The organism is Streptomyces sp. V4I23, assembly GCF_030817975.1.
GTDB lineage: Bacteria > Actinomycetota > Actinomycetes > Streptomycetales > Streptomycetaceae > Streptomyces.
Window position 1 is genome coordinate 6,727,716 of the sequence record NZ_JAUSZW010000004.1, and the last position, 111,301, is coordinate 6,839,016.

Annotated in this window: 108 protein-coding genes and 11 pseudogenes (1 of these 119 running past the window's edge); 80 read left to right on the forward strand and 39 right to left on the reverse strand. The window is 70.1% G+C overall.

The window, feature by feature from the left end; genetic code table 11:
- From QFZ82_RS32880 to QFZ82_RS32935, 13 genes and pseudogenes are all read left to right on the forward strand, one after another.
- Positions 1-523, forward strand: partial view of an aldehyde dehydrogenase family protein gene (locus QFZ82_RS32880; RefSeq protein WP_307716580.1) — the final stretch only. 974 nt of this gene lie to the left of the window's left edge; the window shows 523 of its 1,497 coding nt (coding positions 975-1,497); its start codon lies beyond the left edge, outside the window; the stop codon is at positions 521-523.
- A gap of 18 nt (positions 524-541) precedes the next feature.
- On the forward strand, positions 542-1,654 hold the full coding sequence (locus tag QFZ82_RS32885) for an NDMA-dependent alcohol dehydrogenase (protein ID WP_307716581.1): 1,113 nt from the start codon (positions 542-544) through the stop codon (positions 1,652-1,654).
- Between the two features lie 77 nt (positions 1,655-1,731).
- Positions 1,732-1,854, forward strand: coding sequence for a mycofactocin precursor MftA (mftA, locus tag QFZ82_RS32890; RefSeq protein ID WP_307716582.1), 123 nt, complete (start codon positions 1,732-1,734; stop codon positions 1,852-1,854).
- Between the two features lie 22 nt (positions 1,855-1,876).
- Entirely contained in the window at positions 1,877-2,140 is a 264-nt protein-coding gene (gene mftB / locus QFZ82_RS32895) for a mycofactocin biosynthesis chaperone MftB (protein ID WP_307716583.1), read from the forward strand.
- Between the two features lie 27 nt (positions 2,141-2,167).
- Positions 2,168-3,358, forward strand: a complete 1,191-nt coding sequence (gene mftC / locus QFZ82_RS32900) for a mycofactocin radical SAM maturase (protein ID WP_307716584.1) — start codon at positions 2,168-2,170, stop codon at positions 3,356-3,358.
- Between the two features lie 49 nt (positions 3,359-3,407).
- Positions 3,408-4,574, forward strand: coding sequence for a pre-mycofactocin synthase MftD (gene mftD, locus QFZ82_RS32905; protein ID WP_307716585.1), 1,167 nt, complete (start codon positions 3,408-3,410; stop codon positions 4,572-4,574).
- A 298-nt stretch (positions 4,575-4,872) separates the two neighbouring features.
- Positions 4,873-6,234, forward strand: a complete 1,362-nt coding sequence (locus QFZ82_RS32910; protein WP_307716586.1) for an SGNH/GDSL hydrolase family protein — start codon at positions 4,873-4,875, stop codon at positions 6,232-6,234.
- Positions 6,235-6,544: 310 nt separating this feature from the next.
- A complete protein-coding gene (locus QFZ82_RS32915; protein ID WP_307716587.1) occupies positions 6,545-7,330 on the forward strand; it encodes a mycofactocin-coupled SDR family oxidoreductase in 786 nt (261 codons plus the stop codon).
- Positions 7,327-8,682 (forward strand): mycofactocin biosynthesis glycosyltransferase MftF, encoded by a 1,356-nt coding sequence (gene mftF, locus QFZ82_RS32920; RefSeq protein WP_307716588.1) that lies wholly within the window; start codon positions 7,327-7,329, stop codon positions 8,680-8,682. Before QFZ82_RS32915 ends, mftF begins: the two co-directional genes overlap by 4 nt.
- Positions 8,679-9,353, forward strand: a complete 675-nt coding sequence (gene mftE, locus QFZ82_RS32925) for a mycofactocin biosynthesis peptidyl-dipeptidase MftE (RefSeq protein WP_307716589.1) — start codon at positions 8,679-8,681, stop codon at positions 9,351-9,353. The genes mftF and mftE overlap by 4 nt, the downstream gene beginning before the upstream one ends.
- 370 nt (positions 9,354-9,723) lie before the next feature.
- Positions 9,724-10,038 (forward strand): annotated as a pseudogene (locus QFZ82_RS39850) (cation acetate symporter); the annotation flags it as partial.
- A 137-nt stretch (positions 10,039-10,175) separates the two neighbouring features.
- A complete protein-coding gene (locus QFZ82_RS39855; RefSeq protein ID WP_373429359.1) occupies positions 10,176-10,301 on the forward strand; it encodes a hypothetical protein in 126 nt (41 codons plus the stop codon).
- The gene (locus QFZ82_RS32935; RefSeq protein WP_307716590.1) at positions 10,295-10,534 is read left to right on the forward strand and encodes a hypothetical protein; all 240 of its coding nucleotides are present in this window, start codon (positions 10,295-10,297) and stop codon (positions 10,532-10,534) included. The genes QFZ82_RS39855 and QFZ82_RS32935 overlap by 7 nt, the downstream gene beginning before the upstream one ends.
- Before the next feature lie 80 nt (positions 10,535-10,614).
- On the opposite strand, the gene QFZ82_RS32940 is transcribed toward QFZ82_RS32935, so the two are convergent.
- A complete protein-coding gene (locus QFZ82_RS32940) occupies positions 10,615-12,300 on the reverse strand; it encodes an AMP-binding protein (RefSeq protein ID WP_307716591.1) in 1,686 nt (561 codons plus the stop codon).
- A 103-nt stretch (positions 12,301-12,403) separates the two neighbouring features.
- Here QFZ82_RS32940 and QFZ82_RS32945 point away from each other — a divergent pair, with 103 nt between their 5' ends.
- Positions 12,404-13,039, forward strand: a complete 636-nt coding sequence (locus QFZ82_RS32945; RefSeq protein ID WP_307716592.1) for a response regulator transcription factor — start codon at positions 12,404-12,406, stop codon at positions 13,037-13,039.
- 54 nt (positions 13,040-13,093) lie between these two features.
- On the opposite strand, the gene QFZ82_RS32950 is transcribed toward QFZ82_RS32945, so the two are convergent.
- The gene (locus tag QFZ82_RS32950) at positions 13,094-14,308 is read right to left on the reverse strand and encodes an ATP-binding protein (protein WP_307716593.1); all 1,215 of its coding nucleotides are present in this window, start codon (positions 14,306-14,308) and stop codon (positions 13,094-13,096) included.
- Positions 14,309-14,398: 90 nt separating this feature from the next.
- Positions 14,399-15,697, reverse strand: a complete 1,299-nt coding sequence (locus tag QFZ82_RS32955; RefSeq protein ID WP_307716594.1) for an MFS transporter — start codon at positions 15,695-15,697, stop codon at positions 14,399-14,401.
- A 300-nt stretch (positions 15,698-15,997) separates the two neighbouring features.
- On the opposite strand from QFZ82_RS32955, the gene QFZ82_RS32960 reads away from it, so the two are divergent.
- A complete protein-coding gene (locus QFZ82_RS32960; protein ID WP_307716595.1) occupies positions 15,998-16,408 on the forward strand; it encodes a zinc ribbon domain-containing protein in 411 nt (136 codons plus the stop codon).
- A 76-nt stretch (positions 16,409-16,484) separates the two neighbouring features.
- A complete protein-coding gene (locus QFZ82_RS32965; RefSeq protein WP_307716596.1) occupies positions 16,485-18,926 on the forward strand; it encodes a SpoIIE family protein phosphatase in 2,442 nt (813 codons plus the stop codon).
- A gap of 10 nt (positions 18,927-18,936) precedes the next feature.
- Here QFZ82_RS32965 and QFZ82_RS32970 read toward each other — a convergent pair.
- The 6 genes and pseudogenes from QFZ82_RS32970 to mmsB all read right to left on the reverse strand — a co-directional run bounded on the left by QFZ82_RS32970 (position 18,937) and on the right by mmsB (position 27,284).
- Positions 18,937-19,436: pseudogene (locus QFZ82_RS32970) on the reverse strand (hypothetical protein).
- A gap of 6 nt (positions 19,437-19,442) precedes the next feature.
- Positions 19,443-21,647: a methylmalonyl-CoA mutase gene (scpA, locus tag QFZ82_RS32975; RefSeq protein WP_307716597.1), complete on the reverse strand. Its 2,205-nt coding sequence runs from the start codon at positions 21,645-21,647 to the stop codon at positions 19,443-19,445.
- Positions 21,644-23,497: a methylmalonyl-CoA mutase family protein gene (locus QFZ82_RS32980; RefSeq protein WP_307716598.1), complete on the reverse strand. Its 1,854-nt coding sequence runs from the start codon at positions 23,495-23,497 to the stop codon at positions 21,644-21,646. The genes scpA and QFZ82_RS32980 overlap by 4 nt, the downstream gene beginning before the upstream one ends.
- A 103-nt stretch (positions 23,498-23,600) precedes the next feature.
- On the reverse strand, positions 23,601-24,803 hold the full coding sequence (locus QFZ82_RS32985) for a CaiB/BaiF CoA-transferase family protein (protein WP_307716599.1): 1,203 nt from the start codon (positions 24,801-24,803) through the stop codon (positions 23,601-23,603).
- A gap of 3 nt (positions 24,804-24,806) precedes the next feature.
- Complete coding sequence (locus tag QFZ82_RS32990) at positions 24,807-26,300, reverse strand: aldehyde dehydrogenase family protein (protein WP_307716600.1); 1,494 nt, start codon at positions 26,298-26,300, stop codon at positions 24,807-24,809.
- Between the two features lie 96 nt (positions 26,301-26,396).
- A complete protein-coding gene (gene mmsB, locus QFZ82_RS32995; RefSeq protein ID WP_307716601.1) occupies positions 26,397-27,284 on the reverse strand; it encodes a 3-hydroxyisobutyrate dehydrogenase in 888 nt (295 codons plus the stop codon).
- Positions 27,285-27,383: 99 nt separating this feature from the next.
- Here mmsB and QFZ82_RS33000 point away from each other — a divergent pair, with 99 nt between their 5' ends.
- The 6 genes from QFZ82_RS33000 to QFZ82_RS33025 all read left to right on the forward strand — a co-directional run bounded on the left by QFZ82_RS33000 (position 27,384) and on the right by QFZ82_RS33025 (position 33,390).
- Positions 27,384-28,307, forward strand: coding sequence for a LysR family transcriptional regulator (locus tag QFZ82_RS33000; RefSeq protein WP_307716602.1), 924 nt, complete (start codon positions 27,384-27,386; stop codon positions 28,305-28,307).
- A gap of 236 nt (positions 28,308-28,543) precedes the next feature.
- Complete coding sequence (locus QFZ82_RS33005; protein WP_307716603.1) at positions 28,544-29,698, forward strand: acyl-CoA dehydrogenase family protein; 1,155 nt, start codon at positions 28,544-28,546, stop codon at positions 29,696-29,698.
- Positions 29,695-30,747: an enoyl-CoA hydratase/isomerase family protein gene (locus tag QFZ82_RS33010; protein WP_307716604.1), complete on the forward strand. Its 1,053-nt coding sequence runs from the start codon at positions 29,695-29,697 to the stop codon at positions 30,745-30,747. Before QFZ82_RS33005 ends, QFZ82_RS33010 begins: the two co-directional genes overlap by 4 nt.
- Before the next feature lie 8 nt (positions 30,748-30,755).
- Complete coding sequence (locus QFZ82_RS33015) at positions 30,756-31,547, forward strand: enoyl-CoA hydratase (protein ID WP_307716605.1); 792 nt, start codon at positions 30,756-30,758, stop codon at positions 31,545-31,547.
- A 26-nt stretch (positions 31,548-31,573) separates the two neighbouring features.
- The gene (locus QFZ82_RS33020) at positions 31,574-32,359 is read left to right on the forward strand and encodes an electron transfer flavoprotein subunit beta/FixA family protein (RefSeq protein ID WP_307716606.1); all 786 of its coding nucleotides are present in this window, start codon (positions 31,574-31,576) and stop codon (positions 32,357-32,359) included.
- 56 nt (positions 32,360-32,415) lie between these two features.
- Positions 32,416-33,390: an electron transfer flavoprotein subunit alpha/FixB family protein gene (locus QFZ82_RS33025; RefSeq protein ID WP_307716607.1), complete on the forward strand. Its 975-nt coding sequence runs from the start codon at positions 32,416-32,418 to the stop codon at positions 33,388-33,390.
- Positions 33,391-33,398: 8 nt separating this feature from the next.
- On the opposite strand, the pseudogene QFZ82_RS33030 reads toward QFZ82_RS33025, so the two are convergent.
- Positions 33,399-33,629: pseudogene (locus tag QFZ82_RS33030) on the reverse strand (IS701 family transposase); the annotation flags it as partial.
- Between the two features lie 541 nt (positions 33,630-34,170).
- Between QFZ82_RS33030 and QFZ82_RS33035 the strand changes: the two are divergent.
- The 13 genes and pseudogenes from QFZ82_RS33035 to QFZ82_RS33095 all read left to right on the forward strand — a co-directional run.
- Positions 34,171-34,479, forward strand: a pseudogene (locus QFZ82_RS33035) (transposase); the annotation flags it as partial.
- Between the two features lie 65 nt (positions 34,480-34,544).
- Positions 34,545-34,865: a transposase gene (locus QFZ82_RS33040; protein WP_307716608.1), complete on the forward strand. Its 321-nt coding sequence runs from the start codon at positions 34,545-34,547 to the stop codon at positions 34,863-34,865.
- Entirely contained in the window at positions 34,862-35,794 is a 933-nt protein-coding gene (locus QFZ82_RS33045) for an integrase core domain-containing protein (RefSeq protein ID WP_307716609.1), read from the forward strand. The genes QFZ82_RS33040 and QFZ82_RS33045 overlap by 4 nt, the downstream gene beginning before the upstream one ends.
- Before the next feature lie 257 nt (positions 35,795-36,051).
- Entirely contained in the window at positions 36,052-37,605 is a 1,554-nt protein-coding gene (locus tag QFZ82_RS33050; RefSeq protein WP_307716610.1) for an amidase, read from the forward strand.
- 205 nt (positions 37,606-37,810) lie between these two features.
- Entirely contained in the window at positions 37,811-38,425 is a 615-nt protein-coding gene (gene nthA, locus QFZ82_RS33055) for a nitrile hydratase subunit alpha (protein WP_307716611.1), read from the forward strand.
- Positions 38,426-38,451: 26 nt separating this feature from the next.
- Complete coding sequence (nthB, locus tag QFZ82_RS33060) at positions 38,452-39,087, forward strand: nitrile hydratase subunit beta (protein ID WP_307716612.1); 636 nt, start codon at positions 38,452-38,454, stop codon at positions 39,085-39,087.
- Between the two features lie 134 nt (positions 39,088-39,221).
- On the forward strand, positions 39,222-40,463 hold the full coding sequence (gene zigA / locus QFZ82_RS33065; protein ID WP_307716613.1) for a zinc metallochaperone GTPase ZigA: 1,242 nt from the start codon (positions 39,222-39,224) through the stop codon (positions 40,461-40,463).
- Between the two features lie 73 nt (positions 40,464-40,536).
- Positions 40,537-40,617, forward strand: a pseudogene (locus QFZ82_RS33070) (peroxiredoxin); the annotation flags it as partial.
- Between the two features lie 222 nt (positions 40,618-40,839).
- On the forward strand, positions 40,840-41,766 hold the full coding sequence (locus QFZ82_RS33075; RefSeq protein WP_307716614.1) for a helix-turn-helix domain-containing protein: 927 nt from the start codon (positions 40,840-40,842) through the stop codon (positions 41,764-41,766).
- Positions 41,767-41,893: 127 nt separating this feature from the next.
- On the forward strand, positions 41,894-42,037 hold the full coding sequence (locus QFZ82_RS33080; protein WP_307716615.1) for a hypothetical protein: 144 nt from the start codon (positions 41,894-41,896) through the stop codon (positions 42,035-42,037).
- Positions 42,034-42,288 carry a phenylacetaldoxime dehydratase family protein gene (locus tag QFZ82_RS33085; RefSeq protein ID WP_307716616.1) on the forward strand — a complete coding sequence of 85 codons (255 nt, stop codon included), beginning with the start codon at positions 42,034-42,036 and terminating at the stop codon, positions 42,286-42,288. Before QFZ82_RS33080 ends, QFZ82_RS33085 begins: the two co-directional genes overlap by 4 nt.
- 100 nt (positions 42,289-42,388) lie before the next feature.
- Positions 42,389-43,884, forward strand: a pseudogene (locus QFZ82_RS33090) (ISL3 family transposase).
- A gap of 72 nt (positions 43,885-43,956) precedes the next feature.
- Positions 43,957-44,567, forward strand: a pseudogene (locus tag QFZ82_RS33095) (IS5 family transposase); the annotation flags it as partial.
- Here the strand turns inward: QFZ82_RS33095 and QFZ82_RS33100 are convergent.
- Positions 44,563-44,694: pseudogene (locus QFZ82_RS33100) on the reverse strand (IS5/IS1182 family transposase); the annotation flags it as partial. The pseudogenes QFZ82_RS33095 and QFZ82_RS33100 overlap by 5 nt on opposite strands.
- Positions 44,695-44,720: 26 nt before the next feature.
- Between QFZ82_RS33100 and QFZ82_RS33105 the strand changes: the two are divergent.
- Both QFZ82_RS33105 and QFZ82_RS39860 read left to right on the forward strand, forming a co-directional pair.
- On the forward strand, positions 44,721-44,879 hold the full coding sequence (locus tag QFZ82_RS33105) for a hypothetical protein (protein WP_307716617.1): 159 nt from the start codon (positions 44,721-44,723) through the stop codon (positions 44,877-44,879).
- A gap of 290 nt (positions 44,880-45,169) precedes the next feature.
- A complete protein-coding gene (locus QFZ82_RS39860; protein WP_373429360.1) occupies positions 45,170-45,904 on the forward strand; it encodes an ATP-binding protein in 735 nt (244 codons plus the stop codon).
- Here QFZ82_RS39860 and QFZ82_RS33115 read toward each other — a convergent pair.
- From QFZ82_RS33115 to QFZ82_RS33125, 3 genes and pseudogenes are all read right to left on the reverse strand, one after another.
- The gene (locus QFZ82_RS33115; protein WP_307716619.1) at positions 45,883-46,698 is read right to left on the reverse strand and encodes a helix-turn-helix domain-containing protein; all 816 of its coding nucleotides are present in this window, start codon (positions 46,696-46,698) and stop codon (positions 45,883-45,885) included. The genes QFZ82_RS39860 and QFZ82_RS33115 overlap by 22 nt on opposite strands.
- A 55-nt stretch (positions 46,699-46,753) precedes the next feature.
- Positions 46,754-47,119 (reverse strand): annotated as a pseudogene (locus QFZ82_RS33120) (transposase); the annotation flags it as partial.
- A 410-nt stretch (positions 47,120-47,529) separates the two neighbouring features.
- Positions 47,530-47,709, reverse strand: a complete 180-nt coding sequence (locus QFZ82_RS33125; protein ID WP_307718000.1) for a hypothetical protein — start codon at positions 47,707-47,709, stop codon at positions 47,530-47,532.
- Positions 47,710-48,298: 589 nt separating this feature from the next.
- Here QFZ82_RS33125 and QFZ82_RS33130 point away from each other — a divergent pair.
- The 13 genes and pseudogenes from QFZ82_RS33130 to QFZ82_RS33190 form a co-directional block, all read left to right on the forward strand.
- Positions 48,299-49,834 (forward strand): amidase, encoded by a 1,536-nt coding sequence (locus QFZ82_RS33130; RefSeq protein ID WP_307716620.1) that lies wholly within the window; start codon positions 48,299-48,301, stop codon positions 49,832-49,834.
- Positions 49,831-50,550, forward strand: a complete 720-nt coding sequence (nthB, locus tag QFZ82_RS33135) for a nitrile hydratase subunit beta (RefSeq protein WP_307716621.1) — start codon at positions 49,831-49,833, stop codon at positions 50,548-50,550. The genes QFZ82_RS33130 and nthB (QFZ82_RS33135) overlap by 4 nt, the downstream gene beginning before the upstream one ends.
- Positions 50,547-51,149 (forward strand): nitrile hydratase subunit alpha, encoded by a 603-nt coding sequence (gene nthA / locus QFZ82_RS33140; RefSeq protein WP_307716622.1) that lies wholly within the window; start codon positions 50,547-50,549, stop codon positions 51,147-51,149. The genes nthB (QFZ82_RS33135) and nthA (QFZ82_RS33140) overlap by 4 nt, the downstream gene beginning before the upstream one ends.
- Complete coding sequence (locus tag QFZ82_RS33145) at positions 51,146-51,604, forward strand: nitrile hydratase accessory protein (protein WP_307716623.1); 459 nt, start codon at positions 51,146-51,148, stop codon at positions 51,602-51,604. Before nthA (QFZ82_RS33140) ends, QFZ82_RS33145 begins: the two co-directional genes overlap by 4 nt.
- Positions 51,605-51,660: 56 nt before the next feature.
- Complete coding sequence (locus QFZ82_RS33150; RefSeq protein ID WP_307716624.1) at positions 51,661-52,008, forward strand: (2Fe-2S) ferredoxin domain-containing protein; 348 nt, start codon at positions 51,661-51,663, stop codon at positions 52,006-52,008.
- A 36-nt stretch (positions 52,009-52,044) separates the two neighbouring features.
- Complete coding sequence (locus QFZ82_RS33155; RefSeq protein WP_307716625.1) at positions 52,045-53,106, forward strand: phenylacetaldoxime dehydratase family protein; 1,062 nt, start codon at positions 52,045-52,047, stop codon at positions 53,104-53,106.
- Positions 53,107-53,182: 76 nt separating this feature from the next.
- Positions 53,183-54,905: pseudogene (locus QFZ82_RS33160) on the forward strand (AMP-binding protein).
- A 101-nt stretch (positions 54,906-55,006) separates the two neighbouring features.
- A complete protein-coding gene (locus QFZ82_RS33165) occupies positions 55,007-56,086 on the forward strand; it encodes a phenylacetaldoxime dehydratase family protein (protein ID WP_307716626.1) in 1,080 nt (359 codons plus the stop codon).
- A 25-nt stretch (positions 56,087-56,111) separates the two neighbouring features.
- Positions 56,112-56,279: a hypothetical protein gene (locus tag QFZ82_RS33170; protein ID WP_307716627.1), complete on the forward strand. Its 168-nt coding sequence runs from the start codon at positions 56,112-56,114 to the stop codon at positions 56,277-56,279.
- Between the two features lie 190 nt (positions 56,280-56,469).
- A complete protein-coding gene (locus QFZ82_RS33175; RefSeq protein ID WP_307716628.1) occupies positions 56,470-56,691 on the forward strand; it encodes a CbtB domain-containing protein in 222 nt (73 codons plus the stop codon).
- Between the two features lie 22 nt (positions 56,692-56,713).
- Complete coding sequence (locus QFZ82_RS33180) at positions 56,714-57,481, forward strand: CbtA family protein (RefSeq protein ID WP_307716629.1); 768 nt, start codon at positions 56,714-56,716, stop codon at positions 57,479-57,481.
- Between the two features lie 340 nt (positions 57,482-57,821).
- Positions 57,822-57,989, forward strand: a complete 168-nt coding sequence (locus QFZ82_RS33185) for a hypothetical protein (RefSeq protein ID WP_307716630.1) — start codon at positions 57,822-57,824, stop codon at positions 57,987-57,989.
- 74 nt (positions 57,990-58,063) lie between these two features.
- Positions 58,064-58,415 (forward strand): annotated as a pseudogene (locus tag QFZ82_RS33190) (transposase); the annotation flags it as partial.
- A gap of 102 nt (positions 58,416-58,517) precedes the next feature.
- Here QFZ82_RS33190 and QFZ82_RS33195 read toward each other — a convergent pair.
- Both QFZ82_RS33195 and QFZ82_RS33200 read right to left on the reverse strand, forming a co-directional pair.
- Positions 58,518-59,348, reverse strand: coding sequence for a hypothetical protein (locus tag QFZ82_RS33195; RefSeq protein WP_307716631.1), 831 nt, complete (start codon positions 59,346-59,348; stop codon positions 58,518-58,520).
- A gap of 557 nt (positions 59,349-59,905) precedes the next feature.
- Positions 59,906-60,253 (reverse strand): hypothetical protein, encoded by a 348-nt coding sequence (locus QFZ82_RS33200; protein WP_307716632.1) that lies wholly within the window; start codon positions 60,251-60,253, stop codon positions 59,906-59,908.
- On the opposite strand from QFZ82_RS33200, the gene QFZ82_RS33205 reads away from it, so the two are divergent.
- Positions 60,252-60,476 (forward strand): hypothetical protein, encoded by a 225-nt coding sequence (locus tag QFZ82_RS33205; RefSeq protein ID WP_307716633.1) that lies wholly within the window; start codon positions 60,252-60,254, stop codon positions 60,474-60,476. The genes QFZ82_RS33200 and QFZ82_RS33205 overlap by 2 nt on opposite strands.
- A 7-nt stretch (positions 60,477-60,483) precedes the next feature.
- On the opposite strand, the gene QFZ82_RS33210 is transcribed toward QFZ82_RS33205, so the two are convergent.
- The 3 genes from QFZ82_RS33210 to QFZ82_RS33220 all read right to left on the reverse strand — a co-directional run bounded on the left by QFZ82_RS33210 (position 60,484) and on the right by QFZ82_RS33220 (position 63,778).
- Positions 60,484-61,617 carry an IS630 family transposase gene (locus QFZ82_RS33210; RefSeq protein ID WP_307716634.1) on the reverse strand — a complete coding sequence of 378 codons (1,134 nt, stop codon included), beginning with the start codon at positions 61,615-61,617 and terminating at the stop codon, positions 60,484-60,486.
- Positions 61,618-61,702: 85 nt separating this feature from the next.
- Positions 61,703-62,251 carry a GNAT family N-acetyltransferase gene (locus QFZ82_RS33215; protein ID WP_307716635.1) on the reverse strand — a complete coding sequence of 183 codons (549 nt, stop codon included), beginning with the start codon at positions 62,249-62,251 and terminating at the stop codon, positions 61,703-61,705.
- A 261-nt stretch (positions 62,252-62,512) separates the two neighbouring features.
- Positions 62,513-63,778: an IS701 family transposase gene (locus QFZ82_RS33220; RefSeq protein WP_307712235.1), complete on the reverse strand. Its 1,266-nt coding sequence runs from the start codon at positions 63,776-63,778 to the stop codon at positions 62,513-62,515.
- An 815-nt stretch (positions 63,779-64,593) separates the two neighbouring features.
- Here QFZ82_RS33220 and QFZ82_RS33225 point away from each other — a divergent pair.
- The 10 genes from QFZ82_RS33225 to QFZ82_RS33270 all read left to right on the forward strand — a co-directional run bounded on the left by QFZ82_RS33225 (position 64,594) and on the right by QFZ82_RS33270 (position 72,362).
- Positions 64,594-64,905: an AlpA family transcriptional regulator gene (locus tag QFZ82_RS33225; RefSeq protein ID WP_307716636.1), complete on the forward strand. Its 312-nt coding sequence runs from the start codon at positions 64,594-64,596 to the stop codon at positions 64,903-64,905.
- A 213-nt stretch (positions 64,906-65,118) separates the two neighbouring features.
- Complete coding sequence (gene xerC / locus QFZ82_RS33230) at positions 65,119-65,796, forward strand: tyrosine recombinase XerC (RefSeq protein ID WP_307716637.1); 678 nt, start codon at positions 65,119-65,121, stop codon at positions 65,794-65,796.
- An 86-nt stretch (positions 65,797-65,882) separates the two neighbouring features.
- A complete protein-coding gene (locus QFZ82_RS33235; protein ID WP_307716638.1) occupies positions 65,883-66,230 on the forward strand; it encodes a tyrosine-type recombinase/integrase in 348 nt (115 codons plus the stop codon).
- Between the two features lie 80 nt (positions 66,231-66,310).
- Positions 66,311-67,162 (forward strand): HipA family kinase, encoded by an 852-nt coding sequence (locus QFZ82_RS33240; protein ID WP_307716639.1) that lies wholly within the window; start codon positions 66,311-66,313, stop codon positions 67,160-67,162.
- Positions 67,159-67,542, forward strand: a complete 384-nt coding sequence (locus QFZ82_RS33245; protein WP_307716640.1) for a DUF3037 domain-containing protein — start codon at positions 67,159-67,161, stop codon at positions 67,540-67,542. The genes QFZ82_RS33240 and QFZ82_RS33245 overlap by 4 nt, the downstream gene beginning before the upstream one ends.
- A gap of 183 nt (positions 67,543-67,725) precedes the next feature.
- A complete protein-coding gene (fabG, locus tag QFZ82_RS33250; protein ID WP_307716641.1) occupies positions 67,726-68,487 on the forward strand; it encodes a 3-oxoacyl-ACP reductase FabG in 762 nt (253 codons plus the stop codon).
- Between the two features lie 15 nt (positions 68,488-68,502).
- Complete coding sequence (locus QFZ82_RS33255; protein ID WP_307716642.1) at positions 68,503-69,285, forward strand: SDR family oxidoreductase; 783 nt, start codon at positions 68,503-68,505, stop codon at positions 69,283-69,285.
- Positions 69,286-69,412: 127 nt separating this feature from the next.
- On the forward strand, positions 69,413-70,993 hold the full coding sequence (locus tag QFZ82_RS33260; RefSeq protein WP_307716643.1) for an ABC transporter substrate-binding protein: 1,581 nt from the start codon (positions 69,413-69,415) through the stop codon (positions 70,991-70,993).
- 85 nt (positions 70,994-71,078) lie between these two features.
- The gene (locus QFZ82_RS33265) at positions 71,079-71,762 is read left to right on the forward strand and encodes a uracil-DNA glycosylase (RefSeq protein WP_307716644.1); all 684 of its coding nucleotides are present in this window, start codon (positions 71,079-71,081) and stop codon (positions 71,760-71,762) included.
- Between the two features lie 186 nt (positions 71,763-71,948).
- A complete protein-coding gene (locus QFZ82_RS33270; protein ID WP_373429458.1) occupies positions 71,949-72,362 on the forward strand; it encodes a hypothetical protein in 414 nt (137 codons plus the stop codon).
- 3 nt (positions 72,363-72,365) lie between these two features.
- Here QFZ82_RS33270 and QFZ82_RS33275 read toward each other — a convergent pair whose 3' ends face one another.
- The 3 genes from QFZ82_RS33275 to QFZ82_RS33285 form a co-directional block, all read right to left on the reverse strand.
- Positions 72,366-72,809: a hypothetical protein gene (locus QFZ82_RS33275; protein ID WP_307716646.1), complete on the reverse strand. Its 444-nt coding sequence runs from the start codon at positions 72,807-72,809 to the stop codon at positions 72,366-72,368.
- 100 nt (positions 72,810-72,909) lie between these two features.
- Positions 72,910-73,422, reverse strand: a complete 513-nt coding sequence (locus tag QFZ82_RS33280) for a DinB family protein (protein ID WP_307716647.1) — start codon at positions 73,420-73,422, stop codon at positions 72,910-72,912.
- Positions 73,423-73,618: 196 nt separating this feature from the next.
- Positions 73,619-74,284 (reverse strand): TetR/AcrR family transcriptional regulator, encoded by a 666-nt coding sequence (locus tag QFZ82_RS33285; protein WP_307716648.1) that lies wholly within the window; start codon positions 74,282-74,284, stop codon positions 73,619-73,621.
- A gap of 82 nt (positions 74,285-74,366) precedes the next feature.
- Here QFZ82_RS33285 and QFZ82_RS33290 point away from each other — a divergent pair, with 82 nt between their 5' ends.
- Together QFZ82_RS33290 and QFZ82_RS33295 are read left to right on the forward strand one after the other, a co-directional pair.
- Positions 74,367-75,599: an FAD-dependent monooxygenase gene (locus tag QFZ82_RS33290; protein WP_307716649.1), complete on the forward strand. Its 1,233-nt coding sequence runs from the start codon at positions 74,367-74,369 to the stop codon at positions 75,597-75,599.
- Between the two features lie 28 nt (positions 75,600-75,627).
- Complete coding sequence (locus QFZ82_RS33295) at positions 75,628-76,536, forward strand: Gfo/Idh/MocA family protein (RefSeq protein WP_307716650.1); 909 nt, start codon at positions 75,628-75,630, stop codon at positions 76,534-76,536.
- Here QFZ82_RS33295 and lnt read toward each other — a convergent pair.
- The 7 genes from lnt to QFZ82_RS33330 form a co-directional block, all read right to left on the reverse strand.
- Positions 76,457-78,076: an apolipoprotein N-acyltransferase gene (gene lnt / locus QFZ82_RS33300; RefSeq protein ID WP_307716651.1), complete on the reverse strand. Its 1,620-nt coding sequence runs from the start codon at positions 78,074-78,076 to the stop codon at positions 76,457-76,459. The genes QFZ82_RS33295 and lnt overlap by 80 nt on opposite strands.
- A gap of 355 nt (positions 78,077-78,431) precedes the next feature.
- Entirely contained in the window at positions 78,432-78,890 is a 459-nt protein-coding gene (locus tag QFZ82_RS33305) for a nuclear transport factor 2 family protein (RefSeq protein WP_307716652.1), read from the reverse strand.
- A gap of 111 nt (positions 78,891-79,001) precedes the next feature.
- Positions 79,002-80,162: a methyltransferase gene (locus QFZ82_RS33310; protein ID WP_307716653.1), complete on the reverse strand. Its 1,161-nt coding sequence runs from the start codon at positions 80,160-80,162 to the stop codon at positions 79,002-79,004.
- Positions 80,163-80,202: 40 nt separating this feature from the next.
- The gene (locus tag QFZ82_RS33315) at positions 80,203-80,418 is read right to left on the reverse strand and encodes a hypothetical protein (RefSeq protein ID WP_307716654.1); all 216 of its coding nucleotides are present in this window, start codon (positions 80,416-80,418) and stop codon (positions 80,203-80,205) included.
- Between the two features lie 42 nt (positions 80,419-80,460).
- Positions 80,461-80,634 (reverse strand): hypothetical protein, encoded by a 174-nt coding sequence (locus tag QFZ82_RS33320; protein WP_307716655.1) that lies wholly within the window; start codon positions 80,632-80,634, stop codon positions 80,461-80,463.
- A 53-nt stretch (positions 80,635-80,687) separates the two neighbouring features.
- Positions 80,688-81,560 (reverse strand): undecaprenyl-diphosphate phosphatase, encoded by an 873-nt coding sequence (locus QFZ82_RS33325; RefSeq protein ID WP_307716656.1) that lies wholly within the window; start codon positions 81,558-81,560, stop codon positions 80,688-80,690.
- Positions 81,561-81,884: 324 nt separating this feature from the next.
- The gene (locus tag QFZ82_RS33330) at positions 81,885-82,589 is read right to left on the reverse strand and encodes a TVP38/TMEM64 family protein (protein WP_307716657.1); all 705 of its coding nucleotides are present in this window, start codon (positions 82,587-82,589) and stop codon (positions 81,885-81,887) included.
- A 152-nt stretch (positions 82,590-82,741) separates the two neighbouring features.
- On the opposite strand from QFZ82_RS33330, the gene QFZ82_RS33335 reads away from it, so the two are divergent.
- The 3 genes from QFZ82_RS33335 to QFZ82_RS33345 all read left to right on the forward strand — a co-directional run bounded on the left by QFZ82_RS33335 (position 82,742) and on the right by QFZ82_RS33345 (position 85,112).
- The gene (locus QFZ82_RS33335) at positions 82,742-82,918 is read left to right on the forward strand and encodes a hypothetical protein (protein ID WP_307716658.1); all 177 of its coding nucleotides are present in this window, start codon (positions 82,742-82,744) and stop codon (positions 82,916-82,918) included.
- Positions 82,919-83,015: 97 nt separating this feature from the next.
- A complete protein-coding gene (gene tuf, locus QFZ82_RS33340) occupies positions 83,016-84,206 on the forward strand; it encodes an elongation factor Tu (protein ID WP_307716659.1) in 1,191 nt (396 codons plus the stop codon).
- 60 nt (positions 84,207-84,266) lie between these two features.
- Positions 84,267-85,112, forward strand: a complete 846-nt coding sequence (locus tag QFZ82_RS33345; protein WP_307716660.1) for a spermidine synthase — start codon at positions 84,267-84,269, stop codon at positions 85,110-85,112.
- Between the two features lie 69 nt (positions 85,113-85,181).
- Here QFZ82_RS33345 and QFZ82_RS33350 read toward each other — a convergent pair whose 3' ends face one another.
- The gene (locus tag QFZ82_RS33350) at positions 85,182-86,198 is read right to left on the reverse strand and encodes a hypothetical protein (RefSeq protein WP_307716661.1); all 1,017 of its coding nucleotides are present in this window, start codon (positions 86,196-86,198) and stop codon (positions 85,182-85,184) included.
- A gap of 120 nt (positions 86,199-86,318) precedes the next feature.
- Between QFZ82_RS33350 and QFZ82_RS33355 the strand changes: the two genes are divergently transcribed.
- Together QFZ82_RS33355 and QFZ82_RS33360 are read left to right on the forward strand one after the other, a co-directional pair.
- The gene (locus QFZ82_RS33355; protein WP_307717919.1) at positions 86,319-86,756 is read left to right on the forward strand and encodes a DUF4442 domain-containing protein; all 438 of its coding nucleotides are present in this window, start codon (positions 86,319-86,321) and stop codon (positions 86,754-86,756) included.
- A gap of 86 nt (positions 86,757-86,842) precedes the next feature.
- Complete coding sequence (locus QFZ82_RS33360) at positions 86,843-87,496, forward strand: DedA family protein (protein WP_307716662.1); 654 nt, start codon at positions 86,843-86,845, stop codon at positions 87,494-87,496.
- A gap of 193 nt (positions 87,497-87,689) precedes the next feature.
- Here the strand turns inward: QFZ82_RS33360 and QFZ82_RS33365 are convergent, their stop codons facing one another.
- Complete coding sequence (locus QFZ82_RS33365; RefSeq protein ID WP_307716663.1) at positions 87,690-88,220, reverse strand: gamma carbonic anhydrase family protein; 531 nt, start codon at positions 88,218-88,220, stop codon at positions 87,690-87,692.
- A 151-nt stretch (positions 88,221-88,371) separates the two neighbouring features.
- On the opposite strand from QFZ82_RS33365, the gene QFZ82_RS33370 reads away from it, so the two are divergent.
- Positions 88,372-89,109: an acyltransferase gene (locus tag QFZ82_RS33370; RefSeq protein WP_307716664.1), complete on the forward strand. Its 738-nt coding sequence runs from the start codon at positions 88,372-88,374 to the stop codon at positions 89,107-89,109.
- 35 nt (positions 89,110-89,144) lie between these two features.
- Here the strand turns inward: QFZ82_RS33370 and QFZ82_RS33375 are convergent, their stop codons facing one another.
- Positions 89,145-90,011, reverse strand: coding sequence for a DMT family transporter (locus QFZ82_RS33375; RefSeq protein WP_307717920.1), 867 nt, complete (start codon positions 90,009-90,011; stop codon positions 89,145-89,147).
- 92 nt (positions 90,012-90,103) lie between these two features.
- On the opposite strand from QFZ82_RS33375, the gene QFZ82_RS33380 reads away from it, so the two are divergent.
- From QFZ82_RS33380 to QFZ82_RS33400, 5 genes are all read left to right on the forward strand, one after another.
- Positions 90,104-90,676: a helix-turn-helix domain-containing protein gene (locus QFZ82_RS33380; protein ID WP_177152838.1), complete on the forward strand. Its 573-nt coding sequence runs from the start codon at positions 90,104-90,106 to the stop codon at positions 90,674-90,676.
- Positions 90,677-90,720: 44 nt separating this feature from the next.
- On the forward strand, positions 90,721-91,275 hold the full coding sequence (locus tag QFZ82_RS33385; RefSeq protein WP_307716665.1) for a YbaK/EbsC family protein: 555 nt from the start codon (positions 90,721-90,723) through the stop codon (positions 91,273-91,275).
- Positions 91,276-91,433: 158 nt separating this feature from the next.
- Positions 91,434-92,186: an SDR family oxidoreductase gene (locus tag QFZ82_RS33390; protein WP_307716666.1), complete on the forward strand. Its 753-nt coding sequence runs from the start codon at positions 91,434-91,436 to the stop codon at positions 92,184-92,186.
- A 62-nt stretch (positions 92,187-92,248) separates the two neighbouring features.
- The gene (locus tag QFZ82_RS33395) at positions 92,249-93,151 is read left to right on the forward strand and encodes an SDR family NAD(P)-dependent oxidoreductase (protein ID WP_307716667.1); all 903 of its coding nucleotides are present in this window, start codon (positions 92,249-92,251) and stop codon (positions 93,149-93,151) included.
- A gap of 120 nt (positions 93,152-93,271) precedes the next feature.
- Positions 93,272-93,991, forward strand: a complete 720-nt coding sequence (locus QFZ82_RS33400) for a TetR/AcrR family transcriptional regulator (protein ID WP_307716668.1) — start codon at positions 93,272-93,274, stop codon at positions 93,989-93,991.
- 103 nt (positions 93,992-94,094) lie between these two features.
- Here QFZ82_RS33400 and QFZ82_RS33405 read toward each other — a convergent pair whose 3' ends face one another.
- Positions 94,095-94,502, reverse strand: coding sequence for a CoA-binding protein (locus QFZ82_RS33405; protein WP_307716669.1), 408 nt, complete (start codon positions 94,500-94,502; stop codon positions 94,095-94,097).
- Positions 94,503-94,579: 77 nt separating this feature from the next.
- Here QFZ82_RS33405 and QFZ82_RS33410 point away from each other — a divergent pair, with 77 nt between their 5' ends.
- Genes QFZ82_RS33410 through QFZ82_RS33420 form a run of 3 tightly spaced genes read left to right on the forward strand, consistent with a single transcriptional unit; the run spans position 94,580 to position 99,993 of the window.
- Positions 94,580-95,206, forward strand: coding sequence for a YigZ family protein (locus QFZ82_RS33410; protein ID WP_307716670.1), 627 nt, complete (start codon positions 94,580-94,582; stop codon positions 95,204-95,206).
- 42 nt (positions 95,207-95,248) lie between these two features.
- A complete protein-coding gene (locus QFZ82_RS33415; RefSeq protein ID WP_307716671.1) occupies positions 95,249-96,415 on the forward strand; it encodes an exonuclease SbcCD subunit D in 1,167 nt (388 codons plus the stop codon).
- Positions 96,412-99,993, forward strand: coding sequence for an AAA family ATPase (locus QFZ82_RS33420; protein WP_307716672.1), 3,582 nt, complete (start codon positions 96,412-96,414; stop codon positions 99,991-99,993). Before QFZ82_RS33415 ends, QFZ82_RS33420 begins: the two co-directional genes overlap by 4 nt.
- 24 nt (positions 99,994-100,017) lie before the next feature.
- Here the strand turns inward: QFZ82_RS33420 and QFZ82_RS33425 are convergent, their stop codons facing one another.
- A complete protein-coding gene (locus QFZ82_RS33425; RefSeq protein ID WP_307716673.1) occupies positions 100,018-100,464 on the reverse strand; it encodes an Lrp/AsnC family transcriptional regulator in 447 nt (148 codons plus the stop codon).
- A gap of 94 nt (positions 100,465-100,558) precedes the next feature.
- On the opposite strand from QFZ82_RS33425, the gene QFZ82_RS33430 reads away from it, so the two are divergent.
- Together QFZ82_RS33430 and QFZ82_RS33435 are read left to right on the forward strand one after the other, a co-directional pair.
- Positions 100,559-101,059: a rhodanese-like domain-containing protein gene (locus tag QFZ82_RS33430; RefSeq protein ID WP_307716674.1), complete on the forward strand. Its 501-nt coding sequence runs from the start codon at positions 100,559-100,561 to the stop codon at positions 101,057-101,059.
- An 85-nt stretch (positions 101,060-101,144) separates the two neighbouring features.
- Entirely contained in the window at positions 101,145-101,999 is an 855-nt protein-coding gene (locus QFZ82_RS33435) for an SDR family oxidoreductase (RefSeq protein ID WP_307716675.1), read from the forward strand.
- 65 nt (positions 102,000-102,064) lie between these two features.
- On the opposite strand, the gene QFZ82_RS33440 is transcribed toward QFZ82_RS33435, so the two are convergent.
- Complete coding sequence (locus QFZ82_RS33440) at positions 102,065-103,747, reverse strand: DUF885 domain-containing protein (protein ID WP_307716676.1); 1,683 nt, start codon at positions 103,745-103,747, stop codon at positions 102,065-102,067.
- Positions 103,748-103,788: 41 nt separating this feature from the next.
- Positions 103,789-104,286, reverse strand: a complete 498-nt coding sequence (locus QFZ82_RS33445) for an Lrp/AsnC family transcriptional regulator (RefSeq protein WP_307716677.1) — start codon at positions 104,284-104,286, stop codon at positions 103,789-103,791.
- Positions 104,287-104,345: 59 nt separating this feature from the next.
- On the opposite strand from QFZ82_RS33445, the gene QFZ82_RS33450 reads away from it, so the two are divergent.
- Entirely contained in the window at positions 104,346-105,605 is a 1,260-nt protein-coding gene (locus QFZ82_RS33450) for a PLP-dependent aspartate aminotransferase family protein (RefSeq protein ID WP_307716678.1), read from the forward strand.
- On the opposite strand, the gene QFZ82_RS33455 is transcribed toward QFZ82_RS33450, so the two are convergent.
- The 3 genes from QFZ82_RS33455 to QFZ82_RS33465 form a co-directional block, all read right to left on the reverse strand.
- Positions 105,541-106,932, reverse strand: coding sequence for a GNAT family N-acetyltransferase (locus QFZ82_RS33455; RefSeq protein WP_307716679.1), 1,392 nt, complete (start codon positions 106,930-106,932; stop codon positions 105,541-105,543). The two genes, QFZ82_RS33450 and QFZ82_RS33455, sit on opposite strands and share 65 nt — an antisense overlap.
- Before the next feature lie 76 nt (positions 106,933-107,008).
- Positions 107,009-109,711, reverse strand: coding sequence for a DUF6493 family protein (locus tag QFZ82_RS33460; protein ID WP_307716680.1), 2,703 nt, complete (start codon positions 109,709-109,711; stop codon positions 107,009-107,011).
- Complete coding sequence (locus QFZ82_RS33465) at positions 109,708-111,105, reverse strand: SWIM zinc finger family protein (RefSeq protein WP_307716681.1); 1,398 nt, start codon at positions 111,103-111,105, stop codon at positions 109,708-109,710. The genes QFZ82_RS33460 and QFZ82_RS33465 overlap by 4 nt, the downstream gene beginning before the upstream one ends.
- Between the last annotated feature and the right edge of the window lie 196 nt (positions 111,106-111,301).

Here is a 111,301-nt window from a genome sequence, read left to right on the forward strand (position 1 = left end):
CGCGGACTTCGCCAGCAGCGTGAAGATCGGCCCGGGCCTCGACCCAGCCACCCAGCTCGGCCCCCTGGTCTCCCAGGAGCAGCTGGACCGGGTCACCGGCTACGTCCGCCAGGGCCTGGCCGACGGCGCCCGCGCCCTCACCGGCGGCAACCAGGTCGGCGACCAGGGGTACTTCGTCGAACCGACCGTACTGGTCGACGTCCGGCCCGAGATGAGCGTCGTACGCGAGGAGATCTTCGGCCCGGTCGTGGTGGCCGCGCCGTTCAACGCCTCACGCGGCGCCATTCCGGAAGCCAACGACTCGCCGTACGGCCTCGCCGCGGCGGTCTGGACGCAGGACGTCTCCAAGGCCCACCGCGTCGCGCGCGAGCTCCAGGCCGGCACCGTCTGGGTCAACTGCTACAACGCGTTCGACACCGCCCTGCCCTTCGGCGGTTACAAGCAGTCCGGCTGGGGCCGTGAACTCGGGGCTGCCGCGCTCGACCAGTACACGCAGACCAAGGCCGTCAACATCCAGCTGTAGTCAGGAGGAGAGAGAACCGTGAAGACCAGAGCCGCAGTCCTCACCGAGATCGGCAAGCCCTTCGAGATCGTCGAGCTCGACCTCGACGAGCCCAAGACCGGCGAGGTGCTCATCCGCTTCGTCGCCGCTGGGCTGTGCCACTCCGACCTGCACCTGAGCGACGGCGACCTGCCGCCCCGCTTTCCGATCGTCGGCGGCCACGAGGGTGCCGGCGTCATCGAGCGGGTCGGCCCCGGCGTCACCAAGGTCAGGGCCGGCGACCACGTCGTGTGCAGCTTCATTCCCAACTGCGGGCATTGCCGGTACTGTTCCACCGGCCGGCAGAACCTGTGCGACATGGGTGCCACCATCCTTGAGGGCAGCATGCCCGACGGCACCTTCCGCTTCCACAAGGACGGTGTCGATCACGGGGCGATGTGCATGCTCGGCTCGTTCTCCCAGTACGGGGTGATCTCCGAGCACTCCGTCGTCAAAGTCGACCCGAGCCTTCCGCTGGAGACGGCAGTCCTCGTCGGCTGCGGCGTTCCCACCGGCTGGGGCACGGCGACCAACGCCGGCAACATCCGCCCCGGAGACACCGTGGTGATCTACGGTGTCGGCGGCCTGGGCATCAACACCGTACAGGCGTCGGCGATTGCCGGCGCCAAGCGCATCGTGGTGGTCGACCCGGTCGGCTTCAAGCGGGACACGGCGATGAAGATGGGTGCCACCCACGCCTTTGCCACCGCCGAGGAGGCGCAGCAGGCCGTCAGCGAACTGACCTCGGGGCAGGGCGCCGACCAGGCCCTGATCCTGGTCGGCACGGTCACCGAGGAGGTCGTCTCGGCGGCCTTCGACATCATCGGCAAGGGCGGCACGGTCGTGGTCACCGGTCTCGCCGACCCGGCCAAGGCCACCATCCACGTGTCCGGCGCGGTGCTCACCCTCTGGGAGAAGACCATCAAGGGCACCCTTTTCGGCAGCTGCAACCCGCAGTACGACATCAAGAAGCTGTTGGGCCTGTACCAGAACGGCCAGCTCAAGCTGGACGAACTGGTGACGCGGCGCTACGCGCTCGACGAGGTCAACCAGGGCTACCAGGACCTGGTCGACGGCAAGAACATCCGCGGCGTGCTGGTGCACGAGCACTGACCCGTCTGCCCTGGGGCGTCGTCGGTGCGGCGGCGCCCCAGGGCCCATTCCCGGTCGAAGAGACGAAGGACCCAGCTGTGAACGAATCGCAGGACACGATCAACGCCACCGTCAACGCCCACGACAGTGCCGAGCCGGACGTGCAGGAGGACCTCCTCGTCGAGGACGTCTCCATCGACGGTATGTGCGGCGTCTACTGACACCTGACCAGGAGTGAAGACCATGCTCGACCCGGACCGGCCCTACCGGTGCTCGCCCAGCGTCGCGCTGCGCCCGGAGACCTTCGGCGCGCTCGCCTACCACTTCGGCACGCGGCGCCTGTCCTTCCTGAAGACGCCGGCCCTGGTCGAGCTGGTGACCACCCTCGACGAGTACGCGGACATCCGTACGGCTCTGACAGCCTCCCTGATCCCGACCGCAGAGCACGGCGTCTACCTCGCCGCACTGGACGCGCTCGCCGACGCGGGGACCATCGAGCCCCGCTGACCCCACACCCCTGCTGGAGCAGCACCGATGAAACTCATTGAGCACTTCAAGAACGGCCTGGCCTCGCCGATCTGTCTGACGTGGGAACTGACCTACGCCTGCAACCTGGCCTGCGTGCACTGCCTGTCCTCCTCGGGACGGCGCGACCCGCGCGAGCTGGACACGGCAGAATGCCGTTCCGTCATCGACGAGTTGCAGCGGATGCAGGTGTTCTACGTGAACATCGGCGGCGGCGAGCCGACCGTCCGCCCCGACTTCTTCGAGCTGGTCGACTACGCGGTGGACCACAACGTCGGGGTGAAGTTCTCCACCAACGGCGTGCGGATCACCCCGGCCCGCGCCCGGCGGCTGGCGGCGAGCGACTACGTGGACGTGCAGATCTCCCTGGATGGTGCCACAGCCACGGTCAACGACGCGGTGCGCGGCCCCGGTTCGTACGCGACCGCGGTGCGGGCGATGGAGAACCTCGCCGAGGCCGGCTTCGGCGAGTTCAAGATCAGTGTGGTGATGACCCGTCACAACATCGCCCAGCTCGACTGCTTCGCCGAAATCGCCGACTACTACGGCGCCCAGCTGCGGATCACCCGGCTGCGCCCGTCCGGCCGGGGCGCGGACACCTGGGACGAGCTGCACCCGTTGCCCGAGCAGCAGCTCCAGCTCTACGACTGGCTGGTGGCACGCGGTGAGAAGGTGCTCACCGGGGACTCGTTCTTCCACCTGAACGCGCTCGGCGACGCGCCGCTGCCAGGGCTCAACCTGTGCGGGGCCGGCCGGGTGGTCTGCCTGATCGACCCGGTGGGCGACGTGTACGCCTGCCCGTTCGCCATACACGAGCAGTTCCTGGCGGGCAACGTACGGGAGGCGGGCTTCGCGAGCGTGTGGCGCGAGTCCGAGCTGTTCGCGCAGCTGCGTGAACCGCACAGCGGCGGCACCTGCTCGGCCTGCCCGGCGTACGACGCCTGCCAGGGAGGCTGCATGGCCGCGAAGTTCTTCACCGGCCTGCCGCTGGACGGCCCCGACCCGGAGTGCGTCAAGGGCCACGGCGGCGCGGCCCTGCGGTCCGCGGACCGCTCCGAAGCTCCCCGTCCCTCCGTCGACCACTCGCACACCGGGCCGCTGCGCGCCCAACCGGTGGCACTCGGCATGCCGGTCCTGAGGACCAGCCGTCCGGACCGCTTCTGCGACGAGAGCCCGCTGACCGGCACGGGAATGCGCTGAGCGGTCGTATGACCAAGCGACGGTACCGGTACCACGAGAGAGGATGATCATGAGCGGATGGTTCGAAACGGTGGCCGAGGCCCAGCGACGAGCCGAGCGGAGACTGCCGAAATCCGTCTACAGCGCCCTGCTGGCCGGCTCCGAGAAAGGCGTCTCCTACCGCGACAACACCGACGCCTTCGAGCAGCTCGGCTTCGCGCCGCACATCGCCGGCCTGTCGGCCAAGCGTGCCCTGGCGACCAAGGTCATGGCCCAGGAGATCTCGCTGCCCGTGCTCATCTCCCCGACGGGAGTCCAGGCGGTGCATCCTGACGGTGAGGTGGCGGTGGCCCGCGCGGCGGCGGCCCGGGGCACGGCGATCGGGCTCAGTTCCTTCGCCAGCAAGCCGTTGGACGAAGTTACCACCGCGAACCCGCAGACGTTCTTCCAGATGTACTGGATGGGGAGCCGGGATTCCATGCTGCGCCGTATGGAGTACGCCCGCGACGGCAGGGCGAAGGGACTGATCGTCACCCTGGACTGGTCCTTCTCGCACGGCCGGGACTGGGGCAGCCCCAACATCCCCGAGCGTCTGGACCTCAAGGCGATGCTGCGGTTCGCCCCCGAGGGCTTGACCCGTCCGCGGTGGCTGCTGGACTTCGCCAGGAGCGGGCGCCTTCCCGACCTGACGGCACCGAACCTCGCGGAACCGGGCCAGGACACGCCCACCTTCTTCGGGGCTTACGGTGAGTGGATGCAGACGCCGCCTCCCAGCTGGGAGGACATCGCGTGGCTGCGCGAGCAGTGGAACGGCCCCTTCCTGCTCAAGGGCATCATCCGGGTCGACGACGCCCGTCGGGCGGTGGACGCGGGCGTCACCGCGATCTCCGTGTCCAACCACGGCGGCAACAACCTGGACACCACCCCGGCGCCGGTCCGCGCTCTGCCCGCCATCGCCGAGGCCGTGGGCGACCAGGTCGAGATCCTGCTCGACAGCGGCATCCGCCGCGGCAGCGACGTGGTCAAGGCGCTGGCACTCGGTGCGAGGGCCGTGATGATCGGGCGGGCGTACCTGTGGGGTCTCGCCGCGAACGGGCAGGCCGGGGTGGAGAACGTGCTCGACATCCTGCGCGGCGGCATCGACTCGGCGCTGTTGGGGTTGGGGCGCTCTTCCATCCACGAGCTGACGCCCGACGACGTCCTCGTTCCGCCGGGATTCTCCCGGGCACTGGCCTGACCAGCCAGAGCGGGCGCGGCGGCCGAGGCAGTGGGCGAGGGTGGCGGCGCTACGAACAACATCACCGGCGCGTGGAAGCCCGGCGACACTCCGGCTGACAAGCAGGTCGCGCAACAGCCACCGCCATGGCCGCACGACAGGCCATTACCCGGCGAAAGATTCAGGTTAATCGCAAACCAACATATTCAGGCCGGCACATTGGGATTGCAGAAGGGCTAGCGTGGTGTTCGAGAACAGACTCAATCGCGGTCGAAGGCCCGGCGAGAGGTCCAAGCGCTCCGTGCGCCCGCCAGTCGGGGTGCGCCTGTTCGTCACGGCAACGCTCGCCGTCGCCTCGCTGCTGCTGGGCTCCTGGTCACCGGTCTGGGCGACGCCGTCGCCGCGCTGGGTGACGGCCTGGTCGGCTGCCCCACAGGGACCGTCGACCGTGAGCGGGAGCGGCGCCGAGACCTTCAGCGGATACGAGTACACGCTGGCAGCGCAGCAGCTGGTGCCACCGCCGGCGGCGTTCGACGACCAGACGGTCCGCCAGGTGATGTACCTGCACTTCGGCGGAGGCGCGCTGCGGATCCAGCTGTCAAACGAGTTCGGCACGCAGCCGGTGCATTTCGGTGCCGTGAGCGTCGGACTGCGCGCAGGCGACCGGGGCGCGGACGTCGCCCCGAGTACCACCCGGCCGGTGACCTTCGGCGGCGCGCGTGCGCTGACAATCCCGGTGGGCCGGAACGTGCTCAGTGATCCGGTGGATCTCGCCGTCGCGCCACTGCAGTCGGTCGTGCTGAGTATCTACGTGCCCGGGCCGAGCGGGCCCGCGACGGTGCACGGCAACGCCCAGCAGACGTTCTACACCGCGAGCGGCAACCAGGCGGACAGTTCGACCGGCTTCGGGTTCCTGCCGCACGGGGACACGAGCACGCCCTTCACGGCGACGGCCACCACCGCCTACTACTGGGCCACCGGTATCCAGGTCGCGGCCACGCCCAGCCCCGGCCACCAGCCCAGGACGCTGGTAACCCTCGGCGACTCGATCACCGACGGGTTCTACTCCTCGGGCGACACGAACAGGCGCTACCCCGACGCCCTGGCGCGGCGCCTGCTCGCCGACCCGCGGACGAACAACGTCTCCGTGGTCGGCGAGGCGATCAGCGGCTCGCGAGTGGTCCGCGACGGGATCGGACCGAAGATTCTCGACCGGCTCGACTCCCAGGTGTTCAGCCACCCCAACGTGGCCGGCGTGATCTACCTGCAGGGGATCAACGACTTCGGCACCGCCGTGGGGCAACTGCCCGCGGCGACCGCCGACGAGGTGATCCGCGGGTATCAGCAGGTGGCCGCAGCCGTGCACGCCCGCGGGTTGCCGATCTTCATAGGCACGATGACCCCAGCCGGCGACCTGCTCAAGCCGGCACCCTACGGCTTCTACTCCACGCCAGACGCCAATGCCAAGCGCAATGCCGTCAACCAGTGGCTCCGCACCACCGGTCGTACCGTTTTCGACGGCGTGATCGATTTCGACCAGGTCGTCAAGGATCCACTGTTTCCGGAGCATTTCGCGCTGCGGTACGACTCGGGCGACAGCCTGCATCCCAACGACGCCGGCTATCAGGCGATGGCCGACAGCATCCCGCTCGAATTCCTCCGACGGATCAGCGGATCCTGATCGGAGGTGTAAGGAAATTGTTGCTGGCACCCGACGAAGATCAGGCGCCGGCAACGCGCGTGGGAATCAGCCGACCGGCTGGGAACAGCCTGAGACAGCAGGGAAGGGTGCGGCAGGCCATGACCGTGCAGATGCGCAGCCATTGCCCACGGCCAGGCCAGGCCGGGGAGAAGCATCACGAGCCAGGGCTGCTTCTTACCGAAGCGCGGGTCACCCACGCGTGCGTGACCGCCGGGCCGCTGGTGGGTGCCGTGACTGCCGGTACCGTGCCGGCACGCCTCTCCCGGCGGTGCTGTGGCGAGGTGGCCCGATGACCGGGCGGGTGGCCCTGGTCACCGGTGCGGCCCGCGGCATCGGCACGGCCGTGGTCGACCAACTCGCGGCCGAGGGCTGGCGGGTCGTCGCCGTGGACGTCTGCGCCGACATCCCCGGTGTGTCCTATCCGCTGGCCACCAAGAAGGAGCTGACGGCTGTCGCGCGGCGATGGCCCGGCTCGGTGATCGAGGTGGTCGCCGACGTCCGGGACCCGCAGGCGATGGCCGACGCGGTGGCGCTGGCCCGCGGGCAGTTCGGCGGGCTGGACGCGGCCGTCGCGGCGGCGGCCGTCATCGCGGGCGGCCGACCGCTGTGGGAGACCACCGACCCCGAGTGGGAGGCGCTGTTCGACGTCGGAGTGCGCGGGGTGTTCAACCTCGCCCGGACCGCCGTACCGGAGCTGCTGGCCCGCCCGCAGCCGCGCTCGGGACGGTTCGTCGCCCTGGCCTCGGCCGCCGCCCACCGCGGACTGTGGCACCTGGCCGGCTACAACTCCGCCAAACATGCCGTTCTGGGTCTGGTCCGGGGACTTGCGGCCGACCTCCGAGGCACCGGAGTCACCGCGACCGCCGTGTCACCCGGCTCGACGCGCACGGTCATGCTCCAAGCGACCGCGGACCTGTACGGCCTGACCGATCCCGCCGAGTTCGCCGAGCACCAACTCACCGAACGCCTCCTGGAACCCGAGGAGGTGGCCGCCGCGGTCTGCTGGCTGTGCGGACCGCACTCCTCGGCGGTCACCGGCACGGTCATTCACGCCGACGGAGGATTCACCGCATGAGGCTCATCCCCGACCCGGGCCTCCGCACCGTCGCGAGCGGACGGGTACTGATCGGCGGCTCGCCGCTGCGGGTCCTGCGCCTGTCGTCCGAGGGCGCCCGGCTGGTCGCCGGGTGGCTGGCCGGGGAGGCGGTGGGGAACGCTCCGGGGCCCCGGCGGCTCGCCGCACGGCTCGTACAGGCGGGACTTGCCCACCCCCGCCCCGAGCAGGCGAGATACTCCGCCCAGGACGTCACCGTGGTGGTCCCGGTCCGCGACCACGCAGACGGCCCGGCCGCTGTGCGGAGAGCGCTGCACGACACGGCTGTGGCGGCGGTGACCGTGGTCGACGACGGGTCCGCGTCACCGATCGCCGGGGCGGCCGTCCGTCACACGACGGCACGGGGACCGGCCGCGGCGCGCAACGCCGGGGCCGCGCTCGCCGATACGGAGTTCATCGCCTTCCTGGACGCGGACGTCCTGCCCCAACCGGGCTGGCTGGAACCGCTGTTGGCCCACTTCGCGGACCCCGAGGTCGCCGTCGTCGCCCCCCGCGTGCGCAGCAGCCCCGGCCGCACGGCGCTCGCCCGCTATGAACGTGAACGCTCCCCGCTGGACCTCGGACCGCTGCCGGCAGAGGTGCGCCCCGGGAGCCGCGTCGGCTACCTCCCCTCCGCCGCTCTGGTGATCCGCACACCCGTGCTCCGGGAACACGGCGGATTCGACGAAGGCATGCGCTTCGGCGAGGACGTGGATCTGATCTGGCGGCTCGTCGCTGCGGGCCACCGGGTGCGGTACGAGCCGCAGTCCCACGTCCTGCACACCCCGCGCGCCACCTGGCCCGCCCTGCTGAGACAGCGTTTCGGATATGGGACGTCGGCGGCACCCCTGGCCGGGCGCCACGGCCGGGCGGTCGCGCCGGTACGGCTCTCCCCGTGGACCGCGCTGGCCTGGACGGCCGCAGCCGCGGGCCTGCCCCGCACCGGGCTCGGCGTCGCGGTCGCCACGGCCGCGCTGATGCCGCGCAAGCTGGCTCCCGCCGGTGTACCGGCGACCGAGTCGCTGCGGCTTGCCCTGCTCGGGCATCTCGGCGCGGGACGGTGGCTCGCTGACGCGGTCGTCCGGATCTGGTGGCCGGTGGCCGTCCCCGTGCTGGCGTCCAGCCGGGCCGGGAGGATCGCGCTCGGTCTCGCGGCCGTCTCGCGGCTGCGGGGACGGGGCGACGCACTCGACCCGGCGCGCTGGTGGACGGCGGCCGTCGCCGACGACCTGGCGTACGGGGCCGGAGTGTGGTGGGGTGCGCTGCGCGACCGCGAATTCGGGCCGCTCCTGCCCGACCTGTCGTGGCCCGGGCGCGGAGGGGCGGAGGGGTGAAGCGGCTGGCAGAGCTGACGTGGCGCGACGTCGCCGTGATCGCGGCGCGCAGCGTCCTGGTCATTCCGCTCGGGGCCACCGAACAACACGGTCCGCACCTGCCGTTCACGGTTGACAGCGAGGTGGCCGTCGCGCTCTGCGAGCGGCTGGCGAAGGCGCGGCCCAGCGTGGTGCTCGCGCCCGCCGTGCCGTACGGCTCGAGCGGCGAGCACGCCCGATTCCCCGGCACCCTGTCCATCGGACAACGGGCCACCGAGTTGCTGATCGTTGAACTGGGGCGGTCCGCCGACGCGTTCGCCGGTGTCCTGTTCGTCTCCGGCCACGGTGGCAACGCCGTACCCCTGCGCAGGTCGGTCACTGTGCTGCGGTCCGAGGGCCGCCGTGTCCACGCATGGTCGCCGTCCGGGCCACCCGAGGACAGCCACGCCGGCCGGACCGAGACCTCGGCTCTGCTGGCCCTGCGCCCCGAGGCGGTCCGCCTCACCGAGGCCGAGCCCGGAGCCAGGGGTGCGCTGTCCGAGCTGATGCCCATGCTGCGTGTCGGTGGCGTGGCCGCCGTGAGTCCGAACGGAGTGCTGGGGGACCCTGCGGGCGCAAGCCGACGAGAAGGCCTGAAGGTCCTTGAGGCATGGGAGTACGAGCTGGTTGCCGCCTTCGACCGGGACTTCTGAACAGGAGCCGGTACCCGGCATCTCCATCTGGAGGTCTCAGCCGGTTTCTACGGGCCGCAGAATCGGCCTCTCGCGGGGGCCGACGGCCATGAGAGAAATCACGACTGACAGTCAATTCTTCCTGCGTCTCGCTCCATTGTGGTGACGCTGACCGCGTTCTTCCGCTTCGAGGATCCCCCGCTGCCCATCCCTGTCGGTTCTGTCCGATCACGGGAAACCATGAAACGCATGGAGTCGTATTCTGTCTTCACGGAATGGCAGGCCTCCCCCGGTCTTACAAGAGCTGTGCACGGCGCGGCGCCGTCCGGTGTTCCGGGTCATGCGGTCGGCGACGCTGATCCAGACGGTCAAGGCCGTTCTGCTCCTGGGCATGACCGCGTTCCTGGTCTTCAAGGCCCTGGCGCACTTCGGCTTCAGCCCGGGGTCTCCTCGCCGCCGCGGCCGACCGCAGCGGCCACGGCGAGGCCTTCCTCCGCCCCGGCGTGCGCTACGGCGACGACGCCTGAGCAAGCTCGACGCCCTGAGCCTGCAGCTCGCCTTCGCGCTGGGCACGGCGGGGCTGCCGCATGTGCTCATGAGGCGCGGCGCGGTGCCCACCGCCCGCGCCGCCCGCAGATCCGTTCCCTGGATGACCCTGCTGACCTGCGGCTCCTGCCTCGCGGCCGGGATGTTGGGCTTTGCCGCGGCCGCGCTGGTGGGCTCGGAGGACGTCAAGGCCGACCACCCCTCCGGCAGTACGGCCACGCTGCTCCTCGCCGAGGCCGTAGGCGTCCGCTCCTCCTCACGGTCATCTCCTGCGTGGCCTTCGCCACGATCCTTGCCGTGGTCGCCGGATTCACCCTCGCCTCGGCGACCTCTCTGGCGCACGACATCCACGCGACCGTGATCGGGCGCGGGGGTGCCTCGGAGAAAGCGAGGTCCTCGTCGCACGGGGCGCGGCGGTGCTGATCGGTACGACCGCGACCACGCTGTCCCTGTACGCCCAGGACCTCAACGTCACGTTCCTGGCCGGCCTCGCCTTCGCCGTGTTCCCGCTCCGGAATCCCGCCATCGTCTCCCTCCCCGTCGGATTCCTGCTGGGGTGGCTCGGCTCGGTTCTCGACACCAGGGAGCGGGGCGGGGCGCCGTACGCCGAGGTGGAAGTACGTGTCGTCGCGGGCGCCCGCGCCCACGAGGACTGAGCTTGCTGTTCGCCGCCCTGGAAACGCCGAGAGCCCGCCCGGTCACGTCGACCGTGCGGGCTCTCGGCGTGTGGAGCGGGTCAGCTCTTCAGGGCCGGGAAGTCCGTGTCCCAGTACTCGTCCGGATTTCTCTCCTCGCCCCGCTGCTGCTCCATGGCCCTGAGTTCGACGCGGCGGATCTTGCCGGAGATGGTCTTCGGCAGGTCGGTGAACTCCAGGCGCCGGATCCGCTTGTAAGCGCTGAGCCGGTCGCGAGTGAAGCGCAGGATGTCGCGGGCCAGGTCGGCGCTCGGCTCCTGCCCCTCGACGAGGATGACGAACGCCTTGGGCACCGCGAGGCGCACCGGGTCGGGTGAGGGCACCACGGCGGCCTCGGCGACCGCGGGGTGCTCGATGAGCACGCTCTCCAACTCGAAGGGGGAGATGCGGTAGTCGCTGGCCTTGAACACGTCGTCGGCGCGGCCGACGTAGGTGATGTAGCCGTCGGCGTCCACCGACGCGACGTCGCCGGTGCGGTAGAACCCGCCGCGCATGGCCTTGGCGGTGAGCTCCTCGTCGCCCCGGTAGCCGCGCATCAGACCCAGCGGCCGCCGCGCCAGGTCGAGGCTCAGCTCACCCTCGCCCGACGGGTTGCCTTCGGCGTCCAGAAGTGCGATGTGGTACCCGGGCAGCGGCCGGCCCATCGAGCCGGGCTTGAGCGTCTGACCGGGGCTGTTGCCGACCTGAGCGGTGGTTTCGGTCTGCCCGAACCCGTCCCGGATGGTCAGGTCCCAGGCCCTGCGCACCTGCTCGATGACCTCGGGGTTGAGCGGCTCGCCGGCGCCGACCAGCTCGCGCAGCTTGACGTCGTACTTCTCCAGGTCGGCCTGGATCAGCATCCGCCAGACCGTCGGCGGCGCGCACATCGTGGTGACCTCGCACCGCGCCAGCACGTCGAGGAGCTGCGTGGCGTCGAAGCGCCCGTAGGAGAAGACCAGGTTGGTGGCCTCGGCGTTCCAGGGGGCGAAGAAGCTGCTCCAGGCGTGCTTCGCCCAGCCGGGCGAGGAGATGTTCAGGTGGACGTCGCCCGGCTTGAGGCCGATCCAGTACATCGTGGACAGATGCCCGACGGGGTACGAGGTGTGCGTGTGCTCCACCAGTTTCGGCTTGGAGGTCGTGCCGGAGGTGAAGTAGAGCAGCAGCGGATCGTCCGCAGGAGTTTCACCGTCCGGAGTGAACTCCGTCGCGGCGGTGTCCACGTCGGCGAACCGCCGCCAGCCGGCGGCCTCACCGCCGACCGCGACGCGGATCTCCGCACCCGCCAGGCCCTTGAAGCGCTCCGTCACCTCGGCGGCGGCGATCACGGCCCGTACCTGGCCGCGGTCGAGCCGGTCGGCGAGGTCCTCTGGGCTGAGCAGCAGGGTCGCGGGGATCACCACGACGCCAAGCTTGATCGCGCCGAGCATCACCTCCCACAGCTCGGGCACGTTTCCCAGCATGACCAGGACGCGGTCGCCGCGCCGCAGCCCCAGGGACCGCAGGTGGTTGGCGACCTGGCTGGAACGGCGGGCCATCTCGGCGAACGTACGGGTCTGCTCGGAACTGTCCTCGCCGATGACCCACAGGGCGCGCTTTTCGTTCCCCTCGGCCATACGGTCGAAGTAGTCGAGCGCCCAGTTGAAGGTCGTCAGATGCGGCCACTGGAACTCGCTGCGGGCGGCGTCGTAGTCGACGCGGTGGCGCAGCAGCACATCGCGAGCGGAAAGGAATTCATCCACCGAGCCCATGGCCCATCTCCTCAATGTTTCGATACCGTCACCCCGATATTTCATCCCTCGGCCGCGCTGTGGTTCCCCCAGGTGGAGAGGAAATTTAGCGAAGGTGGCAGACGTGTCCGTTGAAAAGACCGTGAAAGTACTGGTGGTGGACGACCACCCGGTCGTGTGCGACGGAGTCCGCTCACTCGTCCGCGACGCCCCCGATCTGGAGGTCGTGGGCTCCGCCCGAACAGCCCGAGAGGGAATCGCGCTGACCGCCCAACTCCAGCCGGACATCGTCCTGCTCGATCTCCGGCTCCCGGACATGCTCGGCAGTGAGGCGCTCCCGCGTATGCTGGCGGCCTCGCGCACCAGCCGCGTCGTGATCTTCACCGCGTTCGAGGACCACGCGGCCCTCTCGGCCGCGCTGGAGGCCGGGGCCCACGGATGCCTGCTGAAGGACGTGACCCACACCGATCTGGTGGAGCAGCTGCGGCGCATCGCGGCAGGCGTGCGGATCGTCGACCCGCGTCTGAAGGGGTCGAGCGGCGCGCTGCTCCAGGCCCGGCTCTTCCAACTGTCGCTGAGCAGACGGGAGTACGAGGTCGTGCGCCTTGCCGCGACCGGGAAGACGAACCCGGAGATCGCCGAGGACCTCGGCCTGGCGCGCAACACCGTGAAGACATACCTGCAGACGGCTATGCAGAAGCTGGGCGCCCGTAACCGCGTGGAGGCGGTGCGCCGGGCGCGGGAGGAACACCTCCTCTGATCGTGTTCCCGCCGATCCGGCGCACCGCTCAGGCGTATCCGATCCCACGCCGTGTCAGGCACGAGGAGGTGGCTCCGGGACCTGGGAGACCTGAGACGGGCGCGGCAGCGGGATGTCGCAGCGCAGCGTCGTGCCGTCCTCGTCGCGGCTCAGCCGGAGTGAGCCGCCCACGCGCTCCACCCTCGCGCGGAGTCCGGGCAGCCCGGCCCCCGTGCCCGCCGTGAAGGACTCCGGCTCGTCGGACGGCGTGGAACCGGCCCCGTCGTTCATGACCGCCACGCTCACCCGGTCGTCGTAGAACGCGAGCGTCACCACCACCGATCGCGCCGGCGCGTGCTTCTCCACGTTGAGCAGTGCCTCGCCGACCGTACGCACCAGGAGCGACGTACGCTCCGGGTCGAGTTGCGGGGTGAGGCCGACCGGTACGAAGCTGGCAGCCACTCCCGTACGCCGCTCGAAGCTGCGCACCGACTCGGCGAGCTCGGCCGTCAGGCGGCTTGGATCGTGTTCGGAGGGCGGCGCCTCACGCAGCCGCGAGACCGACTCACGCAGGGCACTTCCAGCGACCGACAACTGCTGCTCGATACGAGCGAGTTGTTCGGCGACGGCCGACGACTCGCGGGCCTCGGTCTGGAGCTGCCGCAGGGACGATCCGATCCCGAACAGCATCGCGCCCACGCTGTCGTGCAGTGACTCGGCGATGCGCTGTCGCTCCGCGACGACCGAAGTGTCGGCGAGCGTGGCCGCACCGTCGGCCACGTCGACGGCGAGGGTCGCGAGACGGGCGAGCCGCCGCAAGCCGTCGACGGCGTTGTCACCGATCTCGGCACGGTTCCGGGTCGCGCCGTAGAGCACGCCGCGGGTCGTTCCGCTGCCGATCGGGAGGCCGACCATGCTGGCCACGCCCTCGTTGTTGACCTGTGTGTCGAAGTCGTGGGTGATCCGGTCGGAGCGGCAGTAGTCGCCGACGACCACCGGTCTGCCCAGGCTCACCACACGGCCGCCAAGACCAAGACCCAGCGGGATCGGCAGATCGTGCAGGGAGCCGTTGCGGGTTCCGGACCAGATCCGCAGGACCAGGTCCCGGTCCTCGACCAGGCCCGCGAGGGAGACCTCGAAGCCGTACTCATGACGAATACGCTCGGTGAGCGCGCGCAGCACCGCGTGCGTGTCGAGCAGGCTGAGCCGGCGCTCCCGCTCCGTGTCGAGCCGGAGAAGGGCGTCGAGCGCCTCCAGGATCTCCTGCTCGCGTTCGCTGTTGCCGCCCATGTCGGCGCCCTTTCTCGTAACGGCATGGTACGCGCGTCGTGCCCGGGCAGCCATGGTCGTCGCAGGAACGATTGCCCGGGCACGGTGGAGTCAGCTCGCCGCCGGCTGGACTTCCCGGTCGTCCTGCGACGTCGCCTCGACGGCCGGGACACGGCGGTTGGTCTCACTGAGCACCAGGACGCACACGCAGGAGATCGCGGCGGAGGCCATGAGGAACGCCGCCACCGGGACGAACGACCCGTACCGCGCGTACAGCCAGGTGGCGATGATGGGGGTCAGGGCGCCGCCCAGCATCACGCCGAGCTGGTAGCCCAGCGAGGCGCCTGAGTACCGCACGCGGGCCGTGAAGAGCTCCGAGAAGAAGGCCGCCTGTGGCCCGTACATCGCGGCGAAGAGCAGCTGTCCGCCGACCAGGGCCAGGGTGACCAGCGGCCATTCCTTCGTGTTCATGAGCACGAACGCCGGGTACGCCCACAGCCCCATGCCGATGGCGCCCGTCAGGTACACCTTGCGCCTGCCGATACGGTCCGACAGGGCGCCGAAGGCCATCAGCGCCGGGACCTGGAGCGCCGCGCCGACGAGAACCGCGTTCAGGACGGTGCTCTTCGGCATCCCGAGCACCTCGGTGCCGTACGACAGCATGTACGTGACGAAGAGATAGAAGCCCGAGCCGATGACGATCACGGCGCCGGCGGCCAGGAGGACGTTCTTCGGGTGCGTGCGGAGCACCTCGATCACGGGCGAGCGGGACGCGCCGGAGCCCTCTTCGTCCTGGCGGGATTCCCGGCTGTCAGCCGTCTCCTCCAGCGTGAACTGGGCGAAGAGCGCGATCACGATCAGCACGATGCTGCACAGGAACGGCACTCGCCAGCCCCAGGACGTGAACTGCTGGGCGTCGAGCGTGGACGTGATGACGAGGAAGACCAGGCTGGAGAGCATGAGACCGGCCGGCACCCCGAGCTGCGCGAAGCTGCCGTAGAGTCCGCGCCGCCCCTTCGGTGCGTTCTCCGTGGCGATGAGAACGGCGCCGCCCCACTGACCGCCGACGGCTATGCCCTGGAGGAGACGCAGCACCACCAGCAGGACCGGCGCGGCGGCACCGATCGTGTCGTACGTCGGCAGCAGGCCGATCAGCGTCGTCGAGCCGCCCATGATCAGCAGGGCGGTGACCAGCGCCGGCTTGCGCCCCACGCGGTCGCCGAAGTGCCCGAAGACGACGCCGCCCAGCGGGCGGGCGACGAAGCCGATGGCGAAGGTGGTGAAGGCCAGCAGTGTGCCGACGAGCGGGTCGGCCTGCGGGAAGAACAGCTTGTTGAAGACCAGCGCGGCTGCGGTGCCGTAGATGAAGAAGTCGAACCACTCGATGGCCGAGCCGGCGCTGCTCACCATGATGATCTTGGCAAGGGATGTGGATCGCCCGGCTGAGCGCTCGGGGGAGTCGGACATGGGGAATCTCCGGTGGGTGCGTGAGGCGACGATGCTCGTCGCCCCGACGGGGTGAGACGACGATGGAGTGTCGTGGGTCACAGCACCACCTCCACCTGGAGAGGTGAGGAACCGGTGACTCTCCACATGGGGGGAATCGACGCTTCCCTCCATGGCACTCGGTGCCTACCTTTCCCTTCCGAAGGACCCGTGCTTCGTGGGTTCCGCCCTCAGCGAGGTCCCCTAGCGAGAAGGAGCGCCACCGTGTTCTACGCGAGAGTGAGGCACCCGGCGAACCCCCAGGTCAAACGCGTCGGGGACACCGACGGACTGTTCTTCCAGCGCTGCGCGTGGTGCGGCACCACGACGTTCCGACGCCTGCTCTGCCCGGTGTGCCGGTCCTCGGACCTCACGCCGGCGCGCAGTGCGGGCGAGGGAACGGTGCTGCCGCGCCGTGCCGTCACCCCGGGCACCGAGGACCTGTGGCCGGTCCGCATGACCGAGGGGTTTGTCGTGCGGTGCCGGGTCGAGGGTCCGCTCCACGCCATCCGTCCTGGTGTTCGCGTACGGCTCTGCGCGCCGGACAGCGAGAATGCCCGCACCGATGACCGAGTCGATCGCCTCGTACCCGTCGTCAGGCTCTGCGATGCCGTTCCCCTCGACGGATGGATTTGAGCCGGAGTCGGTGCGGGGACATGCTTAGTCATACGCAGGGTTTTGATTACGTGGGCGGGACAGATCGGCTCCGGAGATGCCACGAGATCCGAGGGACAGACCAGCGGGGCCGGCCGAGGCGGCCGGCTCCCGCACCTTGCTGCCTCGCCGGGCCGTCGCCGTCGTGGACACCGACGGGGTTCTGACCGCATGGGCGCCGGGCGCCGAGCGGTTGCTCGGCTACCGTTCGGCCGAGGCGATCGGGCACACGGTGTCACTCCTCTTTGCGGCGGAGCTTCCGATCTCCTTCCGCCGAAGCCTCGCGGACGGCGGGGAGTGGAGCGGCTTGGTCGAGCTGCGCCATCGCGACGGCCGCCGTGTCGTCGTAGACCTCCAAGTGTCGCCTCTGTACGGCGCGGTGGGCAGCACCGTCTGGGTCATGGGGGCAACGGAACCGGACGACTCCATGGGAAGTGACACGGCAGGTGCCCTCACGGGATGGGCGCTCGAGCAGCTGCCGATCAGTCTCGGCGTCTTCGATCAGGAAAACCGCCTGGTGGACGCCAACGCCGAGGCGTACCGGACCCTGGGCGTGCGCAAGGACGAGGCGATCGGGCGAAGACTGGGAGAGATACGGCCCGGACCGCCGTACAACCGCCTTGAGCAGCTGGCGGCGCAGGCGCTCCGGACCGGGGAATCGGTAACCGCCCGGACGCTCGACCGCACCCCAGGCGCGCACGACGCACGCGCCTGGTCGGAGGTTGTCTATCCGCTGCGGGACGGAGACGGTCGGGTACGCGGCGTGTCCATTGCCGCGGTCGACGTCACCGAGCAGGACCGGGCCAGGCGACGACTGTCCCTCGTGAACGCGGTCGGCCTCCGGGTCGGAACGACACTGGAGGTGACACGGACCGCCCAGGAGCTGGCGGACGTCGCCACCGAGCGGTTCGCCGACTTCGTCGGTGTCGATCTTCTTGACTCCGTCTTCCGAGGTCGTGCGTCGGAGCCGGGGCCGCATGGGCTTGTCTACTTCCGAGCCGCGCAGCAGTCGATTCTCGAAGGATGCCCGGAATCGGCGATCCCACCCGGGGAGGCGGACATCATCGCCGAGGACTCACCCATGGCCCGTGCCTTGGCCACGGGGCGGGCACTCAGGCACCGGATCAGTGAACCGGGCATCCAGCGATGGCTGGCGAACGAACCCGCGCGGGCACGGCGCGCACGAGAATTCGGCATCCACTCGTACCTTGCCGCGCCACTCCTCGCCCGCGGGACCACCCTCGGGCTCGTCATCTTCCTGCGGCACCGGACACCCGAACCCTTCGACGTGGACGATCTGCTCCTGGCTTCGGAGCTCGCCGCCCGAGCCGCCCTGTCCATCGACAACGCCCGCCGCTACACGCAGGAACGGAACACCGCCCTGGCCCTCCAGCGCAGCATGCTGCCTCAGCACGCGCCGCGGCAGTCGGCCGTGGACGTCGCGTTCCGCTATCTGCCCGCCGACGCGGTGGAGGGCGTGGGCGGTGACTGGTTCGACGTCATCCCCTTGTCCGGCGCCAGGGTCGCCCTCGTCGTGGGAGATGTCGTCGGACGCGGCATCCAGGCCTCGGCCACCATGGGTCGCCTGCGCACCGCGGTACGCACACTCGCCGACATCGATATGCCGCCCGACGAACTGCTCACCCATCTCGACGACCTCGTCCTGCGACTCGATCGGGAGGAGGGACCGCTGGGCGAGGAGTTCGCCGACCGGGCAGACGGAGACATCGGTGCCACCTGCCTCTACGCGGTCTACGATCCAGTCTCGCGTCGCTGTACCCTCGCTCGCGCGGGGCACCCGGGGCCGGCAGTCGTCGCCCCCGACGGTTCGGTCGACTTCCCGGAACTGCCGAGCGGTCCTCCGCTTGGTCTGGGAGGTCTGCCCTTTGAGTCCGCTGAGATGGAGCTCCCTGAAGGCAGCCTGATCGCCCTCTACACCGACGGCCTCATCGCGTCCGCCGACAGTGACATCGACGTCGGGCTCGCGGCGCTGCGCGGCGCCCTGGCCGACCCGGCTCCCTCCTTGCGGCAACTGTGCGACCACGTACTGGAGGCGTCACCTACTGACAGACCGGCGGACGACGTCGCCCTGCTCCTGGCCCGGACCCGCGCCCTCGACGCCTCCCAGGTCGCCGGCTGGGATCTGCCCTCGGATCCCGCGGAGGTGGCCCGCGCCCGGAAGCTGACGACCGACCAGCTTGCCGCCTGGGGGCTGGAGGATGCGTCGTTCGTCACCGAGCTGGTGGTCAGCGAGCTGGTCACCAACGCCATCCGGTACGGTCGGCCGCCCGTCCGGCTCCGGCTGATCCACGACGCCGGTCTCATCTGCGAGGTCTCCGACGGCAGCAGCACAGCCCCCCACATGCGGCGCGCCCGTACCTTCGACGAGGGCGGCCGGGGCCTGCTCATCGTCGCTCAGCTCACCCAGCGCTGGGGTACCCGGCACTCCTCGCTCGGAAAGACCATCTGGGCCGAGCAGGACCTGCAGTCGGCCGGGTGACCGGTCCGGGTCAGGGGCGCCCGAACGCCTCCAGGATGAGCTCGGCGGCGAGCGCCGACGTCAACTTCCCTTCCCTTACGCTCCGGTCCCGCGAAGGAGCCAGTGCCCGTACCTCCTGATGCGCCCGCAGCCGCCCCAGCAGTTCGTCGTGGACATCGCCCATGTCCAGTCGACCTGCTGCCGCGGCGCTTGGTGTCGAGCCGCACGGTGGAGGCGAGCAGGCTCCGGTGCTGCTCCAGCCGGTCCCACACGTCCCCGGTGTCTCAGGCCCTTGAGCATCGAGCCGAAAGTGTCGATGAAGGTGGACTTGCCGACGCCCGGCACCCCGCTGATGCCGATCCGCCGCGCCCCGCCCGTGTACGGCAGCAGCTCGGTGAGCAGCCGCTGGGCCAAGGCGCGATGGTCGGCGCGGGTGGACTCGACGAGGGTGACGGCGCGTGCGACGGACGCTCGCCTCCCGTCGAGTACGCCCCGCAGATAGCTGTCGAGATCGATCCGTGTGGCCGCCATACGACGTCACAGCTCGTGGCCGAGACCGGCGGCCAGCCGCGTCACCAGGTCATGCGCGGCGTCCGGGATCACTGTGCCCGGCGGGAAGACCGCGGTTGCACCCGCCTCGTGCAGCGCGGATACGTCCTGCGGCGGGATCACCCCTCCCACGACGATCACGATGTCCTCGCGGCCCTCGGCGACCAGCTCCTGACGCAGCGCCGGTACGAGGGTGAGATGACCGGCGGCCAGGGACGAGACGCCGACGATGTGTACATCGGCCTCGACGGCCTGCCGGGCCACCTCCGCCGGGGTCTGGAACAGCGGGCCGACGTCCACGTCGAAGCCGAGGTCGGCGAAGGCGGTGGCGATCACCTTTTGCCCTCGGTCGTGGCCGTCCTGGCCCATCTTGGCGACGAGGATGCGCGGACGGCGGCCCTCCGCCTCCTCGAACCGCTCCACGAGCGTGCGCGTGCGCTCCACGGAAGGGGACTCACCTGCCTCGTTGCGGTACACGCCGGCGATCGTACGAGTCTGGGCCGTGTGCCGCCCGTACACCTTCTCCAGGGCGTCGGAGATCTCCCCGACTGTAGCCTTCGCGCGGGCGGCCTCGACGGCCAGCGCCAGCAGGTTGCCCTCCAGGCCGGGCCCGGGACCCTGCTCGGCGGCGGCGGTCAACGCCCGCAGCGCGTCCTGGCAGGCCGCCCCGTCGCGCTCCTCGCGCAGCCGCCGTAGCTTGGCGATCTGCTGGGCGCGTACGGAGGAGTTGTCGACCTTCAGGACCTCGATCTGCTCGTCGCTGTCGACCCGGTACTTGTTGACGCCGATCACGGGTTGCCGTCCGGAGTCGATCCGGGCCTGGGTACGAGCCGCGGCCTCCTCGATGCGCAGCTTGGGGATGCCGGCGTCGATGGCCTGTGCCATGCCGCCGGCCGCCTCGACCTCCTCGATGTGCTGCCAGGCCCGGCGGGCGAGGTCGTGGGTGAGCCGCTCGACGTACGCGCTGCCGCCCCACGGGTCGATCACCCGGCAGGTGCCGGACTCCTGCTGGAGCAGCAACTGGGTGTTGCGGGCGATCCGGGCGGAGAAGTCGGTGGGCAGGGCCAGCGCCTCGTCCAGTGCGTTGGTGTGCAGCGACTGGGTGTGGCCCTGGGTGGCCGCCATGGCCTCCACGCAGGTCCGGGTCACGTTGTTGAAGACGTCCTGGGCGGTCAGCGACCAGCCCGAGGTCTGGCAATGGGTGCGCAGCGAGAGCGACTTGGGGTTCTTGGGGTCGAATCGCTTGACCAGCTTGGCCCACAGCAGGCGGCCCGCGCGCAGCTTGGCGACCTCCATGAAGAAGTTCATGCCGATCGCCCAGAAGAACGACAGGCGGGGTGCGAACGCGTCCACGTCCAGGCCCGCTTCTTGCCCCGCGCGCAGGTACTCGACCCCGTCGGCGAGGGTGTAGGCCAGCTCCAGATCGGCGGTCGCGCCCGCCTCCTGGATGTGGTAGCCGGAGATGGAGATGGAGTTGTAGCGGGGCATGCTCTGCGAGGTGTACGCGAAGATGTCGGAGATGATCCGCATCGAGGGGCGCGGCGGGTAGATGTAGGTGTTGCGGACCATGAACTCCTTGAGGATGTCGTTCTGGATGGTCCCGGCCAGCTTCTCCGGAGGTACTCCCTGTTCTTCCGCCGCCACGATGTACAGCGCGAGCACGGGCAGCACGGCACCGTTCATCGTCATCGACACGCTCATCCGGTCCAGCGGGATACCGTCGAACAGCTGGCGCATGTCGTAGATCGAGTCGATGGCGACGCCCGCCATGCCGACGTCACCGGTGACCCGGGGGTGGTCACTGTCGTAGCCGCGGTGCGTCGGCAGGTCGAAGGCGACGGACAGACCCTTCTGTCCGGCCGCGAGGTTGCGCCGGTAGAAGGCGTTGGACTCCTCGGCGGTGGAGAAGCCGGCGTACTGACGGATCGTCCAGGGCTGGTTGACGTACATCGTCGGGTACGGACCACGCAGATACGGCGCGATGCCCGGGTACGTCGACAGGAAGTCCAGGCCCTCCAGATCCTGTCCGGTATAGAGCGGCTTGACCCCGATACCTTCCGGGGTCTCCCAGAGCAGGTCGTCGGCGCTGCTGCCGGTCGTCTCCTTCACGGCCGCGCGCCAATGCTCCTCGCTCGCCTCGGCGCAGGCTCCGGAGCCCAGGGGGACTTCCGAGAAGTCAGGAATCTGAATCATGCCGCCACTCCCATGCGGTCCAGGACGGAGGACAGGACGGCCACGGCGTCGCAGCCCGCGAAGATGTACTCGTCGACCCCATGGTCGCTGGGGCGGCCCGCGATGAAGACCTGTTCCGCGCCTGCTGATTTGAGGGCCTTGGCGACTTCGTCGGCCTGCTCCTCGTACACCGCGTCGCTGGAGCACAGACACGCGACGGTCGCCCCGCTGCGTGCGAACGCCTCGGCGGCGGTGACGGCGTCCACCGACACCGGGTCGTGACTCGGCTCGATGCCGCCGGCCTGGAAGAGGTTTGAGGCGAAAGCGACCCGGGCGGTGTGGGCCGCGGGCGGGCCGAGTGCGGCGAGAAAGATGTGCGGCCGCGCACCCGTGGCGGCCAGATGGGCGTCCGATCGCGCGCGCAGTGCCTCGTAGGCGTCGTCGCGGTGGACCCGGGGCAGGCCGCGGCCGGTCTCTGGTGCGGTCGGCTGCCGCTCCACGGGCTTCTCCGCCAGGTTCGGGAACTCGCTGACGCCAGTGACGGGCTCCCGGCGCAGGACGAGTTGCCTGCTCCGTCTCTCCCAGGTGGCCGCGAGCCGGTCGCCGACCAGGCCGGAGCGAAGTGCCGCCTGCTGGCCGCCCGCCCGCTCCAGTTCCTGGAAGAAGGCCCAGGCGGCGTGCGCGAGATCGTCCGTCAACCGCTCTACGTACCACGAACCGCCGGCCGGGTCGATGACGCGGCCCAGGTTCGACTCCTCCAGCAGGATCACCGAGGTGTTGCGCGCGATCCGGCGGGCGAAGGCGTCCGGCAGACCCACTCGGTGGTCGAAGGGCAGTACGGTCACGGAATCGGCACCGCCCACGCCCGCGCCCAGGCACGCCACGGTGGTGCGCAGCATGTTCACCCAAGGGTCGCGGCGCGTCATCATCACCGACGACGTCACCGCGTGCTGACGCTGCGCCCCGGCCCCGTCGGCCGCCCCGCACACCTCGGCCACCCGAGCCCAGAGGCGGCGCGCGGCACGAAGTTTCGCGATCGTCAGGAACTGGTCGGACGTCGCCGCGTAACGAAACTCCAACTGCCGACACGCAGCCTCGACCGACAGCCCGGCCGCCGTCAGGCCGCGTATATAGGCGGCGCCAGTCGCCAGCGAACAGCCCAGCTCCTGGGCGGCCGACGCACCGGCCTCGTGGTACGGGAGAGCGTCCACGGCCAGGGCACGCAAACCCGGGTACTTCCGGTGGCACCGTGTGGCCAGCTCGAATGCTTGCTCCAGGCCGGACACGTCGTCGCCGGAGCGCGCCGACAGGCCCAACGGGTCCGCGCCGAGGTTGCCGCGCGCCAGCTCGCGAGGTGTCCCACGCTCCTCGTAGAGCCGCAGCAACGCGTTTGCCGCTGCGTCGAACTCACCGCCCGCGTCGAGAACAACCGGGGCCAGATCGAGATAGACCCCGTTCAGGACCTCGCCCAGGGCGGACACCGGCACACCGGCGTCGCCGCCCAATGCGAGCCACAGCGAGGTGACACCGTTCTCCAAGTCGGCGACCACGGCCTCGTTGGTGAGTCCGGGATCCGGCGCGGTGTGCCGCTGGCGCACGTCCCATCCGCCCACCGCGCCGCCCTCGGGCCTGCCGCCCCGAATGTAGGGCGCGAAGCCCGGGTAGCCGGTCGCGGGCCCGGTGTCCCGTGCGGTGTAGAGGGGACGGACGACGAGCCCGTCCTCCAGCGTGGTGGACAGGGCCTCCTCGGCCCCCGCACCCGAGACGTCCTTGCCCGACTTGCGCAGGACGCCTTCCACGAGCAGTTGCCACTGCTCGTGGGACACGTCCGGGAACCCGCCGAGCTGTTGCGCGGATGGTGTCATGGTCATGTTTCTTTCGTTCGGCCTGCGCGTGCGCACATGGCGTTGGGTTGGCGTCCTGCCCGGCAGGGAGCGCTCACGGGCAGGACGCCCAGACCTCGGGGTGGATGCGTCAGCCGTCCCGCTCGTTCAGCCAGGTGCGGACGCTCTCGTTGTGCTCGCCCAACCGCGGTGGTGCGGTGTGCCGCCTGCGGCCTCCGTCGTCGAAGCGGACGGCGGGGCCGGGGAGTTCGATCGCGCCGAGTGAGGGGTGATTCACCTCGATCACGAGGCCCTGGGACCGGGTCTGGGGGCAGGCGTAGACCTGGTCGAGCGTGCGGACCTCGCCGCACGGGATTCCTGTGGCGTCCAGCAGCGACAGCCAGTGTGCGGCTCCCTGCTGCAACAGTGTCTTCTCGATGTCCCGCACGAGGTCGTCGCGGTGCGCCACGCGCGCGGCGTTGCTCACGTACCGGGGGTCCTCCGTGTCGAGACCGACGATCTCCGCGAACTTCGCCCACTGGGCGTCGGTGGCCACGGCCACCTGAATCGCTCCGCCGTCGCAGCGGAACAGGCCGTACGGTGCGATGGCCACGTGGTGGTTTCCGGCCGCCCTGCCCACCTCGCCGGCCACGGTGTACCGCGTGCCCTGGTAGGCGTGGACTCCCACGATCGAGGCGAGGAGTGAGGTACGGACGACCTTGCCGCGTCCAGTGTGCTCACGCTCGTACAGTGCGGACACCACGCCGTACGCACCATTCATCCCGGCCAGCACGTCTCCGATCGGCACCCCCATGCGCGTCGGGCTTTCGGGGTCGGGCCCGGACAGGCTCATCAGGCCGGCCTCGCCTTGGGCGATCTGGTCGTACCCGGCCCGTCCGCCCTGGGGGCCGTCGTGTCCGAAGCCACTGATGGAGAGGATCACCAGCCGGGGATTGATCTCGTGGAGGCGTTCGGCGGAGAAGCCGAGCCGGTCCATGACGCCCGGCCGGAAGTTCTCGACGAGGACGTCACCGTGCCGCACCAGACGGGTCAACAGGTCGATGCCGTTCGGTGACTTGAGGTCGGCGGTGACCGACTCCTTGTTGCGGTTGCAGGACAGGAAGTAGGTCGACTCCCGCGCGGTGTCCGGGCCGACGAACGGCGGTCCCCAGCTCCGTGACTCGTCGCCCGTCCCCGGTGCCTCGACCTTGATGACCCGGGCTCCCATGTCACCGAGCATCATCGCGGTCTGGGGCCCGGCGAGGGCGCGGGAGAGGTCGACGACGACGACCCCGTCCAGCGGACCCATGCTGTCCGCGTCCGCGTCCGCGTGCGTGTGCGTTTTCGTGCTCATGGGTCAGCGCCCCAGGTTGACGGAGACGTGCTTGCGCTGCGTGTAGCTGTCGAGCATGCCTTCGAGGGAGAACTCCCTGCCGATGCCGCTCTGCTTGAACCCGCCGTAGGACTGGCCGAGGACCTGGCCGCCGCCTTGGTTGACCTGAACCCAGCCGGCTTCCAGCGCGTGCGCGGTGCGCAGCCCGGCGCCCAGGTCGTGGGTCCACACGAATCCGGCGAGGCCGTAGTGGGTGTCGTTGGCCATGCGAACGACCTCCTCCTCGTCCCGCCACGGGATCGCGCATACCACGGGGCCGAAGATCTCCTCGGAAGCGATCCGCCAGCGGTTCGCCACATGGGCGAAGACAGTGGGCTGCGTGTAGTAGCCGTGCGAGAGAGGACCCTCCGCCGGGGGCAGTCCGCCCAGGGCGACTTCCACCCCGGGCTGTTCCATGCCGCTGGCGATGTAGTCGCAGACCCGGTCGAACTGCTTGCCATTGACGAGGGTGCCCATGTCACTGGCCTCGTCGAGGGGGTCGCCGACCTTCAGCGCGGCGAGCTTGTCGACCAGCTTGCCGAGGAAGGAGTCGAAGATCGACTCGTGGATGAAGAGCCGCGACCCGGCGGTGCATGACTGGCCCTGCCGGAAGAACCGCATCCCGGAGATCGTGCCGTCGACGACCCACTCCTCGTCGGCGTCGGCGAAGACGATCTGCGGGCTCTTGCCGCCGAGTTCGAGCGACACCGGCACGATCCTCTCGGCGCCCTTCTCCATGACCCGGCGGCCCACCGCCGTGGAGCCGGTGAACGAGATCTTGTCGATGCTGGGGTGAGAGGTCAGGTCCTCACCGGCCTCGGGGCCGTAGCCCGTGATGACGTTCAGCACGCCCGGGGGAAGGAACTGCTGGCAGACCCGCACGACGGCGAGTACGGCGAACGGGGCGTCCTCCGCGAGTTTGAGCACGAGCGTGTTGCCCGCCACCAGCGCCGGGGCGATCTTCAGCGCCGAGAGCATCAGCGGGGCGTTCCAGGGGACGATGGCGCCGACGACGCCGAGCGGTTCACGCCGGGAGTAGTCGAGCACCGAGGGATTGAGCGGGATGCTCTCGCCTTTTGCCTCCCCCGCGATCCCGCTGAAGTAGCGGAAGCAGTCGACAACGAACTGCATCTCCCCGCGTGACTGGGTGCGGATCGCGTTGCCGTTCTCGAGTGAGAGCAGCCGGGCGATGCGCTCCTGCTCGGGTTCGAGGGCGTCCGCGATGCGACGGAACAGGTCACCGCGGTCTCGGGGCCGCAGGTCGCGCCACGTGGGGTGGGCGCGACGAGCCGCGGTGACGGCCCGGTCGACGTCCTCGGCCCGGCCGCGCGGTACGCGACCGATCAGCGACTTGTCGCGGGGGCTCTCGATATCGATCCACTGGCCGTCGGCGGCCGCGGTCCACTCACCGGCGATCAGCATCTGCTCGTCGCCCACGTGGTGTTTGGAGAGGGTCGGGGAATCTTGCTGGAGGGTCACGGTCGTCCCGTCTTTCAGTCTGAGGGGTGTGCGGGGTGCGGTGGAGCCGGCCGTCGGAGGAGGCGGCGGTGAGTACTGAGCCGTCCTCAGCCGTCCTCAGTCGCGGCCGCGGATCTGCCGGATCACCGCGGAGGCGTCGAGATGGCCGTCTACCGAGGCGAGTTGGGCGAACACCTTGTTCGCGCTGCTCGACACGGGCAGGGTGACGCCGACCTCGTCGGCGGCGCTGAGTGCGAGGCGGAGGTCCTTGCTCATGAGCGTGGCCGCGAAGTTGGCCTGGTATCCGTTGTCGGCGGCCGACCCCTCGACCAGGCCCGGCCACGGGCAGAAGTTGTGCAGAGCCCAGCTGTCACCGGACGAGGTGCTGACGATGTCGAACAGGCTCCGGGCGTCCAGCCCCAGCCGCTCGCCGAGGACGAAGGCCTCGGCGACGGCCGTCATGGTGGCGCCGAACAGCATGTTGTTGCAGATCTTCGCGGCCTGACCGGCACCCGCCGCACCGGCATGGATGATGTTCCCGCCCATCACGTTCAGGTACGGTCGCGCGAGTCCGACGGCCTCCTGGGTGCCGCCGACCATGAACGTCAGCGTGCCGGCCCGGGCCTTGGCGACTCCGCCGGACACGGGGGCGTCCACCACCGGCAGTCCACGCTCGGTGACCGCGGCATGGACGGCCCGCGCGCTCTGGATGTCGATCGTCGAGGAGTCGATCACCACCGTGCCGTCGACCGCGTGCTTGAGCACTCCGTCGTCGCCGAGTACGACGTCCTGCACATGCCGGCCGGTCGGCAGCATGGTGATGACGACCCGGGCCGCCCCCGCGAGTTCGGTGACGGACCCGGTGATGCGGACTCCGGCCTCGCGCGCCGTCGCGACGGCCGTCTGCGACAGGTCGAAGCCGAGGACGTCGTGCCCGGCGGCCACGAGGTTGGCGGCCATGGGGCCGCCCATGTTGCCGAGACCGATGAAGCCGACCGTGGTCATTCCGTTGCCTCCTGGAACCGTGGGGTGGTTGTGGCGTCCACGCTCAGGCCTGCATCCATGCACAGGCAAGAGGCACTTCGGCACAGGTAGTGTGCGCATATGCACAGCTACTCGAAGGTGAATCTGGATGATTTGCGGTACTTCCTGGCCCTCGCGCGGCATGGGCGTCTTGTCGCGGCGGGCGAGCGTCTGGGTGTCGAGCACACGACCGTGTCGCGCCGGGTGGCGGCTCTGGAGAAGGCGGTGGGCCACCGCCTCTTCGAGCGCACCAGGACCGGGTGGGCCTTTACCGACGCCGGGCGCCGGCTGCTGCCGCACGCGGAACGGATCGAGGGCGAGGCGCTCCTCGCGTTCGCCGCGCCGGAGGGGGCGGACCGCCCGGTCTCCGGTGTCGTACGGCTGATCGCCACCGACGCGGTCGGGTCGGTGATCGTCGCCCCAGCCCTGGCCCCGCTCCATGAGCAGCACCCGGGGATCGCCCTGGAGCTCGTGACGACGAGCGCCCTGATCAGCCACCAGACCGGCCAGTTCGATGTGGCCATCACCCTGCACCGCCCGCAACTGCCCCGGTTCCAGGTCCGTCGGCTCTGCGACTATGCGCTGCGCCTGTACGCGGCACCGTCCTACCTGGCGAAGGCCGAGCCGATCCGTTCCGCCGCGGACCTCGCCGACCACGAGATGGTCTGGTACATCGAGTCCCTGCTCGACCTGCCCGAGCTGCGGTTCTTCCACGAGGTGTCCGAGACGGCCTCCTTCGCGTTCCGCAGCAGCAACGTGTTCGCGCAGCTGGAGGCGGTCGCCGCTGGCATCGGTGTTGGCCTGCTTCCCTGCTTCCTCGCCGAGCAGGATCCCCGCGTCGAGCCCGTCCTGCAGCATGAGCTCGAGGTGGCGCGGACCTTCTGGATGATCGTGCCCTCCGCCCAGGTCAACGTGGAGCGTGTGCGGATCGTCTGCGACCACGTCGCGCGCTGGTTCGAGGACAGGGCGGACGTGCTGAAACCGCCGCTGCCGCCGACGGCCTGAAGCCCTACCTCTGTTTGGAGGTACTCAGCCGTTCACATGCCCCGGAGCATGAGTCGCCATGACGCCGTCGCACAGCGCCGGCGGTCCGGATCGGGAAGGCACCTCCTCCGGGAGGCGCCTCCTCGCCACCCCCGGACTCCTGGAAGGAAGATCCCCATGACTCCGCACGTCCCCGTCCGCCCGCCCAGCTGTACGCCCGCCGGCCCGGACGCCACCCCCGCAGAGGGGCGGACGCGATGACCACGATGACCAGCAGCCTTACCGACGACCAGCTCGCGATTGTCGAGACGACGCTCGACTTCGCTCAGGAACACCTCGCTCCGAACGCCGTGGCCTGGGACCAGGACAAGCACTTCCCGGTCGATGTGCTCCGCAAGGCCGCCGGACTCGGTCTGGGCGGGGTATACGTGGCCGAGGACTCGGGCGGCTCCGGCCTCACCCGCTCCGACGGCGTACTGATCTTCGAGGCGCTGGCCGTCGGATGCCCCTGCATCGCGGGCTACCTCTCCATCCACAACATGGTCGCCTGGATGATCGACCGCTTCGGCTCCAACGCCCAGCGCGCCCGTTGGCTGCCCACGCTCTGCTCGATGGACGCGCTCGGCAGCTACTGCCTCACCGAGCCGGGCGCCGGTTCCGACGCCGCGGCCCTGCGCACCCGCGCCGAGCGCGACGGCGACCACTACGTCCTCACGGGAGTGAAGCAGTTCATCTCGGGGGCCGGGACCAGCGACGTGTACATCGTGATGGCCCGCACCGGCGAGGACGGAGCGCGCGGCATCTCCGCGTTCGTCGTCGAACGAGACGACCCGGGGCTGTCCTTTGGACCGAATGAGAAGAAGATGGGCTGGAACGCGCAGCCCACCCGGCCGGTGATTCTGGACGGCGTCCGCATCCCGGCCGACCGCCGGCTCGGCGCCGAGGGCGACGGCTTTCCCATCGCTATGAAGGGGCTTAACGGCGGCCGGCTCGGCATTGCCTCCTGCTCGCTCGGCGGCGCGCAGAGCGCGCTCGACCGCAGTCGGGAGTATCTCGCGGACCGGGAGGCGTTCGGTGCGCCGCTGATCGACTCGTCTGCGCTTCAGTTCCGACTCGCCGACATGGCGACCGAGCTGGCTGCGGCCCGGGCCTTGGTCCAGCAGGCCGCGGCGGCACTGGACCGCGACGATCCGCAGGCGCCGCAGCTGTGCGCCATGGCCAAGCGGTTCGCCACCGACACCGGCTTCTCCGTCGCCGACCGCGCCCTGCAACTGCACGGCGGATACGGCTATCTCAGCGAGTACGGCGTGGAGAAGATCGTCCGCGACCTGCGGGTGCACCAGATCCTCGAAGGGTCCAACGAGATCATGCGGCTCATCGTGGCCCGTGCACTGATCGGAGCCGGCCGATGACCGACGACGACTCCGTCCTGCTCTACACCGAGGGCCGCGCGGCGTATATCACCCTCAACCGCCCCAAGGCCCTGAACGCCCTGAGCCACGCGATGGTGCGACGCATCGACGGCGCCCTCACCGCCTGGGAGCGCGACCCCGCCGTCGGCACGGTCGTGATCACCGGAGCCGGCGAACGCGGACTCTGCGCGGGCGGAGACATCCGCTCCATCTACGAGGACGCCCGCTCCGGAGGCAGTTCCTCCGCGGCGTTCTGGCACGACGAGTACCGACTCAATGCGCGCATTGCCCGCTACCCCAAGCCCTACGTGGCTTTCATGGACGGCATCGTCATGGGCGGCGGCGTCGGGATCTCGGCGCACGGCAGCGTACGCGTCGTCACCGAGCGCTCCCGGATCGCCATGCCCGAGACGGGCATCGGCTTCGTCCCCGACGTCGGCGGCACCCACTTGCTGGCCGGTGCCCCGGGCGAGCTCGGGACCCATCTGGCGCTCACCGGGGCATCCGTCGGCGCGGCGGATGCCCTCCTGTGCGGACTGGCCGATCACTTCGTGCCCTCGGAGCTGCTGCCGGGACTGGTCAGGGACCTCGCTTCGATGCCGGTGACCGATGTTCTCCCGCGCTACGTCCGTGAGGCACCGGCCGGGGAGTTGGCCGGCCGCCGGGAGTGGATCGACCACTGCTACGCGGCTGACAGCGTCGAGGAGATCGTGAAACGCCTGCTCGACTGCGGAGTCGCGACTGCCAAGGAAGCCGCCGGGACACTCCTCACGAAGTCCCCCACCGCGGTCAAAGTCACGTTGGCCGCGCTGCGACGCGCCCGCGAACTCGACTCGCTCGAACGGGTTCTGGAGCAGGAGTACCGCGTCGCGTGCGCGGCCCTGGCCTCCCCGGATCTGGTCGAGGGTATCCGTGCCCAGGTGATCGACAAGGACCGCGATCCGCGCTGGTCCCCGGCCGCACTGTCCGAGGTCACGGACAAGGACGTGGCCCGTTACTTCGCCCCGATTGACGGGGCAGAGCTCTCGTTCGAATCCCACGCGAAGTGAGTGAGACCATGACCGAGTCCGCATCCGAGGCGTACGAAACCGTCATCGTCGACCGCAAGGGCCGCGTCGCCCTGATCACCCTCAACCGCCCGAAGGCGCTCAACGCGCTCAACCTCCAGGTCATGCACGAGGTAGTCGCGGCGGCCGAGGTGCTCGACCGCGACCCGGAGATCGGCTGCATCGTCCTCACCGGCTCGCCGAAGGCGTTCGCGGCGGGGGCCGACATCAAGGAGATGCAGCCTCATGACTACATGGACATGTACCTCAGCGACTGGTTCAGCGCCTGGGACCGGTTGGGCCAGCTGCGGACGCCGACCGTCGCGGCGGTCGCCGGCTACGCCCTGGGCGGCGGCTGCGAACTCGCCATGCTCTGCGACATCCTCCTCGCCGCCGACACCGCCGTCTTCGGCCAGCCGGAGATCAAACTCGGCGTGATCCCGGGCATCGGCGGCTCCCAGCGGCTGACCCGCGCGGTAGGCAAGGCCAAGGCCATGGAGCTCTGCCTGACGGGCCGCTCCATGGACGCGGCCGAGGCCGAACGTGCCGGACTGGTCTCCCGCATCGTGCCGGCCGGTGAACTCCTCGCCGAGGCGCTCGCGGTCGCGGAGACCGTGGCAGGAATGTCGAAGCCAGTGGCGATGATGGCCAAGGAGGCGGTCAACCGCGCCTTCGAGACGACGCTCACCGAGGGCGTGCGCTTCGAACGCCGGCTCTTCCACGCGGTGTTCGCCACCGCGGACCAGAAGGAAGGCATGGCGGCCTTCGTCGACAAGCGCCTGCCGGAATTCACCCATCGCTAGAGTTGATCACCGCAAAGGGACATCCCATGAGTTTCAGGATCGTTGTCTGTGTGAAGTACGTGCCCGACGCTACCGGCGACCGGCACTTCGCCGATGACCTGACCGTCGACCGTGACGACGTCGACGGCCTGCTGTCGGAGCTGGACGAGTACGCGGTCGAGCAGGCGCTGCAGATCGCCGACGAGGCGGACGACGCGGAGATCACCGTGCTGACCGTCGGCCCCGAGGACGCCAAGGACGCGCTGCGCAAGGCGCTGTCCATGGGCGCCGACAAGGCCGTCCACGTCGAGGACGACGACCTGCACGGCAGCGACGTGATGGGCACCTCGCTGGTGCTCGCCAAGGCCATCGAGAAGACCGGCTACGACCTGGTCATCTGCGGTATGGCCTCCACCGACGGCACCATGGGGGTGCTGCCGGCGATCCTGGCCGAGCGCCTGGGCGTCCCGCAGGTCACCCTGCTCTCCGAGGTCAAGGTCGAGGACGGCACCGTGACGGGCCGTCGTGACGGCGACGCCGCCAGCGAGCAGCTTCAGGCGTCGCTGCCGGCTGTCGTGTCGGTGACGGACCAGTCGGGCGAGGCGCGTTACCCGTCCTTCAAGGGCATCATGGCCGCGAAGAAGAAGCCGGTGGAGTCCTGGGACCTGGAGGACCTGGAGATCGACGCCGACGAGGTCGGTCTCGAGGGTGCCTGGACCAAGGTCGACTCGGCCGCGGAGCGTCCGGCCCGCACCGCGGGCACGATCGTCAAGGACGAGGGCGAGGGCGGCAAGCAGCTCGCGGAGTTCCTCGCGAGCCAGAAGTTCATCTAAGGCTTCGGCCACCAACCGCCCCCTTCATACTTCGCAAGCAGGAGAGAAGAAGTCCCATGGCTGAAGTTCTCGTCTACGTCGACCACGTGGACGGTGCCGTCCGCAAGCCCACCCTGGAGCTGCTGACCCTGGCCCGCCGCATCGGCGAGCCCGTCGCCGTCGCGCTCGGCTCCGGTGCCGAGAACACCGCCGCCGCGCTCGCCGAGCACGGCGCGGTCAAGGTGCTGACCGCCGACGCTCCCGAGTTCACCGAGTACCTCGTGGTCCCGAAGGTGGACGCGCTGCAGGCCGCGTACGAGGCGGTGTCCGCCGGGGGCTCCCTGGCCGCCGTGCTGGTCCCGTCCTCCGCCGAGGGCAAGGAGATCGCCGCCCGCCTCGCGGTCCGTATCGGCTCCGGCATCATCACCGACGCCGTCGACCTGGAGGCCGGTGCCGAGGGCCCGGTGGCCACGCAGTCGGCGTTCGCCGCCTCGTTCACCACCAAGTCCCGCATCACCAAGGGCACCCCGGTCATCACGGTCAAGCCCAACAGCGCGGCCGTGGAGGCCGCCCCGGCCGCCGGCACCGTCGAGGCCCTGTCGGTGTCGTTCTCCGAGAAGGCGACCGGCACCAAGGTCACCGCGCGTACCCCGCGTGAGTCGACCGGCCGTCCCGAGCTGACCGAGGCCGCGATCGTGGTCTCCGGTGGCCGTGGTGTCAACGGCGCGGAGAACTTCGCGATCATCGAGGCGCTGGCCGACTCGCTCGGCGCGGCCGTCGGCGCCTCGCGTGCCGCGGTCGACGCCGGCTGGTACCCGCACACCAATCAGGTCGGCCAGACCGGCAAGTCGGTGTCGCCGCAGCTGTACATCGCCTCCGGCATCTCCGGCGCGATCCAGCACCGCGCCGGCATGCAGACCTCGAAAACCATCGTGGCCATCAACAAGGACGCCGAGGCCCCGATCTTCGACCTGGTCGACTACGGCGTCGTCGGCGACCTGTTCCAGGTCGTCCCGCAGCTCACCGACGAGGTCAAGACCCGCAAGGGCTGACCTGCGTGTCACGGCCGACGGCGACCGACTCTCTCGCCGCTGAGACCGAGGTGAACCGGCTGGCGCGGACTTTCGGCGGCCCGGATGACGGTGAGAAACGCATGGGCGGCCATGGCTAGGGTGATGTGCCGATGCCAGCCGTCGTAGCGACGGACCTGGTAGTCGTCCAGGCCGCACTCGCCCTTCGAACTCTGGAAACACTCCTCTGTTACCCACCGGACCCCAGCCACCCGGGTCAGCTTGTCGAAGGCAGAGCCGACGAGGGCGTAGGCGATGTAATTAGCACCAGCTCATCTGTTTTGCGGGTGCGGAATCACCCATGTCTAAACAGAGAAGCCAGCATGGTCCTGCGGGCGCGGACCTCAGGCGGGCTCCCTGCGGGGACGGCGCCTCCTGTGGAACGGACGGTCACTTCGCGTACCAATGCCGTCACGCTCCTGCCTGTGCGCTTCCCTCCGCTGTCCGGCGGTCCGGGCACACCACCGCGCCAACGCACACTCTACGGGAGCACCCCGTCACGAGCAGGATGGTGATGATCGTGGCAAGTTGAACAACGGTGCAGACGGGAGCCACAATGCGGGGAACGGTGCGGGTTGCCTCCTCGGCACCCGTGCGGCACGGCGTCCGGAACGGGCACCGAGTCGACAGGGCACCTCGCGGGAATGCGAGTGGCCTGCCTCGCCTCTGAACTCCGTGACCGGCCCGGGCCCGTGCAGGCGGGGACTCGATCGACCTGGCTGGGCGCGCCGCGGCCTGCGGTCCGGTCCCGGGCTGCGGGCAGCCGCCTGCCCCGAGATGACCGAACTCACCGGTCTTGTCCAGGAGTTCGCCGAACTCCTCACTCCCGCCGTCGGCAACGATGCAAAGCTCACCGAGTGGATCACAGCCGTCCGCGCCTCAGGCCTTCCCCACCTGCACGCCTTCGTGAACGGCTTCGAAATCGACCGCGCCGCGGTCAACGCCGGCCTCACCCTCCCCCACCACAACGGCCGCACCGAGGGCGTCAACACGCGAACCATGAGAATCATGAGGCGGATGCACGGCCGAGCCGGATTCGCCCTACTCCGCCACCGCATCCTCCTCCAGTGATTGTCGCGCGTCAGACTTTCTGGCACAGGGGTTTGTTGAGCCCTGACGAGCTGAAGGAGTGTCTGATGAGCCGTCCGCCGCAGTTCCCGGTGGAGGACAAGATACGGATCGTGCTGTCGGTCCTGGCTGGTGAGATGACCGTCGCTGTGGCGGCCCGCCGGAACAAGACGTCGCAGACGTCGGTGGCCAAGTGGCGGGAGCAGTTCCTGGAGTCCTGGAAGGTTGGCCTCACGGCCGGAACATCGAAGCAGGCCTCCAGCCGGGAGGCGATGCTCGAGGAGCAGATCGAGGACCTCAAGGCCGCGCTTGGTGAGGCCCATGTCGAGCTGCGGGTGTGGAAGAAGTCCGCTGAGGGCCGCCTGGCCCCTTCGAGGACCTCGAGGTGATCCGCACCCAAGCGGCGATGCCGACCTCGAGGTTCTGCGAGCTTGCCGGCATCCCGCGCCGCACCTACACCCGCTGGCAGGCCCGCGCCCGCCGTGGCCAGAGTGTGGTCAAGGGTCCGTGGCCGGCGCCAGTGGTCGACCAGCTCGAGCCGATCGCCGCGAAGTACGCCGCGGACTGGCCGGCCTGGGGCCACCGCAAGATCCACTGGATGATGCGAGCCGACGGCCACGACGTGTCTGCATCCTCCATCGAACCGGCTCTGCGCAGAAGGGATTTACTCCAGCCGGTCGACTACCAGGGCATACGCCGCGAGCCGGCCAAGGCCCGCAAGGCCGCCTTCGCCCAGCCGCCGACGAGCCCGAACGAAGTACGGCAACTGGACTTCTCCGAATACGAGACGTCCGGAGGCGGGATCTGGCGGCTGGCCGGGGTGACGGACTACTTCACCAAGTACGAGCACGGCTGGCACATCAGCCCCTCGTGCACCGGCGCCGACGCGATCGAGGCGGTGAAGCTCGCGATCGCGGAGGCCGAACGTCTCGGCGGACGTCCGCTGGCCGAGCTGCTGCCCGCCGATCCCGACACCGGCAAAAACCGGCGCATCAAGCTGGTCACCGACAATGGCGGAGCCTTCAAAGGCGCCGCGTTCGCCCGCTTCATCGCTACCCGCCCCGAGTTGCTGCACATCCGCACCCAGGCCAAGAGCCCCGGCCAGAACGGCGTACGCGAGCGCGCCTTCGGCTCGCTGAAGTACGAGCACCTCTACCGCCTGGAGATCGAGGACCTCACCATGCTCGCCCGCGAGGCCGAGCACTACCGGCATGTGTTCAACCACATCCGACCCCACGAGGCCCTGTCCGGCCACCGGCCGATCGAGGTCTACAACGACCCGACCCTGCATCCCCAACTTTCAAACCGAGATCACTGAGCCAAAAACTTGACGCGGGACATGATCACCACGCAGCGCTACCACCGATTACGGGACAGAGCCGAACGATTTACAGCCCCAGACGCCACACAACGAGCGTTGATAGTCGCCCTTCTCACCCGCACTGAGGGACGTTTGGCGCGGTGTATCAACTCGATGGCACGGATTGACAAGCGGTGGAACACCTGCTGTTCGCACACTTTCGTATCAACGAAAACGAGTGATTGACCAGTCGTGAACACTGTTTGGAGGCGCAAGTGTCGGTTTCTCGCCCGAGTGCCGAGGACCTTGCTCGGTATGCCCGTCACTACGGCTTCACGATGTCGACGGACGACCTCGATGGGTTCTCCCGACTTGTCGACAGCGCATTGTCCGCTTACGACCTCGTCGAGGAACTGTACGAGGACATGTTGCCGGTGGTGGTCAAGGATCGCCCGCACACACGTCCATCGGAGAGCGACAATCCGTTCGGTGCCTGGTACGTCAGGACGGAGATCACCGCCACCGACGACGGTCCACTCGCCGGAGTGCGGATCGCGGTCAAGGACAACGTCGCAGTCGCCGGCGTGCCAATGATGAACGGGTCCAAGTCCGTCGAGGGATTCGTTCCCCGCCGAGATGCGACGGTGGTCAGTCGACTTCTCGAGGCCGGAGCCACGATCGTGGGAAAATCGGTCTGTGAGGATTTGTGCTTCTCCGGATCGAGTTTCACCTCGGCGACCGGCCCGGTGCACAACCCCTGGGACCGGACTCGCTCTGCTGGCGGGTCGTCGAGCGGCAGTGGCGCCCTGGTGGCGGCTGGCGAGGTGGACATGGCTGTCGGCGGTGACCAGGGCGGATCCGTACGGATCCCGGCAAGTTTCTGTGGTGTTGTCGGGCACAAGCCGACACACGGATTGGTGCCGTATACCGGAGCGTTCCCCATCGAACGGACCATCGATCATCTCGGCCCGATCACCTCGACCGCACGCGATGCCGCGCGGATGCTGTCGGTCATCGCCGGCCCCGACGGTGCGGACCCACGACAGGTAGACCTGCCACCGACGCCGGACTTCGTCACCGAACTCGACCGCGGCGCCGCGGGTCTGAAGGTCGGGATCCTGGTCGAGGGATTCGGTCTCGAAGGCTTGTCGGATCCGTTGGTCGACGAGGCCGTCCGTGAGTCAGCGACGCGCCTGCAGGAGGCGGGCTGCGTCGTGGACGAGGTGAGTGTTCCCTGGCATCGCCACGGCCTGGCGATATGGAATGTCATCGCCACGGATGGCGGCGCGTACCAAATGCTCGACGGCAACGCCTACGGCATGAATGTCGCGGGGACCTACGACCCGGAGTTGATCGCGCACTTCGGGGCGCACCGCCGCGCCCATGCTGATGAGCTGTCGGAAACGGTCAAACTCGTCGCCCTGTGCGGTCGTCATGGTCTGTCGAAACTGCATGGGGCGGTCTATGCGAAGGCACAGATGCTGGCCACGTCACTGCGGGCCGCGTACGACCGAGCACTGCAGGAGTACGACGCCCTGGTCATGCCGACTACACCGTTCGTCGCGACCGAGCTGATCGATCCGGCGGATCCGCGCGAAACCTACATCGAGCGTGCGATGAACATGGTCTCGAACACCGCGCCCTTCGATGTCACGGGCCACCCGGCCACCTCTGTTCCGGCCGGTTTCGCGCACGGTTTGCCTGTGGGAATGATGCTGGTCAGTCGACGATTCCAGGACGGGATCACGCTGCGGCTGGCCGACACGTTCGAACAACTCCGCGGTCAGTTCCCTCGCCCGGATGCCGCCAACCTCACCTATTCGGCATAGCCCCATAACCCCTGTCAGCCCGTCGTCTGGGGACGCCACGCAACATGCTGCGGTGACGGCCGCTGCCGTGACCTGCCAGATTCCTCTCCGGCGAGCGCGGCACCAACGACTCCCCGTACTTCCGGCGAGTGGCTTCGCACCCCGTTCCCGCAACGTGCGGCCACGCCGCCGTGTAGATCAGCCCATCGAGTAAGGAGTGAGAGAAATGTCTGCTACTGCCACTGGGATTCCGGAACAGGCACCGGCATCGGATCGCGCGTGGGCGCTGTTCAAGGCCCTCGACCAGAAGAACCTGATTCCGCAGGGGTATGCGGAATCTTGGAAGAAGGTCTTCGAGATCGACTTCGACCCGAAGAACGGCGCCCGGGTCGTTGCCCGGGCCTGGACTGACCCCGCCTATCGGGACCTGCTGCTGCGGGACGGTACGGCCGCGTGCGCGCAGTTCGGATACACGGGCCCTCAGGGTGAGTACATCGTGGCGCTCGAGGACACCCCGGCCATCAAGAACGTCATCGTGTGCTCGCTGTGCTCGTGCACCAACTGGCCCGTGCTGGGCCTTCCCCCGGAGTGGTACAAGAGCTTCGAATACCGGGCGCGGGTGGTCCGCGAACCCCGCAAGGTCCTCGAGGAGATGGGCACCACCCTTCCTGCCGACACCGAGATCCGGGTCTACGACACCACCGCCGAAACCCGGTACATGGTCCTGCCGGTCCGGCCGGACGGCACCGAGGACTGGACCGAGGAACAACTCGCCGAAATCGTCACCAAGGACTGCCTCATCGGTGTCGCCGTGCCTCAGGTACCGGCCACCACTAACTGACGATCTATCAGCAAAGGAGACATCTCATGGACGGAGTCCACGACCTCGGCGGTATGCAGGGGTTCGGCGAGGTGCCGCACACCGTCAACGCCGACACCGGTGGGCCGTTTCACGCCGAGTGGGAACATTTGCCGTACAGCTTGATGTTTCTCGGTGCCGCTGACATGAATAAGTTCAGCATCGACGAGGTGCGGCATGTGGTCGAGCGAATGGAACCGCGCCACTACATGGCCACCCCTTACTACGAGCGGTACGTCATCGGGGTGGCGACCCTGATGGTCGAGAAGGGCGTCCTCACGCACGACGAGCTCGAAGAGCTCGCCGGCGGACCCTTCCCGCTGTCGTTGCCGGCCACCTCCGCAGGCCGTCCGGCTGCCACGGAACGACAGCAGTTCGAGGTCGGGGACCAGGTCAGAGTCCGCGACGAGTACGTGCCCGGTCACATCCGCATGCCCCGGTTCTGCCGCGGCAAGACGGGCACGATCACCCATCGCACCTCCGAATCCTGGCCATTCCCGGATTCCATCGGACACGGCCGAACCGACGCCTCCGCGGAGCCGACCTACCACGTCAGCTTCGCGGCCACCGATCTGTGGGGTGACGACACCGACGCCGGCAAGGTGATTGTCGACCTCTTCGAGGGCTACCTCGACAAGGTCTAAGCCCATCCCTAGCAGTGTGGATGCGGCCAGGATGCCCGTCGCCGTGCGGCTCGAGCGCCGCATCCACACTGCACCACCTCCGATCCTCCCTCGACCTTCTCTGTGCGACCACACCCCATTCAGGAAGCAACGACATGCCTGCCAAACGATTGCCGGTCACCGTCCTTTCCGGGTTCCTTGGTTCGGGAAAGAGCACACTGCTCAACCACGTACTCAGAAACAGGCACGGCCTCAAAGTCGCGATCATCGTCAACGACATGAGCGAGATCAACATCGACGGCACCGAGGTCCAACGCGAGGTCTCCCTCAGCCGGTCCCAGGAGCGTCTCGTGGAGATGAGCAACGGCTGTATCTGCTGCACCCTGCGTGATGATCTACTCACCGAGATCAGCCGACTCGCCGGCGAAGGGCGATTCGACTACCTCCTCATCGAATCGACCGGCATCTCAGAGCCACTGCCGGTCGCCGAAACGTTCACCTTCGTCAATGAACAAGGCCGCGCGCTCTCCGACATCGCCGCTCTCGACACCATGGTGACCGTCGTCGATGGTGTGAACTTCCTGGACAACTACCGATCTGGAGGTCGTCTCGATGCGGACGTCACCGCCGCAGTCCCCGACGGCGAGCGTGACATTTCCGATCTGCTGATCGACCAGGTCGAGTTCGCCGACGTGATCCTGATCAGCAAGACCGACCTGATCACAGTCCCGCAACTGGAGGAACTCACCGCCATCCTGCGGAAACTGAACAAGGCGGCGGATATCCACCCGGTGAGTATGGGAAACGTGCCACTCGACCGGATCCTCAACACCGGCTTGTTCTCACTGGAGAAGGCGGCAACCGCACCCGGATGGTTGCAAGAAATGCAGGGCGAACATATCCCAGAGACCGAGGAATACGGGATCGGGTCGATGGTCTATCGCGCGCGGGTCCCGTTTCATCCCGAACGCTTCTACGACTTCTTGACGGCGCCGTGGACGAACGGCCAGCTACTCCGGTGCAAAGGATACTTCTGGCTGGCCAACCGCTACCTGGACATCGGCAGCGTCTCGCAGGCCGGACACCAGATCAGGCACGGCTACATCGGCCGATGGTGGCGGTTCGTACCCCGGGAGCAATGGCCCTCCGATGATTACCGTCTCGACGGCATCCACGAAAAGTGGGAAGAACCCGTCGGCGATTGCCGCCAGGAGTTGGTATTCATCGGCCAGAACATCGACAAGCAGCTAGTGAGCCAGCAACTCGACGAGTGCCTTCTGACCATGGCGGAAATCGAGGAAGGACCCGACCGCTGGACGACCTATCCGGACTCCCTCGGGAACGGCGCCACCGACGCAATTCGCACGCGCGTGGCTGAAACCGCTACATCCCACTGAACCGTCAATTGCCACCACTCCGGGCTCTCTGGCTCCGCGCACCGGTACCAGAACGCCATCGCAGAGGAGAATCATTGCCTTGCTGACCATCGGTGACCAGTTCCCCGCGTACACCCTGACCGCCGTCATTGGCGGCGACCTCTCCAAGGTCGACATCGCGGGGTCGTCTCGGTGATCGCTGCAGTAGCGTTTCTACACCGAACCCGCAGGTCAGCGTCGCAGTGAAGCCGGATGGAGGGTAAACTTTGAGTTCGCCCAGGAATATGCGACCCGAGCGCGTGCCTTACCGGGTCGAGTCGGACATGGCGGCGGTGTCAGTTGCCAGCTCGTCGAAACGACGCGACAGCGGTGCTGACCGAGATGCGGAGGACGCCTGATGACGACATCAGCCCACGATCACCCGGCGGCGGGAAGTGTCGACGAGTGGTCGGACCTTATTCGCCGTAACTTCGTGGCCCTCGACATCGCGCCGCGACTGTCAGATCACTTCGCCGGCAGAGTGGACAACCGGGCGCTCGGGCATCTGTCCGCGGCGGAAGTCTGCTCCGTGCCCCAGACCTTCACCAGATCTGAGCGGCTCATCTCGCAGGCGCCGGCAGACCTGTTCCAGGTCGGCTTGCTCGCTGACGGAACCGGACACCTCGTCCAGGACAGCCGAGCCTGCGACCTGTCTCCCGGCGATTTCGCCGTCTACGAGACCGCGCGCCCCTTCCGCTGGAATCTCGCCGGGCAATGGAAACTGCTGGTCTTCACCTGGGACAGAGATGCTATCGCACTGGACCGTTCGGAATCCGAGCAACTGACCGCCCGACGACTGCGCGGTGACACCGGTATCACCGGTGTGCTCTCACGTACATTGGCCGACGTGATCAATCTCGATGGCGACCTCCCACTCGCCAGTGCGGTGCGCTTCGCCGACGAACTCGCCGCGCTGACGGTAACCGCAGGCTTGAGCCAATGCGAGTCCGAGTCACCCCCGATCGAAGACTTGACGCGCCAAATTCTCCGGTATATCGAAGAGAACCTCGCCGACCCCGACCTCGACCCGCACCGTATTGCCGATCACTTCTTTATCTCCACCCGAACCCTCCACCGACTTTTCGCCCGACAAGGAGAAACCGTCGCGCACTGGATCCGAAACCGGCGACTGGAGAAATGCCGTCATGCAGTACAGACCGACCGGAAATCGACCATCTCGACGATTATCGCCCGATACGGCTACTTCGATCTCGCAGTCTTCAGTCGTGCCTTCACCGCTCGCTATGGACTGAGTCCGACCGCATTTCGGTCTCGCCACAACTGACACTCACCGCACGAACGCGTCATCAGCTATCTGCAACCCTCGTGTGGGAGGCGTGTCAATCCCCGGGAACGTGGAGACTTCCTCTATGCGGCCAGCCCCACGGTGAGGCCGGTACAAGGTGCGGCCCGTGAAGGACGCCGGGGTCGACTACCTCGCCGAGACACCCGAAATGGGCTGCATCACCGCCCGCAAGATCGCCGAGCAAACCCCTGACGGCGCGGACATCGACCGCGCCTGCACGATCGGGTGCTTTCTCTGGAACATCTCATGACCTGGTCCAGGGCACACCGCACCCATCTGGAAATCTACGGCGCCTTCTTCAAGAAGATGCTCGGAAAAGACGGGGAGCCGCTCGACATCTCGTTCTGGCATGAAGTTTCCGCCATCCCCGCCGGCGACGCCACAGTGGAATACATCAACTGCCACAAACGCACGGGGTTCCTCACCATTCTCGATCACCAGGAGGAACTCACCGTGCACGAACATCAGCCGTACACCCGTTTCGGTAGACGCAGGTTGTAACCGGACAAAAGGCAGCTGCAATCAGGGGTCTTTCCAATCAACGGCCCTGTCTCATATTCGGTGGTGACGGAGAGTTGTGAGGGTCGTTGACCTTCATGTGATGGATGTCAACGAGCTTGTGCAGACGGTGTTCTCGGGTCTGTCCCCGCTGGTCATGGAGGATGTGGCCGACGACGACACCGCGGTCTGCCCGATGTGCGGGGCCTCGTCGGGACGGGTGCACGGCTATCACTGGCGGACGGTGGCCGACGTTCCGGTCGAGGGGCGACGGGTGGTGGTCCGTGTGCGGGTGCGGCGTCTGGTGTGCCCACGCGAGGCTGTCGCCACACCTTCCGCGAACAGGTGCCCGGGGTGCTGGAGCGATACCAGCGGCGCACGGCCCGTCTGACCAGGCAGGTCAAGGCCGTGGTCAAGGAGTTAGCGGGCCGGGCGGGATCACGTTTGCTGGCGATACTCGCGGTGGGCCTGTCGCGTCACGCGGCCCTGCGTACCGTGCTGCGCATCCCGTTGCCCACCGGGCGGGTGCCCCGCGTGATCGGCGTCGACGATTTCGCCCTGCGCCGGCGGCACCGCTATGCCACCGTGGTGATCGACGCCGAGACCCATGAGCGGATCGACGTGCTGCCTGACCGCACGGCCGACACGCTGGAAGCGTGGCTGCGCGGGCATTCGGGTGTCGAGGTCGTGTGCCGTGACGGCTCAGCCACCTACGCCGAGGCCATCCGCCGCGCCCTGCCCGACGCGGTCCAGGTCGCGGACAGGTGGCATCTGTGGCACAACCTGTGCGAAGCCGCCCTCAGCGAGGTGAAGGCGCACAGCAGCTGCTGGGCCACCGTACTGGACGCAGCCATCTATGACGGGCCACGCGCCCGAACCACCCTGGAACGCTGGCACCAGGTCCATGACCTGCTCAATCAGGGCGTGGGCCTGCTCGAATGCGCCCGCCGTCTGCAACTGGCCCTGAACACCGTCAAACGCTACGCACGCGCCGACCGGCCCGAGCGGATGCTCCGCGTCCCCAAATACCGCGCCGGCCTCGTCGACCCCTACCGCGAGCACCTGCGCAAACGCCGGGCTGGGGACCCTGCCGTCCCCGTCAAGCGCCTCTTCGAAGAGATCAAGGCCCTCGGCTACGAAGGCTGCCTCAACCTCCTGCACAAGTACATCAACCAAGGCCGCGCGGACGCCGACCGCAGCCACATCTCCCCACGCCGGCTCGCCCGGATGCTCCTCACCAGGCCAGACAACCTCAAGACCGAACATCACGACCTCCTGGCACGGCTCACCGCCGCCTGCCCCGAGATGACCCAACTGGCCCCCCACATCGCGGACTTCGCCCAGCTCCTGACGCCTTGCGCAGGAAACGCCGACGGGCTCTCACGCTGGATCATCCAGGTCCGCGCAACCGATCTGCCCCATCTGCACTCCTTCGCCCGGGGCCTGGACCGAGACAGGGACGCAGTGATCGCCGCGCTCACGCTTCCGTACAGCAACGGCCCCACCGAGGGCGTCAACACCAAAACCAAGCGGATCGCGCGCCAGATGCACGGACGAGCAGGCTTCACCCTACTTCGCCACCGCATCCTCCTCGGATAGCGGCACACTCCGTCACCACCGAATGTGAGACAGGGCCGTTGATTAGACACTCCCCTATCCTCCGACGCCACCGTGGCCGAGTGTGCCCTGATCGAGCCGCTGCTGCCGACCCCGGCCTGCCAGACCAAGGCCGGTGGACATCCGGAGAAGTGGCCGCGGCGGGACATCGTCGACGCGATCCGCTTCATCGTCGACAACGGCGCCAAATGGAGGGCCTTACCTGCGGATTTCCCTCCCTGGCAGACCGTTTACGGGTTCTTCTGGCGCTGGAACCGGGCCGGAGTGGTCACCTTCATCCGCGACCAGCTCCGCCGGCGAATTCGCACGGACAAGGGCCGCTGCCCCTTCCCGGTGACCCTGATCGTCGACTCTCAGTCCGTGAAAGCGGCCTCCACGGTCGGCAAGGACAGCCGCGGCTACGACGCCGGCAAGAAATCAACGGGCGCAAGAGACACATCGTCGTCGACACCCTCGGCCTGCCCGTGATGATCACGGTGACACCCGGCGATGCCCGAGACGAGATCACGGCCAGGGACCTGCTCTGGCGACTGAGGCTCACGCACCCCCAGATCACCCAGATCTGGGCCGACTCCGCCTACTCCCGCGACCTGCTGCCCGCCTGGAGCCAGAACCACCTGTGGTTGACCCTGCGGCCGGTCCTACGGCCCAAGGGCAGCAAAGGAGTGCCACCATCGCGCGCTGGGACGGGCGAAGCTTGCAGCGCCGGTCGCCCTCACGGGTGACGATGAGCATGGTGACCCACTCCACGAGCGCATGAGGTAGGTCGAGTGCGGCAGGATAAATGACCAACGAGGCCCCCGAGCAGCGTGATTGAGATGTCAGACACCTCCATCAACAGCCCGTCCGCCTCGCTCGTTGCGCTCGCGACCCGTCACCTGGTCGGTGGCCACCTCGAAGATGCTCACTCGGCGGTGGGTTACCGCCCTCCGCGCGAAGTCCACGCCGGGTACGAGAAGTTGCGAATCGCCGCGTGAAATAGACGGTCAGACGCCTGTCCGGAAAACGCGAGGCCCATCACCGCGAAGTGAGCGTCGTCCTGGCCACACTCGCGCTCGGCACCGTGCTGTTGCCGGGCGCCGACGCGCCCGCCGCCCGGCACCCTTCGGCACACGGCGACCCGACCACTGACGATGGCACTGACAGCCAACACGGCTGTCTCTGTATGCCAAGCTGGCCGCGCTGTGGGCTCGTACGGTCGTAGGTACTGGATCTCCATCCGGAGGCTGACTCTCCGCTCCAGCCGCGAAACAGGGAAGCGCCTGCCATGATCTCCCCACCCGCCATTGCCAAGCAGCGCACGTCACCGGATGCCCTGCTCCGCCAGACCACCCCTGGGGAGGCTACGCCACGGCACGCAGTCATCGCGCTTCCGGCCGAGGAACGTCGGGTCTGCGACGTCCGGCGCTTCACCGCCGCCGTACTGTCCCAGTGGGCGATATCCCGCGACGACACGGACTCCGTGCTGCTCATCGTCAGTGAACTGGCCGGCAACTCCGCTCAGCATGGGCACACGGACCTCGCTGTGCTTCTCACGTTGCACGGGTGCGTCATCGCGGTCGAGGTGGCCGACGCCGGCCCGGCTCGCGCCCACCACGCCACGGCCTCGGGCGGCGACGACGAGCACGGCCGAGGGCTGGACATTGTCGCGGCCCTCGCAGACAACTGGCAGACGTACCGGTGCCCCTCCGGGTGGCGCACCCATGTAGGGATTCGTGTCGATCCAGCACCGGACACACACCGTGCACGTCCCGAGGGAACGTGGACTGGATGCCACGGACGAGCCAGGCGAGCTGTGCGGACGCCGCATAGGGACAGCGTGGCGCGTCGGGCAGTGGAGTGGTCGCCTGGATCTTCTTTCCAGGCGTTCCGAGAAGCGGGCGGATGCGCTCCGGCCTTCCGTGGCTTCCCGGAGCGTCTATTTGACCTGCGCAAACGCGGCGAGTCGATCATCGAGAACCGACAGCTGACGGGTCGCGGTCAGCGGTGGAGTTTGCGGTAGCGGCTGGGGGTGGTGCCGTAGGTGTTGGTGAAGGTTCGGCTGAAGACCGCCGGGTTGGTGAATCCGTATCGGGCCGCGATGTCGGTCAGCGAGTGATGGGCGTTGCGGGGCGAGAGCAATGCTTGTCGGCAGGATTCCAGGCGGCGGGTTCTGATCGCGGTGGCCACGGTGGTGTCGAATCGGGCGAAGACCCGGTGGAGGGTGCGGGTGGAAATATAGAAGGTGTTGGCGATCTCTTGGGGCGACAGGCTCGGGTCGTCGATGTGAGCGTTGATGTGGTGCAGTACCGCGGTGTAGAGCTGACGTGCCTGGGCGTCGGGGTCGTCCGGTTCGGTCTCCTCGAGTGCGGCTGTGATCGCCAGCTCCGCGATTTCGTCGGCGAGTCGGATCGCGCCTGCGGGGGACACCTCGCAGCCGGGGTCCATCAAGTTCGACAGGACCGGTGACAGCAGCCGTCCCAGCGCCGAATCCGCGCGCACCGGCGTCGCGGTCAGCTGCTGCGATCCCGACTCCGCCAGCGCGATGGACGCGCGTGGCCAGGTGTACACGCGCAGCTTCCAGTCAGGGCTCAGGTTCCAGGTGAACGGCCGAGAGGTTTCGTAGATGGCGAAATCTCCCGGTCTCAGCGTGCAGGTCCGCCCGTCCTGGGAGAGAAGGCCCTCGCCCGCGACCGGCATGCCGATCTGCGGAAGGTCACGCGGGCGGCGGGCGGTCAGGCGGGGGGTGCGCTCGAAGGTCTGCGAGGTGGCGGCGACGTCCGCGGCCATCAGGTGCGCCAGCTGCCGGGTCCGCACCGACCCGGAGCCCACGAGCGAGCCTGGCGACCGAGGCTAGGACTTGTCCGGTCGATCATGTTCGGAGCCAGATGGTGAGGGCTGCGGCGGTGGCGGTGCCGAGGTAGACGTAGCCACGCTTGTCGTAGCGAGTGGCCACAGCCCTGTGCTGCTTCAGCCGGTTGATCGCCCGCTCGACGGTGGTGCGTTTCTTGTAGCGCTCCTCGTCGAAGCCGGGTGGCCGTCCGCCGCGTGAGCCTTTGCGTAGGCGGGCGGCCTGGCTGTCGGTCTTCTCCGGGATGGTGTGCCGGATGCCCCGACGGCGTAGGTACTCACGACAAGGCCCGTTGCTGTATGCCTTGTCCGCCGCGAGGCTGTCGGGCTTCTTTCGCAGTCTGCCTGGTCCGGTCCGCGGGACGCGGATCTTCTCCACGACCGGCTTGAACTGGGTGTGTGACGATCAGGGACAGCGGGCGGCAGCGGCCGTCGGCGCTCAGGTGGAGCTTGCTGGTGAACCCGCCACGCGAGCGGCCCAGGCCCTCACCTCCAGCACCACCTCCACCAGGCCGGCGTGAAGGCTTTGCCACGCGGTTTCGCCCTGATGTTCTGCTGGTTCGGCCCCCTTTGAGGCGGGCGCAGGCGGCGGGTCGGTGCGGGCACCGGCCGCGTGCTGGTGAGCACGGACGATGGTGGAGTCGACCGAGATGTCCCAGTCGGAGGCTGTCAAGTCGAGTGCGTGTGCGTTGGGGTATGACCTCGTGTTGGTCGGGCCACCGGCAGGGTTACTGTCGGTGATCTTCTTCGGTGCTGGTCAGAGGGGCAGGCGGTCGGGGAAGGCGAGCATGAAGTGGTTCATGGCGCGGTTCCAGCCGAGGGTGCCGGTGCCGCGGACGCGTCCGGGTGGGATGGATCGTCGCCGTCGATGTGCCGGCCCTCGATGCGGCGGATGCCGAGATAGAGGAGCTTGATCGCGGCGTCGTCGCTGGGGAAGTGGCCGCGGTTCTTGAGGGTCTTGCGGAGCTGGAAGTTCACGACCCGTGCCCGGACTAGTCACATGATCGGCCGGACAAGTCCTAGGTGGCGGACCCGCGCCCCCATGGACGTCCCCGTCGGGCCGCGAACGGAATGGAGCGCCACACGCCGAAGCAGACGGGAACCGCAGGAACCGAAACAGTCCGAAGACGCCGAAACCACCCGTCCCAGGAGTCACAGCACGGTCCCTGGAGAGGCAACTGAGATCCACAGGGACCCACGGTTATCGGCACACGGCAGTCCGACCGCGACGATGGCACTGACGGTCAAGACGGCTGTCTCTATATGACAAGCACGACGCCGCGGCGACTCGTACGGTCGTGGCTACTCGCGGAGCCCCAACGGAACGTTCCGGGCTTTCGCCGACGCGCACTGGAGGCCGAGATGCCACGTCGTATGCCGACGCCACAATGACGGCGTGCTGACCCGCTCGACGGCGGCGGCGCGGTCGAGCCCGACGACCCGGGCGCCGGCTCCGGCGCGTTTCGCCAAGTCACCTCTCGCGGTCGACTTCTCTCGCCTCTTGACCAGACGCAGATCACGGTTTCTCCCTACGCATCAATGAGCGATGACATATAGGAGGAGTGGTATGGAGCTTCCCTCACGGAGGGCCGTCGAGGACCTGGCGGATGAGTTGCGGCTCGGTGTTCCCGCGGAGGACCTGGACGTGTACCACGCGGCGATATCGGGCTTGCTCGGCTCTTGGGCGGTCGTTGACGAGCTGTATGACCGCGATGTGGCGCCGACAACCCCGGTGCGTAAGTGGTCCGAGCCGGCCGACAACCCGCTCGGCGCGTGGTACGTAACCACCGAGTTGCGCGAACGCACCGATGGCCCGTTGGCGGGTCGCCGTGTTGCGATCAAGGACAACGTCGCGGTTGCAGGCGTGCCCATGATGAACGGATCGGACACTCTTCGCGGCTTTGTTCCGAGCGTGGACGCGACCGTGGTGACGCGCCTTCTCCAGGCAGGAGCGACCGTCGCCGGCAAGGCGGTGTGTGAAGACCTCTGCTTCTCCGGGGCCTCGCACACCTCCAAGACCGGCCCGGTCCGCAACCCCTGGGGGCGTGACCGCACGACCGGCGGCTCGTCCAGCGGCAGCGCCGCTCTGGTTGCCTCTGGTGAGGTCGACCTCGCGCTCGGTGGTGACCAGGGCGGGTCGATCCGAATCCCGGCCGCGTTCTGCGGTGTCGTCGGCTTCAAACCCACCTTTGGCCTGGTGCCGTACACCGGGGCGTTCCCCATTGAGCAGTCACTGGACCACCTGGGTCCGATCGCGCCGACTGTTGCCGATGCTGCCGCGATGCTGACGGTGATCGCGGGTGCGGACGGTCAGGACCCCCGCCAGCCTGCCGGTGTCGCCGGTACGGACTATCTTGCCGGGCTGGAGAACCTGGGACTAGGCCTGCGTATCGGTGTCGTCGCTGAGGGGTTCGACCAGACCAACTCCGACCCGGGCGTCAACGCGGTCGTCAGGCGGGCCATCGAAAGGCTGACGGCGGCGGGCCACGTCGCTGAAGACGTGTCGATTCCGTGGCACAGACACGGCGCTGCCATCTGGGATGTCATCTCTGTCGAGGGCGCGACCTGGCAGATGGTTCAAGGCAACGCCTACGGCATGAACTGGAAGGGTTCCTACGACCCGGCGCAGATCGCGTTCTTCGGCGAGCAGTGGCGCCGCGATCCATCGGCGTTTTCCGAGACGGTCAAGCTGGTCGCCCTGGGCGGCAGCTACGCGCTGCGCAGCGGCTACGGCGCCGGCTACGCCAAGGCACGAAACCTCGAAGGTGTCATGGCTGCTGCCTACGACAGCGTGCTCGACACCTATGACGTTCTGGTCATGCCGACGCTGCCCATCACCGCGAGCCTCATCCCGCCAGCGGACGCTCCTGTCGAGGAGGTCCTCGGACGGGCCCTGGAGATGGTCTCCAACACCGCGCCGCTGGACGTGACCGGTCACCCCGCGTGCACCATCCCGGCCGGCCTGGCCGATGGCCTGCCTGTCGGTCTGATGGTCATCGGCAAGCGGTTCAACGACGCCGACGTCCTGCGCGCAGCCCACGCCTTCGAGCAGACGCTCGGAACACTCACCGCCCCCGACAGGGAGAAGGAGTTCACCGCATGAACGGTGTGTTCGACCTCGCCGGCACCGATGGTGTCGGGCCGGTCATCGTCCCCGAGGAGGAGCCGGTCTTCCGCGCCGAATGGGAGAAGGCCGTCTTCCCGATGTTCGCCATGTGCTTCCGCGCAGGCTTCTTCGGCGTCGACCAGTTCCGTCACGGCATCGAGTTGATCGATCCGGCCGTCTACCTGAAGTCGCCGTACTACGAGCACTGGGTGCACACCGTCGAGCACTTCGGTGAGAAGCTCGGCAAGCTCGACATGGCCGAGCTCGACCGTCGCACCGAGCACTACCTCGCGAACCCGGATGCTCCGCTTCCGGAGCACGCCGACGACCCCGCGCTGCTCGCCTTCGTCGAGGCCGTGGTTCCGGCCGGCGCTCCGGCCAGGCGTCCCTCGGACAAGGTGGCGCGTTTCAAGGTCGGCGACATCGTCCGAGTCGATCGCTCGGCTCCCAAGGGTCACACTCGCCGTGCCCGCTACATCCGTGGCGCGATCGGCGAGGTAGTGCTCCACCACGGACCGATGATCTACCCCGACACCGCCGGGAACGGCCTCGGCGAGAACCCGGAACACCTCTACACGCTCCGGTTCACCAACGAAGAGCTGTGGGGTGCCGAGCACGCCGAGCCCAACGGCTGCGTCCACTTCGATGTTTGGGACCCCTACATCGAACTGGTCACCCCCGTGTCCGCCGACACCGAAGGAGCAGTTGCGTGAGTGACAAGATCCGGACCCAGGAGGAGATCGCCGCTCGAGTCAAGGCGCTCGAGTCCATGCTGATCGAGCAGGGCATCATGACCACCCAGGCCATCGACCGAATGGTCGAGATCTATGAGCACGAGGTCGGCCCGCAACTGGGTGCCAAGGTCGTCGCCAAGGCCTGGAGCGATCCGGAGTTCAAGGCCCGCCTCGTTGAGGATGCCTCTGATGCCTGCAAGGAGCTCGGTATCAGCGGCCTGCAGGGTGAGGACATGGTCGTGGTGGAGAACACCGACACTGTTCACAACATCATCGTCTGTACGCTCTGCTCCTGCTACCCGTGGCCGGTGCTCGGCCTCCCGCCCAACTGGTACAAGGACCCGCAGTACCGCGCCGCCATCACCCGCGAGCCGCGCAAAGTCCTCAGCGACTCCTTCCACTTCACCGTGCCCGAGGACGTCGAGGTGCGCGTATGGGACTCCAGCAGCGAGATGCGCTATTGGGTTCTGCCGCAGCGCCCCGCCGGCACGGAGGGATGGACCGAGGAGCAGCTCGCCGAGCTCGTCACCCGCGACTCGATGATCGGCGTCGGTCCCGTCGCCACGGCCGCGTCATGACCAGCGCAGACACCCTCCCTGGCCCGTACGCCTCTCCGGAGGCGCTCGGTGAGACCCGGCGTCAGGTCGAGGAGCTCGTCTGCGGTCTGCCGGGCGCCGACCCCAGCCAGATGGGCTTCCAGTTCCCGTGGGAGATCCGCGCCTTCGCTCTGGCAGTTGCGGCTCACAAGGCGCTCAAGTTCGACTGGTCGCAGTTCCAGGCCGCGCTCATCGCCTCCATCCAGGACTGGGAGAACGGCAACACCGAGACCGGCGAGGTTCCGTGGTCGTACTACGCCCACTGGGTCGCTGCGCTTGAGACCGTCATGGCCACCCAATGCGTCCTGGAACCGAACGCGCTCGACGAGAAAGTCCAGCGAGTCCTCGCCGAGCCGCCGAACCGTAACCACCACGAGGCCCACACCGAGCCGATCGTGATCGATCCGGCACCTGGCCGGCAGAGGCCCAGCGCGTGAACACATCAGCAGCCCCGGCGACGTCAAGGCCGGCGCGTGTCGGCCCACGGATCCGCATGTGCCGGGGGTGCTGTTGTGGCACCACCCGCAAGCATCCCGACGTAGATCACGACGGCATCGCGGAGATCCTCACCCACAACAGCGGTGCCGACTCCGAACTGGTGCGTACTGAGTGCCTGTGGGCATGCGAGCTCTCCAACGTCGTCGTCGTCAACCCCTCCGCTGAAGCACGGCACGCAGGAACCAGGCCCGCCTGGATCACCCACGTGAACACCTTCGAGCGTGCCGAAGCCCTGGCTGCTTGGGTGCGCGATGGCGGCCCCGGAATCGCCGAGCCGCCGCCGGAGCTCGGCCGCATCCGCACCGGGGCGGAGATCACACGCATCAGCAAGGCCGGTTGGTGACGGCATCCTCACCCGACCTCACAGAAGGAACCACTTATGGAATCCGCGATTGACACGCACCTCCGGTGCCCGCGCACCCTGTCGCGCCGGGTGTCCGACGACTACGCGCCGCCGTTCCCGATGTTCGTCGCCCGCGGTGACGAGGCGTTGCAGCAGGTCGTGATGGGCTACTTCGGTGTCCAGTATGCCGAGGAGGGCAAGCGTCCGTGGGCTCTGGCTGCGCTGCGGCACATCGTCGGCAGCTTCAGCCTCGCTGATGGCCCGGTGCGCCACGACCTGACGCACCACGTGGACGACCAGGACCATCACAATCTGATGGTTGTCGCCTACTGGGCCGACCCGGCCGCGTACTGCCGCTGGCTGCGCTCGGAGGAGGTCAGGGGCTGGTGGGAGTCGGAGGAGCGTCTCACCGAGGGCCTCGGTTACTTCCGCGAGATCGTGGCTCCGCGTGTGGAGCAGTTCGAGACCTTGTACGCCTTCACCGAGGACTTCCCGGGCATCGGCGGCGTCATGGGCGAGTGCAGTGGCGAGATCGAGGAGCACGGCTACTGGGGCTCGATGCGTGACCGCATCCCGCTCTCGCAGACCGACTGGCTGGAGGCCAACGCCGAACTCACGGTCGTCTCCGGTGAGCCGGCCAAGGGCGGCCGGGTGATCGTCCGAGGCCACGACAACATCGCGCTCATCCGGTCCGGCCAGGACTGGAAGGCAGCAGGAGAGGACGAGCGCGCCCTCTACTTCGACGAGATCCTGCCCAGCCTTCAGGACGGCATGGACTTCCTGCGCGACAACGGCGACACGCTCGGCTGCTACAGCAACCGTTTCGTGCGCAGCATCGACATCGACGGCAACGAGCTCGACGAGAGCTACAACGTCGGCCACTGGCGGTCCTTGGGCCTGCTTGAGCGGTGGGCCGAATCGCATCCGACGCACCTACGGATCTTCGTCACCTTCTTCCGTGTGGTGACCGGCCTGGAGAAGCTGCGGCTCTACCACGAGGTCTCGGTCTCCGACGGCAAGGACCAGATGTTCGAGTACATCAACTGCCACCCGCGCACAGGAATGATGCGCGACGCCGTGGTCCCGGCCGCCGTCTGAGCGACCGCACGCATCCCGTTGCCGGGCCGAGCGCTCGGCCCGGCAACGGAACACACCCGTTCGCTTCCCGCCAGAGATGAAAGCCTCAACGATGAGCACGACGACCACCACGCTCCGCGCAGCCCGCGACCAACTGCACAAGCTGCGCGCCGCGTACGATGACGCACTCTCCTCGCTCTCCTGGCCCGATGTCGGCCCGACCTTCAACTTCGCCCACGACTGGTTCGACACATACGCGCGCGGCAACAACCAGCCCGCACTGGTGATCGTGGAGCAAGACGGCACCCGCGCCTCGTACTCCTTCGACGACATGGCCCGGCGCTCCGACAAGGTCGCAGCCCACCTCGCCACCCAGGGCATAGGCCGCGGCGACAGCGTCGTCGTCATGCTCGGCAACCAGGTCGAACTGTGGGAGAGCATGCTGGGACTCATCCGGCTCGGCGCGGTCATCATGCCGACGACCACCGCTGTGGGGCGCGCGGAGCTGATCGATCGTCTTGACCGCGGCGACGCCCGTGCCGTCATCTGCAACCCCGCCGATGCATCGAAGTTCGACGAGGTCCCGGGGGACTATCTCAAGCTCGCGGTTGGGGACGTGGACGTGCCGGCCGGATGGCTCCGCTATGCCGACGCGCACGACCTCGCCGGTGACGCGGCCAGGACAGCCGTGCCCCACCCGGGCAATGCGAGCACCGACCGCCTGCTGCTCTATTTCACCTCTGGCACCACGAGCCGGCCGAAACTTGTCGAGCACACCCACCTGTCGTACCCGATCGGGCACTTGTCGACGATGTACTGGTTGGGCCTCCAGCCGGGCGACGTCCACTTGAACATCTCAAGCCCGGGCTGGGCCAAGCACGCATGGTCGAACTTCTTTGCCCCGTGGCTGGCCGAGGCCACGATCTTCGTCTACAACTACGCCCACTTCGACGCTCGAGCCCTTCTCGAGCAGATCCGGACCGAGACGGTGACGACCTTCTGCGCGCCGCCCACCGTCTGGCGCATGCTGATCAATGCGGATCTGAGTGGTGGACCGGGCAGCCTGCGTGAGGCGATTGCTGCGGGTGAGCCGCTCAACCCGGAGGTCATCAGCCAGGTCCAGCGACAGTGGGGAACCACCATTCGTGATGGCTTCGGGCAGACCGAGATGACCGCCGCGGTGGCCAACACTCCTGGCCAGCCGCTGAAATCGGGATCCATGGGCCGCCCACTTCCGGGCGTCCCTGTGGTGCTCACCGACCCGCTGGGCAACAAGGTCGAGGGCGTCGGGGAGGGCGAGATCTGCCTTGACCTTTCACTGTCCCCGTTCACCTTGATGACCTGTTACCAGGGCGATCCTGAGCGCAATGCCGCAGCGATGGAAGGTGGTTACTACCACACGGGCGACGTCGTCTCGCGTGACGAGGACGGCTACCTCACCTACGTCGGCCGTACCGACGATGTTTTCAAGGCGTCGGACTACAAGGTCAGCCCGTTCGAGCTCGAGTCGGTACTCATCGAGCACCCGGCCGTGGCGGAGGCCGCGGTTGTTCCGGCTCCGGACGCGGTCCGCCTGGCGGTGCCGAAGGCGTACATCGGGACACGAGCCCAACGCCGACACGGCGCGGTCGATCCTACAGTACGCCCGCAAACACCTCGCACCATTCCTGCGCGTGCGGCGGATCGAGTTCTACGAACTGCCGAAGACCATCTCCGGAAAAATCCGCCGGGTCGAGCTCCGCCAGCGTGAGAAAGAAGTCGAAGGAAACCGCCCTGCGGGCGAGTACCGCGACGACGACTTCCTCGAACTGAAGCGCTGATGGTTGGACGGCGGCCGCGATGAGGATACCCACCTGATCTCAGCATTCCACTCGCCGCCCTCGTGCTTTCGGCATGGCGCGCACAACGGCAAGGAAGATTCATGGAATCCGCGATTGACACGCACCTCCGGTGCCCGCGCACGCTGTCGCGCCGGGTGTCCGACGACTACCTGCCGGCTTACCCGAGGTTTGTCGCCCGCGGTGACGAGGCGTTGCAGCAGGTCGTGATGGGCTACTTCGGTGTCCAGTATGCCGAGGAGGGCAAGCGTCCGTGGGCTCTGGCTGCGCTGCGGCACATCGTCGGCAGCTTCAGCCTCGCTGATGGCCCGGTGCGCCACGACCTGACGCACCACGTGGACGACCAGGACCATCACAATCTGATGGTTGTCGCCTACTGGGCCGACCCGGCCGCGTACTGCCGCTGGCTGCGCTCGGAGGAGGTCAGGGGCTGGTGGGAGTCGGAGGAGCGTCTCACCGAGGGCCTCGGTTACTTCCGCGAGATCGTGGCTCCGCGTGTGGAGCAGTTCGAGACCTTGTACGCCTTCACCGAGGACTTCCCGGGCATCGGCGGCGTCATGGGCGAGTGCAGTGGCGAGATCGAGGAGCACGGCTACTGGGGCTCGATGCGTGACCGCATCCCGCTCTCGCAGACCGATCGCCTGGAACCGTTCGGTGTGCTCAAGATTGCGTCTGGCGACCCGGCCGCGGGCGGCCGGGTGATCGTCCGAGGCCACGACAACATCGCGCTCATCCGGTCCGGCCAGGACTGGAAGGCAGCAGGAGAGGACGAGCGCGCCCTCTACTTCGACGAATTTCTCCCGACCCTGGAGACCGGCATGGTCTTCCTGCAGGAAAGTGGGCGGAAGGTCGGCTGCTACAGCAACCGTTTCGTGCACAGCATCGACATCGACGGCAACGAGCTCGACGAAAGCTACAACATCGGCCACTGGCAGTCGCTGGACCTGCTCGAGCGGTGGGCGGAGTCCCACCCAGCCCATCTGCAGTTGTTCGTCATGTTCGTCCGTGTCGTCGCGACCCTGGAGAACCTGCGCTTTTATCAAGAGGTCTCGGTCTCCGACGGCAAGGACCAGATGTACGAGTACATCAACTGCCACCCGCGCACGGGAATGATGCGTGACGCGGTGATCCCCGCAGGGGGCGAAGACCGCCTCAGACAGTAACGTGAAGCGACAAGGCGGAGCAGGCATGAGCGAGTTGACCCACCCGAAGACGAGCAACGTTTTCCAGGGCACACCGGCGTTGAAATGGCGTCCCCAGGACATGTGGCACACGGCGGGCATGTTAGGCGTGATCGTGGCCAAGCATGTGGTCGGCTTCCGGATCCTCGCGGTACTCGCCGTGCTGCATCACTGAAAAATCGGCGCCCAGGTCTTCGAACACAACCTCGCGCTCACCGCCCGCCGGGCCGGGGGCCTCGCCTGGGACGGGACCTACACCCTCGCCAATCGGCGCACCTTTCGGCGCCGGCCGCATTGCCACTCTCGACAACATCACCCGCAAGTGCACCACCTAGATGGAACGCGAACCTCAAGGAGGCCCTGCCATGGCACAGCACATCATGCAGCCGACAGTCACCACTCCCAAACTTCCCGCCAAGCTGCCGATCGGCTCGATCGTCCCGTGGGCGGTCTTCTTCGGCGCCCTGATGCTGATCCTGCTGTACTTCGTCGGCGCCGAGCAGGGAGCCACCTCCGTGACGAGCGGTGAGGATGTCCACGAGTGGGTGCACGACGCCCGCCACCTCCTCGGCTTCCCCTGCCACTGATGCAAGGGACACCGACATGCTCATGAACTCCGCAACAGTGAGAAACCTACTGGTACGCGGCATGCTCGCCGGCCTCGGGGCCGGCGTGCTGGCCCTGGTGGTGGCCTACTTCCTCGGTGAGCCTAACGTCGACAAGGCGATCGGCTTCGAGGCGACCCACGCCCCCGCGCACGAGCACGAGGTCGAACTCGTCGCCCGCAGCCTCCAGTCCACCGCCGGCCTGTCCAGCGGTGTCCTGGTCTACGGGATTGCCTTCGGCGGTATCACCGCCCTCGCCTACTGCTTCTGCCTAGGCCGAGTCGGCCGCTTCACTCCGCGAGGCACCGCGCTTCTGCTGTCCGCCTGCGCCATGGCCGCGGTCTACGTCGTGCCCTTCCTGAAGTACCCAGCCAACCCGCCCGCCGTCGGCAACCCCGACACCATCGGCACTCGTACGACCCTGTACTTCCTGATGATCGCGCTCAGCCTCCTCCTCGCCGTGGCCGCCGCCCTCCTCGGCAAGCGGCTCGCCCTCAAGCTGGGCACCTGGTACGCCACCGTCACCGCCGTGACAGCCTTCGCGCTGGCGATCGGCCTGGCGTTCGCTTTCCTGCCCGCCGTCAAAGAGGTGCCGTCCGACTTCCCAGCGACCGTGCTGTGGCAGTTCCGGCTGTCGGCTCTCGCCGTCCAGGCCACCTTGTGGGGAGGCTTCGGACTCGTCTTCGGCGAGCTGGCGGAACGTCTGCTCAACCCCAAGCCGACCCCGGCAGCGGCGTCGGCTTCGGCAGTGACGACTCCCAGCCGACCATGACGCGCCCATGCGAGACGGCACGCGGCACCCCTGCCTCGCTGCCTCAACGAAACACCCGATCGCAAGCCGGAGCCGCGGCACCGCCTGCCGGCCCGGGCCGAGGGCCGCGCGCGCCCTCGGGCACCGAACTGCACGCGCCGCGCCTGCACCTCCCTCTCCGGACTGCGACCACGCACTGTACGGCGGAAAATCGGTGGCCTAGTCGGTGCCGTGGGGCTGAATTTCACTCCGAACGGAGGGGCCGCTCATGTCGTTGCACTCTGCGCCCGGTGATCGGCCTGATGTTCAGGGCTGCGTCTTGGGGGCGGTTCGGACCACTGCGGTCGATGCCTGAATCGAGATGATCCGTGACACCTTCGTCGCGCTCGACATCACGCCTGCCGACCCGGCCCGGTTCTCCGGGTCGGTGCGGACCCGGCAGCTGGCGCACCTGATGGCCGCGGACGTCGCCGCCACCTCGCAGACCTTCGAGCGCACCCCCCCGCCTGACCGCCCGCCGCCCGCGTGACCTTCTGCAGATCGGCATCGGCCGTTCACCTGGAACCTGAGCCCTGACTGGAAGCTGCGCGTGTACACCTGGCCAACGGTCCGCCGCTGGCCGGCCGTGGCGCCGAGGCCGTGAAAGACGCGATCACCGGCACGATCACCACGCTGCCCGAGCAGCTGCGCCGCTCGCTGACCTGGGACCGCGGCAAGGAGCTGGCTCCAGCAACCCAACTCCGCATCGATACTGGGCTGCAGGTCTACTTCGCCGACCCGCACAGCCTTTCTAAAGGTCACAGACCTGTCGCGGTGGGAAGCCGACGAGTTCGAGGCGGTTGCTCTGACACTCAACAGCAGGCCCCGCAAAACGCTCGGCTGGAAGACACCAGCCGAAGCCTTGAACGAGCATCTACTACCGATTCAGGAGCCCGGTGTTGCGACGACCGGTTGAGCCTGGGCAGTCCGGTCACGGAAGTTCGTCTCCGCTCTCGTCCGTCACGGCCTGGCCGGCTCGATGGGCCGGGTCGGTGCAGCCGGCGACAAGCACTTGTCATCACACTGGTTCCTCTTCTCCTATCGGGTTCACTTTGAGGCCGTTGTTGCTGAGTTCGGCGAGTTGGTAGGCGGTCAGCAGGCCGCGGTCCCGCAGTCGGTCGAAGCGGCTGGTGAGCTGGTAGTCCTGGCGGATGTCGCGGACCAGGAGGCGGTGGAAGGGCAAGCCCTTGCCGCTGGTCAGGCCGCGCTGGTTGAGGATGTCGGCGATCTCCGCGTCGGTGTGGTCCTCGAGGAGGGTGTCGATGGCGGCGACGACGGGTTTCGGGGTCTGCCACAGTTTCCCGCCGCCCAGCGGGAGGGGCAGGTCGAGGGTGTGGTGGAGGCCACCGGACGGTCGCACTTGGGCGGTGATCCGCTCGGCCTTGGTGAGCAGGCGGGCGATGCGTTTGCGTTCCCGCATCGGCGTCTTGGGGTCGTGCCAGAGCCGGTGCACGTCGCCGGCGAGGTGGGCCAGTTTCTCCCGCAGTGCCTCGTTGACGGGCTCGGCTTCAGTGCGGGCGCGTTCGATGTCTTTGCGGGCCGCGGCAACCTCTCGCAGGGCCGCGTTCCAGTCCGCTTCCAGGCTGTCGGCGACCAGACGGTTGTCCGGATCGACTGCGAGATAGCGGCGTTTGGCCAGGTCGGCGCGGTGCTGGGCGCGTTGGAGGTGAGTGGAACGCAGCCGGTCGGCCTCGGCGGCCTGGGCGGCGAGGCGATCGGTAACTTTCAGCGCGGCCTCGACAGCGAGCGGGGTCAGCTCTTCCAACAGCAGGGTGGCGACGGCCTGTTCGATGCCGGGGCCGGGGATGCGCTGGCAGACCTTGCCGCCGTTTTGGATGGCGTGGGTCATGCACCGGTAGTCGGAGACCTCGCGGCCTTGCCGAAGGTGATAGGCGAGGCCACCGGGAGGGTGGATAAGGAGGAGGGATCGGGGTGATGGCGGTGCACTCGCTCGGCCTGCACGTCGTCAGGAGGCTGGCCGACCTGTGTGCGACGGCGGTCGAGAGTTTCCGAATCGGGAGGGAGATGGTGCGGGGCAGTACGTGGAAGCGGCGAACTGCGGCTATCTCGGCCGCCCGCGCCCGCACGGACTGCCGTTGCGTTCAGCGGTCCTCGGCAGCGATCCTTTCGCCAGCGGGACCGGGCATGGCAGGGCCTCCACGGCCAGGGATGAAGGTGCACCTGATCTCCTTCGGACACAGTGCGGTGCCGAGGCTGACACCGAAGAACCACCTGAACGCGGCTCCACCAGGCGCATGCAGGGCGCCAGCATTCCGCCGGGAGATCGAGTGTCGGCCAAATCTGCGAACAGTTGGAGCAGTTGGCGGGAGTCCCCCGGGAGTCCCGATGTTCGCGACCTAGTCGAGACGCGGTCGCGGTGATCGCCAGGAAGCGTCGCGTCAGCGCCTACCTGCACACCGACTCGGCACCGGACCGGACGGGAAGCCCACCCTGGCCTGGTCCTTCGACCAGGCTGCCATCGACGCCGAAGCGGCCGTCGACGGCTGGTACGCGCTGCTGACCAACCTGCCCGCCGACCAGGCCACCGCCGCCCAGGTCCTGCTGCACTATAAGGGCCAGGGCGCCGTCGAGCGCCGATACAGCCACGTCAAGGGCCCCTTCGCGATCGCGCCGATGTTCCTGCAGAACAACCGCCGCATCGCCGCCCTGATCACCGTGATCTGCCTGGCCCTGCTGGTCTTCTCCCTGATCGAGCGCCAGGTCCGCCAGGCCCCTGAGCAGCCAGCGCACCATGCGCGGCCTCCGGCCCGGGAGCAACCAGGCCCTGCGGCCGACCGGCGAACTGATCCTGACCGCCCTGTCCAACCTACGGATGCGCAGCGGCACCGCCACCAGCCCACCGGTCGTCCTGGTCAGCGAGGGCATCCAAGCCCGACTCCTCGACATACTCGAAGTCGACCCAACCCGCCCCCGCTGGCTCGACACACGTTTCCCCATGTGCGAAGCACACAGCTAGTGCCGCATCAGGCAACGTTTGCCCTGTCGACCACTTCACGGAGCCGTTCGTCGGCGGCGTGCTTGTTCCGCCAGATGATGTAGCGGCGGATCATGCTGCCCTGCTCTTTGTGGCTGGCGTGGTCCGTGCCGTCCAGGGCGAAGTAGCGCAGGGCGGTGAACTGGGCCTCGATGCGGTTCAGCCAGGAGCTGTTGGTTGGTGTGTAGGCGAACTCGACGTTGTTGGCTACGGCCCAGTCGCCGACCCGGGAGTGCTTCTTCGTGGTCAGGTGCGGGGAGAAGTTGTCGAGCACGATCGCGATCCGGATGTCCGACGGGTAGAGGCTGCGCAGGTAGCGGCAGAACTGAAGGAACCTCGCCCGGTTCTTCTTCGGCTTGATGTGGCCGTAGAGCTTGTCCTGGGCCAGGTCGTAGGCGGCGAACAGGTGCCGGACCCCGTGCGAGCGGGTGTAGGTCGCCCGCCGACGGGGCCTCGGCTCCCGGTCGGGGTCCTTGTGCCCTCCGCCGCGCTCGGCCCACTGTCGTCCGGGATGGGGCTGGAGGTTGAGCGGGCCGAACTCGTCCAGGCAGAAGACGACTTCCGGTTCGCCGTCCTCGGGTATGACCTCGCCGTCGGCGATCGCGTAAAGGTGCTCGACGCGGGCCTTCTTGGCGGCATAGTCCGGGTCGCGGGAGGTCTTCCAGGCCTTTATGCGTTGAAAGGACACGCCCTCCTCGCGGAGCAGGACCCGCAGGCCCTCGTGGCTGATGTCGTCGACCACCCCCTCGGCGACCAGGAAGTCGGCCAGCTTGGCCAGGCTCCAGGTCGAGAAGGGCAGGCCGTGCTCGGCAGGCTTGGACTTGGCGATCTTCTTGACGTCGCGCCGCTCGGGCAGGGTGAACGTCCTGGGCCGGCCGCCCTTGTACTTCGGGTAGAGCGCCTCGAAGCCGTCGGCGTTGAAGTTGTGGATCACGTCCCGAACCCGGTCCGCGCTGGTGAACGTCACCTCGGCGATCTTCGCCACGTGCATGCCCTGCGCGGACAGCAGCACCATCTGGGCCCGCCGCCAGGTCACCACCGACCCGGTGCCTCTGCGGATGATCCGCAGCAGGCGCCGCCCCTCGTCATCATCGATATCGCGGACGCGTACTCGTTCTGCCACCCGCACAGCCTGGCGACACCGCGCCGTCCGGACCAGCATCCAAACGGCGCGTCACGTCACAACACGGGTATCGGCGCTCGCGTCACTATTCGTTGGGGTCACGCAGGCCGACTGCGTCATGCCGCCAGAACGGCTCTGCATAGACCAGTGTCCCCGTCATCCATGGCTCATGCTCCGGGAACCTGATGACCTGAAAGGCACCGTCCGGGATACGCAGGGATGGCTTTCGAAAGCCCAGGCCACCACCGGGCGCGAAGCCGAAACGCGAGTAATAGCCCGGATCACCCTCCAGGAAGACGAGGGGAACAGCCCGCTCGGCGAGGATCCTCAGTCCGTGTCGGACCAGGGCCGAGCCGATACCCCGCTTATGGAGCTCAGGCATCACTGCCAGCGGACTGAGGACTTGCACGTCAACCAGCCGGCGAGGGGCATCGAGAAGACTGCGGGTGAACATGACATGCCCGACGACCTGCCTGTCGTGCTCGGCGACCAGCGAGAGACCGTCCTCGGGTGTGATGGTGTCCCGCAGGGTATCGACCAGCTCGGCCACGACAAGGCCATGGTCACCGAACGCCTGCAGGTGAACATCCCGCACGGCCTGTCTGTCACTCGGAAGTTCTTCGCGAAGATCCATGCCCGGAGGGTAAAGGCCCCTCCGGATGGTTTGCACACGGTTTTGGAGCCGGAAGGACCCGCGGCCAGTGACCGCTCAGTTGCACACCGGACCAGCATCCGAACCGAACGCTCGCTTCGACGGGGCGAAGGTTCGCTGATGCGGCACTAGTAGTGCTTGGTCAGGTTGGTATCGCTGTGGGTATGTCGCGGTGACAGGTGGGGCAGGCGCCGGTCCAGACCGCGAGGAGTATCTGCATCTCGCGGACGACCTGGTAGAGGCTCAGGCCGGCGCCGTCTCTTTTGGGGTCCGGGCCAGTCGCTGGAGCGTGCAGAAGGCGTGGGCGGCGGAGACGAGGGTGACGTGGTGGTGCCAGCCGTTCCAGGTGCGGCCCTCGAAGTGGGCCAGGCCCAGGGCTTGCTTCATCTCGCGGTAGTCGTGCTCGATGCGCCAGCGGAGCTTGGCCAGCCGCACCAGCGTGGTGAGTGGAGTGTCGTCGGGCAGGTTGGAGAGCCAGAACTGCACCGGCTCCGGCTCGGCGGCGGGCCATTCGGCCAGCAGCCAGCACGCGGGCAACTCGGCTCCCCCGACGGCCTTGCGGATCTCGCGTCCGGCGGGCCTGATCCGCAGTGCCACGAACCGCGAGTACATCCGCTTGAACCCGCTGCGGCCGCTGCCTGGGCGGGAGCCCTCCCGCCACTGCACCGGCCGGGCCGCCTGCTTCCCCGCAGCGATGATCAGCTCCTTCACGCTCTTCGGCGCCTCGGGGTAAGCCGGCTGGGGCGGGCGCCCGCGACCACTGTGGGGCGGGATGTGAAGCGTCGCGTCGTGTGGGTGGGCAGTGACGGTGGTCGAGCTGCCCACTACGTAGTGCAGCCCGCGTTCCTCCAGGCCGAGCCGGAAGGCCGCAGTGTCCCCGTAGCCGCCGTCGGCCACGACCAGGGGCACATCGATGCCCCAGGACCGGGTCTCGTCGATCATGTCCAGGGCCAGCTGCCACTTCTCGACATGGCCCACATCCGGCGGGATGCCGCACCGCTCGCGACGGGCCACCTTGCCCGGGTCGGCCTGCGGCGAGGCGGGATCCCAGCTCTTGGGCAGGAACAAGCGCCAGTCGATTGCCGCCGAGGCGGTGTCCGAGGCCAGGTGCAAGGACACGCCCGCCTGGCAGTTGGTGACCTTGCCTGCGGTGCCGGTGTACTGCCGAGACACACAGGCCGAGGCGTCACCGTCCTTGAGGAAGCCTGTGTCATCGATGATCAGCGCGGTCGGGTTAATCGCTGGAGCCATCTTCCATGCGAGTCGGGCTCGGACATGCGCCGCCTCCCACGGGCTGGTGGTGATGAAGTGGGCCAGGGCCTGCCGGTTGCCGTCCTCACCCAGCCGGGCGGCCATCGGTTCCACCGATTTGCGCTGCCCGTCCAGCAGCAGTCCCCGCAGATAGACCCCGCCCCACCGACGCTGATCCGCCCGCGCGAACGGCTCGAACACATCCGCCGCGAAGTCCTCCAGACGGCACCGGACTTCATCCAACTCCTCAGGTGTCACACCCGGTCAACGACGCAGCCCCTCAACGGGACACGCCACCGACGAATGAACCTGACCAAGCACTACTAGTGGAGACGCAGCACCACGTCTGTGACACCACCTTCGCCGTGTGTGCATCCCAACTGCGGACCGGCAACGCGCCCCGTGCGACGGCCACCCTGCGCAACCTCGACCTCGAACCCTGCGGTTGGCAGGCATGACCAACGTCGCCGCTGGTCTGCGGCGCAACGCCCGCAACGTCGGACCGCCCACTCGCCCTCCTCGGGCTCATATGATCACGAAGCGGATGTTACGCGACAACGCCGAAGCTCTGGAAGGCGCCCGCATCCGGTTCCCGTCCTCTTTCGGTTCGGAATTCGCCCACGGCAGACGAGAAAAAGGCTCGAAAGGCTGGAACCCCTTCCGGCGCCATGTCAACGTACAACATCCCGGAAGCACCGAGTCGGTAAGCGGCCCACCGGGCAACCCGATGAGGAGTTTTTCTGCCGGTGCATGCGCTCCGATTTATCCGACTGACCGCTCATGCCCTCGGCGCATTGGGTGAACATGGCGTATGGGTCGCGCGCGCCACCTCTAACTACGGGGGCGGCAACCGAGGAAGGAGTCCGGCCCGGCGCGAGCGGAATATAGCCCGTGATCGCCGGTTGGCCAAACCGGCGATCGTCGCGACCATCGAGGTGTTCGCATTCGGCTGTGCTTGGCGGTGGAGCTGTAGCGGACGCAGAGCAGCGCTGCCAAGAGGAGGGGAGGCACGGAGCTGCCTTGGTCTGTGCATCTGCCTGGCCCCTCGCAACTCACAGAGACCTATTCACGTAATGCCTACACAACCGCTGCGTGCCTCTTCCGCCGATGTGCCCAGGGACCGTGTTGTCCACACAGCTTTTCTGTCAGTCAAGGACGCTGCCGAATACCTCGGCCTTTCGCCTCGCACCCTCTACGTCTGGCGACACCGGCGGCAGGGGCCGCCCAGCTTCCGTATGGGAACTCGCGGTCGCGTCATGTACCGGCGCGAAGTACTCGACGACTGGGTCCGCGAACAGGAGCAGGCCGATTCCCGCTCCAACCCGAGCTTGAGCCCTCTGGCCGGCGCACCGCAGCACCGGCCCGGACGCACCTGCGACGTCTGAAACGCCAGGCGTTGCGGGGTGCCATTTGCCAACCACGCACAAGGAGAGTCACCTGGCCGGCTACATAGAAGACCGCTGGATCAAGAAGAAGAAGGATCCGGTCACCGGGAGGAGGGAGAGAACTGCTCGCTACGGGAAGGGAAAGCGATACAAGGTCGCCGGCATCCCCGGCATCCGGGATCGCTCCTTCGAGACCCTGGAGGACGCCAAGGCATGGCTTCGGCGGTCGGCTACGGACGAGGAGCGGGGGAGTTCGTGGACCCGCGGGACGGATCCATCACCCTGGGCGACTACATCACGATGCCATGGTCACCGGGCAGAGGAGGCGCTCCCAAGACCCGGCAGAACCAGGAGCGGAGAGCGCGGCTCCACATCGTGCCGCATCTTGGGGAGCTCCCGCTCAGGAGCATCACAGCGGCGGAGCTGCGTGCCTACACGGCCAAATTGGAGGCCACCGTCTCGTCGGTCGATTACCGGCGCAGCATTCTGTCTGAGCTGTCCAGCATCCTCGAGGCAGCTGTCGATGACAAGCGCCTTGCCAGAAACCCGATGCACGCCAAATCCGTGCGGTGGCCCAAGGCATCGCGGGAGCGTCGAGACGCGTGGTCGCTGGAGACGGCGCTCCGAGTCCGCGATGTGATCAGCCCCCGCAACCGGATAGCCGTCGTACTCGGTCTGAGGTGCGGGCTCCGACAAGGCGAAGTGTTCGGGTTGAGTCCAGAGGACATCGACGATGCGAAAGGGGTGCTCCATGTCCGCCGCCAAGTTCAGACGAGCAACGGCAAGCAGTACTTTGCCCTGCCGAAGGGAGGCAAGACACGTACCGTCGACATGCCCCGCTCGGTGGCCGAGGAGTTGAAGCGGCACGTCGGGGGCATTTCCGCCCGCTAGGGGTTGAGCTTCCGTGGGAGAGGCCGGGGGCGGACAGGCCGCGCAGGAAGTTTGCCCTTCTGCTCACGACGCGGTTCGGCAATGCCGTGGCTGTGAACACGTGGAACACCCATACCTGGAAGCCGGCGCTGGCCAAGGCCGGCGTCATCCCGCCGCGTGCGAAGGGAGCGAAGCAGTGGCAGTGGGAGGCGGCGCCAAGGGACGGCTTCCACGTCCTGCGGCACACCTACGCCTCGGTCATGTTGGAGGCAAGGGAGTCTGTGGTGACTGTCGCGCGGTGGCTCGGGCACTCTTCGCTGGCTGTCACCCTTGGTTACTACGCGCACTTCATGCCGGAAGCCGGGACAAAGGGTCGTGCCATGCTGGACGGACTGCTGGGGAGTCCGGCTGATCAGCAGGCCGGTCGAAACTCCCCAGATTCTCCCCAGGGCTGATCGGACGTGATTCCTCAGGTTGTGCGACGCTCACCTGTTCCGTGGATTTCCAGGGAGGCAGGGCCGTATAGCCTGGGGAAATGCTTACAGAGGTCACAGCGACCCGCTACGTCACGCCCTTGCGTGAGGGCGGCTCGCTCCCCGGGATCGTCGAGGCCGACGATCTCGGCACCTACGTCATGAAGTTCACGGGCGCGGGGCAGGGTCGCAAGACCCTGGTCGCCGAGGTCGTCTGCGGGCAGCTCGGGCGGCGCCTGGGGCTGCGCGTGCCCGACCTCGTCGCCATCCAGCTCGACCCCGTCATCGGACTCTCCGAGCCCGACCAGGAGGTGCAGGAGCTGCTCAAGGCCAGCGGCGGCCTCAACCTCGGCATGGACTACCTGCCCGGATCGCTCGGCTTCGACCCGCTCGCCTACGAGGTCGACGCGCGGGAGGCGGGCAGGATCGTCTGGTTCGACGCCCTGATCAACAACGTCGACCGCTCCTGGCGCAACCCCAACATGCTCGTCTGGCACGGGGATCTGTGGCTCATCGACCACGGCGCCACCATGATCTGGCACCACAACTGGCCGGGCGCCGCCGCCTCCTCCGACAAGCCGTACGACGCCTCCGACCACGCGCTGGCCCGCTTCGGTCCCGACGTCGCCGCGGCCGCCGCCGAGCTCGCGCCCCGCGTCACCGAGGAGTTGCTGACCGAGGTCGCGGCCGACGTGCCCGACGAGTGGCTGGTCGACGAGCCAGGCTTCGACTCCACGGACGCCCTGCGCCGCGCCTACGTCGAGGCGCTGCTGCCGCGTGCGGCGAGCATCCACGAGCGCATCACCCTGGACGCCCCCGCGAAGCCCAGGCAGCCGCAGCCGCCCGGCTGGCTGACCGAGCACCTGACGCAGTGGCCGCACCCGACCAAGAAGAGCAAGGACACCGACCGGTGAGCGAGAGGGACGTATTCGAGTACGCGCTGCTGCGCGTGGTGCCCCGGGTCGAGCGCGGGGAGTGCTTCAACGCGGGTGTCGTCGTGTACTGCCGGGCGAGGACCTTCGTGGCCGCCCGCACCCATCTGGACGTGGCCAAGCTGAAGGCCCTCGACCCCGACGCGGACGTCACCGGCGTGCGCGCCGCGCTGCACGCCGTCGAGGGTGTCTGCCGGGGCGGGGAGGACGCGGGACAGGCAGGGCGCGACGACGCCGGGCGGCGCTTCCGCTGGCTGATCGCCCCCCGGTCCACCGTCGTCCAGCCGGGCCCCGTGCACACCGGTCTGACGCTCGACCCCGAGGCGGAGGTGGAGCGGCTGCTGGACCTGCTGGTGCGCTGAGAACCGGTCCGAGCCGGTGTGATGTCCGACGCCGCGCCCTGGTGCCGTTGACACCGGGTGCCAGGGCTTCTAGCGTCCTTCCTGCCGAGGTACTAAGCGGTCGCTCAGCGTATGAGCCGGGAGCGGCCGCCCCGGGGACCCGGCTCAGGCATTTGACGGGCTTCAAGGGCGAGGAGAACCAGAATGTCCACCACCGAGCAGCGCGTGGCTGTCGTGACCGGAGCCGCGCGCGGCATTGGCGCCGCCACCGCCGTCAGGCTGGCGGCCGAGGGCCGCGCCGTGGCCGTACTCGACCTCGACGAGGCCGCGTGCAAGGACACGGTCGAGAAGATCACCGCGGCCGGCGGCAAGGCCGTCGCCATCGGCTGCGACGTCTCCGACGCCGCACAGGTGGAGGCCGCCGTCGCCCGCGTCGCCGAGGAGCTCGGTGCGCCCACCATCCTGGTCAACAACGCCGGCGTGCTCCGCGACAACCTGCTGTTCAAGATGAGCGAGTCCGACTGGGACACGGTGATGAACGTGCACCTCAAGGGCGCGTTCCTGATGGCCAAGGCGTGCCAGAAGCACATGGTGGACGCCGGCTTCGGCCGTATCGTCTCGCTCTCGTCGTCCTCCGCCCTGGGCAACCGAGGCCAGGCCAACTACTCCGCCGTCAAGGCGGGTCTGCAGGGCTTCACCAAGACCCTGGCCAAGGAGCTCGGCAAGTTCGGCATCACCGCCAACTCCGTCGCGCCGGGCTTCATCGTCACCGAGATGACCGCCCAGACCGCGGCCCGGATGGGCATGGGCTTCGAGGAGTTCCAGGCCGCCGCGGCGAGCCAGATCCCCGTCCAGCGGGTCGGCCGCCCCGAGGACATCGCGAATGCGATCGCCTTCTTCACGGGCGACGACGCCGGCTTCGTCTCCGGCCAGGTCATGTACGTGGCCGGCGGCCCGCTCAACTGATACGGGACGACGGACATGGCAGAGGTACACGGAGCAGGGGAGCGGCACGTGCCGGACAGCGGAAAGGTCGCACTGGTCACCGGTGCGAGCCGGGGCATCGGATACGGCATCGCCGAGGCGTTCGTCGCCCGCGGCGACCGGGTGTGCATCACCGGCCGCGGTGAGGAGGCGCTCAAGGAGGCCGTCGAGCGGCTCGGCGCCGACCGGGTCATCGCGGTGGCGGGCAAGGCCCACGACGAGGCGCACCAGGCGGCCGCGGTCGAACGCACCATGGAGGCGTTCGGCCGGGTGGACTTCCTGGTGAACAACGCGGGTACGAACCCGGTCTACGGTCCCATCGCCGATCTCGACCTGAACGTGGCGCGCAAGGTCTACGAGACCAATGTGATCTCGGCGCTCGGCTTCGCCCAGCAGACCTGGAAGGCCTGGCAGAAGGAGAACGGCGGTGCGATCGTGAACATCGCCTCCATCGCCGGCGTCTCCGCGTCCCCGTTCATCGGCGCCTACGGCATGAGCAAGGCGGCCATGGTCAACCTGACCTTCCAGCTGGCGCACGAGTTCGCGCCGGTCGTACGGGTCAACGCGATCGCCCCCGCGGTGATCAAGACCAAGTTCGCCGAGGCCCTGTACGAGGGCCGCGAGGCCGAGGCGGCCGCCGCGTACCCCATGGGCAGGCTCGGGGCGCCCGAGGACATCGGCGGCGCGGCCGCGTTCCTCACCTCCGACCAGGCGGGGTGGATCACGGGACAGACCCTCGTCGTGGACGGCGGTATGTTCCTCAACGCAGGTGTGCACTGACGCCCACCGGACCAGCCTGAGCGGTTTTGTGCCGCAATGATCCAAGTGCCTCGCCGGACCACCAGGTTGCTCCGGCGGGGCGCTGCGGTATGGTCTGCCGACCCATGGCTGAACGAGGAGCGTGCACGTGTTCTACCGGACCTGTCTGCAGGCCGCTGCAGCCCTAGCGTCCATATCTCTGCTGGCGGGATGCGGCCTTTTCTCCGACGAGGACTCCGACGGTGAGCGGAAGATAGCGGTCGGCACGACGAGTGAGCCCAGCACACTCGACCCGGCCGCGGCCTGGGACGGCTCGTGGGAGCTGTACCGGAACGTCTTCCAGACCCTGGTCAGCTTCCCGACGGGTTCCACGACCCCGCAGCCGGACGCGGCGGAGGGCTGCCGCTTCACCGACGCCGCCAACAAGGTCCTCGAGTGCAAGCTCCTCTCCGGTCTGTCCTTCACCAACGGTGAGAAGCTGGACGCGGCGGCGGTCAAGCACTCCATCGACCGGATCAGGACGATCGACGCACAGGGCGGTCCCGTCGGACTGCTCGGGTCCCTCGACAGGATCGAGGCGACCGACGACCGTACGGTGACCTTCCGGCTCAAGACGTCGGACGCCACGTTCCCCTTCATCCTCGCCACCCCGGCCATGTCGATCGTCCCGCCCTCGGAGTACCCCGCCGACAAGCTCCGTGAGGACGGGAAGCTGACGGGCTCCGGCCCGTACGCCCTGGACTCCTACGCCAAGGGCGAGCACGCCGAGCTGAGCCGGTTCAGCAAGTACAAGGGCTTCGCCAAGATCCAGAACGACGCCGTCACGATCCGGTACTACCAGGACTCGGACGTGATGATGCAGGCGCTCAAGGACCGGGAGATCGACGCGATCAACCGTGGTCTGACCGCCGAGGAGGTCGTCGAGCTCCAGGAGAAGAAGCCGGAGAACGAACATCTCCAGCTCGTCGAGACCGTCGGCGCCGACATCCGCTACCTGGTCTTCAACCCGAAGGACACCTACGCGGGCAAGCTCGCCGTACGCCAGGCGATCGCCCAGGTCATCGACCGCGGGGCGCTGGTCGAGAAGGTCTACCACGGTACGGCCGAGCCGCTGTACTCGATGGTCCCCAAGGGCATCGCCGGCCACACCACCGGGTTCTTCGACCGCTTCGGCGAGCCCAATGTGACCAAGGCCAGGGAGACCCTGGAGGACGCCGGGATCACCGAGCCGGTGCCGCTGACCTTCTGGTACACCACGGACCGCTACGGCTCCTCCACCGCGCCCGAGTTCGCCGAGCTCAAGCGGCAGCTCGACGAGACGGGCCTGTTCAAGATCACCGTCCAGGGCAAGCCCTGGACGGAGTTCCAGGCGGGCTACCAGGCCGGTGAGTACCCGGTCTTCGGCCGAGGCTGGTTCCCCGACTTCCCGGACCCCGACAACTTCATCGCTCCCTTCGTCGGCCCCAAGAACGTGCTCGGTACGCCGTACAACAGCCCCGAGATCACCGAAGAGCTGCTGCCCCAGTCCCGGCGCGAGAGCGACCGCGGGGCGGTCACCAGCCAGTTCGAGCGGGCCCAGGAGATCCTGGTCCAGGACGTGCGGCTGCTGCCCCTGTGGCAGGGCAAGCTGTACGTGGCGGCGAACGAGGAGATCGGCGGCGGCGAGCGTGCCCTCGACCCGCAGACCGTCATGCAGATGTGGGAGCTGTACCGCAAGAAGAGCTGGTAAGCGGATTGTCAGTGGCGGCAGGTAGGTTCTGGGATCTCGGCTCCGAGATCTCGGAACCGCCTGCTGTCTACCGGAGGTTGTTGACGTGACCGACACCGACATGCTGCCCGAGTCCTGGCGCGGCGTCCTCGGCGAAGAGCTCCAGAAGCCGTACTTCAGGGAGCTCACCGAGTTCGTCGAGAAGGAGCGGGCGAACGGTCCGGTGTACCCGCCGCGCGACGAGGTGTTCGCCGCGCTGGAGGCCACGCCGTACGACCGGGTCAAGGTGCTCGTCCTCGGCCAGGACCCGTACCACGGCGAGGGCCAGGGCCACGGGCTGTGCTTCTCGGTCCGCCCGGGTGTGAAGACCCCGCCCTCCCTGCGGAACATCTACAAGGAGATGCAGGCCGAGCTCGGCCACCCCGTCCCGGACAACGGCTACCTGATGCCCTGGGCCGAGCAGGGCGTCCTCCTGCTCAACGCGGTGCTGACCGTCCGCGCCGGCGAGCCGAACTCCCACAAGGGCAAGGGCTGGGAGAAGGTCACCGACGCCGTGATCCGCGCCGTCGCCTCGCGGCCGGACCCGGCCGTTTTCGTCCTGTGGGGCGCCTACGCCCAGAAGAAGCTGCCGCTGATCGACGAGACGCGCCACGTGGTCGTCAAGGGCGCGCACCCCTCCCCCCTGTCGGCGAAGAAGTTCTTCGGCTCCCGACCCTTCACGCAGATCAACGAGGCGATCGCGGCACAGGGCCACGACCCGATCGACTGGCGGATCCCCGACCTCGGCTGACCGTTCACACTCCGGGCTGATGGCTCGGGCGATGCGCCCGAGCCTGTGCCGGATTGCCGGGGACGGCGGCTAGCGTCGGTACGTCGAAAGCGAGCCAGCGAGCCGTTCGGACGTCGGGAGAGCACCGTGGAGGACCAGCAGGAGACGTCAGGGGACGCCGTCACGACCCGGATCGGGCAGGCGGTCATGCTGCTCCACGGCGGCGACCGCGAGGAGGCGCGGCTGCGGTTCGCCTCGATCTGGGCGGAGATCTCGGACGCCGGCGACGCCCTGCACCGGTGCACCCTGGCCCACTACATGGCCGACGCCCAGGACGACCCGGCCGACGAACTGGCCTGGGACCTGCGGGCCCTGGATGCGGCGGAGGGACCGAGCGAGGAGCGGACGGCCCGGCACGAGCAGTCGCTCGCCGTGCGGGCCTTCTACCCCTCGCTGCACCTGAATCTCGCCGCCGACTACATCAAACTGCGCCACCCGGAGGCCGCGCGGGTCCACCTGGACCGGGCGCGCGCGGCGACGGATGCCCTGGCGGACGACGGGTACGGGAATGGGGTACGGGCCGCGATCGACCGCCTGGAGCGCGCACTGGGCGCGGACTGAGGGTCAATTGCCGTATGCCTCATGGCAGATGCGGGCCTCGGGGCTGTCGGCGCGCCACCCGCCGTAGCTCTGGCCGAGGTTGCAGACGTCGCCACGGTCCACGGGGATCTCGGGCAGCGGCGGCAGCTTCGGCCGGGGCACGGCAGGAGCCTGCGGCGCGCGGCTGTGCGGACGGGGCGGCGGGGCCTGCGGGGGCGGTGCGGGCACGGCGGCCTTCTCGCGGCGATGGGCCGGGGGTGATGTCGCTGCCTCGGTCCGCTTCGGCAGGGCGGCCTCCAGGGCCTCGCGGGCGGGTCCCTGGACGATCTGGGGTTCCACCACCTGGTCCGGCTGTCCGGCCGGGAGAGCGGTCGGTGCGGGAGCGCGCTGCGCCTCCACGGAGACGCAGCCGGTCGCGCACGCCGCCACCCCGATCAGGACCATTGCTGTGATCGATGTTCGCTGCACCCGCGCAACTCTGCTGTGCCGAAGGGTGTTTGCCGGGGAGTACAGGCCGTAAATGGCCCGCACGGGTGAAGCGGCTTTCAGCCGGACTGCCGGGAGTGGCTCATTCGCCGGTGGCACCGTCGATGCGCTCGCGCAGCAGATCGGCATGGCCGTTGTGCCGGGCGTACTCCTCGATCATGTGGGTGATGACCCAGCGCAGGTTGTAGCGGCGTTCCCCAGACGTCCTGCCCGTGCTCAGGTCGTCGAGCCTCAGCCCTGCGGCCGTCTCGCGGGCGGCGGCCACCTCGGCACGCCAGTCGGCGAGCGTCCGGTCCCAGGTGACCTCCTCCGTGACACGGAAGTCCCCGTCCGGGTCCTCCTCGCTGTAGTAGAGGGCGCCGATATCCTCGCCGGCCATGACCTGGCGGAACCACCAGCGCTCGACGTCCGCGAGGTGGCGTACGAGGCCCATCAGGGTCAGGGACGACGGCTCGGCCGATGCCGTCCTCAGCTGCTCGTCGCTCAGACCGGCGCACTTGGAGATCAGGGTTTCGCGGTGGTAGTCCAACCAGCCCTCCAGCATGTCGCGTTCGGCTGCGGTGGTGGACGGTTCGGTGCGCTCGACTGTGGTCATGGCGGCCATCCTCGTGCAGGAGGGGCCTTCCCGGCCAAGGGTTATCCCCGTTTGCGGTCCCGGTTCTCCCCCTGGCTCGCCGGGGGTACCCCCACCGGGGCGCTTTCCGGGTGTGTCGACGGACGATCGTGCTCGACCCCTCGTTCCTCGGGGCCTTTGCGCGTTCTCCCTTTCGACACCCGCGCGCCCCTTCGGCTCACTTGCCGGGAGCGGCCGGGCCGAGCATGCCGCGCAGCAGCTCGTCGAAACCGGTGCGCAGTTCCTCCTCGCTGGGCACCGCCCGGTGATAGGAACCGGCCGCGCAGGAGAACATCAGGCCCTCGCACCAGGCGACCAGGGACAGCGCGTGCCGCTCCGGCTCGGGGGAGCCCGCGGCGGCCATCATCGCGTTCAGCGGTTCCCGGAAGCGGGCGCCGGCGTTGTCGTAGAACGCCCGGAGCTCCGGGCGGCGGACCGCCTCCAGGGCCAGCTCGTACCGGGCGACCAACAGCTCCCGGTGCCGGGTCAGGTAGCGGTGGAGGGCGCGTGCGAGCCCGTCGAGCAGCGCCTCGCGGCCGTCGTCGCCGGGGACGGGCATCTCCTCCGGGGCGAGGACGGCCGCCTCGCGTTCGGCCAGCCGGCGCACCGCCGTCTCCAGCAGGGCCTGCCGGGTGCGGGCGAGATTGGACGTGGAGCCCTGGGGGAGTCCCGCCGCCTCGTCGACCGCGCGGTGGGTCAGACCGCGCAGCCCGCGTTCGAAGAGAAGGGCCAGCGCCGTGTCGCCGATGATCCCGGCGCGCGAGCCGGCGGCCGATGCGGGTGCTCCGGGGGAGCCGGTGCGGGCGCCGGTCCGGGACGTGTGCGGGGTGCTGCGTGCGGCCATGGCGCCAACCTATCGCGTCGACTACAGCTGTAGTACGGTGTGTCTGTCACTACAGGTATAGTCACCGTGTCGAGGAGCAGCCATGCCCGAAGCCCGTGCAACCGCCCGAGCCGTCGTCGTCGGCAGCGGCATCGGCGGACTCACCGCGGCCGTCGCCCTCAGCCGGCGGGGCTGGCACGTCACCGTCCTGGAGCGGGCCGCGTCCTTGGAGCCGGTCGGCGCCGGCATCGGACTCGCCCCCAACTCCCAGCGCGCCCTGGACGTCATCGGCCTCGGCGACGAGATCCGCGACCTCGCCGCCTGGCAGGGCGCCGGCGGCATGCGCAACCCCGCGGGCCGCTGGCTCGCCCGTACCGACGCGGCCGCCGCGGCCGAGCGGTTCGGCGGCCCCCTCGTCCTCGTCCACCGCGCCACGCTCGTCGACCGCCTCGCACGCCGCCTGCCCGAGGGGGCCGTACGCACCGGATGCCCCGGCGAACTGGCCGACCCCGGAGTCGCCGGCGGCCGCCGAGCGCGTGTCACCACGCCCGACGGCGAGATCGAGGCCGACCTCGTCATCGGGGCCGACGGCATCCACTCCGCACTGCGCCGCAGCCTGTTCCCCCGACACCCGGGCCCCGCGTACTCCGGGTTCACCACCTGGCGCCTGGTCGTCCCCGCGCCCGACGCCCCGTTCGCGCCCCACGAGACCTGGGGGCCCGGCTCCCTGTGGGGCACCCAGCCCCTCAAGGACGGCCGGATCTACGCGTACGCCGCCGCCACCGCACCCGCCGGGGCCGCCGCGGGCGACCAGAAGGCCGAACTGCTGCGCCGCTTCGGCCAGTGGCACGACCCGATCCCGGCCGTCATCGCCGCCGCCGACCCCGCCGAGGTGCTCCGCAACGACGTGCACCACATCCTCGAACCGCTGCCCGCCTTCCACCGCGGCCGCACCGCCCTCGTCGGCGACGCCGCCCACGCGATGGCCCCCACCCTCGGCCAGGGCGGCAACCAGGCCATCGAGGACGCGATCGTCCTCGCCCACCACGCCCCGCCCACCGGCGACCTCGGCACCGGCCTCACCTCCTACAGCGCCGAGCGGCTGCCGCGCACCATGGCCGTCGTCCGCAAGTCCGCCCGCGTCGCCCGGCTCATGGCGCTGTCCGGCACGCCCGCCGTCGCCGTCCGCGAGACCCTGATGTCCGCGGTCTCCCGCCTCGGCCCCGGCCTCGTACTGCGCACCTTCGACGGCATCGCCGACTGGCGCCCGCCGCAGCGCACGTATGCTGCCGGAGCACAGGATGTGCACGAAGAACAGCCGGCGGCGCGCCGCTGACGCCGGTACGGCATCGAGGGAGACTCCTGTGAAGGTCGGCTGCATCGGGCTCGGTGACATCGCGCAGAAGGCGTATCTGCCGGTCCTCACCACCCTGCCCGGCGTCGAACTGCACCTGCAGACCCGCACGCCCGCCACGCTGGCCCGCGTCGCCGACACCCACCACATCCCCGCCCGGCGCCGCCACACCGACCTCGACACGCTCCTCGCCGAGGGCATCGACGCCGCCTTCGTCCACGCGCCGACCTCGACGCACGCCGAGATCGTCACACGGCTGCTCGAAGCGGGCGTGGCCACCTACGTCGACAAGCCGCTCTCCTACGAACTCGCCGAGTCCGAGCGCCTCGTGGCCCTCGCCGAGGAGCGCGGCACCGCCCTCGCCGTCGGCTTCAACCGCAGGTTCGCCCCCGGCTACGCGCAGTGCCTGGAGCACCCGCGCGAACTGATCCTCATGCAGAAGAACCGCGTCGGGCTCCCCGAGGACCCGCGCACCCTCGTGCTCGACGACTTCATCCATGTCGTGGACACTTTGCGGTTCCTGGCACCCGGGTCCGTCCAGCACACCGATGTGAGGGCCCGGATCGTCGACGGACTCATGCACCATGTCGTCCTCCAGCTGTCCGGCGACGGCTTCACCGCCATCGGCGTCATGAACCGGATGAGCGGTTCCACGGAGGAGATCCTGGAGGTCTCCGGCCAGGACTCCAAGCGCGAGGTCCGCAACCTGGCCGAGATCGTGGACCACAAGGGGCAGCCGAGCGTCCGGCGCCGCGGCGACTGGGTGCCGGTCGCCCGCCAGCGCGGCATCGAACAGGCCGTGCACGCCTTTCTCGACGCCGTCCGCGCCGGGAAGCACCTCAGCGCACAGGACGCGCTGCGGACCCACGAGCTGTGCGAACGGGTCGTACTGAGGGCCCTGGAGCAGGCCGCCGGATAGCCCGCGAGCCCTCGGCCGCCGCCAGCGCGGCCAGCACCGCGAGCGCCCCGTACACCGCCCAGTCGCCGAACCGGACGTACAGCGTCGTGCCCGTCGCCCGCGGCATCTCGTACACCGCCCCGCCGCTGGTCTCCGTCGAGAGCGGGCCGCCGACCGGCTGCCCGTGCGCACCGAACACGGCACTCACACCGGTGAGCGTCGCGTGCACCATCGGGCGGCCGGTCTCGGCCGCCCGCAGCGCCGCCAGCGACGCGTGCTGCTCGGGCGCCCAGCTCTCCTGGAACGTCGACGTGGCGGACTGGGCCACCAGCAGCTGGGCGCCGTCCCGCACCAGGTGCCTGCTCATGTCGGGGAACGCCGACTCGAAGCAGACCAGCGGGCCGACGCGCAGGCCCGCGCCCTGGCCGGCGGGCAGGGTCATCACGACCGGCGCGGTCCCGCGGATCCTGTCCTCGCCCGCCGCCTTGCCCACCGAGGTCACCCAGCCGAGCGCGGACCGGGCCGGGATGTACTCCCCGAACGGCACCAGGCGCATCTTGTCGTAGCGGTCGCCGGTCGGACCCGTGGGTCCGACGAGCACGGAGCTCTTGTAGATGCCGGCGGGGCCCGACGCCGTCTCGCTGCGCGCGTCCACGTTCACGAGCACGGGCGCGCCGACGTCCCTGGACAAGGCGGCGAGGCGGTCCGCGAGATCGGGCCGCACACGCAGGTCGGCGCCCACGCTGCTCTCGCCCCACACCACCAGGTCCAGCGCCTTCTCCCGGCGCGCCAGGTCACGCGTCAGCTCCTCGCCCCGGTCGAACCGGCGCTGCACGCTGTCCGCGCCCGTCACGACGCCCGGCTGGACCACCGCGATCCGCATCGGCGCCGACTCGCGGGGCTCCGGCGCCCACGCCCAGGCGGACCCGGTCGCCGTCGCGCACGCCACGACGCCCGCGACGGCGGGCGCACGGGCCCGCTCGACGGCGACGAGCAGGGCGACGGCGGTGTTCACCGCGAGGACCAGGAGGCTCACCAGCCATACGCCGCCGACCGAGGCGAGCCGCAGGGCGGGCGGCACGTCCCACTGGCTGGCACCGAGCAGGCCCCACGGTCCGCCGAGGCCCTCCCAGGACCGGACCAGCTCGATCATGAGCCAGCCCGACGGGATCACCGCGAAGGAGGCGGCGACCCGTGCCGCGGAGGGACTGCCGCCGGTCATGAACCGCACGAGCAGGCCCCACGGCGCCCACAGAAGTCCCAGCAGCGCGGCGAGGACCAGCAGGAAGACATGCAGGCTGGGCAGCAGCCAGTGGTGCACCGCGATCATGAACCCGATGCCGCCGAGCCAGCCCTCCACGAGCGCGCGGCGGCCGGTCGGCGCGCTGCGCAGCAGCAGCAGCCAGGGGACCAGGGCGACGTAGGCGAACCACCATAGCGAGGGCTCGGGCAGGGCGAGCGCGGGCAGCGCCCCGGCGGCGACGGCAGCGGCCGCGCGCGACACGCGCCCTCCACGCCGGCTGCCCCGCTGCTGCCCTGCCCGGCCGCCCGGAATCCGCATACCGCGCCTCCTCACGACCAGTGTGGGCCACGGAGACCGGGGACGACAGGGCGCGGTGCAGGCCCGGGGCGGGCTGATCCCCCACGCCGCCGCTACCCGAAACCGGGACTCCGCCGCCCTCTCCGTATGCCGTGCGGGCGTGGGGCCCCAGGGCCTCGTTCGGCGGCGGGCTGCTTGTGTGCGACGCACGCGTTGGGGTTTCGCCCCAAGGCGCCCGCGCCTCGAACGCCGGTGAGGCTGCGAGGCAGCACGTCCGGGGCAGCCCTGAGTTCGCCCCGGGCCCCGGGCCCGGAGCGGAGGGTCCGGGGGCTTGGCCCCGGTCATGCGAAGGGGCCGGGTGGGGGAAGCGCCCGCCTCAGTCCCCCGCCGGCACACCGCCCGCGCGGCGCCACCTCTCCTCCGTCACCACCGTGCGCAGGCGCCACCCGGCGTCCCCGCGCGCCAGGGTGAAGCGGTAGCGGCCGCCCGAGACGAAGTCCTGGCCGGACGCCGGGAGCATCGGGTTGATGTAGTCGGCCCCGACCTCGGCGCTGTCACCCGGGTATCCGCCGAGGTCCTGGAGGCCGACGCGACGGTTGACGATCAGGTGCTGGCGGACCGGGAACAGCCGCATGGCCTCCGCCAGCCAGCCGGCGACCTCGTCCGCCGTTCCCTCGATGCCGCCGGATCCCCGGTAGTCGGCGCGCCCGTCGTGGGTGAACAGGGCCCGGTAGGCGTTCCAGTCGCCGTCGTCCACGGCGACGGCGTAGCCGGTGATCAGTTCGTCGATGGCAAGGCGGTCCATCACGGTCGCGAGATCCACGCGCTGCGTCATCGGCTCAGTGTCGGGCAGTGCCGGGCAGGGCGCCAGAGCCGTGCGGCGCGCGTCGTCCCTGGGAGACGCCGGGCGCGACACCCCACGCCGCGTTCGCCGTCGACGAAAGAGCTAGCGGCGCTTCACCGCGCGCAGGACGACGAACTTCGGGTCGCTCGCGACGACGTCGCAGTTCCCGAACAGCCGCCTCAGCCGTACGTGGTAGCCCAGGTGACGGTTGCCGACGACCCACAGTTCACCGCCGGGCCGCAGCACGCGCCGCGCGTCCGCGAACATCCGGCGCGCGGCGGTGTCCGTCGTCGCCCGGTGCGAGTGGAACGGCGGGTTGTTCAGCACGAGGTCCGCCGAGCTGTCGCCCAGCGCCGAGAGACCGTCGCCGACGACGAACTCGGCCTTCCCGGCGGGCACGTTGGCGCGGAACGTCGCCTCCGCCGAGGCGACCGCCGAGAACGACTCGTCCGTGAACGTCACCCGTGCCTCCGGGGCGGCGAGCGCCGCCGCCGTACCGACGACGCCGTTGCCGCAGCCCAGGTCCACGATGTGTTCGGCACCGTGTCCGGTCGGCAGATGGCGCAGGAAGAACCGGGTGCCGATGTCGAGGCGCTCCGCGCAGAAGATGCCCGCGTGGTTGGTGACGGTGCGGCCCGCGAGCGCGCCCGTGTCGGACGGCAGGTCGTACCGCAGCGGCCACGGGCTCGGCACCCGCGGGAGGTCCGGGTCGGGTGTGCAGAAGATCAGCCGGGCCTTCTTGGCCGCGAGGGAGGTCCGCGTCGGGCCGATGATCCGCTCGAAGAGCTTCAGCGTGGAGGTGTGGATCTCGCTCACCATGCCGGTGCCGACGACGACCGTGTCCGCGTGGACGGCGGGCGCCAGCCGGTGCAGCTGGTCCTCCAGGAGCGCGAGGCTCTTGGGCACGCGCACCAGCAGCACGTCGACGCGCTCCGGCGGGGTGTCCCTGGCCGACAGCAGCCGTACCGCGCCCGGGTCGGTCCCGGCCCGCGCGAGGTTCGCCCGGGTCGCCTGCTGCCCGAGGTACGAGTCGGTGATCTGCACCACCGGGTGGTGGCCCGCGAGCGAGGTGACCAGCGCGCCCCAGCGGTCACCGACGACGGCCACGGTGCCGGTCAGCGGTACGGGGGCGGCGTCGTCGATGCCGTGCAGATGCCGCAGCAGGTACTCGTCGGCGGCGTCCCAGGCACGGAGCGTGTCGCGGGGGTCCTCGGGAAAGCGGGCGAGCTCGAACGCGCCCCATGACGTGGTCAAACGGTTCATCGTGCCCTCAGGCTAGCCGAGCGCGGGGCACCTGCCGGTCTCAGGCCGCGTAGCCCTCGTGGGCGGCGCCACCGCGCCACTCCACCAGATGCGGGTCGTCGAGGATCATGTCCGCGTCGTCGAGCCCCGCTCTGCGCAGGAACTCCACGAGGTCCTTGTCGCTGCGGGCGAGCCCCACGATCTCGCCGCGCACGGTGACATGCCGCCCGCCGCCGGGCGAGGGCGGATGCACGACGATGGGTGCCTGCCAGGCCATGAGTCCAGGGTGCGCCGGGCGGGACGGGCGCGCAGCCCGGCGTCAGGCCGCCGGGCGCACGTCCTCGCGTGCCGCGATGGCCCACTCCACGACGAGCGCCTCGTACTCCGGCCGCCGGTCGTCGGGAAGCTCCCCGTCGGCCCACAGGTCACGGATGCGGGCGTTCAGCTCGGTGGCGGACAGGGCGGCTTCGGAGTCGGTGCGAATGGGGGACATGGCATCAGATTACGGCCTCGCAACGGTCACCGTCCCCCACCGCAGCGTGACCGTCAGCCCGCCGACTCACCCGCGTGCGGGCTCAGCACATCCGTTCCGACCAGGATGAACAGCAGGATCCCGAGCAGGATCCGGTAGATCACGAAGGGCATGAAGCTCTTCGTAGTGATGAATTTCATGAACCACGCGATCACCGCGTAGCCCACGCCGAAGGCGATGAACGTGGCGAAGATCGTCGGCCCCCATGAGACATGTCCCTCACCGGCGTCCTTCAGTTCGAACAGGCCGGACGCCAGCACCGCGGGGATCGCGAGCAGGAACGAATACCGGGCCGCCGCCTCGCGGGTGTAGCCCATCAGCAGACCGCCGCTGATGGTCGCGCCGGAGCGCGAGACGCCCGGGATCAGCGCCATCGCCTGGCACACGCCGTAGATCAGACCGTCGCGGACGCTCAGCTGCTCCAGCGTCTTGCGCTCCCGGAGCGCCCGGTGGCGGCCGCCGATCTCGTCGCGGGCGGCCAGCCGGTCGGCGACGCCGAGGACGATGCCCATGACGATCAGCGTCGTCGCGATCAGACGCAGATCGCGGAACGGGCCCTCGATCTGGTCCTTGAGGCTGACGCCGAGCACTCCGATCGGGATCGAGCCGACGATGACGAGCCAGCCCATCTGGGCGTCGTGGTCCCGGCGCATCGCCTTGTCGGTGAGCGAACGGAACCAGGCCGTCACGATCCGCGCGATGTCCTTGCGGAAGTAGATCAGCACTGCCGTCTCCGTGCCGATCTGGGTGATCGCGGTGAACGCCGCGCCCGGGTCGTGCCAGCCGGCGAACGCGGCTGTGAGCCGCAGATGCGCGCTGGAGGAGATCGGCAGGAACTCCGTCAGCCCCTGGACGAGTCCCAGGATGAATGATTCGAACCAAGACATTGAAAGCTACGCCACCCAAGAAATGATCACGGTCCGACCGGCACACGCACGGGCCGGCGCTGAGGTATCGGTTGCCGGCCGGGACACCGGCCGGTTCATGGGCAGGCGTGTTCAATCGTCGTCATGCGGACCCTTTGCTGACTTGACTGACGGACTGTCAGGCGCCCATGGGACTGACGGCCCGTGAGACGCGCGGGTGCGCGTACGTCTCGGGCCGGCGCCGATCGTGAGCGTAGCGCCCCGAAACGACGGCACTTCGCCCAGGTCCCGTCCCGCTCCCGGCCGCGCCCGGTTCCGGGGCTCTCCCGGTCACGGAGAATCCGGTCACCCGGGCCGCAGCCGGTGCCGCTTGGTCCAGGCGACGACCGCCGCCGCCACGCCCGTCACCACGATGAACCCGGCCGCGATCAGGAACGCGGGCGAGGTCGGCGACCCCGCCCGGCTGCCCGCGATCACGTACGCCGCCGTGTTGGGGATCGAACCGAGGCCCGTGGCGAGGAGGAACGGCAGGTAGCCCATCCGCGAGACCGCCGCACAGTAGTTGGCCGCGGCGAACGGCACGCCGGGGAACAGCCGGATCGCCAGCATCGACCGGAAGCCGTGCCGGCTGAGCTGCCCGTCCGCCGCCTTCAGCCAGCGTCCGCGCACCAGCGGCCGCAGCGCGTCCTGGCCCAGCACCCGGCCGAGCGTGAACGCGATGCCCGCGCCCAGCACCGTGCCGCCGATCGCCGCGACGAGCCCGGCCTGCGAACCGAAGAGGGCGCCCGCCGCCAGATTGAGGATCGGCCGTGGCACGAAAGCCGCCGTGCACACCCCGTACCCCACGCCGAACAGCACCACCGCCGCGGCCCCGCTCAGCTGCGGCGGCCAGCCCGCCGAGAGCAGCCGCTGCGGCTCGTAGAGCAGCACCGCCGACGCGGCGGACGCGAGCAGGACGAGGAGCAGCGACAGCCGCGACCACGGCGAGAACAGGGCCTTGGTGCAGCGGACGGCGAGACCGGATGCCGGCCGGGGGACGGGGTCGAGCATCCGGGGAGACTAACCGACGAACATGTCCGAACGCCGTAGTGCGGCACACATCGTCCCGCCGGCCGCCACCGCGCCGGCCGGCCGGCGCGGTGGCGGCCGGGCCGTGCGGTCCCGTCCAACCGCGGCCCCGGGAAAACCATTCGACGCGGCGGGTGCCGTGCACGATCATCGACGACATGGTCCGGTACGCCTTCCCCGCAGCGCCGTCCGCAGTCGCGGACGCGCCGAAGGCTGCCGCATTCCCGGCTGCCGCGGTCGCGGCGACCGCATTCGACGCCGCCGCAGTCGCGGCCGACGTCGCCGTGGCTCCCGGCGGCGCCCGAAGCTGACCCTTCCCGGATCGTCCGGCGGGCCCCGCAGGGGAGGGTCGGCGAGGTCCAGGGGTCCTGATCACGCTTCGAGTTCCGGGAAGGAACGAACCCAGTCATGCCCAAGACGGCATACGTGCGCACCAAGCCGCACCTCAACATCGGGACCATGGGCCACGTCGACCACGGCAAGACCACCCTGACCGCCGCCATCACCAAGGTGCTCAGCGAGCGCTCCGGCGGCGGCACGTCGTACGTCTCCTTCGACCGCATCGACAGGGCGCCGGAGGAGGCCGCGCGGGGCATCACGATCAACATCGCGCATGTCGAGTACGAGACGGACACCCGCCACTACGCCCACGTCGACATGCCGGGCCACGCCGACTACGTCAAGAACATGGTCACCGGGGCGGCCCAGCTCGACGGCGCCATCCTCGTCGTCTCGGCCCTCGACGGCGTCATGCCGCAGACCGCCGAGCATGTGCTGCTCGCCCGCCAGGTGGGCGTCGACCACATCGTCGTCGCGCTCAACAAGGCGGACGCCGGCGACGACGAGCTCACCGACCTCGTGGAGCTGGAGGTCCGTGACCTCCTCACCGCCCACGGCTACGGCGGCGACGCGGCGCCCGTCGTCCGCGTGTCCGGACTCGGGGCGCTGCGGGGCGACCCGCGCTGGACGGCCGCCGTCGAGGCGCTGCTCGACGCCGTCGACACCTATGTGCCGATGCCGGTCAGGTACACGGACGCGCCGTTCCTGCTGCCGGTGGAGAACGTCCTCACCATCACCGGACGCGGCACGGTCGTCACGGGAGCCGTCGAGCGCGGCACCGTACGCATGGGGGACCGGGTGCAGATCCTCGGGGCGACTGCGTCATGGAAAGAGGGCGACACGGTCGTCACGGGGCTGGAGACCTTCGGCAAGCCGATGGAGTCGGCCGAGGCGGGCGACAACGTCGCGCTGCTGCTGCGCGGGGTGCCGCGCGACGCGGTGCGCCGCGGCCATGTGGTCGCGGCGCCGGGCAGTGTCGTGCCCAGCCGCCGCTTCACCGCGCAGGTCTACGTCCTGTCGGCGCGCGAGGGCGGCCGCAGCACGCCGGTGACCACCGGGTACCGGCCGCAGTTCTACATCCGCACCGCGGACGTCGTCGGGGACGTCGACCTCGGCGCGGCCGGGGTCGCCCGTCCCGGGGAGACGGTCACCATGACCGTCGAACTGGGCCGGGACGTGCCCTTGGAGTCCGGCCTCGGCTTCGCGATCCGCGAGGGCGGCCGCACGGTCGGGGCCGGGACGGTGACCGCGGTCGGGTGACCGCGGGCCGGGGTGGTCCGCCGCAGGGGGCCACCCCGGCCCGCCCGGCACAATGGAGCGGTGAACGAGCAGATCCCCGTCCTGCGCGACGTCGACGGCGGCACCGCCAAGCTCATGCCCGACGTCGACCGGGACCGGGCCTGGCTGCTCACCGTCGACGACGCGCCCCAGTCGTACGTCGACCTGGACGAGCCGACGCACCTCGAGTTCGAGTACGCACGCCGGCTCGCCCATGTCGTCGACCGTGCGACGGACGGCGCCGTGGCGCCGTCCGTCGTGCACCTCGGCGGCGGCGCGCTCGCGCTGCCGCGCCGGATGGCGGCGGTCCGGCCGGACGCCCGCCAGCAGGTGGTGGAGGCCGACCGGGGCCTGGTCGCGCTCGTCGCCGAACATCTGCCCCTGCCGCCCGGCAGCGGGATCACGGTCCACGCCGCGGACGCGCGGACCTGGCTGGAGGAGGCGCCGGCAGGAAGCGCCGACGTGGTGATCGGCGACGTGTTCGGCGGCTCGCGCGTCCCCGCGCATCTGACGTCCCTGGAGTACGCCCGGGCGGTGGAGCGGGTGCTGCGCGCGGATGGCACGTACGCGGCGAACCTGGCGGACGGGGCGCCCTTCGCCTTCCTGGGCTCCCAACTGGCCACGTTCGCAGAGGTGTTCGCGGAACTGGCGCTGATCGCCGAACCGGCCGTGCTGCGGGGCCGCCGCTTCGGCAACGCGGTGCTCGTCGCCTCCCACGAGCCGATCGACGTCGCCCGCCTCACCCGCCTGGTCGCGGCCGACGCATTCCCGGCCCGCGTCGAGTACGGCGAGGCCCTGGCGCGTTTCACCGGGGACGCCCGCCCGGTCCACGACACGGACGCGGTCGCCTCGCCTCCGCCGCCCGACGGCGCGTTCAGCGTGGGCTGAACCCGTCCACTTCCGGAGCCTGCGGCCCCCCGGCCGTGACGGGCGCTGCCGTCACGGCCGGGACAGGGGTCAGGAGTCCGACTCCGTCGGCTCGACCAGACGCACGGTGCTGAGGATCTTCTGGATGGTCGCGTCGTCGACCTCGTCCTTGACGCCGGTGTTGGCGTAGAGCACCCAGCTCTTGAAGTCACCCTCGGTGTTCTTGAAGGAGAAGGCGATCGACTTGCCGTCGGTCTCGCACTTGTTCTCCTTCTTCACGCCCAAGGCCGTGGCCGTGGCCACGCTGCCCTTCAGGCCGGACGTGGTCGTGTAGTCCTTGGCCTCGGTGATCTTGACCGTGCCCTTGGGCTCGGTCTGCGCGTAGCCGGCCCACACCCAGTTGCCGGCCTCGTTGTAGGCGGCCTCGGCGGCGGTCTTGGCGCCCTTGCCGCCCTTGGTGCCGACGGTGCTCAGGCCCCACGTCTCGAGGCTGCCGTCCTTGTCGGTGTCGAACTCGCACCACTTGCTCTTGTAGTGAGCAGGAGCGCCCATCACCACCGCGGGCGAACCGTCGCCCTTCTTCTCGTCCTCGAAGAAGGTGCTCACGCCCGAGCCCGCCACCTCCCACTCGGGCGGCACGTCGAACTGGGTCCCGTGCTTGGGGTTGGTGACGACCTTCCAGCCCGCGATGGTGGGCTTGGCGTCACTGCCGTCACGCGGGTTGTCCACCGACGGCGACGGCGTCGGCTCCGACGAGGTGTCGCCGCCGGGCGACTTGGAGGCCGTGGTGCCGCCGCCCTTGTCGGACGTGCCCTGGTCGTCGTCCTTCAGCACGACGAAGCCGGTGACCGCGGCGGCCACGACCACGGCGGTCGCGGCGACGACGGCGACGATCGTCGTCTTCTTCTTGTCGTCCTGCGGCGGCATGGGCGCACCCGGCATCTGGCCGGGCACGGCGTACTGCGGCGCGGTCGGCTGCTGGTACGGGTTCGGCTGCTGGTACCCCTGCTGCTGATAGGGGTTCGGCTGCTGGTACCCCGGCTGCTGGTACGGGTTCTGGTCCTGCGGGTTCTGCTCGCCCCCGGGCGGCTGCTGTCCTGGCCACATGGCGAGTAACCATAGAGGGGCCGCGACGGCGGATCCACGTCCGCCCCCGGCCGGCTCCTCGCAGGGGATGGCCAAGCGCCCCTACTCGTGGGTAACATCCGGCCCATGAGCGCAGACCAGATGTCCATCGGCGAGATGCTCGCCGCCACCGTTCCCATGGTCCGGACCCTCAACCTCGAGTTCCTGGAGACCACCGCGGAGCGGGCGGTCCTGCGGATGCCGGACCAGGCCGACTTCCACAACCACGTCGGCGGTCCGCACGCCGGCGCCATGTTCACGCTCGCCGAATCCGCGAGCGGCGCGATCGTCCTGACCGCCTTCGGCGACCAGCTGAGCCGTGCCGTGCCCCTCGCGGTCAAGGCCGAGATCGGGTACAAGAAGCTCGCCATGGGCGTCGTCACGGCCACCGCCACACTCGCCCGCCCGGTGGCGGACGTCGTCAAGGAGCTCGACGCCGGACAGCGCCCCGAGTTCTCGGTGCACATCAGCATCCAGCGCGAGGACGGCGCCGTCACCGGCGAAATGACCATCGTCTGGACCCTGCGCCCCAGCAGCTGACGCCGTCGCACCGGGTAGGCTGCCCCGGCGTGCGCCGACGGGGGTGCACGCCGGGCAGCGGCCCGGTGGTACGGAAGGAACCGGCGTTGCACGTCCAGGAGTGGCTCGAGACCATCCCTCCGCTCAGCATCTACCTCCTGGTGGGTGTGGTCATCGGACTCGAAAGCCTCGGCATCCCGCTGCCGGGCGAGATCGTCCTCGTCAGCTCGGCACTGCTCGCGTCCCAGCACGGCGAGATCAACCCGTACGTCCTCGGCGCCTGCGCCACCGCCGGCGCCATCATCGGGGACTCCATCGGATACGCCATCGGCCGCAAGGGCGGCCGGCCGCTGCTGGCCTGGCTCGGCGGAAAGTTCCCCAAGCACTGCGGCGAAGCGCAGATCGCGATGGCGGAGCGCTCGTTCGAGAAGTGGGGCATGTGGGCCGTCTTCTTCGGCCGCTTCGTCGCCCTGCTGCGCATCTTCGCCGGACCGCTGGCCGGCGTGCTGCGCATGCCGTACTGGAAGTTCCTGATCGCCAACGTCTTCGGCGGCATCCTCTGGGCGGGCGGCACGACGGCCGTCGTCTACTCGGTCGGCGTGGTCGCCGAGGCGTGGCTGAAGCGGTTCTCCTGGCTGGGTCTGGTCCTCGCGGTGCTGATCGGCGTCACGTCGATGCTTGTGCTGAAGAACCGTGCCAAGAAGGCCGCGGCCGAGGCGCCCGCGGTCCGCGAGCCGGAGCCCGTTCCCGTCGCCGACTGACGGCGAGACGAATCCGGTTCCGTGAGCCCCGCTCCCGTCGAGGGGGCGGGGCCGCGCTGTGCCGGGCCGCGGGATCACGTCCCGGACGCCGAGCGGCCATGCGGGTCGCCCGGGCGTGTGCCGCGCCGCGCGGGCCGCGCGGTTCAACCGCCCCCGCGAGGCGACCTTCCGCCCGCCGTACCGGGCCCGGCGGTCACCCGCCGTGTGCCGCGCGGTGCTCCTTCGCCAGGTCCACGTACACCGCCGCGTTCAGCCTGATGCCCTCGCGCTCCTCCTCCGTCAGCTCCCGGCGGACCTTCGCAGGGACGCCCGCGACCAGCGAACCCGGGGGCACCCGCATGCCCTGCGGGACCAGCGCCTGGGCCGCGATCAGCGAACCCGCCCCGATGTGCGCGCCGTTCAGGACCGTCGCACCCATGCCGACCAGGACGTCGTCCTCCACCGTGCAGCCGTGCAGCACCGCGTTGTGGCCGACCGACACCCGCTCGCCCACGGTCACCGGGAAACCGGGGTCGACGTGGACGGTGCAGTTGTCCTGGATGTTGCTCTGCGCGCCGATCACGATCGGACCGCCGTCCCCGCGCAGCACGCTCTGGTACCAGACGCTCGCACCGGCGGCCAGCGTCACCTCGCCCATGACCACCGACGTGGGCGCGGTGAAGGCGTCCGGGTCGACGCTCGGTTCCTTGCCGCCCACACCCGCGATCAGTGCCCGCTCCGCCATGCCGTCTCTCCTCGGTGATCCGTGCCGCGCCTGCCTGCACCGTAAGCGACCTCGCCGCGGGCCGAACGGCCAGGGTGGAGCGACCCGGTTGGGGTGAACGTCACAGCACGGTGCGCGGATCGGGCCACGGGCGGCCGACTACCGTGTGCGGGTGCCGAAGAACAGAAACACGTTCTCATCGCTGACCGCCTGGCGGCGGCGTGTTCTCGCGCGTGCCGTCCACCGCGGCTGGCGCTGGGTGCAGGAGGCGGGTTCCGTCACCGCCGAACACCCCGGCCGGCTGCGCTTCAGGCGGCTGGGCCACGGCACCCGGCTGGCCTTCCCGCAGGGGACCGTCTTCGGTGAGGGCTGGATCGAACTGGGCGACCACTGCATCATCGCCGAGCAGGTCACGCTCACGGCCGGCATGATGCCGGACCTGGACCTGGGCCCCGACCCGGTCCTGACCCTCGGCGACGGCGTCGTCCTCGGACGCGGCAGCCACGTCATCGCCGACACGCGCGTCACCATCGGCTCGGACACCTACTGCGGGCCGTACGTCTACATCACCTCGACCAACCACAGTTACGACGACCCCGGACAGCCGGTCGGCAAGCAGTGGCCGCGCACGGAGCCGGTCGAGATCGGACCGGGCTGCTGGCTGGGCACGGGCGCCGTGATCCTGCCCGGCGCCCGGCTCGGCCGCAACGTCGTGGTGGCCGCGGGCGCGGTCGTACGGGGGGAGGTGCCCGACCACGCGGTGGTGGCGGGGGCGCCCGCACGCGTCGTGCGCCGCTGGGACCCGGTGGACGGCTGGCAGCCGCCGCTGCGGACGCCCGCCCCCGTGCCGATCCCGGAAGGCGTCACGCCCGAGCAACTGCTCGCGCTCGCCGAGCTGGAGGAAGGCTGACGGGCGCGTCCCCCGGCCGTGCACACCGGGGATGATCAGCCCGTCGCCAGAAGCACCGTGCCGACGAGGGCGAGTCCCGCGCCCGCCGCCTGCACCGCGCGCAGCCGTTCCTTGAGTACGGCCAGCGCGGCGAGCACTGTCACCACCGGGTAGAGGTTGGCCAGGACGGCCGCGACCGTGACGGGTCCCGTCTGTGCCGCGACGGAGTACGTGCCGTTCGCCGCCACGTCGGCCAGCCCCACGAACGCGAGCGCCGGGAGCGACGCCAGGACGACGCGCATGCCGCCGTCCTCGGGAAGCGCCCGCCCGCCGCGCCTGACCGAGACGTACAGCGCGGCACCGCCCACCGCCACGTTGGTCACCCGCTGCACGAACAGGGCGGGGAAGAGGCCGGCGAGCGTGGTGGACGCCTCGGCGATCAGTGCCATCACGGCGCCGAAGCCGAACGCCGCCGTCAGGGTCAGCAGGACCGCCTGCCGCTGCACCGGTGCGCCGCGCAGTTCGGGGCCGCCGGCGAGGACGATGCCGACGACGGCCACGCCGATGCCCGTGAACTGCAGCAGGCCCGGCCGTTCGCCCAGCAGGAGGCCGACCCCCACGGGCACGGCCACACCCAGGGAGCCCAGCGGCGACACGACGCCCATCGGCCCGAGGGCCAGCGCCTTGTAGAACGAGAGCATCGCGACCGGCCCGACCACGCCCGCCGCGGCCGCGTACCACAGCCGCGGTCCGGCCTCGGCGAAGCCGCCGGTGGCCACCACGATCACGCCGAGCACCACGACCGCGATCGACTGCGAGGCGACCACCACGGTCAGAGCCGGCATCCGTCGGGTGAGCAGTCCGCCGCCGAAGTCGGCCAGCCCCCACAGGAGGCTGGTGGCCAGGGCGAACAGTGCGGTCATGACGGCCTCGCAGTACAGTGCGGTGAACGATGGGGTGCACCACACGGTAGTTCACTCCATTGGACTCTGTCATTGAAAATATTGGACGGAACGTGTCGGATCTCGACCAGCTCACGCAGTCGCTCGCCCGCAACCTCAAGCACTGGCGCGGTGAGCGGGGATTCACCCTGGACGCCCTCGCCGCCCGCTCCGGCGTGAGCCGCGGCATGATCATCCAGATCGAGCAGGCGCGCACCAACCCCAGCATCGGCACCACGGTGAAGCTCGCCGACGCCCTCGGTGTCAGCATCACCACGCTCCTCGACTACGGGCAGGGACCCCAGGTGCGGATCGTCCCGCCCGAGCAGGCCGTACGCATGTGGTCCACCCCGGCGGGCAGTTCCACCACCCTGCTGGTCGGCAACGAACGCGGCGGCCCGCTCGAACTGTGGGCCTGGCGGCTGGTGCCCGGCGACGAAAGCGTCTCCGACCCCCACCCCGAGGGCACCACCGAACTCCTGCACGTCACCGCCGGCGAGCTCACCCTCGTCGTCGACGGGCGGCCCCACGCCGTGCCGGCGGGCACCTCCGCCAGTTTCGACGCGAACGTCCCGCACGCCTACCGCAACGACGGCGACGAGACCGTCGAACTGACCATGGCCGTCTCCGTGCCGCCTGTGCGCTGAGACACCCGAACACGGCCCAGCGGCGCGCTGTTAGCGTGCGGTACATGCGCGCACCCATCGGAAACTTCGACAACGCCAGGCCCGCCCGCGACTGCCTCGACGAACTCACCGCACCGGTCGCCCAAGCCGTGCGCGCCTGGCGCGGGGACGTCCCCGCCGACCAGTTGATCTACGTCGACACCGACCCCGAGATCGCCGACACCGCCGTGTTCGTCGAGCACTACGGCCAGGAGCTGCTGGGCGAGTCGGCCAACTGCGTCATCGTCGCGGGCAAGCGCTCGGGCGAGACCACCCTCGCCGGCTGTGTCGTCCTCTCCGCCACCCGCGTCGACGTCAACGGCGCCGTGCGCAAGCAACTGGGCGCCCGCAAGGCCTCGTTCGCGTCCATGGACACGGCGACCGGCGAGAGCGGCATGGAGTACGGCGGGATCACCCCCATCGGCCTGCCCGCCGACTGGCCGCTGCTGGTGGACTCCCGGGTCGTCGACACCGAATGGGTCCTCATCGGCAGCGGCCGCCGCCGCGGCAAGCTGATCGTTCCGGGCAAGGCGCTGGCCGCACTGCCGGGCGCGGTGGTCATCGAGGGGCTCGGGACCTAGGGGCGCGTCACGCTCCTGGGGGATGCAGTAGCGCAGGACAACGAACTCGGTAGCACCGCTACGCCCATGGGTAGCGTCGCTACGGTTTGCGTGTTAGCGTTGCTTCCATCGGGTCGCGGAAACCGAACCGCATCCCACCTCCCGACAGGAGCGGCACCATGACAGAACAGGCCCAGACCCCCACCCCCCGCCGCGTCGCGATCGTCACCGGCGGTTCCCGGGGCATCGGTCGCGAGAGCGCGGAGCGGCTGGCCTCGGACGGCTTCGCCGTCGTGGTCAACTACGCGGGCAACCAGGCCGAGGCCGAGGCGGCGGTCGCCGCCATCACCGCGGCGGGTGGCGAGGCCGTCGCCTTCCGCGCCGACGTGGCCGACGAGAACGCGGTCGCCGCCCTCTTCGACCTCGCAGAGGACACCTACGGCGGCGTGGACGTGGTCGTCCACGCGGCCGGCGTCATGACGCTCGCGCCGCTCGCCGACACCGACCTGGACGCGCTGGACCGGATGTACCGCACCAACATCCGCGGCACATTCGTCGTCGACCAGCAGGCGGCCCGCCGGCTGCGCTCCGGCGGCGCCGTCATCAACTTCTCCACGTCCATCCTGGGCCTCGCCCTCCCCGGCTACAGCGCGTACGCCGCCACCAAGGGCGCCGTCGAGGCCGTCACGCTGATCCTCGCCCGCGAGCTGCGGGGCCGGGACATCACGGTCAACGCCGTGGCCCCCGGGCCGACCGCCACCGCGCTGTTCCTGGACGGCAAGGACGCCGAGACCATCGACCGGATGTCGAAGATGAACCCGCTGGAGCGCCTCGGCACCCCCGCCGACATCGCCGAGGTCGTCTCCTTCCTCGCCGGCCCCGCCCGCTGGATCAACGGCCAGGTGCTGCGCGCCAACGGCGGCGCGATCTGAGCCTCCCCGGCGCACCGATCGAGCCGGTTCACCAGAGTCGACCTCACCCAGGGAGTCATGCCATGAGCAAGATCATCCTCATCACCGGCGCGGGCTCCGGCTTCGGCGCACTCGCCGCCCGCCGCCTGGCCGACGCGGGCCACACCGTCTACGCCGCCATGCGCCACACCACCGGACGCAACGCCGCCCGGGTGAGCGACGCCCGTGCCTACGCCGCCGAGCACGCCGTGGACCTCAGGACCGTAGAACTCGACGTCCTCTCCCAGGAGTCCGCCGACACCGCCGTCGCCACGGTCCTCGCCGAGGCCGGCCGGCTCGACGTCATCGTCCACAACGCCGGACACATGGTCACCGGGCCGACGGAGGCGTTCACTCCCGAAGAACTCGCCGCCGTCTACGACACCAACGTCCTCGGCACCCAACGCGTCAACCGCGCCGCCCTTCCCCAACTGCGCGCCCAGGAACACGGCCTGGTCCTGTGGATCGGATCCACCAGCACCAAGGGCGGCACCCCGCCCTATCTCGCGCCCTACTTCGCCGCAAAGGCGGCGATGGACGCCCTCGCCGTCTCCTACGCGGCCGAGCTCGCCCGCTTCGGGATCGAGACGTCGATCATCGTCCCCGGCTCCTTCACCACCGGCACCAACCACTTCGTCACCGGCGGACATCCCGCGGACCAGACCGTCCTCCCCGCCTACGAGGCACGCTACGCCGGCCTCATGGACCAGGTCTCCGAGCGCCTGGCCGCCCTCGCCCCCGCCGACGCCGACGTGTCCCAGGTCGCGGCCGCCATCGTCGACGTCGTCGACACACCCCACGGCAAGCGGCCCTTCCGCGTCCACATCGACCCCGCCGACGACGGGAGCGAGACGGTCAGCGCCGTCGCGGACCGCATCCGCGCCGAATTCCTCACCCGCATCGGCCTGGACGACCTCCTGACCCCCACCGCGGCCCAGGGCAGCTGAACACGTGCCCCTCCGCCTTCGCCATGGCCGGTAACCGCGTTCCGCTGACGCGCGTCAAGGGGGTGACCTCCTGTGCCCAGGGTGGGTAACGCCGCTACGCGGCTTGGTAGCGTCGCTGCCATGAACACCCGTGACCGCATCCTCGAAGTCGCTGCCGAACTGGTCGCGGCGTCTCCCGACGGCGACATCTCCACCCGGGCCGTGTGCGACGCGGCCCAGGTCGGGGCCCCCGCCCTCTACCGGCACTTCGGGGACAAGGAAGGGCTGCTCTCGGCAGTCGTCGACCACGGATTCGACAAGTACCTCGCCACGAAGCGCGAGCACAGCCCCGGAGCGGACCCCGTACAGGACCTGCGCGACGGCTGGGACAGCCACGTGGCCTTCGCTCTGGCCAACCCCAATCTCTACCGGCTGATGAACTCCCCCGCCATGCGCACTCCGCCGGCGGCCGCCCTCGAGTCCCACCAGATCCTCACCCGGGACCTGGAGCGCGCGGCGGCACTCGGCAAGCTGCGGCTCGCACCGCGCGTGGCCGCGCAGATGGTCATGGCGGCGAACGTGGGAGTGGCGCTGATGCTGGTGTCCCGCCCCACCACCTTCGAGGACGCGGCCCTGTCCGCCCGGGTCCGCGACGCCGTCCACGCCGCGGTCCTCACCCCGGACGCCTACGCCGCGGCCACGTCGGCCGCCGGAGCGGCGGACGTGCGGAGCGGGGCCGACATCCCCGCCACCGCGGCGAAACTCGACGCCTTGCTCGCGCACGCACCGTCCCCGGCGCTGACCGGCGCGGAGAGCGGTCTGCTGATCGAGTGGCTGGGTCGCCTGTCCGACACCTCGTGAGCACGTCGCCCGACCCGTGCGGAACGGGTCGACTTCGGGAACGTGGAACGGGGCGGGACCGCCACCTGGTGGAGCGGGGCCGGCGTCCCGGCCGGTCCGGGCGTCAGCCCAGCCGCGGGATCTCGATCGCCGGGCAGCGGTCCATCACCATGTCGAGCCCCGCCTCGCGGGTGCGGGCGTACGCCTCCACGTCGATCACACCCAGCTGGTACCAGACCGCCTTCGCCCCGATCGCCACCGCCTCGTCGGCCACCTTTCCGGCGAGCGCGGAGTTCACGAACACGTCCACGACGTCGACAGGGAACGGGATCTCGGCCAGCGAGGCGTACCCCTGCTCTCCGTGGACCGTCTCCGCCTTCGGATGCACCGGCACGACGCGCTTGCCGAAGCGCTGGAGCACCCGGGCCACCCCGTAGGCCGCGCGCGACTCGTTGTTCGACAGGCCCACCACCGCCCAGGTGTCGCCCGTGGAGGTCAGGATTCTGCGGATCGTCCCAGCGTCTGCGTCCATGCACCGGACAACCGGCGGAGCCGGCCCGTCATTCCCCGGTGGAAGGGACCCCGGCGGTCGCCGCATAGGGTGGCGGGATGCAGGACCAGTACCGGACGGTCGCCCGCGAGGGCGTCCACGAGAGCGAGATCAACCGCTCCCGCTTCCTCTGCTCGCTCGCGCCCGCCGCGACCGAGGAGGAGGCGCAGGCGTTCGTCGCGCGCATCCGCAAGGAGCATCCGACCGCCACGCACAACTGCTTCGCCTACGTCATCGGCGCCGACGCCGCCGTGCAGAAGGCCAGCGACGACGGCGAGCCGGGCGGCACCGCCGGGGTCCCCATGCTGCAGATGCTCATACGGCGCGAGGTGCGGTACGTCGTCGCGGTCGTCACCCGGTACTACGGCGGCGTCAAGCTCGGCGCCGGCGGACTGATCAGGGCGTACGGGGGAGTGGTCGGCGAAGCCCTCGACGCGCTCGGCACGATCACCAGGCAGCGCTTCCGGCTGGCCACCGTCACAGTCGATCACCAGCGCGCGGGCAAGCTGGAGAACGACCTGCGGGCCACCGGCCGCGCTGTCCGCGAGGTGACGTACGCCGACGCCGTCACGATCGGGATCGGCCTGCCCGACTCCGACGTCGACGCCTTCCGGGCCTGGCTGGCCGACGCCACGGCGGGCACCGCCACGCTGGAACTGGGCGGGGAAGCGTACGGAGATGCGTGAACCCACCCGCATTGTCCGACCCCGCCGATACGCTCACCGATCATGAGACTCCTCCATACGTCGGACTGGCACCTGGGCCGGTCGCTGCACCGCGTGAGCATGCTCGACGCCCAGGCCGCCTTCCTCGACCACCTCGTGGCGACGGCCCGCGGGCGCGAGGTCGACGCGGTGCTCGTGGCGGGGGACGTGTACGACCGGGCCGTGCCCCCGCTCGCCGCCGTGGAGCTCTTCGACGACGCGCTGCACCGGCTCGCGGCGGCCGGCGTGCCGACCGTGATGATCTCCGGCAACCACGACTCGGCCCGCCGCCTCGGCGTCGGCGCCGGGCTCATCGACCGCGCGGGCATCCACCTGCGCACCGACCCTGCGGGCTGCGGCACCCCCGTCCTGCTCGCCGACGCGCATGGGCCGGTGGCCTGCTACGGCCTGCCGTATCTCGAACCGGCCCTGGTCAAGGAGCAGTTCGGGGCCGCGAAGGCCGCGCACGAGCCGGTGCTGGCAGCGGCCATGCGGCGGGTGCGCGAGGACCTCGCCGCCCGGGAGCCCGGCACGCGCTCCGTCGTCCTCGCGCACGCCTTCGTCGCCGGCGGCGAGGAGAGCGACAGCGAGCGCGACATCACCGTCGGCGGAGTCGCTGCCGTGCCCTCGGACGTCTTCCACGGCGTCGACTACGTCGCACTCGGCCATCTGCACGGTTGCCAGACCGTCACCGAGCGCGTCCGCTACTCGGGCTCCCCGCTGGCGTACTCGTTCTCCGAGGCGAACCACCGCAAATCCATGTGGCTCGTCGACCTCGACGCCCAGGGCGACGTGAGCGCCGAGCGCATCGACTGCCCCGTGCCCCGGCCCCTCGCACGGCTGCGCGGCACGCTCGGCGAGCTGCTCGACGATCCCGCGCTCGCGCGCCACGAGGACTCCTTCGTCGAGGCGACCCTCACCGACGCGGTGCGGCCCGCCGATCCGATGGCCCGGCTCACCGAGCGGTTCCCGCACACCCTCAGCCTCGCCTTCGACCCGGAGCGCGCCGAGCAGCACGGCGCCGCCTCCTACGCCCAGCGGCTCAGGGGCCGCACCGACCAGCAGATCGCGGAGGACTTCGTGGCCCACGTGCGCGGCGGCAGCGCCCCCGACGACGAGGAACGCGCCGTGCTGCACGGGGCGTTCGACGACGTCCGGGTGGACGCGGGTGTGCGCGAGGTGGCCGGGTGAGGCTGCACCGGCTGACCGTCACGGCCTTCGGTCCGTTCGGCTCCACCCAGGAAGTCGACTTCGACACGCTCTCCGCCGCGGGGCTCTTCCTGCTCCACGGCCCGACCGGCGCGGGCAAGACGTCCGTCCTCGACGCGGTCTGCTTCGCGCTCTACGGAGCCGTGCCCGGCGCGCGGCAGAGCCCCGGCACCTCGCTGCGCAGCGACCACGCCGAGGTGGGCACGCCGACCGAGGTCCGGCTCGAACTGACCGTCGCGGGCCGGCGGCTGGAGGTCACCCGCCGACCCGCACAGCCACGTCCCAAGGCGCGCGGCACCGGCTTCGTCACCGAGCGGGCGCAGAGCCTGCTGCGGGAGTACGACGCCGAGGCCCGTGAATGGCGCCCGCTGAGCAAGTCGCACCAGGAGATCGGCGAGGAGATCACCCAGCTCCTCGGCATGAGTCGCGACCAGTTCTGCCAGGTCGTCCTGCTGCCGCAGGGCGACTTCGCGCGTTTCCTGCGCGCCGACGCCGAGGCGCGCGGCAAGCTCCTCGGGCGCCTCTTCGACACCCGCCGCTTCGCCGCCGTCGAGGAACGCCTCGCCGAGCTGCGGCGCGCCGCCGAAGCGCAGGTGCGCGCCGGGGACGAGCGGCTGCTCGCGCTGGCCCACCGCATGGCACAGGCCGCGGGTGACGCGGCGGACGGCCTGTCCCTGCCCGAGCAGCAGCCCGGCGACCCCGGGCTCGCCGCGGCCGTCCTTCAGTGGGCGGCCGTGGCGCGGTCCGGAGCCCGGGAGCGGCTGGACATCGCCGAGCAGGCCGTCGCGGCGGCGGAGCGCCGGCAGGCCGCGGCCCGGCATGTGCTCGACACGGAGCGGGACCTGGCCCGCCTGCAGCAGCGGTACGCCGACGCCCGGCGCCGTGCTGAGTCCTTGGAGGCCGCGCGGCCCGGGCACGAGGCGCTCGTCGCGGACCTGGAGCGGGCCCGCAAGGCGGACCTGGTCGGGCCCGCGCTGCGGCTGCGCGACGAGGCCGAGCGCGCGCACCGCGCGGCGGGCGCGGAGCGTGAGCGGACGCGGGGCGGCCTGCCCGCCGACCTGGCCGAGGCGGGCGCGGAGCAGCTCCTCGGACGCGAGCGCACGCTCCGCCAGGAGCTGGGCGGCCTGGAGTCGGCCCGCCGGGCGGAGCAGCGCAGTGCGGACATCGCCCGCGAACGCGCCGACCTGGACCGTCAGGCGCGCGCGGACGAGGAGATGCTCGAGGAGGCGACCGCGTGGCTCGCCGAGTGGGAGGGCCTGCGCCGCTCCCACCTGGACCGGATCGCGGCGGCCCAGGAGGCCGCGACCCGCGCGGAGCAGCTGGCGGGCCGGCTCGAGCCGGCCCGCGACCGGCTGGGCGCGGCGTGCGAACGGGACGAGCTGACGGCCCGCGCCGAGCGCGCCGAGATCCGCCTGCGCACCCTCCACGAGGGCGCCAACCGGGCGAAGGCGGCCTGGCTGGATCTGAAGGAGCGCCGGCTGCTCGGGATCGCCGCGGAGCTGGCGTCCCAGCTGACGCCCGGTCAGCCGTGCGCGGTCTGCGGCTCGGAGTCCCATCCGGCCCCCGCCCGCGCGGCCTCGGGCCATGTGGACCGGGCCGCGGAGGAGGAGGCGTACGCGGCGAGCGCGCGAGCGGAGACGGCGAGGGCCGATGCCGAACGCGACCTGGCGGTCCTCCACGAGGCCCGCACCACGGCGGCGTCCCGCGCCCGCGCGACCACGCGCCCGACGACGCCCACCGAGGCCCGCGAGGCTGAGACTGAGGGCTTCGCCGCGGTGGAGGTCGCTGCTCGTGGCAGCGCGGGGGATGCTGTGCCCGCGGCGCGCGGCGGCGCCCGCGCCGGGGACGGGGCCCGCGAAGGAGGTGCGGGGAGCGCCGCGTTGGAGGTCGCTGCTCGTGGCAGCGCGGGGGATGCTGTGCGGTCGGCTCTACCGAACGTCCCGGCGGCGCCGGGTGGCGGGCCGAAGGCCGTCGAGGCGGGCCGGCGCGGCCGTGGGAGCGCCGCCGTGGACGCCGGCGAGCTGGGCCGGTCCGGTGTCCTCGGCGGTGACGCCGTGCGGTCGGACGCCGTCGGTGCCGCGGGCGCTGGGGACGGGGTGCGCGGGGCGGGCCACGGCGTCGCGCCCGACGCCGCCGCGGGCGCGGGCGAGCCTGAGCGGTCCGGTGTCCTCGGCGGCGTCGGCGGCGTCGGCGGGGCAGCCCCGGAGGAGTCCGGCAGCGCACCGGAAGCCGGCGCCGCTGCGCCGCCACGCGGGCGCGTGCCCGGGCCCCGGGAGGAGATGGGGGATCCCTCCGTCGGTGAACTGCGTGCCGCTCTCGAGGAGTTGGAGCGCGAGCACGCCCAGGCGCATCGCCTCGCCTCCGGTATCCACGCGGCGCAGGAAGCCCTGGAGCAGGCCGAGCGCGAGCACCGGGAGCGCGTCGACGCGCGGCAGCAGGCGGAACGGCGTATCTCCGCCAGGACATCGCGGCGGGAGGCCCTCGACCAGGAACAGGCGGCGCTGGAGGCCGAGTTGACCCGGGCGCGCGGCGACGCCGCGAGCGTGGCCGACCGCGCCGCGGTCCTCGAGCGCCGCGTCGGGCTGCTCGCCGCGGCCGCGGAGGCCGTACGGGCGCTCGACGCCGCCGAGCAGCGGCTGAAGGACGCCGACGACCGACTGGCCGACGCCGCCTTCCGCGCCGGGTTCGACACCCCGGCCGACGCGGCGGCTGCCGTCGTCGCCGAGGGCGCCCAGCGCGACATGCAGCGGCGGATCGACGCCTGGCGCACCGAGGAGGCCGCGGTCGCCGAGCGGCTCGCCGAGGACGACGCGAGGAGCGCGGCCGAGCGCCCCGCCGCCGACCCCGCGTCGGCCGAGGCCGGCGCCCTGGCCGCCGACCGGGCGCTGCGCGACGCCGCGTCCCGGCTCGCCGCGGCCCGGGACCGCTGCGCCGAACTGGACCGGCTCTCGCACGAGTCCGAGCGGGAGGTCCTGCGGCGCGGCCCGCTGCGCGAGCGGTACGACCGCGTGGCCCGCCTCGCCGGCCTGACCGCGGGCACGTCCGCCGACAACGAACGCAGGATGCGCCTGGAGTCGTACGTCCTCGCCGGGCGGCTGGAGCAGGTCGCGGCGGCGGCCACCGTTCGGCTGCAGCGCATGTCGTCCGGGCGGTACACGCTCGTGCACTCCGACGCCCGCACCGGCGGGAAGCGCGCCGGGCTGGGTCTGCATGTGGTGGACGCGTGGACCGGCAGGGAGCGGGACACGGCGACCCTCTCGGGCGGTGAGACGTTCTTCGCCTCGCTGGCCCTCGCCCTCGGCCTCGCCGATGTCGTCACCGACGAGGCGGGCGGCATGCGGCTCGACACGCTGTTCATCGACGAGGGTTTCGGCAGTCTCGACGACCAGACCCTCGACGAGGTGCTGGACGTTCTGGACTCGCTGCGCGAGAGGGACCGCAGCGTCGGCATCGTCAGCCACGTCGGCGATCTGCGCCGGCGCGTCCCCGCCCAGCTGGAGGTCGTCAAGGAGCGCCACGGTTCCGCGGTGCGGCTGCGGACCGGCGGGTCGGGGGACTGAGCGGGAGGCCGCGGGCCGACCGGGTCAGCGGCTGATCGGCCGGCTGGGCAGCGGCGACGAGTACACCACGCTCGTCGTCACCGACCCCAGCGCGCCGACCTTCCCGGAGACCTCCTCGAGGTGGCGCATGGAGCGGGTGGCGACCTTCAGGACGAAGCAGTCGTCGCCGGTGACATGGTGTGCCTCGAGGATCTCCGGGGTCGTGTCCAGCAGGTCGTGGAACGGCTTGTAGTTCCCGTTCGGGTACCGCAGGCGGACGAACGCCAGGATGGGCAGTCCCAGCCGGTCCTGGTCGACCACCGCCGCGTATCCCTTGATGACGCCGGCCTCCTCCAGCCGGCGCACCCGCTCGGTGACGGCACTCGCCGACATGGAGACGGACCGGGCCAGCTCGGCGAAGCTGGCCCGGCCCTGCGTCTGGAGGGCCTGGAGGATGCGCCAGTCCGTGGCGTCCGGTGAATATCCGCTCATCCCCGAGAGATAACAGGGGAAACACCGGCGGATCAAGGGATGTGCCGGGGATCTCCCCTTCAGGGAAGCGATCGGGGAGCCTAGATTTCTGATCATGACAACGACGCAGACCCACGCCTCGCAGACCGCCGCCGCTCACCCCGTCCTGCGGGTGCCGCCCGCCGCCCCGGCCGTCGCGGCCGCGTACTTCAGGGCGAGCCTCGCCTTCCACGCCGACGTCTCCGACGTCGCCGCCGCCCTCGCGGCGGGCGGCGACCCCGGCTTCGTGGTGCTCGACTCCCGGTCGACCGAGTCCTGGGACCAGGGCCATGTGCCCGGCGCGATCCACCTGCCGACCGCGCTGATCCCCGAGCAGGCGGAGACCCTGCTCGACAAGTCCGTCCCCGTCGTCACGTACTGCTGGGGCCCGGGCTGCAACGGTGCCACACGTGCCGCGCTCGCCCTCGCCGAACTCGGCTTCCAGGTCAAGGAGATGCTCGGCGGCTTCGAGTACTGGGCGAGGGAGGGCTTCGCGTACGAGACGTGGCAGGGCAGTGCCACCCGCGATGCCGACCCGCTCACGGCGCCCGTCGGCGCGGACGACTGCGGCTGCTGATCCGGCCACTGCCCCAGGTCACGAGCGGGCGGGCGCCGCGAAAAGCGCGTGACGGTGTGCGCCCGGACGACCATGATGGGCCGTCATGCCGAAGATGCCCCCTCCCGCCGCCGACGCCCTGCGCCGTGACCCGCTGCCCCTGCTCGGCCGGACGGCCCTGGTCACCGGTGCCAGCCGCAGAGGCGGCATCGGGTACGCGGTGGCCAGACGGCTCGCCGCGTACGGTGCGAGCGTCTGCGTGCACCACCATGTGCCGCACGACGCCGAGCAGCCGTGGGGCGCCGACCCCGGCGGCCCCGAGGCGGTCGCCGCCGGGGTGCGCGAGGCGCTCGCCGACCCCGGGGCCCGTGTCGTCCACGCCGCGGCGGACCTGTCCGGTCCCCACGCTCCCGCACGCCTGGTGACGACCGCGGCGGAGGCTCTCGGCGGCCGGCTCGACATCCTCGTGGCCAACCACGCGCTGAGTGGCTCCGACGGCGCACTCGACGCCGTCGACGCGCGGATGCTCGACGCCCACTGGGCGGTCGACACGCGCTCGGTGATCCTGCTGATCCAGGCGTACGCGCGGCTGCGCGCGGAGCTGCCCGGCCGCCCGCCGGGCGGCCGGATCATGACGATGACCTCCGGCCAGGACATCGCGGGGGGCATGCCGCAGGAGATCGCCTACGGCGTCGCCAAGGGCGCCCTGGCCTCCGCGACCCGTTCCCTCGCCACGTCGCTCGCCGGCCTCGCGGTCACGGTGAACTGCGTGAACCCCGGCCCGGTCGACACCGACCACACGGACGGCGCGGACTACGACGCGATCGCAGCCCGCTTCCCGACCGGCCGCTGGGGCATGCCCGACGACCCGGCGCGCCTCATCGCCTGGCTGGCGACGGACGACGCGCAGTGGGTCACCGGCCAGGTGATCGACTCCGAGGGCGGCTTCCGCCGGGGCTGACGGCCGGTGGCCCACCGGGGGACGGGCGTGACCGCTGCGCGCGGCACACCTGTGGCCTCACCCGGTCACAGCTTCGACAGCTCCTCCACCAGATCGTCCAGCCCAAGCGGCCCCTGGGACAGGGCGGCCATGTGCCACGCCTTGGCGTCGAACGCGTCCCCGTGCGCGCGGCGCGCGTTCTCGCGGCCCAGCAGCCAGGCCCGCTCGCCCAGCTTGTAGCCGATCGCCTGCCCCGGCATGGACAGGTAGCGGGTCAGCTCGCTCTCCACGAAGTCCGCCGGGCGGCCGCTGTGGTTCCCGAAGAACTCCTGCGCCAGATCCGGGGTCCACCGCTCTCCCGGGCGGAAGGGCGAGTCCGCCGGAATACGGAGTCCCAGGTGCATGCCGATGTCCACGATCACCCGGCACGCCCGCATCATCTGCGCGTCGAGATAACCGAGCCGGCGCTCCGGATCGGGCAGGAAGCCCAGTTCGTCCATCAGCCGCTCCGCGTACAGCGCCCATCCCTCGGCATTGGCGCTCACCATGCCGATCGTCGCCTGGTAGCGGGAGAGGCGGTCGGCGACGTGCACCCACTGCGCCAGCTGGAGATGGTGGCCGGGCACGCCCTCGTGGTACCAGGTCGACACCAGGTCGTAGACGGGGAACCGGGTCTCGCCCCGCGTCGGCAGCCAGGTGCGTCCGGGGCGCGAGAAGTCCTCCGACGGCACGGTGTAGTACGGAGCCGCCGCGCCGCCGGGCGGGGCGATACAGGACTCCACTCTCCGTACGCGCTCGGCGAGTTCGAAGTGGGTGCCGTCCAGCGCCGCGATCGCGTCGTCCATCAGCTTCTGCAGCCAGGCGCGGACCTCCTCCTCGCCCTCGATGTGCTCGCCGTGCGCGTCGAGATGGGCCAGCGCCTCCCACGGGCCCGCGCCGGGCAGGATCTTGTCCGCCTCCGCCTCCATCTCGCCCAGCAGGCGGTGGTATTCGGACCAGCCGTAGGCGTACGCCTCGTCGAGGTCCAGGTCCGTGCCGTTGAAGTAGCGCGCCCAGCGGGCGTAGCGTTCGCGGCCGACGGTGTCCGGCGCGTCGGCGACGGCGGGGGCGTACACATCGCGCACCCAGTCGCGCAGCGCCACCAGGGACTCGGTCGCGGTGCCGGCCGCCACGTCCAGCTCGACGCGCAGCGACGAGGGGCCGTCCGCGACGAAGTCCTCGAACCAGCTGCGACCGCCGCCGATCCAGTCCGTCATCTGTCCGACGAACGTGCGGGTCGCCCGGGGCCCGCCGAACAGTTTCCGGTCGAGGCCGAGAGCGAGCGAGGCGCGGTAGCCCTCCAGGGCCCGCGGGACGGCGCGCAGCCGTTCGGCGACCGCGGCCCAGTCCTCCTCGGTCCGCGTCGGCGTCACGGTGAACACCTCCCGCACCGCGTGGGCCGGCGACCGCAGGTTGCTCACCGTCCGCAGGCCCTCGTCCGCCTCGTGCACGGCGAGTTCGGCGGTCAGCCGCTCGCGCAGCAGGCGGGCACAGCGCCGCTCGGCGTCGCTGTCGGCGCCCGGCAGCTTCTCGGCGGCGTGGAGGCCGGCGAGGGTGGCGCGGGCGAGGTCGGCGATCTCCTCCTGACCGGCCGGCGAGAAGTCGGGCAGGAGTCCGGAACTCCCCTTGACGCCCAGATACGTTCCGGCGATCGGATCGAGCTCGACGAGTGCGTCGACATAGGCGTCGGCGACCTGACGGGGCAGCGCGCTGCTGGAAGTGGGTGGCATGGGGCCATCCTCGTACGCGGAAGCCCTCCGCGTCACCACCATCAGGCGTCGGACGCCTGACGGCCTTGAGCGGGCGGCAGCAGCGGCCCGCACTCCCACTGCTGAAATATCAACCGGGTCTCCACACGGGCCACTTCGCGCTGCGAGGTGAACTCGTCCAGGACCAGCCGCTGGAGGTCCGCCATGTCGGTGACGGCCACGTGCACCAGGTAGTCGTCGGGGCCGGTCAGATGGAACAGCGCCAGCGACTCGGGCAGCGTCCGGATCCGCTCGACGAACGGTCCGATCAGTTCGCGCCGGTGCGGACGCACCTGGACCATCAGGAGGGCCTGCAGTCCGCGCCCGAGCCGGGCGGGGTCCAGGGAGAGACGGTGGCCGAGGATCACGCCGGAGCGGCGCAGCCTGGCGACCCGGTCCAAGCAGGTCGAGGGCGCCACACCGACCTCTGCCGCGAGCTCCCGGTAGGTGGTCCGGGCGTCGTTCTGCAGCAGACGCAGGATGTGCAGGTCCACCGGGTCCAGTGCGACAGATTCAGCCATCTTCCGAACGTAACACGGAGAAGAATCGCTACGTCCCGGTAGTTGTTCACAGTGCCGCCATGGAGAACGCAGCAGCGGCCACGCCCGCACCCCGGGCCCTGGCCACCGAAGCCGTACACGCCGGACGCGAGGACCTCGCGGAGCTGGGAGTGCACGCCCCGCCGCTCGATCTTTCGACCACCTACCCCTCCTACGACGCCGCTGCCGAGGCCGCACGGATCGACGCCTTCGCCGAGACCGGCGCCCGCCTCGACGGCCCGCCCGTCTACGCGCGGCTGGACAATCCCACCACCGCGCGGTTCGAGACGGCCCTCGCCAAGCTGGAGGGCACGGAGTCCGCGGTCGCGTTCGCCAGCGGCATGGCGGCACTCACCGCCGTGCTGCTGGTCCGCGCGAGCATGGGCCTGCGGCACGTCGTCGCCGTCCGGCCGTTGTACGGCTGCAGCGACCATCTGCTGAACGCCGGACTGCTCGGCACCGAGGTCACGTGGACGGACCCGGCCGGGATCACCGAGGCCCTGCGGCCCGACACCGGCCTCGTGATGGTGGAGACCCCGGCGAATCCGACCCTGGCCGAGGTCGACCTGCGCGCCGTGCGGCAGGCCTGCGGTTCGGTCCCGCTGCTCGTCGACAACACCTTCGCCACCCCCGTGCTCCAGCGGCCCGCCGAGGAGGGCGCCCGGCTGGTGCTGCACAGCGCGACCAAGTACCTGGGCGGGCACGGCGACGTGATGGGCGGCGTCGTGGCCTGCGACGAGGAGTTCGCGCGCAAACTGCGGCAGGTGCGGTTCGCCACCGGCGGCGTCCTGCACCCGCTGGCCGGCTATCTGCTGCTGCGTGGGTTGTCGACCCTGCCCGTACGGGTCAGGGCCGCGTCGACCACCGCCGCCGAACTCGCCCGCCGGCTCGCCGCCGACCCGCGGGTCGCGCGTGTGCACTACCCGAGCATCGGCGGCGCGATGGTCTCCTTCGAGGTCTACGGCGACCCGCACGGGGTGATCGCCGGTGTCCGGCTGATCACCCCGGCGGTGAGCCTCGGCAGCGTCGACACCCTGATCCAGCACCCGGCGTCCATCAGCCACCGGATCGTGGCCGAGGGCGACCGGCGCGCTCACGGGGTCAGCGACCGGCTGCTGCGGATGTCGGTCGGCCTGGAGGACGTCGAGGACCTGTGGCGGGACCTGACCGAGGCGCTCAGCGCCGGGCCGGACGACGCCCTGGCCGTCCGGCGCCCGGGCGCGGCGGCCGAGGTCCTCAGCGCTCCGCCTGCTCGTAACGGATCGCAGGGCGCACCGGCACCGCATCCAGCCGTGCGGTGACGACCAGAGTGCCCTCCTCGATCTGGTAGTCCAGCGGCAGGCCGAGGCCGCGCATTGCCGCGACCATCCCGGTGTTCGACGACTGCGTGACGGCGTAGACACTGTCGCAGCCGGCCTCGGCGGCCAGGGCCACCAGACGGCCGAGCAGCTCCGATCCGATGCCGCGGCGCTGCCACTCGTCCTCGACGAGCAGGGCGACCTCGGTCTCGTCGCCGTCCCACAGCAGATGGCCGAGGGCGACCAGCCGGCCCGAGGCCGTCTGCACCGCGAGCGTGCGGCCGAAGCGCGGGCTGAGCAGGTGGTTGAGGTAGCGGTTGGCGTCGCCGACGGGGCCGTGGTACCGCAGGCTCAGCGTCCGGTCCGAGCAGCGCTCGTGCATGGCGAGCGCCGCCTCCACGTCGCCCTGGTCGGCGCGGCGGACGGTGATCTCGTTGCCCTCGGGGAGGGTGAGCACGTCCTGGCTGCGCGGGATGCGCGGGCCGAGGCGGGCGTCCAGCTCGACGAGCGCGCGGGCGCGGGCGAACTCGGTCGGGGTGAAGGGCAGGTAGGGCCGTTCGACGGTGATCGCGCCGCCGTTCGGATCGCGCAGATGCATCACGGTCTCTTCCAGGACGCCCTCCACCGGAGGCATGTCGCCGGTCGGCCGGCCGCTCAGCGAGAGCGCCGGGCGCGAGTGGATCGTGCAGCGTCCGAGCAGCTGGCGCAGGGCGAGCGGCAGCTCCGCGGCGTCGAGGGCGGTGCGCGTGGCGAGGCCGAGCACGCGGGTCGGGGTGTCGACGAGGTCGTGCGCGTCGGCACGCTCGGCCCAGGTGCTCGTGCCGCCCGCCGCGGCGATCTCACGGTTGAGCTGCTGAGCCTGGAGCGCGGCGGGGGCGCGCAGCAGGAACTCGTCCACCGTGCCGTCGCCCAGCGGGTGCGTCTGCAGGGTCAGGATGTCGACGTCGAGGTGGGCCAGGGCGGTGCAGAGGGCGGCCAGGCTGCCGGGGGCGTCCTTGACGGTCGTGCGCATCCGCCACAGCACGGTCTCGCGCGGCTCGTCGCCGGACGGATCCGGGCCCGTCGCCTCGGCGGGGGCCGTGGTGTCCGATGCCGCCGTGGTGGGAGGCGCATGACTGTGGCGCCGTGCCCACCATGTGTGGAACGCCGCCGTGGCGATCAGCGCGACGGCGGAGGCGACGAGCAGGAACGGTCCGTCGGGGCCGTGTCCGATCAGGTTGGCGATCGCGTCGGCGACGGCGACGGCGGTGAACAGGGCGGCCAGTTCGACGAGGTCCCGCCGCCAGTGGTGCGGGCGGCGGGCACTCTTCGCAGAAGTCACATCGGTCATGGCATCACTGTGACCGAAGGGTGTTGCGTGATCACGAACGCTTTGTGACTGATGGGTTAAGTGCCCATCTGTACTGCTATCGGCCGGTTTTGGCCGTTTCTGGCGTGCGATGTTCGCTTCCCTGGCGCAGTGCGGCCAGCAGTCGTGACGCCTGGACCACGAGCCGGGACGAACCGCCCCGTCCCGCCTGCTCGGTCAGTCCCGGGACCAGGCCGGAGCCCGCGGCCCGCGACGCCGTGTCCGGACCGCAGCGCTCCACGCAGTCGGCGGCCACCTCCAGTATCTCGCCCAGACCGCGCGGAGCGGGCGCGAGGGCCGACAGGGCGGGCAGCGCGGCCGAAAGCAGCCCCCACACCGTCCTGTACGCCCCGGTCGCCGCAGCCGTACGGGCCGAGTCCGCAAGGCGGTTGAGCTTCACCGTGCCGTCCCGTACCAGCGCCGCGGCCTCCCGGCCCACGAGCCCGGTGTCGAGCTGCCGCCGGGCGGCCAGCACGAGCAGCGCGTCCACCGCGGCCAGCCGGTCCTCGCCGTACCGCGCGCCGAGCCCGCAGGCCAGAGCGCGGTGCAGATACGGTCCCGGGCGGCCCTCCGCCTCGGCGAGCACCGGCAGACACCAGGCGTCGCCCCGGGCGTCGTCCTGGGCCGTCGCCCGCACGCCCGGCAGCAGCCACATCGCCAGCGCCTCACCGTCCTGAGGCAGCACCGCGGGCCAGTACCGCTCCCCGCCCTTCCAGTGGTAGCAGCGATGCGACGGCACGTCCTGCGCGTGACCGAGCCACTGGAGCGGACGCGGGAACTCCCGCTTGAACGCCGGCCTTTCCCGCGTCTCGGCGATGCGCCGGCCCAGCCCTGACCCCGCCGGGGCCTGTGCACCGCCGCCGTCGTCGTCGTCCGCGGTGGCCGTGCGCAGCGCCGGGACCACGGACTCCGGGGCGCCCAGCCACGCGGCCAGCCGGTCGCCCTCCTGCGTGCCGAGCCCGGCGGCGGCCTTCGCGGCGGCCTCGCCCCCGTCCCGCCGCACGCGCAACAGGGCCTGCGCGAAGTCCACCGGAGCCGGCCGCGCCCCCAGCCGTGCGTACTCCCGGAGCCGGTCGACGAGGACCTCGGCATCGAGCGTCCCCGTGTGCCAGGTGGGCGTCGCGAGCAGGAACGGCAGCGGCCGGGTGATCAGGAAGTGACACACCTCCCACAGGCGGGAGTCGACCACGTGCGACAGACCGGCGTGGGCGCAGAGCCCGGGCCGGGCCGGACGGGACCGGGCCCGGTCGAGCATGCGGGCCGAGACCCGGCCCATCAGCGCCGCGGCCACCACCTCCAGGCCGCGCGTGTCCTGTGAGAAGCGATCGTCGGCCCACCCGACCGTGCCGTCCGTCCACCACCGGCCCGTCATCGCGGCACGCAACGCCTCGGCCAGCGCCTCCCGTTCCCGGTGCGCCACCCGGACCACACCGTCGAGGGCACGCTCGAAGGCGACCACGTCCTCCGCACCGCGCAGGAGCACCAGCAGCTGCTCGACCACCTCCGCGACCGACTCGGGTGCCGGATCCAGTCGCCGCGGTGACGGTACCGGCGGCAGGATCTCCTCGTACTCCTCCGACACGGCCTCGCCGTCGCCGTCCCCGAACGCACCGAACACCGCCTCCGCCTCGGCGCGGTGCGCCGGACCGAGCAGCACCGCCGAGGCGGCCAGCTCGTCCCGGATCCCGGCGTCCACGGCCGGCACGTACCGTGCGACGAGCTTCAGCGCGCGGGCCCGGACCTCCGAGTCCTCGTGGCCGAACGCCTCGGCGACGACCGGCAGCAGCTCCGGCGCGGCAGCGGGGTCACGGCGCAGTTCCTTGCCCAGCAGCGACAACTGAGCGCGCACCAGCTTCTTCTCGGTCCGGAACAGCACACCCGCCGACATCTCGGCCAGTGCCCGCGTGGACAGTTCGCCGCGTGCGGCGACCCGCCCCAGCACCTGCTGGGCGTGCGCGGCGACCGTCGAGAGACCGTCGGCGGCCATGCCCGACCAGTCGGCCACCCAGGCGCTCTCCTCGGCCGGGGTGAGACCGAGGCCGCGCAGGACGTGCAGGAGGGAGCGCATCTCGCCGGGGCGTCCGCCGCGCAGCAGCCGCAGAACGCATCCGTCGACCAGCACCGCCCGGTCCAGCACGCCCTCCTCGGCCAGCCGGGCCAGCGTCGACGGCCAGTGCAGGGGATGGTCCGGATCGTCGTACGTCGTCAGGGCCGACGGCAGCGGCGTCGCCTCGAACATCCGGGGCACGAGGACCGGTGCGTGCCGGTCCTCGCGCAGGGCCACGGGGCCGACCCTGGCCGGGGTGACCGACAGCGCCCAGCCCTGGACGTACTCGTCCGTCGTCGGCGTCTCGCAGCCCGACAGGCCGACCAGCTCCTGGATGAGCGGGGCGTCCTGCTGGGCGGTGGAGGCGCGGGCGGCGAGCCGATGGGCGACGTCCGCCAGCCAGGCGGGGTCCCGGTCCTCGAGGACAGCGGCGACGACCCCGTACGGAACGACCGTGGCACTGCGCAGGTCGCGCGCGCCGATCCAGGCCGCGGCCGCGGCGGCTCCGGACAGGCAGCCCGCTCCGGCGACCAGCAGCGCGTCCTGGACGGCGCCGCGCTCGCGCCACCGGTCCCAGTCCCAGCCGCGGATCTCGGCACGGATCTCCTTCAGCACGGGGAGCGCCGCCTTGCGCTCCTCGCTCGTCATCGTCGCGAGGAGTCCGGAGACATCGCGGACCCTGCCCGCGCCCACCGCCGCCGCGAGGCCGGTCATCGGGTCGCTCCCGTCGTCGAGGAGACCGCCTGCGCCGTGACCGCCGCACCGCGCCGGGCCATCCGCACCGCCAGCGCGTGCTTGCACGGTCCGCGCCTGCCCTGATGGCCGGTCCACCACTGGCAGGTGCAGCTCAGCGCCCCGCCCGAGTCCCTCACCTGGTAGCGCCGTTCGCCCGAGAACACCGTCGCCGGTTCGCCGGACAGGTCGACCGCGCCGGCGGAGACGAGGTCACGGGCGGCCGTCAGGCGGGGGTTGTGCCGATCGGCGCGGTCGGCGTCGTACGGCAGCTCGCGGTGGAAGTACGCGGCGTCGGCCAGGTCGTATCCGACGCGGCCCGCCGTGCCGAGCCGGGCCAGCGCCGCGCGCACCCGCTCGTGCGTCAGGCCGCTACGGGCCGCGAGATCCGCGGGGTCGATCCGCGGTTCCCAGGCCAGCAGCACCGAGACGAGTTCCGCGTCCGTTGCGGCCTCCTCGGTGGCCAGGGCCTCCAGCACTCCTCCCTCTCCGGAGAAGCCGCGCGACGCGTCGGGGGACAGGGTGAGGGTCAGCCGCATACCCGGCAGCACGACCTCCCACGCGCTCGCCGTCGGCAGCCCGTCGGCCACAGGGCCGTACACCCGCAGCGACCGGGCCTGGCGCAGCACCCGCTGCAGCGCGGCGAGCCGCTCGGGGCCCGGCAGGCACACCGCGCCGGGACCCGGTCGCGTGGTGGGCCGCAGCGTCCGGCCGGCGGGCACGACCCACTGCGCGCCGCGCGCGGCACCGCCCGAGCCGCGCGGCAGCGACCGCAGGAAGCGCACCGCCTCGGCCGCGGGCAGCTCGGCCCGCAGGTCGAAGCCGACGGTCGCCACCTGGGCCTCGGCGAAGCCGCGCAGCCAGCGGTCCGGCAGCGGCACCTTCTTCTCCACCACCGCGCCCGCGAGAGTGGTGACCGCCAACTCGTCCGGGCCCACCCGCAGATGGAGCGGATCGTCGCCGGTCAGCCGGGAAAGCGCCTCCCGCAGGGGGTTGTTGACGTCCACGTTGGTCGTGCCGTGACCCGTGTCGGCACCGTCCAGACCCTCGGGCAGCACGTCCAGGCGGGCGTAGACCCCGTTGCAGCCGGAGAAGGACTCGAAGCGCAGCCGGTCGCCGTTGCCCGTGACGACCGGGTCCAGCATCGGTCGGACCCCGTGGTTGTGGTACCGCGCGGCGGCGACGTCCGCGACCGCGAGCAGGCCGCGAGCGGCGGCCTGCGGGAAGGCGAGGAAGCCGGAGAAGAAGTGCGGATGGGCCTCGGCGCCCCGGGGCGTGAGCCCGCTCGACGTCTCCAGACCGAGAAGCCGGCCGTCCTGCGCGGAGACGAGAGCGGACGCACGGGAATAGGCGAACGTCTGCAGTGATCGCGTCATGGAAGGACCGTAGAACCTGCCACTGACAACGGCCCTGGGCCTGGGCCCTGCCCCGCCCGGTGCGGCTGCCGCAGCGGGCGGCGCAGCTGATCGACACCATGTCCGACGCCCTCGACCTGCTCCGCAGCCGGCCCGCGACCACACACCTGTCCACCCAGGACGAGCACGCCCCGCCCAGCACGCACGCCCGCCCGCA

What these genes read in the sequence shown, in the direction of transcription:
- QFZ82_RS33040 (WP_307716608.1), top strand. Translation starts at nt 34,545, where the DNA reads ATGAGCCGTCCGCCGCAGTTCCCGGTGGAGGACAAGATACGGATCGTG.
- QFZ82_RS32965 (WP_307716596.1), top strand. Translation starts at nt 16,485, where the DNA reads ATGCCACGAGATCCGAGGGACAGACCAGCGGGGCCGGCCGAGGCGGCC.
- QFZ82_RS32985 (WP_307716599.1), bottom strand. Translation starts at nt 24,803, where the DNA reads ATGAGCACGAAAACGCACACGCACGCGGACGCGGACGCGGACAGCATG.
- nthB (WP_307716621.1), top strand. Translation starts at nt 49,831, where the DNA reads ATGAACGGTGTGTTCGACCTCGCCGGCACCGATGGTGTCGGGCCGGTC.
- QFZ82_RS33435 (WP_307716675.1), top strand. Translation starts at nt 101,145, where the DNA reads ATGCCGAAGATGCCCCCTCCCGCCGCCGACGCCCTGCGCCGTGACCCG.
- QFZ82_RS33105 (WP_307716617.1), top strand. Translation starts at nt 44,721, where the DNA reads ATGTCAGACACCTCCATCAACAGCCCGTCCGCCTCGCTCGTTGCGCTC.
- QFZ82_RS33450 (WP_307716678.1), top strand. Translation starts at nt 104,346, where the DNA reads ATGGAGAACGCAGCAGCGGCCACGCCCGCACCCCGGGCCCTGGCCACC.
- QFZ82_RS33305 (WP_307716652.1), bottom strand. Translation starts at nt 78,890, where the DNA reads ATGACGCAGCGCGTGGATCTCGCGACCGTGATGGACCGCCTTGCCATC.
- mftD (WP_307716585.1), top strand. Translation starts at nt 3,408, where the DNA reads ATGAGCGGATGGTTCGAAACGGTGGCCGAGGCCCAGCGACGAGCCGAG.
- QFZ82_RS33425 (WP_307716673.1), bottom strand. Translation starts at nt 100,464, where the DNA reads ATGAGCGGATATTCACCGGACGCCACGGACTGGCGCATCCTCCAGGCC.
- QFZ82_RS32950 (WP_307716593.1), bottom strand. Translation starts at nt 14,308, where the DNA reads ATGGGCGGCAACAGCGAACGCGAGCAGGAGATCCTGGAGGCGCTCGAC.
- QFZ82_RS33020 (WP_307716606.1), top strand. Translation starts at nt 31,574, where the DNA reads ATGAGTTTCAGGATCGTTGTCTGTGTGAAGTACGTGCCCGACGCTACC.
- QFZ82_RS33440 (WP_307716676.1), bottom strand. Translation starts at nt 103,747, where the DNA reads ATGCCACCCACTTCCAGCAGCGCGCTGCCCCGTCAGGTCGCCGACGCC.
- tuf (WP_307716659.1), top strand. Translation starts at nt 83,016, where the DNA reads ATGCCCAAGACGGCATACGTGCGCACCAAGCCGCACCTCAACATCGGG.
- QFZ82_RS33005 (WP_307716603.1), top strand. Translation starts at nt 28,544, where the DNA reads ATGACCACGATGACCAGCAGCCTTACCGACGACCAGCTCGCGATTGTC.
- mftB (WP_307716583.1), top strand. Translation starts at nt 1,877, where the DNA reads ATGCTCGACCCGGACCGGCCCTACCGGTGCTCGCCCAGCGTCGCGCTG.
- QFZ82_RS33365 (WP_307716663.1), bottom strand. Translation starts at nt 88,220, where the DNA reads ATGGCGGAGCGGGCACTGATCGCGGGTGTGGGCGGCAAGGAACCGAGC.
- QFZ82_RS33350 (WP_307716661.1), bottom strand. Translation starts at nt 86,198, where the DNA reads ATGTGGCCAGGACAGCAGCCGCCCGGGGGCGAGCAGAACCCGCAGGAC.
- nthA (WP_307716611.1), top strand. Translation starts at nt 37,811, where the DNA reads ATGTCTGCTACTGCCACTGGGATTCCGGAACAGGCACCGGCATCGGAT.
- scpA (WP_307716597.1), bottom strand. Translation starts at nt 21,647, where the DNA reads ATGATTCAGATTCCTGACTTCTCGGAAGTCCCCCTGGGCTCCGGAGCC.
- QFZ82_RS33200 (WP_307716632.1), bottom strand. Translation starts at nt 60,253, where the DNA reads ATGGTGCGCTGGCTGCTCAGGGGCCTGGCGGACCTGGCGCTCGATCAG.
- QFZ82_RS33465 (WP_307716681.1), bottom strand. Translation starts at nt 111,105, where the DNA reads ATGACGCGATCACTGCAGACGTTCGCCTATTCCCGTGCGTCCGCTCTC.
- QFZ82_RS33400 (WP_307716668.1), top strand. Translation starts at nt 93,272, where the DNA reads ATGAACACCCGTGACCGCATCCTCGAAGTCGCTGCCGAACTGGTCGCG.
- QFZ82_RS33460 (WP_307716680.1), bottom strand. Translation starts at nt 109,711, where the DNA reads ATGACCGGCCTCGCGGCGGCGGTGGGCGCGGGCAGGGTCCGCGATGTC.
- QFZ82_RS33355 (WP_307717919.1), top strand. Translation starts at nt 86,319, where the DNA reads ATGTCCATCGGCGAGATGCTCGCCGCCACCGTTCCCATGGTCCGGACC.
- mftC (WP_307716584.1), top strand. Translation starts at nt 2,168, where the DNA reads ATGAAACTCATTGAGCACTTCAAGAACGGCCTGGCCTCGCCGATCTGT.
- QFZ82_RS33375 (WP_307717920.1), bottom strand. Translation starts at nt 90,011, where the DNA reads ATGACCGCACTGTTCGCCCTGGCCACCAGCCTCCTGTGGGGGCTGGCC.
- QFZ82_RS33000 (WP_307716602.1), top strand. Translation starts at nt 27,384, where the DNA reads ATGCACAGCTACTCGAAGGTGAATCTGGATGATTTGCGGTACTTCCTG.
- QFZ82_RS33085 (WP_307716616.1), top strand. Translation starts at nt 42,034, where the DNA reads ATGACCTGGTCCAGGGCACACCGCACCCATCTGGAAATCTACGGCGCC.
- QFZ82_RS33320 (WP_307716655.1), bottom strand. Translation starts at nt 80,634, where the DNA reads ATGTCCCCCATTCGCACCGACTCCGAAGCCGCCCTGTCCGCCACCGAG.
- QFZ82_RS33385 (WP_307716665.1), top strand. Translation starts at nt 90,721, where the DNA reads ATGCGCGCACCCATCGGAAACTTCGACAACGCCAGGCCCGCCCGCGAC.
- QFZ82_RS33225 (WP_307716636.1), top strand. Translation starts at nt 64,594, where the DNA reads ATGCCTACACAACCGCTGCGTGCCTCTTCCGCCGATGTGCCCAGGGAC.
- QFZ82_RS33390 (WP_307716666.1), top strand. Translation starts at nt 91,434, where the DNA reads ATGACAGAACAGGCCCAGACCCCCACCCCCCGCCGCGTCGCGATCGTC.
- QFZ82_RS33405 (WP_307716669.1), bottom strand. Translation starts at nt 94,502, where the DNA reads ATGGACGCAGACGCTGGGACGATCCGCAGAATCCTGACCTCCACGGGC.
- QFZ82_RS33150 (WP_307716624.1), top strand. Translation starts at nt 51,661, where the DNA reads ATGTGCCGGGGGTGCTGTTGTGGCACCACCCGCAAGCATCCCGACGTA.
- mmsB (WP_307716601.1), bottom strand. Translation starts at nt 27,284, where the DNA reads ATGACCACGGTCGGCTTCATCGGTCTCGGCAACATGGGCGGCCCCATG.
- QFZ82_RS33310 (WP_307716653.1), bottom strand. Translation starts at nt 80,162, where the DNA reads ATGAACCGTTTGACCACGTCATGGGGCGCGTTCGAGCTCGCCCGCTTT.
- QFZ82_RS33195 (WP_307716631.1), bottom strand. Translation starts at nt 59,348, where the DNA reads ATGACCCACGCCATCCAAAACGGCGGCAAGGTCTGCCAGCGCATCCCC.
- QFZ82_RS33395 (WP_307716667.1), top strand. Translation starts at nt 92,249, where the DNA reads ATGAGCAAGATCATCCTCATCACCGGCGCGGGCTCCGGCTTCGGCGCA.
- QFZ82_RS33130 (WP_307716620.1), top strand. Translation starts at nt 48,299, where the DNA reads ATGGAGCTTCCCTCACGGAGGGCCGTCGAGGACCTGGCGGATGAGTTG.
- QFZ82_RS33410 (WP_307716670.1), top strand. Translation starts at nt 94,580, where the DNA reads ATGCAGGACCAGTACCGGACGGTCGCCCGCGAGGGCGTCCACGAGAGC.
- QFZ82_RS33025 (WP_307716607.1), top strand. Translation starts at nt 32,416, where the DNA reads ATGGCTGAAGTTCTCGTCTACGTCGACCACGTGGACGGTGCCGTCCGC.
- QFZ82_RS33165 (WP_307716626.1), top strand. Translation starts at nt 55,007, where the DNA reads ATGGAATCCGCGATTGACACGCACCTCCGGTGCCCGCGCACGCTGTCG.
- QFZ82_RS32940 (WP_307716591.1), bottom strand. Translation starts at nt 12,300, where the DNA reads ATGGGCTCGGTGGATGAATTCCTTTCCGCTCGCGATGTGCTGCTGCGC.
- QFZ82_RS33270 (WP_373429458.1), top strand. Translation starts at nt 71,949, where the DNA reads ATGCTGCTCCACGGCGGCGACCGCGAGGAGGCGCGGCTGCGGTTCGCC.
- QFZ82_RS33330 (WP_307716657.1), bottom strand. Translation starts at nt 82,589, where the DNA reads ATGCTCGACCCCGTCCCCCGGCCGGCATCCGGTCTCGCCGTCCGCTGC.
- QFZ82_RS32980 (WP_307716598.1), bottom strand. Translation starts at nt 23,497, where the DNA reads ATGACCATGACACCATCCGCGCAACAGCTCGGCGGGTTCCCGGACGTG.
- QFZ82_RS33015 (WP_307716605.1), top strand. Translation starts at nt 30,756, where the DNA reads ATGACCGAGTCCGCATCCGAGGCGTACGAAACCGTCATCGTCGACCGC.
- nthB (WP_307716612.1), top strand. Translation starts at nt 38,452, where the DNA reads ATGGACGGAGTCCACGACCTCGGCGGTATGCAGGGGTTCGGCGAGGTG.
- QFZ82_RS33255 (WP_307716642.1), top strand. Translation starts at nt 68,503, where the DNA reads ATGGCAGAGGTACACGGAGCAGGGGAGCGGCACGTGCCGGACAGCGGA.
- QFZ82_RS33415 (WP_307716671.1), top strand. Translation starts at nt 95,249, where the DNA reads ATGAGACTCCTCCATACGTCGGACTGGCACCTGGGCCGGTCGCTGCAC.
- zigA (WP_307716613.1), top strand. Translation starts at nt 39,222, where the DNA reads ATGCCTGCCAAACGATTGCCGGTCACCGTCCTTTCCGGGTTCCTTGGT.
- mftF (WP_307716588.1), top strand. Translation starts at nt 7,327, where the DNA reads ATGAGGCTCATCCCCGACCCGGGCCTCCGCACCGTCGCGAGCGGACGG.
- QFZ82_RS33285 (WP_307716648.1), bottom strand. Translation starts at nt 74,284, where the DNA reads ATGGCCGCACGCAGCACCCCGCACACGTCCCGGACCGGCGCCCGCACC.
- QFZ82_RS33240 (WP_307716639.1), top strand. Translation starts at nt 66,311, where the DNA reads ATGCTTACAGAGGTCACAGCGACCCGCTACGTCACGCCCTTGCGTGAG.
- QFZ82_RS33290 (WP_307716649.1), top strand. Translation starts at nt 74,367, where the DNA reads ATGCCCGAAGCCCGTGCAACCGCCCGAGCCGTCGTCGTCGGCAGCGGC.
- QFZ82_RS33010 (WP_307716604.1), top strand. Translation starts at nt 29,695, where the DNA reads ATGACCGACGACGACTCCGTCCTGCTCTACACCGAGGGCCGCGCGGCG.
- fabG (WP_307716641.1), top strand. Translation starts at nt 67,726, where the DNA reads ATGTCCACCACCGAGCAGCGCGTGGCTGTCGTGACCGGAGCCGCGCGC.
- QFZ82_RS33430 (WP_307716674.1), top strand. Translation starts at nt 100,559, where the DNA reads ATGACAACGACGCAGACCCACGCCTCGCAGACCGCCGCCGCTCACCCC.
- QFZ82_RS33185 (WP_307716630.1), top strand. Translation starts at nt 57,822, where the DNA reads ATGATCCGTGACACCTTCGTCGCGCTCGACATCACGCCTGCCGACCCG.
- QFZ82_RS32915 (WP_307716587.1), top strand. Translation starts at nt 6,545, where the DNA reads ATGACCGGGCGGGTGGCCCTGGTCACCGGTGCGGCCCGCGGCATCGGC.
- lnt (WP_307716651.1), bottom strand. Translation starts at nt 78,076, where the DNA reads ATGCGGATTCCGGGCGGCCGGGCAGGGCAGCAGCGGGGCAGCCGGCGT.
- QFZ82_RS33215 (WP_307716635.1), bottom strand. Translation starts at nt 62,251, where the DNA reads ATGGATCTTCGCGAAGAACTTCCGAGTGACAGACAGGCCGTGCGGGAT.
- QFZ82_RS33155 (WP_307716625.1), top strand. Translation starts at nt 52,045, where the DNA reads ATGGAATCCGCGATTGACACGCACCTCCGGTGCCCGCGCACCCTGTCG.
- QFZ82_RS33075 (WP_307716614.1), top strand. Translation starts at nt 40,840, where the DNA reads ATGACGACATCAGCCCACGATCACCCGGCGGCGGGAAGTGTCGACGAG.
- QFZ82_RS33455 (WP_307716679.1), bottom strand. Translation starts at nt 106,932, where the DNA reads ATGACCGATGTGACTTCTGCGAAGAGTGCCCGCCGCCCGCACCACTGG.
- QFZ82_RS33170 (WP_307716627.1), top strand. Translation starts at nt 56,112, where the DNA reads ATGAGCGAGTTGACCCACCCGAAGACGAGCAACGTTTTCCAGGGCACA.
- QFZ82_RS39860 (WP_373429360.1), top strand. Translation starts at nt 45,170, where the DNA reads ATGATCTCCCCACCCGCCATTGCCAAGCAGCGCACGTCACCGGATGCC.
- QFZ82_RS32955 (WP_307716594.1), bottom strand. Translation starts at nt 15,697, where the DNA reads ATGGTGAGCAGCGCCGGCTCGGCCATCGAGTGGTTCGACTTCTTCATC.
- QFZ82_RS33315 (WP_307716654.1), bottom strand. Translation starts at nt 80,418, where the DNA reads ATGGCCTGGCAGGCACCCATCGTCGTGCATCCGCCCTCGCCCGGCGGC.
- QFZ82_RS33145 (WP_307716623.1), top strand. Translation starts at nt 51,146, where the DNA reads ATGACCAGCGCAGACACCCTCCCTGGCCCGTACGCCTCTCCGGAGGCG.
- QFZ82_RS33280 (WP_307716647.1), bottom strand. Translation starts at nt 73,422, where the DNA reads ATGACCACAGTCGAGCGCACCGAACCGTCCACCACCGCAGCCGAACGC.
- xerC (WP_307716637.1), top strand. Translation starts at nt 65,119, where the DNA reads ATGGCTTCGGCGGTCGGCTACGGACGAGGAGCGGGGGAGTTCGTGGAC.
- QFZ82_RS33180 (WP_307716629.1), top strand. Translation starts at nt 56,714, where the DNA reads ATGAACTCCGCAACAGTGAGAAACCTACTGGTACGCGGCATGCTCGCC.
- QFZ82_RS33175 (WP_307716628.1), top strand. Translation starts at nt 56,470, where the DNA reads ATGGCACAGCACATCATGCAGCCGACAGTCACCACTCCCAAACTTCCC.
- QFZ82_RS33325 (WP_307716656.1), bottom strand. Translation starts at nt 81,560, where the DNA reads ATGTCTTGGTTCGAATCATTCATCCTGGGACTCGTCCAGGGGCTGACG.
- QFZ82_RS33445 (WP_307716677.1), bottom strand. Translation starts at nt 104,286, where the DNA reads ATGGCTGAATCTGTCGCACTGGACCCGGTGGACCTGCACATCCTGCGT.
- QFZ82_RS33205 (WP_307716633.1), top strand. Translation starts at nt 60,252, where the DNA reads ATGCGCGGCCTCCGGCCCGGGAGCAACCAGGCCCTGCGGCCGACCGGC.